The sequence below is a fragment of the Brucella tritici genome (genome assembly GCF_008932285.1).
In the GTDB taxonomy this organism is placed as follows: Bacteria; Pseudomonadota; Alphaproteobacteria; order Rhizobiales; family Rhizobiaceae; genus Brucella; species Brucella tritici.
The window spans coordinates 1-115,343 of the sequence record NZ_WBVY01000005.1 but is presented as its reverse complement, the minus strand read 5'-3'; the positions used below and the strand labels follow the sequence as shown (position 1 = coordinate 115,343).

Genomic DNA, 115,343 nt, shown 5'->3' with positions numbered 1-115,343 from the left:
CTCCAGCCATTCTTCTTCCATGGCCACATTTTCGGAGCGTTTCTTCTCCAGAAGATCGGCAGTCTTGGCAAACAGCGTCGGATCCTTGGCATAAAGCTGCGGGTCGGCAAGCTTGCCTTCCAGCACCGCGATTTCCTTCGAGAGAGCATCCATCTTGCCCGGCAGGGTTTCGAGCGCAAATTTCTGCTTGTAAGAAAGCTTGCGCTTTTCCTCACGCTTCGGCTGCGAAGTGTCCTCTTCCGACTTCTTGTCACTTCGGCTGCCTGACACCTTGACCGAGCGCCGGTTCAAAGCCTGCTCCTTGCGCTGCGCCATCATGTCGGCATAGCCGCCCGCATATTCGAGCCACCGTCCGTCACCTTCCGGCGCAATCACCGACGTAACCGTGCGATCCAGAAAATCACGATCATGGCTGACCAGAATAACCGTGCCGGGAAAACCTGCGACCAGCTCCTGCAGCAGATCGAGCGTTTCCATATCAAGATCGTTGGTTGGTTCGTCGAGGATAAGCAGGTTGGCGGGCCGCGCCAGAACGCGGGCCAGCATCAGTCGTGCACGTTCGCCACCGGAAAGTTCGCGAATGGGCGTGCGCGCCTGTTCAGGCTGGAACAGAAAGTCCTTCATATAGGACACGACATGCCGTTGCTCACCGTTGACCACGAGGCTTTCGCCGCGCCCGTCCGTCAGATAATGCGCCAGCGTCTCATCCAGATTAAGGCTTTCGCGCTTCTGGTCGAGTTCGGCCATTTCGAGATTGACGCCAAGCCGCAAGGTTCCGGAATCCGGCGCAAGCTTGCCAGTCAGAAGCGACAGAAGCGTGGTCTTTCCGGCACCGTTGGGTCCAACGAGACCGATACGGTCACCGCGCTGCACCCGGATCGAAAAATCCTTTACCAGAACACGCTCGCCATAGGCCTTGCTCAACCCCTTGGCTTCAATCACCAGCTTGCCGGATTCCTTGGTATCGCTTGCCGCCAGTACCGCCGTCCCTTGTGCCTTGCGATGATTGCGAAAATCGGCACGCATGGAATGCAGTTCGCCGAGACGGCGCATATTGCGCTTGCGGCGCGCCGTAACGCCATAACGCAGCCAATGCTCCTCGCGCGCAATCTGCCGCCCCAGCTTGTGATGGTCGCGCTCTTCCTCTTCCAGCACCTTGTCGCGCCATTCCTCGAAATGGCCAAAGCCCTGCTCAAGACGACGCGTAAGACCGCGATCCAGCCAGACCGTCGCCCGGCTGACATTTTCCAGAAAGCGGCGGTCATGCGATATCAACACGATCGCCGAGCGAATCTGGCGCAGTTCGCTTTCCAGCCATTCGATGGTGGTCAGATCCAGGTGGTTGGTCGGTTCATCCAGCAGCAGAACGTCGGGCTGCGGCGCGATCACCCGCGCCAGGGCGGCACGGCGTGCCTCGCCACCGGACAGATGATCCGGCTTTTCGTCGCCGGTCAGTCCGAGATGTTCGAGAAGATAAGTGACACGATGCGGGTCGTCGGCAGGTCCCAGCCCCGCTTCCACATAGGCGCGAACATTGGCAAAGCCATCCATATCCGGCACCTGCGGCAGATAGCGGATAGTTGCGCCCGGATGTTTGAAAACCTCGCCCGATGTCGCTTCCACCATACCGGCTGCAATCTTGAGCAGGGTGGATTTACCCGAACCGTTGCGCCCGACGAGCGCAATGCGGTCGCCTTCGCTCACCGAGAGGGCGGCATCCTCCAGAAGCGGCGTGCCTCCAAAGGTGAGCTTGATCTGGTCGAGGCGAAGGAGTGGTGGTGCCATGGTTCTTTTCGATAAACAGGGTTTAAAATTCCGCCCTGCTTGTCCGCGACAAAAGCCGTTCTGTCAAATGGTACGGCACGAAAAGACCCGTGAAAAACAAACAGGCCGGGTTTCCCCGACCTGTCAGCAAACTTATTTATCCAGCTATTGCCGGCCCAGTCATTACTGGCCCAATGCTTACTGGCAAGGCGCTTCGTAGACGCGGCCATACGGATCACGGTAACGGCAGTACTGCGTTCCGTTGCGCGTCTGGGCTGCACCAAGGAGCGTACCGGCAACGCCGCCGATAGCAGCGCCAGCAAGAGCACCACGGCCATTGCCGCCGATTGCGCCACCGGCGAGAGCGCCGAGTGCTGCGCCACCAACGCCATAACCGGCCGTGCGCTGTTCATTCGTCGTGCATGCAGCCGTCGAGAACGCAAGCACGCCAGCAACAGCAATCATCGTAAGACGTGATTTCATTGAAACATCTCCTACAAGAGTTGAACTAATCACCGACTTTGCGTCCCCAATTTCGGCGTAAAGCAGATGACACCCGCTTGGCCCATTTACAATACGTTTCGCCTGCCAGCGTCAAGCTCTTTCGATTGATAAGGTTAGCGGCCTCAGCGCGGTGTTTCCTCCATCGCCAAGTTGGCGATAAGTATCGCCAATCCAGAATGCGCAGTAACACGAAGTGTTCCACGGACTACATTGGAAACCGTCCATGAAGAGCCGAAAGGCAGTGTCACATTATCTAACGGCCACTCCGCATTTGTGATCGAAAGGCCTTCGACAGTGTTGAAATTAATCACACTGAACGGCGTTCCATCGGGAAAGTCATAGACATAATCTCCCGGCGGCAGAGGCCAAGCCTCCTCGGAGCCACTGGACAGAAGCACGTTCCGCCCTTTTGCCGCCTGCGCTGTCACCATGGTCAGGTGCAGCAGCGTGTGATCAGTGCGCTGCCCGCCGAAAGCTCCACAGAGGATCACCCGATCCGCACCCCGCATATAGGCTTCCTCGAAGGCCAGTTCTCCGTCCGTCATGTCCTTAGCGGCAGGGAACGTCTTTTGCGGCACATGTCCATATTGCACGCGAAGCTCTGCAGAGGTCGAATCGAAATCACCGAGCCACAGTTCCGGCTCGACACCAAGCGCCGCAGCGTGCCTGATCCCGCTATCGGCAGCGAGAATACGCGCACCTGCTATTTGGCGCTTCAGGCGATCGGTCACGACCAGATCGCCGCCGAGGAGAATGACGAATGTGCTCATAAGCCGCTCATAACACGGGCAAATCCGCGCCGGAAGCCTGCATTCGCTGCCGTAGCTATCCCCCGAAAGATTATTGCCCTTCCCGTTGCGAAAGATTATTGTCGCAACCGCTCTAACGGGGTGCCGTCTGCTTTCGCGGATGGCTGAGAGGCCCAAAGAGCATTTCCAGCAAAAGTGTGAAACGTTTTGCGTCCGGAAATGCTGAATAAAACGGCCAACCCGCTGAACCTGATCCGGTTTGCACCGGCGGAGGGATTAGACGCTCCATAAACGGCGCTCAATCCTCTTGTAGTAAAAGAAAGGAAGTGCCGTGATGCGGCTTTTATCTTTGCTGGCTATTTCATTTTCCGCAGCCATGGCTTTCACGCCTTCAGCGCAGGCGAAAGACAAGCTCACCGTCTATACCTACGACAGTTTCGTTTCCGAATGGGGTCCGGGGCCAAAGGTGAAGGAAAACTTCGAGAAGGAATGCGACTGTGAAGTTGACTGGGTCGCCTCCGCCGATGGCGTTGCACTGCTCAACCGTCTCAAGCTTGAAGGCAGCAATACCAAAGCCGATATCGTCCTCGGTCTCGATACCAATCTGACGACCGAAGCGCGCGCTACCGGCTTTTTTGCACCAAGCGGCATCGATCAGAGCAATGTGAGCGTTCCGGGCGGCTTTAGGGACGATATGTTCGTTCCCTATGATTACGGCTATTTCGCCGTGGTCTACGATTCGGAAAAGCTGCCCAATCCTCCAAAGAGCCTGAAAGAACTGGTCGAAGGCGATCCTTCGCAGAAGATCGTGCTGCAAGACCCGCGCACGTCAACGCCAGGGCTGGGCATGCTGCTGTGGATGAAATCGGTCTATGGCAATGAGGCGGAAGCAGCCTGGCAGAAACTGCAGAAGCGCATCCTCACCGTCACGCCTGGCTGGTCGGAGGCCTATGGTCTCTTCACCAAGGGTGAAGCCCCGATGGTGCTGTCCTATACGACATCTCCCGCCTATCACATGATCGCGGAAAACACGGAGCGCTATAAGGCTCTGGCCTATCCAGAAGGCAATTATCTCCAGATCGAGCTGGCCGCTCAAACCACGACCGGCGCAAAAAATCCTCTGGCGCAAAAGTTTCTGGCTTTCATGACCGGCCCCGGTTTCCAGGATGTCATTCCGGAAACCAACTGGATGTATCCAGCCGGCAAGACTTCCGCCCCGCTTCCAGCCGCTTTCGACGCACTGCCGAAACCGGAAAAGACGCTTCTCTTCCCTTCCGACGAAGTCGCCAAGAACCGGAAGTCATGGGTCGATGAATGGCTGGCCGCGACCAGTAAATGACAACATTTCCGGCACAGCACCGCTCGAAGAACATATCCGCCGCGAAACCCGCGGCGGGTGCACTGGCACTTGTCTTTCTGGTCGTGCTTGCCGGCGGCGCGCTTGTCGCACTGGCATTTGAAGCGGGCAGCGGCGCCTTCGATGCCGCTGCCAATTTTGACGCCTATCTATGGCGGGTTGCTCGTTTCACGATCCTGCAGGCAATCGCTTCAAGCCTGCTTTCCGTGCTGTTTGCGGTTCCAGTCGCCCGCGCACTCTATGCCGAAGTAAATTTTCCGGGGCGCGGGCTTATTCTGCGTCTGTTTGCCCTGCCGCTTGCGCTGCCAGCCCTCGTCGCAGTGCTCGGTGTCACCAGCATCTATGGCCGAAACGGGTTCATTGCGCACCTGTCCGAAGCTGCGGGGCATCCGTTCCAGCCGGACATTTACGGCATTACGGGCATATTGATAGCCCACATCTTCTTCAATATGCCGCTCGCAGTTCGTCTCATTCTTGCAGGATACGAATCCATACCGACCGATTACTGGAAGCTTGCCGCACAGCTCGGCATGGGCAATGGAGCGCGCTTCCGGCTCATCGAATGGCCTGTGATCCGGCGCAATCTGCCGGGCATGATTGGACTCATTTTCATGCTCTGCGTGACGAGTTTCACAACCGTACTGACGCTCGGCGGCGGACCGCGTGCCACCACGCTGGAAGTCGCAATCTACCAAAGCCTGCATTTCGATTTTGATCCAGGTCGTACTGTCGCCCTCACTTTCACGCAGCTTGCGCTGACATTGCTCGTTCTTCTGGCCCTGCGCCTGACCGGCAGGCCATCCGAAGAGGGCTTCACCCATGCGGCGACGCCGCGACGCTACGGCAAAACGTCTACGGCTGAACGTGTTTCGAACATCGTCATCATCGGGATGGGTTTCCTCTATGTCGCACTGCCAATTGCAGGCGTTGTCATCTCCGGTCTCGCAGCCGATCTTGTGCGGCTACTGACGGAAAGGACGGTCTGGCGCGCGATCGGCACCAGTCTGGCGCTCGGCTTTTGCGCGGCGTTGCTATCGGTCATTCTGTCACTTGCGCTTGTATCGGCACGTGAAGCGATGAAGAAACGCAAGGTCTCCAGTATTTTCGATACCGGCGCCAGCCTGATCCTTGTCATGCCGCCAATCGTGATCGGCGCTGGCTGGTTCATCCTGCTTCGCCACTTCACCGATCCGTTTGCGATGGCGCCGTTCATGGTCGTCACCGTGAATGCGGCGATGGCCATGCCCTTTGCCGTGCGTCTTCTGCGGCCCGCATGGGACACAGCGGCCAGTCGCCACAACCGGCTTTGCGCGCAATTGGGCATTCGCGGCTTCAACCGCCTTCGGGTTATCGACTGGCCTTCGATCCGCAAGCCTTTCGGCATGGCCTTTGCCTTTGCCATGGCGCTTTCTCTTGGCGATCTCGGCACGATTGCCCTGTTCGGCAGTGACGCGCTTTTGACATTGCCCTATCTCCTCTTGCAGCGGATGGGCAGCTATCGCACATTCGACGCGGCGGGTCTGGCGCTTATTCTCGGGCTGCTTTGCCTCGTATTGATGATGATCGCGGATCGCGCATCCCGAAAGGAAACGCCTTCTCTATGAATGCCCGAATAAACGTCCTCGCCGAAATTCGCCTCGATAAGGTTCGTTTCAGCTATGGTGAAACCGCCATGCATTTCGATGCGACGATAAAGGGCGGTGTCATTGCTGCGGTTGTCGGGCCAAGTGGTTCGGGCAAGTCGACACTTCTCAACCTGATTGCCGGTTTCGAACTCCCGCAATCCGGTCATATCTTCATCGGCGATAAAGACGTCAGTGAACTTCCGCCAGCCGACCGGCCTGTTTCGATGGTGTTTCAGGAGAACAACCTGTTTGCCCACCTGACCGTTGAACAGAATGTCGGTCTCGGACGCTCGCCGAACCTGAAGCTGACCGCAGAAGATCACATCGATATCGCAGAAGCCCTGTCGCGTGTCGGGCTCGCAGGCAAAGAACAGCGCAAGCCTGAAGCGCTTTCCGGCGGCGAACGTCAGCGCGTGGCGATTGCCCGCGCCCTCATACGCCAGCGCCCGATTTTACTCCTCGACGAAGCCTTTGCCTCGCTTGGCCCTGCATTGCGGCACCAGATGCTGGATTTAGTGCGGGAACTTCAACTTGAAACCGGCATGACGGTGCTGATGGTGACGCACACGCCTGAAGATGCGCTCTATCTCGACGCAGTGTTGCTTTTTCTCGACAATGGCACGATTTGCGCGATGGGCCCCGCCGCTGAACTGCTTTCGCCGACTGGACCGGAAGCATTGCGGCACTATATCGGCGAAAAGCGGAGTTCAGGGCTGAGCCTCAAATAGAGTTACAATTGCGGACATATTTTGTTCGCAATCTGCCGGAAGAACCGGCTACAGCTTTCTTATAGTGCCCATGTACGACTTGTACGCTTTCTGGTCTGTGGCTAGATTTGGTCCCGGATCAAGCAATCTGATTCAGAAGCGAGGATAAAATACTGTTCCGTCAATCGACCCGTTTCCGGGCCTTCCTGCGTCTCCCCATCTCTCTGCCAGAATGGACGCAGCAAAATTGGCGGAAGCCAGCCATCGGTCTTGGCTTGCTTGCGGTCGCCCTGATTTCAGGTTGCCAGTCGATCAATTCCAGCAAGGATCTGGGACTACAGCCTTCCGACAATCCCGTAACTGTCGACAATGTGACGCGCAATGACCGGCTGGCGCAGCTCGGTGCCCAGCAGCATCCGCGCATCCTCGCGACCTATGGCGGTGAGTACAAGGACCAGAAGCTTGAGCGTATGGTGGCGAAAATCGTTGGCAAGCTGACGACCGTTACCGACAAGCCGGATCAGACCTATCGCATCACCATCCTCGACAGTCCCAATATCAATGCCTTCGCATTGCCGGGCGGCTATCTCTACGTTACGCGCGGCCTGCTCGCGCTCGCCAACGACTCTTCGGAAGTCGCGGCCGTGATTGCCCATGAAATGGGCCACGTCATTGCCAATCACGGTATTCTGCGGCAGGAGAAGGAAGCAGAGACGGCCATAGCCGGGCGCGTCGCCAGCGAAGTCCTGCATAATGAATCTGCCAGCCGCGAAGAAGCGCTGCGCGGCAAGCTGCGGCTTGCCCAGTTCTCGCGTAATCAGGAACTTCAGGCGGATGCCATCGGTATCAAGATGATCGGCGAAGCCGGCTATGACCCGTTTGCTTCGGCGCGTTTCCTGCAATCGATGGAAGCCTATCAGAGCTTTCGCTCGGTTTCGGGCGCGACCGATGCCAGCCTCGACTTTCTTGCAAGCCATCCGGCAACACCACAGCGCATCCAGCTTGCGCTCGGTCATGCACGCCGCATCGGCGCACCCGGCGTCGGCACGACGGATCGCGATTCCTTCCTCAACGGAATTGATGGCCTTCTCTACGGCGACTCGCCCAATGAAGGTTATGTCCGTGAGCAGACCTTCATTCATCCGAAGCTCGGCGTCACTTTCCGCGCACCAGATGGCTTCAGCATCGACAATTCAGCCAATGCGGTCATGGCAAGCGGCCCCGGCGAAGTTGCCATTCGTTTCGATGGCGCTTCTCTTCCGGCGGGATCAAACCTTGCCGATTATATCCGGTCCGGTTGGGTGACGGGGCTCGATGACAGTTCGATCCAGACCACCACCATCAACGGTTTGCCCGCAGCGACCGCGCGCGCCAGCGCCGACCGGTGGCAGTTCGACATTGTGGTCATTGGAGCAAACAACAAGGTTTATCGCTTCCTGACAGCGGCACCGAAAGGCAGCAATGCCCTTCTGCCCGCCTCGCAGACGGTCACGCAATCCTTCCGCCTGCTGTCACCAGCCGAACAAAACGCCATCAAGCCACTACGCATCCGCGTTGTGACAGTGAAGCCAGGCGACACGCTGGCCAGCCTGTCGGCACGCATGCAAGGCACCACCCGCAAGCTGGAACTGTTCCGCCTCCTCAATGCCATGTCGGCGGGAGCGACGGTTTCGGTCGGCGACCGCGTGAAGCTGATCAGCGAGTAAGTCACGATGACGGAAACTCTCATTCACTCTGTCCTTGCTGGAAAAGTCGCTCCTCTCGGGGCTCGCGGCGCTCCAAGCGGCATCGACAAGCAGCCGGTTTCCGGCAAGGCCCGCGTGACTTTCGAAGGGCTGGACTGCGATGCGCAGGGCGATCGGAAAGTGCATGGCGGCCCGGAAAAGGCACTCCATCATTATCCGCACGATCATTATGCGGTCTGGCGCGAAGAGATCGGCGACAACCCGCGTCTGAGCGCGCGTGGTGCTTTCGGCGAAAACATTTCCACATCGGGCCTGAACGAGCGCAATGTTGCCGTGGGCGACAGGTTTCGGCTCGGCAGCGCGCTTGTCGAGGTTTCACAGGGCCGCCAGCCTTGCTGGAAACTGAACGAACGCTTTGCAACCGCCGACATGGCCGTGCGTGTCCAGAAGACGGGGCGGACAGGCTGGTATTATCGTGTTCTGGAAGAAGGCCACGTGGAAACCGGCGATACGATGATCCTTATCGACCGCCCTTCACCGGACTGGACACTGCACCGTGTCTGGCATCTGCTCTATGTCGATACACTGAACTATGACGAACTGGCAGTAATGGCGGAGCTTTTGCATCTCGCCGACAGCTGGAAGCGCTATGCAGTACGCCGCCTCGAAAATCGCAAGGTTGAGGACTGGTCCGTTCGTCTTGAAGGCAAAGTCGCCGAACCACAAAAGTAAGGAGCCATTCGGCCCCTCTACTTGTGTTGCCCTCGTCGTAACAGCTTATGCTTGATAGGCAGCCAGTTCGTGCTGGCTCAACAGGGCAATCTTCAGCTTCTCCATTGCACGGCTTTCGATCTGCCGTACCCTTTCCTTGGAGATGCCGAGCTTTTCCCCCAGCGCTTCAAGCGTCACGCCGTCATCGTCGAGACGACGCTCACGGATGATATGCAGCTCGCGCTCGTTCAGCGTATCGAGCGCCACATTGAGCCACTGATTGCGGCGTTCCATATCGATGGAACTTTCGGCGATCTCATCCTGCAGGGGATGATCGTCAACCAGAAAATCCATGCGACGCGACGCGCCCGACTCCTCGTTGTTCACAGGCGCTGACAGTGAACTATCCGGCCCGGAAAGGCGGCTGTCCATGATCTCGACATCGCTTGTCGAAACACCGAGCTGATCGGAAATTTCCCGATACATCTCAGCCTTGGTCATGTTGTCATCGGACTGGGCCAGCTTTGAACGAAGCCGCCGCAGATTGAAGAAGAGCGCCTTTTGCGCTGAACTTGTACCACCACGCACGATGGACCAGTTGCGCAGGATATAGTCCTGCATCGACGCGCGAATCCACCACGACGCATAGGTCGAGAAACGCACTTCCCGTTCGGGATCGAAACGTGCGGCAGCTTCAAGAAGACCGACATAACCTTCCTGAATGAGATCGTTCATCGGCAATTTGAACTTGCGGAAGCGCCCGGCCATGGAGATGACCAGTCTCATATGTGCCGATGTGATACGATGTAGTGCTTCCTGATCTTTCAGTTCCTTCCAGCGAATGGCGAGGGCTCGCTCCTCTTCGCGCTCCAGATAGGGAGCCGACATTGCGCTGCGGATCATGGATTGAGAAGAGGCTGCTGTCGCTGGGAGGCTACGCGCAACCATAGGCATGCGATTGGCTGGAACTGCGGAAGAACTGCTCATGGATGACTGCTTCATCTGGTTCTCCTGTTCTGAACTCACGCCCGTCGGGCGTTCAGTGGAAGGATATGCCAGTCCCACAAAGACTCCTTGGACGAACATGCGAATTCGCCCAAAACTCCCCGCCAGGCCCATTCTTTGGCCAATATGACTACGCCGCAAAACAAACCCGCTTACGAACTGGTGTCTGGAAGAACGCATCAGCTGCGATCAGGTTCCCACCATCCAAGGATAAATCTCTGACTATGCAGAAAGATGACTGGAAGGGTTAATGATTGACTGCGAAATTCAATAGAATTTTAACCAGATAATATTGCTCTCTACTCGCATGGAGAGCTGCGGACCCAATTCCTGCTGTGGGCAGAGCATGTCTCCCGAAAATGGGGCTCTGACAAACAAAAAAAGCCCGGCAAGAGCCGGGCCTTTTTGAAAGAAGAGAAGTAAAGCTTATGCGGCTTCGACTTCATCATCGTCGAGGTCCGCTTCAGCGTCGGCCTTGCCGCGCTTTGGTCCCTTGGCGAGATTTGCTTCGATCAGACGAACAGCCTCGGTTTCCGAAAGCTTGTTCACGGCAGCGATCTCGCGCGCCATGCGATCAAGGGCAGCTTCATAAAGCTGGCGTTCCGAATAGGACTGTTCCGGCTGGTTTTCAGCGCGGAAGAGATCGCGGACAACTTCCGAGATCGAGATCAGATCACCGGAATTGATCTTCGCATCATATTCCTGGGCGCGGCGCGACCACATGGTACGCTTCACACGTGCGCGGCCCTGTACGACCTTCAGTGCACGTTCAACATAGTCGGTCTCCGACAGCTTGCGCATACCGATGGAAGCGGCCTTGGCAACCGGCACCTTCAGGCGCATCTTGTCTTTTTCGAAATCGATCACGAAAAGCTCGAGCTTGTGGCCTGCCACTTCCTGCTCTTCGATGGTGACGATCTGGCCGACGCCATGAGCCGGATATACGATGGCCTCACCGGCCTTGAAACCGCCACGCGCTACTGGAGACTTTTTCTGCTGGGATGACATACGCTTCATTACTCCCTGTTGTGCCCGGCGCGACCCGCCGGTTGACACATGATGTTCGACCGCGCTCCGGAGAAGTGAAGCACGGAAGTTGTTTGTCGGCTTGGAACTGAAAACGTATCTGACGGCAAATCTAGCCGACCGGGTGTACGGTGAGGGGGACGACGCCAAATCGCAATCATCTTCCCCGGTGCCATTCAGCCCGGTACTAAAGATCAGCCCTTTCAGAGATTAACGCATAGCGCCACGAATTGACGTCCAGTCACCGAAATTATTGGAGCAACCTAACACAATTTCGCGAAAGAATCAACAAATTGCCAAATATGTCCTATCTGGCAATGCATCACGCCTAAAAGATGGGCGTTTTCCCGTGATTTCATTCGTCTTCTGCCGATGCATTGCAGAAAAAGCAAGTGATAAATCCTGCATTCCTGCGATGTCGGACAACCTGGCAGTTTTGCCGGGTTGAACCTACTTATTCCGGAAGCGCGAAGTCTTCCGGAACGAAGACATACTTATACAATACCGTCCAGCTTGCAGCAGACTGCAAGCATTACCTGCAACGCCGGCCGGGTATCAGTCGCCGCTACCGGGCTCGGCAGAGAAATACTGCTCCAGCTTGCCAGCCACGCCGTCCATTTCCTTGGCTTCCGGCAGGGCGTCCTTCTTAGCGGTAATATTGGGCCATTTTGCCGCATATTCCGTATTCAATTCCAGCCACTTGTCGAGGCCCGGTTCGGTGTCGGGGCTGATCGCCTCGGCAGGGCATTCCGGTTCACATACGCCACAATCGATGCACTCGTCGGGATTGATGACGAGCATGTTTTCGCCTTCGTAGAAGCAATCGACCGGACAGACCTCGACGCAGTCCGTATATTTGCAGCGAATGCAATTATCGGTCACGACATACGTCATCGTCGAACTCCTGTTGCCGCCCGAATTCCAGAAGAGGCAGCTTATCTATCCTACAGCTTTGCGCCGATACTCCGGCAAGCCGACAACCGGCTCGGGGCTTTGGAATATCTCGCCACGAAGTCACTGTGCACGGAAATGGTTGCTAGTGGATTGAATTCGACGTTTGATATCCCTCCGATATCAATCTCATTTCAAACGTCAAATTCGAAAAATCCACTAGATCCATAGGTTCATTAGTGGTCTTTTAGTTTCCGACATTTGCTCGACGTCTGTATCAGGGAGGATGCAAATGTCGGAATCAGACCACTAGCCTCAGCCATGCCCTTTTATGACAATGCGTGAGGTAACGATTTTATCCTGCCGTGACAAGGGTACAAACGCCGCAATGTCACGAAGTCACGCACATCTGAAACAGCATTTCGTTTGAAGGCTTTTACGTGGAAAAGGCTTTCGCCGGGACGGTTCAACACGCAATTTCCATCACCGCCAAAAGATGCCTGCGGCAACGCGTCCGTATCAGTTTCCGCGCAAACGATCCGTTTCACGGCGTTCTTTCTTGGTCGGGCGCCCGGCTCCGCTCTCACGTTGCGGCGTTACCGCCTCCGCCGCCATCGCAGTAGCAGATACCGGTGGCGGCGAAAGATCTTCATAAAGAAGCTGGGCTTCAGGCGCCGGACCGCGGCGCTCACCTGGAGCAACGATCTTGTAAACGAGGATACGACGGTCGAGTGTGATGGTCAGCACATCGCCAACCTTCACCTGATGAGCGGCCTGCTCAATCTTGTCACGGTTGACCCGGACCTTGCCGCCGACGGCGAGTTTCGCCGCCAGCGATCTTGATTTGACCACGCGCGCGAAGAACAGCCACTTGTCGATTCGCTGTCTTGCGCCCGCTTCTGCAGTCATCTTACTTCTTCATCTGCTCTTTCAGAGCAAGAAGCTTGGCGAAAGGCGAATCGGGATCGATACGTGCAGGACGTTCCTGCTCCACACGTTTGCCGCCCTGATGACCATGATCGCGCTTCGGCTGACGCTGATTGCCACCACGGAAGTCACCCTTGGAACCTTCGCGCTTGCCTTCGCCGTCATGACGCTTTTGCTTGTCGAAGCGCTTGCCGCCACGATCATTGCGCGCCTGCTGCTCTGCTCCGCCTTCCGACTTGCGTGCTTCGCCGCCCTGATCGCGGTTCTGATGACCACGATTCTGGTTACCGCGATTTTGACGCTGACGGTTCTGATCCTGATTGCGGTTGCGGCCTTCAAAACGCCCCTGACGCCACAGAAGAACAGGCTTCGGTTCTTCAACCACCGCTTCTGCGATTTCACCTGCCGGTTCGGTTTCTGCCGCTACAGATGCAGCTTCTTCCGCTTTGGCTTCGGTTTCCGTCTCAGCGACAACAACCGCCGGTGCGGGCACAGGTTCAGCCGCTGGCACAGCAGGGTTCTCAGCCTCTGCGACCGGCGAAACGCCAGCTTCCTTGGCGGCAGCTTCAGCCGCGAAAGCATCCAGCTCAGCAAGCTTCGCCGTGACGGCAGCGGCTTCCATTGCCTCGTGACGATAGCCGAGGCTCTTCAGGATTTCTTCCATATCGTCGGTGGTCGCACCGAGAATGGACATCATGGCAGGCGTGACGATGAACCGTCCGCCGTCATAAGCGCCATCCGGACGCGCACCGGACCCCGGACGCCAGGCAAGCGCCGGACGGATCAGATCAGCAAGTCGTTCCAGAATATCGATGCGCACGGCACGGCGGCCCAGCACGCGATAGCCTGCCAGACGGTAGAACATCGGATCGAACGCCGGATCGACCACGACCGACGTGCGGCCAGCCGCCAACACATTCACGACGTCGCCATAACCGGCCCGTTCGCGGCCATCATTCTTGAGCGCCCAGAGCAGCGTGATGAGGCCAGCCGGAGCGGGCTTCAGCAGCATGGGCATGAATACGTGATAGGCGCCGAAACGCACACCGAGACGGCGTAGCGCCGCGCGCGAATCCTGATCGAGCCCACGCACTTCCTCTGCCACATCGCGGCGCGGAAGAATACCAAGGTTCTCGACGATCTGGAAAGCAAGGCCGCGTGTCATGCCGGTCAGGGCATCAGCGGCAGCCAGATCGGTGAGCGGCTTCAGAACGGTTTCGATATGATGGGCGACGAACCGTTCGATACGCGCGGCAACCTTGTCGCGCGCCGCTCCGGTAAGTTGTTCGTCGGCCAGGATCACCGCGCGCGGTTTCAGCAGGTCATCACCTGCAACCAGCGTTGCGACCGTTGCACCAACCCAGCGCATAACGCCATCCGAGCCGAGCGCGAAATCGCCGTTCGGCGCAGCAGCAAAGCGCTCCGCGCGGCGTTCGAACTCGGCGGCCAGCGCCTTTTGTGCAGCCGACTTCACCGCCTTTGCGTCCGGCCCCTCGGCCTGAACGTCAGCGGTAAAACGGAATCCTTCCAGTTGCCCGACATTGTGGCCTTCGACAATCACGTCTCCGGCAGGGCTGATTTCTGCTTCAAGCATGGCATTCTCTCTCAGGCGCCTCATAAGCACGCTTGTCCTGCGGTCTACAAAGCGTTTCGTCAACCTTTCATGCAGCGCGTCGGACAATCTGTCCTCAATTTCGCGCGTCTTTTCCTGCCAGTGTGTCGGATCGGCAAGCCATCCCGGCCTGTGCGACACAAAAGTCCAGGTTCGAATTTGCGCCACACGATGCGACAGGGTGTCAATTTCCCCCTCTGTGCTATCGGCGCGGCGCACCTGTTCGCTCATATAATCTTCATCGACGCTCCCTCGGCGGACAAGATCCTGATAGATGGTTGCAATGATATCGGCATGCTGCGCCGGCGCGATCTTGCGATAATCGGGCAGCGCGCAGGCGTCCCACAAAAGCTCGATGCGTGCCGGTGTCTTGGCGAGCCGCACAATCTCTTCGTCTTTCGACAAATTTTCAAGCGCTTGTTGATCGACGGCCGGCAAAGCCTTGGCCAATCCTTCGATCGGCGCGGGTGTTTCCAGAGAATATCGCAGGGAATCGAGCGATGAAAAGTCGAAACGGGCCGTGCGCCACTGCAGGACCTTCACCGGATCGAAATTATGCGCTTCCACCCGCTCGACCAGCTCTTCGTCAAACGGATGCACCTGCCCCGTCACGCCGAAGGTGCCGTCACGCAGGTGTCGGCCCGCACGCCCGGCGATCTGTCCCACTTCTGCGGGCGTCAGATCGCGGAACTGATAGCCGTCGAATTTGCGGTTCTGCGCAAAGGCAACATGGTCGACATCCAGATTGAGCCCCATCCCGATAGCATCGGTCGCCACCAGAAAATCGACATCGCCCGACTGGTAAAGCTCTACCTGTGCATTGCGTGTGCGCGGGCTGAGCGCGCCCATCACCACCGCCGCCCCGCCGCGCTGGCGGCGGATCAGTTCGGCAATCGCATAAACCTCGTCGGCGGAAAAGGCGACAATGGCGGAACGGTTCGGCAGGCGGGTAATCTTCTTGGACCCTGCATAGGCCAGATGCGACAGGCGCGGACGCGTCACCACATTGATGCCGCGCAGAAGCTTTTCCAGAATGCCGCGCATGGTCCCTGCACCAAGCAGGAGCGTCTCCTGCCGTCCGCGCAGATGCAGGATGCGGTCGGTGAATATATGGCCCCGCTCCAGATCACCGGCGAGCTGCACTTCATCGATGGCCACGAAAGCCACATCGGTGCGGCGCGGCATGGCCTCAACCGTGCAGACGGAATAGCGCGCGCCGGGCGGCACGATCTTTTCCTCACCTGTGACCAGCGCGACATTGGCCGCACCAACCCGTTCCACGACGCGGTTATAGACCTCGCGCGCCAGAAGGCGCAGCGGCAGGCCGATCATCCCGCTTCCATGCGACAGCATGCGTTCGATGGCCAGATGCGTTTTGCCGGTATTGGTCGGCCCAAGCACCGCAGTCACATCGCGGCCACTCAAGGTCAGCGGCAAATCATGGGCAGGGAGTTGGTTCATGCCAATAATCGGGTTCCCGGTACAAGCGCCCGTCACGGGCTGGATGCTGGTTCTTGCGATAGCACTATACGACCTGCACCGGAAGCGCTCCTGTTAAGTTTCAATATGGACGAGTTGCCAGCCTTTCGGCGACCGATACGCAACCGGCCAATAACTTGTCGATTAACGATTGGAACGACTCTGGAACGAATCGGCGACGAATCGCTGACTCGAATAGCTTCGCCTTTTGTTCACGGCAACATATAGTAAGCCTAACACAAAACCCCACAATATGATGAATCGGATGTTCCGCTTTTCTGTGTTTTCCTGACGCGAAACGACACCGCCGTTAACTTTTGGCAAAACCTGTCAACAGGCTGTTCCGGTAGCAAGGCTATTCTTCAGAAAATCTTAATGATTACTGATAGTTCGTTAATGCCTGAACGGTTGCGAACACGATCTTCATTAACCTTCAGGCCAAAGCCGGAACGAATCGGCGACGAATCGCTGATCCGCAAAGTTTCTCCATTTGTTCTCACCACATCTGGTGTTCAAAGTGCCCGACACACCATAGAAAATCGAAACCAGACGAACCTTGATGAGCATTTCTTCGATTTCGCATTAACTTTTCCGGCAATTCCGTATGCCCGACCCCGCCGATTTCAAACGTCTCATTGCGGAAACAAAAAGGCGAACGGAGCTATTTCTCCGCCCGCCTCTGTTCTGATAAAGGCGAAGGTCAGTCGCGCTCGACGCACAAGGCAACGCCCATGCCGCCGCCGATGCAAAGTGTCGCCAGACCGCGCTTGGCATCACGGCGCTGCATTTCGTAAAGCAACGTTGTCAGAACGCGCGCGCCGGAGGCACCTATCGGATGTCCGATCGCAATTGCTCCGCCATTGACATTGACGATATCCGGGTTGAGGCCAAGATCACGGACAACGGCGCAGGACTGCGCAGCAAAGGCTTCGTTGGCTTCGACCAGATCGAGATCACCGACGCTCCAGCCTGCCTTTTCCAATGCCTTCTTCGTCGCCGGAATCGGCCCCGTTCCCATGATCGACGGATCAACGCCAGCCGTCGCCCAGGAAACGATGCGAGCCAGCGGCTTCACACCACGTTTGGCAGCCTCATCCGCATCCATCAGAACGACAGCCGCAGCGCCATCGTTAATCCCGGATGCGTTACCCGCTGTAACCGTTCCTTCCTTGTCGAAAGCCGGTCTCAGCTTGGTCAGAGCCTCCATCGTCGTACCGGGACGGATATATTCGTCTACTGAGACAACTACATCCCCCTTGCGACCTTTCACGGTGAAGGGAACGATTTCATCCTCGAACCTGCCGGCAGTCTGTGCAGCTTCCGCCTTCTGCTGGGAGGCCAGTGCGAACTCATCCTGATCGGCGCGGGTCAACTGCCACTGGCGGGCGATATTTTCCGCCGTGATCCCCATGTGGTAGCCATTGAAGGCATCGGTCAGGCCGTCCTTCAGCATGGTGTCGATCATCTTGAAGTCGCCCATCTTCACGCCCGAACGCAAATGCGCGCAATGCGGCGCCATGGACATGGATTCCTGGCCGCCTGCCACGATGATCTTGGCATCGCCGGAAAGAATCTGCTGCATGCCGAGCGCGACCGCCCGCAAACCCGAACCGCATAGCTGGTTGATCGAGAAGGCCGTTGTCTCCTTTGGGCAACCGGCGTCCATGGCTGCCTGCCGCGCCGGGTTCTGCCCTTCACCTGCCGTCAGCACCTGTCCGAGAATAACCTCGTCCACATCAGTCGCCGCCACACCGGCGCGTTCCAACGCGCCTTTGATGACCGTCGCACCCAGTTCATGTGCGGGGATATTGGCAAACGCACCGTTGAAAGCGCCCACTGCGGTACGCGCAGCGCTGGCAATGACGATGGCTTTCTGGTCGGACATTCTTTCCTCCTTGAAATGTTGCGCAACACAAAGACCAAAATTCCGGCCTTGGCAAGCTTTGCAGTGCGTCAGCAACCGTCTTCATGAAAATCGATAAAGTGTTTTTCCCATGGCGAGCAGCATTGGAGTGTGCATTGCCGGTCATGATCGCTAAATTACATTTAGCTATAAATAGGAGATTATCCATGCCTTCACTGACGCTCGAACAAGCCAATGGGATTATTGCCGGTGCCTTTGCCAAGGCGGCGGAGCTGAAACTGAAGCCGCTGGCTGTTTGCGTTCTCGATGCGGGCGGCCATGTGAAGGCTTTCCAACGTCAGGACGGCGCGTCCATGCTCCGCTTCGAGATCGGCTCGGGCAAGGCCTATGGCGCGCTTGCGGTCGGCACCGGCTCACGCTGGCTGAACAATCAGGCAAAGGACCGTCCACACTTCCTGGAAGGCCTCTCGGGCGTGTCGGGCGGCAAGGTCGTGCCGGTGCCGGGTGGCGTTCTGATAAAGGATGCAGGCGGCGAAATCCTCGGTGCAGTCGGTATTTCCGGCGACACATCGGACAATGACGAGATTGCAGCCATTTCCGGCATCGAAGGCGCAGGCTTTGCATATGACGCAGGCTGATTTTCAATAATTGTTCTCGATCAAGGCCGCTTCATACGGCCTTTTCATGCAGTTTGCAGAGAAGGCCGCACAAAAGAAAACGCCGCTTCCGGAAACCGGAAACGGCGTTTTTGAAAGCCATCTTTCGGCTGCAATGCAGCGTCAGACTTATTCCTTGGCTTCGAGGACCTGACGGCCGCGATACATACCGCTCTTCAGATCGATATGATGCGGACGACGAAGTTCGCCCGAGTTCTTGTCCTCGACATAGGTCGGGGCCTTAAGAGCGTCAGCCGAACGGCGCATGCCGCGCTTCGACGGAGACGTTTTTCGTTTTGGTACTGCCATGGATCCAGCTCCACTGATCGGTCAATAAACGTCCGGCACGGCCCCGAAGAGCCTGTCACATCGGACAAAATTCCGGAAAGTCACGTGCCTATACACGCTCTAACGGCGTTTGACCAGCGGGAGTCTGATCTTTTTTTCGTATCGCGTATTTATTGCACGCAAACCACATAGGGCCCCGACCGTGCAGCGCGTCCGGCAACGATCCGGGCAATACGCTGCATGTTCCGCGTCGGCTTGGCTGGATTGCGCAAGGCCGGGTTCGGCAACGTGACGGCAAGCAGTGCGGATTGCTGCGCGTTAAGTTTTGCTGCGGGGCGCTTGAAATAATGCTGGGCTGCGGCCTCGATCCCGTAAATGCCCGGTCCCCACTCGGCGATATTCAGATAGATTTCCATAATGCGCTTTTTGGGCAGAATACCGTCAGCAGCCAGCGCCAGCGGAAATTCGAGCCCCTTGCGGACATAAGAGCGCCCATTCCAGAGGAAGAGGTTCTTCACTGTCTGCATCGTGATCGTGGAAGCGCCGCGGCTCGGGCCACCCTCGCCCGCATCGTCCAGAACCAGCCCAAGCTGATGCCAATCCACCCCACCGTGGCTACAGAACTGGCCATCCTCGGCCATCATCACCGAATTGACGAGAACCGGCGCGACGTCGTCGATACTGACCCATCTGCGGTCCACGCCCTGAAACAGAACATAGTCCTTGACCATGAGGGTCGAAATCGGGCGGACGAAGGGCACGGAATACACAAGAAGCAGGAAAATCGGCAATACGGCCAGAATCACCAGAATCTTGAGCACGAGAGCAATCCGGGCGCCCCAAACGGGATCTGCCAGATAATTGCGTCCATCTTTGCTCTTGATGATGATTTTTGCCACTGCCACCGCCTGCTGCCTTCCCCCAAGCGACATAAACCATTCCTTAATAAGTTTGAACCGGATTCCATAATCCAACCGGGGAAACAAGTCGAAACGCGCCGTTTCGTGACGTTCAAATGAAAAAGCCTGTGCTGATCGATGTGCCCAGTTGACCAATTCGGCGCTTTCGTCCATCCCCTTTGCCATGGAAAAGCTGTCGACCGATTTCACCGCCGTTCTCAACCATCGCGCCATGGAAGTGGAAATGGCGCTGACGGGCCTTCTGGACCAGCGCCTCAGGACGGGAGAAATCGCCCGCCCGGAACGGCTGCTCGCTGCCATGCGCCACGGTGTCCTGAATGGCGGCAAGCGCCTCCGGCCTTTTCTCGTTGTCGAAAGTGCCGCTTTGTTCGGCAAAGGTGGCGACGCCGTTCTGCGTGTTGCTGCCGCTCTCGAATGCATTCACTGCTATTCGCTTGTCCATGACGATCTGCCAGCTATGGACGACGATGACCTGCGGCGCGGTCAGCCGACCGTGCACAAGGCATTTGATGAAGCCGCCGCCATTTTGGCTGGTGACGGCCTTCTGACCTATGCTTTTGACATCATCTCGTCGGATGAAACCGATCTCGACGCAGCAATTCGCGTACAACTGGTTGCAGCGCTTGCCCGCGCATCCGGCCTCGGAGGTATGGTGGGCGGACAGGCTCTCGATCTGATGGCCGAGACCAGCAAGCCCGACGAAGCCGGTATCATCACGTTGCAGGCAATGAAGACCGGCGCGCTGATCCGTTTCGCCTGCGAGGCCGGAGCCATCATCGCCAACACATCCAGCGAAGACCGCGAGCGTATGGCCGAATTCGGCTCGGCCATCGGCCTTGCCTTCCAACTCGCCGACGATCTTCTGGACGTTACCGCCGACGCGGAGGCGATGGGCAAGGCGACCGGCAAGGATGCTGCCGCCGGAAAAGCCACGCTGGTTTCACTCCATGGCATCGACTGGACGCGCAAGCAATTGTCCGGACTGGTTGCCCAGGCGGAAAGTCTGCTGGCGCCTTTCGGCAAGGATGCCGATATTTTGAAGCAGGCTGCGCGGTTCATCGCCGAACGCCAGAATTAAAGCAGGTCTCCCGAAAGTGAGAACCCATTCGGGATAAAGACGTGCGTAGAAGCAACGACTCAGAGAGCGTCCTCACGCACCTTGACGATAACCACATCGTCGGCGGAAAGCATGCGCCCATCCTGAGCGCGAACATCAAGCGCGGCCACATCCTCGCCTGACACGCTGTCGACAAGACGCGAATGTGTCTCGCCCGGTGCAAATAGGTGTTTTTCGCCCCATTGCCTGAGCGACACGATGACCGGCAGCAGATCGCGCCCTTTGGCTGTCAGCCGATATTCCTGATGCGCCCCGCCATTGGGGTCCGGAACGGATTCCATGATCCCCTCGCCCGTCAGCTTGCGCAGGCGTTCCGAGAGAATATTGCGGGCGATCCCCAGATTCTTCTGAAAGACGCTGAAACGCGTCACACCGTCAAAGGCTTCACGGACGATCAGCAGCGACCACCAGTCGCCGATCACATCAAGCGCACGCGCACTCGGACAATAATCGCCTTTCATGCTTTTCTTCCGAACCATGTTCACTCCATCGATTGCAATCTGGTTGCAATATAAAACCTTTTTCGCTACAAGCAAAATGGTTTCATTTTGAAACTATTTTGCAGGAGTCCCTCATGCGACCTTCACCCGATGCGGCAGCAACGCTGTCCGCAAACCCTGATGCACGCCCTTTGCTCTCTTCGGCCACCCTCTTTTTGTTTGCGGCTGCAAGCGGACTGGCGGTGGCCAATGTCTATTTCGCCCATCCGCTACTCGATGTGATGGCCGATGACCTCGGCCTCAAGCGTTCAACAGCAGGCCTCATCGTCGCTGCCAGCCAGCTCGGTTATGCAATTGGCCTGATATTCCTTGTCCCGCTTGGCGATCTGCTCAACCGGCGCAAACTCATCATCGCGCATTTTCTTCTATCGGTCCTGTCCCTGATCGCAATCGGTTTTGCGGCCAATGCCACCGTGCTTCTGGTCGCCATGGCTTTTATGGGCCTGCTCGCCGTCGTAACACAGGCCCTTGTCGCCTATGCGGCCAGCCTCGCAGCACCAGCACGGCGCGGCCATGTGGTGGGCATCGTAACCAGCGGCATTGTGCTCGGCATATTGCTGGCGCGCGCCGTAGCAGGCGCCCTCACCGACATTGGCGGCTGGCGCAGCGTCTACTTCGTTTCCGCCATTCTCACGCTTCTGATCGCGCTCCTGCTCTGGCGCAGCCTGCCCGACCAGAAACGCCAGCCGACCAGCGTCAGCTATCCAGCACTCATTCTGTCGCTTGTGACGTTGTTTCGCTCCGAGTCGGTGCTGCGCATTCGCGCCATCATCGCGATGCTGATCTTCGCCGATATCACCACTTTACTCGCCCCAATGGTCATGCCGCTCAGTGCACCACCTTTCGAACTGAGCCATGCTGAGATCGGTCTGTTTGGTCTGGCAGGTGCTGCCGGAGCGCTTGCCGCGTCGCGTGCAGGCGGCGTTGCCGACCGCGGCCACGCACAGCGCATGACGGGCTTCGCCTTATTGTTGATGCTCATTTCCTGGGGCCTGATAGCCCTGCTGGGACATTCGCTGCTCTGGCTGATCGCAGGCGTGCTGATTATCGACTTCGGCCTTCAGGCTGTCCACGTCACCAATCAGGCGATGATCTACCGTGTGCGCCCGGACGCACAAAACAGGCTCACCGCCGCCTACATGGTTTTCTATTCCATCGGCAGCGCAAGCGGTTCGGCAGTTTCAACCTGGATCTATGCTCATGCGGGCTGGAATGGCGTTTGCCTGCTCGGCGCAGGCATCAGCCTTGTCACGCTCATCTTCTGGGCAGCAACATTAAAGGCTACACCAGAGACCGCTACGCGCGCGGTCACCTGTACCGCTTAGTTCTGGCCAGCAGCAATTTTCTGATCGAGTCCGAAGCGGTTCTCGATGTAATCGGCAACCATTTTCTGGAAGTCCTCGGCAATAGCAGGACCGCGCAACGTCGTGACTTTCTTGCCATCGACAAAGACCGGTGCGGACGGCGTTTCGCCCGTGCCGGGAAGCGAGATGCCGATATCAGCGTGCTTCGATTCGCCCGGCCCGTTGACAATGCAGCCCATCACTGCGACCGACAGCGCTTCCACGCCGGGATATTTCTCACGCCAGACCGGCATGTTGCGGCGGATATCGTCCTGAATGGTCTGGGCCAGTTCCTGAAACACGGTCGACGTCGTGCGTCCGCAACCGGGACACGCCGCAACAATCGGAATAAATTGCCGGAAACCCATGGTCTGCAGAAGCTCTTGTGACACCTGCACTTCACGGGTGCGGTCGCCGCCCGGTTCCGGGGTCAGCGAAATGCGGATCGTGTCGCCGATGCCCTGCTGCAACAGAATACCCATGGCCGCCGACGAGGCGACAATGCCCTTGGTGCCCATGCCGGCTTCAGTGAGGCCCAGATGCAGTGCATGATTGGAACGCTGCGCCAGCATCGTATAGACGGCAATCAGGTCCTGCACCTGACTGACCTTGGCCGACAGGATGATCTTGTCGCGGCCAAGACCGATCTCTTCGGCAAGATTGGCGGAAATCAGAGCCGACTGCACAATGGCCTCGCGCATGACTTCCTGCGCGCTCAATGGCGCGCCCGCATCCTGATTACGATCCATCAGCGCGGTCAGGAGTTCCTGATCGAGCGAACCCCAGTTCACGCCGATGCGCACCGGCTTGTCATAGCGGATCGCCATTTCGACGATATCGGCGAACTGCTTGTCCTTCTTGTCCTTGAAACCGACATTGCCCGGATTGATACGATATTTTGCAAGTGCTTCCGCACAGGCCGGATGATCGGCCAGCAGCTTGTGACCAATATAATGGAAGTCGCCAACCAGCGGCACATCATGGCCAAGACGTTCCAGCCGTTCGCGGATTTTCGGCACGGCAGCAGCCGATTCATCGCGATCCACCGTGATGCGCACGATTTCCGAACCGGCACGGTGAAGTGCAGCCACCTGCGCGACTGTAGAGTCCACATCCGCAGTGTCCGTGTTGGTCATTGACTGCACGACGACGGGCGCACTGCCGCCGACGATAACGCCACCGACACTGACGCCAACCGACTGGCGGCGAGGAAATGGATGCGAAAAATAGCTGACGGTCTCGGAAGACATTTTGCTCTGTTCTTAACTGTACCTGTTTTCAGGTGGCGCAGCGCGACGCGAATGTCAACGCCCGCGTATATCGGGGCCTGCATATATCCGGCTTTCGCTTTATATAATCGCTTGCCGAGGCAATGTCGCCCTCTCATTATGTCGTGATTGACAAGGAGGAGCCCGCCCATGACCGACGCATCTGCCCGCAAGACCGCAATCGTCACCGGATCAAATTCCGGGATCGGCCTTGGTATAGCCCATGCGCTGGCGGCGGCAGGACACAACGTCGTGATCAACTCATTCACCGACCGTGAGGAGGATCATACCCTCGCACGCAAGCTCGGCGAAGAACATGGCGTCAGCGTGGTCTATATTGCGGCCGACATGTCGAAGGCCGACCAATGCCGCGCACTGATCGCAGAAACGGTAAAGCAGTTCAGCAGTGTGGACATTCTCGTCAACAATGCCGGTATCCAGCATGTATCTCCGGTCGAGGAGTTTCCGACCGAGCAATGGGATCGCATCATCGCAATCAACCTGACATCGGCCTTTCACACCTCGGCTGCCGCGATCCCGCATATGCGTAAGATTGGCTGGGGCCGCATTATCAATATCGCTTCAGCACATGGCCTCGTGGCATCGCCGTTCAAGTCGGCATATGTGGCCGCCAAGCACGGCATTGTCGGCTTCACCAAAACGCTGGCGCTGGAACTTGCGACCGCAAAGATCACCGCCAATTCCATCTGTCCCGGCTATGTTCTGACCCCCCTTGTCGAGGCGCAGATACCGGACCAGATGAAGGCCTATCACATGGACCGCGAAACCGTGATCCGCGAAGTGATGCTGGACAAACAGCCAACGAAGGAATTCGTCACCACCGCACAGATTGGCGCCCTTGCCGCTTTCCTCGCAAGCGATACGGCAGCGCAGATCAATGGCGCTGCCATTCCTGTCGATGGTGGCTGGACAGCGGAGTAACGCATCCCGAAAAGTGGGAACCGGTTTTCGGATAAGATGCGTGGCATAAGAAAATTCAGTGCTTTTGATCCGCGTATCGGGCCAGACTTGAGAAGGCCAACACGACCAGCAGCAAAACCGGAAGCGCCAGAAACACCACGCCGAAGCCGCTATGCTTTGCAACAAAACCGATCAGCGACGGCGCCACCAGCATGCCGGAATAACCAAGCGTCGTTGCGATGGACAGGCCGACGCTCGGATTGACACCCGGCATATTGCCAGCCATCGAGAAGGCTATCGGCACCATATTGGAAATGCCGATCCCGCAGATCGCGAAGCCGATAATCGCCGTTGCCGAACTGTTTCCAAAACCGACGATCAGCATTCCGATGATAGCGATGATCGTGCAGGCACGCAGGGTTTTAACCGCACCGAAACGATCACGCACCAGATCGCCTGCAAAACGCATGATCGCCATTGAACCCGAAAAGGCCGCAAAGCCGAAGCCCGCCACCGTAACGGACGCGCCCAAGTCCTGACGCATATGATAGGCGCCCCAATCGAGAATCGCCCCTTCTGGCACCATGGAAAACAGCGCCATGACACCGACAAGCCAGGGCAGGGGATTGCGCGGCAAGGTAAGCTTCTGCTTTTCGCCACTGGGGTGATGATGCTCCGTATCCGGGATGATCGAAGGCCATGCCGTAGCGATCAGGATGGCGGCGACAAGTGTCGTGACCAGCGCATGAACGGTCGACCCGAATTGCGCGATGAGAAAACCGCCTGTCGCGGCACCTATGAGACCGCCAAGGCTCCAGAAAGCATGGCAGGAGGACATGATCGCCCGGCGCATCTTTTTCTCGACGGCGACTGCATTGGCATTCATGGAGACATCCATCGCAGCCATGGTCCCGCCGAAATAGAACATAACGATCACAGCAGTGACTACATTCGGCACTAATGCGATCACCAGCAGCGCCGGGATAAAGGCAAGCGCAAAAATGCGCACCACAATGCCCGAACCGCGATGCGCAGAAAGCGCACCTGCGACCGGCATCATAGCCAGAGAACCAAGGCCAAAGACAAGGATCATCAGTCCCATTCCGGCACTATCAAGTCCGAGGCGTTCAGCAAACTCCGGGATTTTCGGGGCCCAGCCACCAAAAATATAGCCGTTCATCAGAAAGAGAAGCGCAACGGCAATCCGCTCTCTGGTTATAATCGGCGCACGCGCAGGCGCCGCATCTTCGCGTCCGGAAACCTGTTCCATCTATCCCTCAGTTGCGGTCCGCTGCCGCACGTAAAATCTTCATACCTGAAGCCGCATAGGGCGCAAGCGCTGCTTCATCCGCATCATATTCGACAGCCATGACACCGACATCGTCCAAGGGAACGACATCATGGGCGGCAACCGTACCAAGCTTGTCGCTTGTAATGGCAAGCGCCACTATCCGGCTGCGCCCGGCAATCACCCGTTTGAATTCCGCATCGTCCAGATGCAGCGCCGTCACGCCGATTTCAGCGGCAATACCGCACGCACCCAAAACACAGAGATCAGGGCGCAACAATTCGGCATCGCGCAAGGCACGCGCCCCGACGGCAGCACTCACCCGCCGGTCGATAGGTCCGCCGATCAATATCAGCTCAATCTCCGGCGAGCCCATGAGAATGGCAGCGATGGACGGCGTGTTGGTGACCACAGTGACGGCTTCGCCGCGTTCGACCAAAAGCCGCGCCAGCGCCGTATTTACCGAAGATGCATCGAGAAACACAGTCATGCCGGGCTCGACCAGTCCCACCAAGACGGCGGCCAGCGCAGCCTTCGCCTGTGGTCGCTCGGAATCCCGTTCTGCGAGCGGGGAAGGCTCAGGCACCGCACGCAACGCGCCGCCATAGACACGCCTGCAAAGCCCTGCCGCCGCCATCTCGCGCAGATCGCGCCGGATCGTATCCTCGGACACGCCGAAGCTTTCCGCCAGTTCAGCCGCCAGCACACGGCCTGACTGTTGTAGCAGTTCCTGAATGCGCGCCTGTCTTTCGTGGAGCAGAAGCTCTGTCACCGTCATCCTCCCACCATGCACAATCATGCATAAATCGGCATAAACATGCATACCAGATTTTGGAAGCCCTGCAAGCGCAAACAAAAGCCGTACCTTTTGACAGGCACGGCATTAACGTTTCTGATGCTTTAAACGACTGCGAAAGCGACAGTTACGGTCTGATGGGCCACTACGCTTCCCCCTCATCCTGAGCCTGTCGAAGGACGAGGGCAGGCGTTGTGCATTTCCCTCGCCCTTCGAGACGCCGTTTTCAACGGCTCCTCAGGATGAGGGAAAAGGAGACCTGGAACGCGATCCGAAGATCGATCCGCTTCGGCTGAAGCCCATAACTGTTACGAGTAGACGACGAGCAAATCCTTGGCGTCGATCTGCTCTCCGGGGCGCACAAGCACTTCCGCGATAGTGCCATCACGCTCGGCATGAATAGCAGTTTCCATCTTCATCGCTTCGATGGAAAGCAGCACGTCGCCCTGCGTAACCGTCTGGCCGGTCGCCACGGCAACCGTCGAGACAACACCCGGCATCGGCGCACCGACTTGGCGGTCGTTCCCGGCTTCTACTTTGCGACGGACACCACCGGAAGCGCCTTTGGCGCGGTTCGGCACCTTGATGCGGCGTGGCTGGCCATTCAACTCGAAGAACACGGTCACCATGCCCTTTTCGTCGGTTTCACTCATCGCCTGATTGACGATCACCAGCGTCTTGCCGCGTTCCAGATCGACGAAGACCTCTTCTTCCGGCTTTAGGCCGTAGAAATAGACTGGCGTTGGTAGAACGCTTGTTGGGCCATAGGTTTCCTGCGCGGATGCATAATCGGTGAAGACCTTCGGATACATCAGCGCCGACGCGAATTCCCGATCGGAAATCTTGCGATCGACAGTCTCCTCGAACCCTTCACGCTCGGCGTTCAGATCGGCAGGCTCCAGCAGGGCGCCGGGACGCACGGTAAACGGCTCTTCGCCCTTCAGAATTTTCTTCTGAAGCGCCTTCGGCCATCCCGATGGCGGCTGGCCAAGATCGCCGCGCATCATCGACACCACGGAATCCGGGAAAGCAATATCCTTTGCCGGGTTTTCGATGTCGGCAACCGTCAGGTCCTGACTGACCATCATCAGTGCCATGTCGCCCACAACTTTGGAGGATGGCGTGACCTTGACGATATCGCCGAACATGCGGTTCACATCGGCATAGGCTTGCGCCACCTCGTGCCAGCGGGTTTCAAGTCCCAGCGAACGGGCCTGCTCTTTAAGGTTGGTGAACTGGCCACCCGGCATTTCATGCAGATAAACTTCTGAAGCCGGTCCTTTGAGATCGCTTTCGAACGCCGCATACTGGTTGCGTACAGCTTCCCAATAGAAGGAGATGCGGCGGATCGAATCCGGATCGAGGCCCGGATCGCGTTCTGAACCGTGCAGCGCCTCAACGATGGAACCAAGGCAAGGCTGCGATGTGTTGCCGGAGAGAGCGTCCATCGCCGCATCGACCACATCCACGCCCGCATCAATCGCGGCAAGAACGGTCGCCGCCGAAATGCCCGACGTATCATGCGTATGGAAATGGATCGGCAGATCGGTTTCCTCGCGTAGCACCTTGAACAGGGCGCGGGCCGCGGCAGGCTTCAAAAGCCCCGCCATATCCTTCACCGCAATGATATGCGCGCCAGCTTTTTCAACTTCCTTCGCCAGATTGACGTAATATTTGAGGTCATACTTGGCGCGTTCCGGATTGAGAATATCGCCCGTGTAACAAATCGCCGCTTCGCAGAGCTTGTTTTCCTCCAGCACCGCGTCCATCGACACGCGCATGTTCTCGACCCAGTTGAGACTGTCGAAAACGCGGAACAGATCAATGCCGCCGCGTGCCGCCTCTCGCACGAAATATTTTACGACATTGTCGGGATAAGATTTGTAGCCGACGCCGTTTGCACCGCGCAAAAGCATCTGCAGAAGAAGGTTCGGCGCAGCTTCACGCACCAGTGCCAGACGCTCCCACGGGTCCTCGGTGAGGAAACGCATCGAAACGTCGAATGTCGCACCGCCCCAGCATTCCAGCGAAAACAGATTCGGCAGCGCCTGCGCATAGGAATTGGCAATGCGGGCAATGTCGTAAGTGCGCATGCGCGTCGCCAGAAGCGACTGATGGCCGTCTCGCATGGTCGTATCGGTAATCAACGCACGCTTTTCGTTGCGCACCCATTCCGCGAACTTCTTCGGCCCAAGCTGATCCAGACGCTGCTTGGTGCCATCTACAACCGGCTTATCGCCGAACCACGGCACACGCGGCTTGGCTGCATCCTTAGCCGGCTTTGCACGCCCCTTGGTTTCGGGGTGGCCATTGACCGTCACGTCGGCAATATAGGTCAGAAGCTTGGTGGCACGATCCTGCCGCTTGACCTGCTCAAACAGTTCCGGTGTCGTGTCGATGAAGCGCGTCGTATAGTCGTTGGCCTGAAACTTCGGATGATTGATGATCGCTTCAAGGAAAGTGAGATTCGTCGCCACACCACGGATGCGGAATTCACGCAAGGCGCGATCCATCCGGCGAATGGCTTCCAGAGATGTTGCGCCCGAAGCGGTCACCTTGACCAGCAGCGGATCGTAGTAGCGGGTGATGAAGGCACCCGAATAGGCTGTACCGCCATCCAGACGGATGCCGAAACCCGATGCCGAGCGATAGGCCTGAATGCGTCCGTAATCAGGAATGAAGTTCTGTTCCGGGTCTTCCGTGGTGATACGGCACTGAAGCGCATGGCCGTTAAGGCGAATATCTTCCTGACGCGGCACACCCGATTCCGGTGTGCCGATGGCGAAGCCTTCGAGAATATGGATTTGCGCCTTGACGATATCGATGCCGGTCACCTGCTCGGTGACGGTATGCTCAACCTGAATACGCGGGTTGACCTCGATGAAATAGAACTTGCCGCTATCGGCATCCATCAGGAACTCGACAGTACCCGCACCGATATAATCGGTGGCATGGGCAATCTTCAGGCCATAGCTTGCCAGTTCCTGACGCTGCGCGTCATTGAGGTAAGGCGCCGGCGCCCGCTCCACGACTTTCTGGTTGCGGCGCTGGATCGAGCAGTCACGCTCGAAAAGATGGACCGCATTGCCATGGGTATCGCCCAGTATCTGCACTTCGACATGGCGCGCGCGTTCAATCAGCTTTTCGAGATAGACCTCATCCTTGCCGAATGCAGCCTTGGCCTCGCGCTTGGCTTCCGTGACTTCGCGGGCAAGATCGGCTTCGGCGCGGATGGCGCGCATGCCGCGACCGCCACCGCCCCAGCTCGCCTTCAGCATCAGCGGATAGCCGATTTCTGCCGCAAGCTTCTTCACTTCCTCCATATTGTCAGGAAGCGGCTCAGTGGCTGGAACCACGGGTACGCCGATCTCGATGGCAAGATTGCGGGCCGCAACCTTGTTGCCGAGGCGGCGCATGGTCTCCGGCTTCGGGCCGATGAAGATGATGCCGCTTTCGGCACAAGCTTCGGCAAATTCCGGGCTTTCGGACAAAAGGCCATAGCCGGGGTGAATCGCATCGGCACCCGAAAGCTTGGCGACGCGAATAATTTCATCAATGGAAAGATAGCTTTCAATCGGACCAAGATCGCGATCCAGATGCGGACCGCGACCGACCTGATAACTTTCATCGGCTTTGAAGCGATGCAGGGAAAGTTTGTCTTCCTCAGCCCATATGGCCACCGTTTTGAGCCCCAGCTCATTGGCGGCGCGGAATACGCGGATTGCGATTTCAGATCGGTTGGCGACCAGAATTTTCCGGATAGGCTTTTGGGCGAAAGACAAGGCAGATCTCCCTAACTGCAATGACAAAGGCGCCATTGCTTAACCTGCAATAGACACAAGCGCAAACAAACTGTGCAACAGGGAGATAAAAACAAAATGCCCGACTAAATGCCGGGCAGATTGATGAATTTTGTAGCACTTTATGCTAATATATCAGGCACAAGAGCGGCTCCTTTTATGAAGCAATCATCAGAACCGCTCTAAGCATCTGTGTTCTCGCATTATCCAACGCAAAACCGCTTCGCACTTCTGCTGGAAATGCTCCATTACTTCTGGAAGTAATTATACTTGCCGTCTTCACCCTTGCGCCATTCGAACATGACGTAAGGCGAAAGGCTCGGATCCCCCTTGGCGTCAAACGAGATTTCGCCGAGAACGGTCTTGAACGGACCCTTTTCCTTCATCGCGGTCGCAACTTCCTGCGGGTCGTTGCTTCCGGCAGCATTGGCGGCATTAACCAGCGACTGCACACCGGCATAGGCATAGAAGGTATAGGCTTCAGGCTCAAAGCCCTTGTCACGGAAAGCCTTGATCAGTTCCGCATTCGACTTGTCGTCTCGCGGATCGGGACCGAAAGTGTTCATGACACCACCCACAGCGTCACCGGCAATCGAGGCAAGTTCATTGGACACGATACCATCGCCCGAAATGAACTGTGCCTTGAGGCCCTGATCATCCATCTGACGGATGAGCAGACCCGCTTCCGGATGCATGCCGCCCCAGTAAACAGCGGTGATGCCAGCAGCCTTCATCTTGGAGATGAGCGCGGAGAAGTCCTTGTCGCCCTGATTCACGCCTTCGTAGAGCGTTTCCTTCATGCCATTGTCGTTGAGCGACTTCTTGGTTTCATCGGCAAGCCCCTGCCCGTAAGGCGTCTTGTCGTGAAGGATGGCAACTTTGCCGTCCTTGTAATTGTCGGCCATATATTTGCCAGCAACGATGCCCTGCTGGTCATCGCGACGGCAGGTGCGGAAGGTGTTCCACAGTTCACGCTCGGTGAAGGTCGGGTTGGTGGTGCCTGGCGCGATCATCAGTACGCCGTTTTCAGCGTAGATGTCCGAAGTCGGAATGCTGACGCCGGAATTGAAATGACCGATGACGAACTGAACGCCATCGCCGACGAACTTGTTTGCAACGGAAATGCCCTGCTTCGGATCGGCAGCATCATCGCCATAGACGATGGTGATCTGCTCGCCATTCATGCCGCCCTTGGCATTGGCTTCTGCGACTGCCGCTTCGACACCGCGCTTGATCTGCTCGCCAAAAGCCGCCTGGCTACCGGTTAGAGGTGCGCCAACGCCGAGCTGGATGTCAGCAAAGGATACGCCGCCCATTGCAACCAGCGCCGAAAGGCAAACGCCGCAGAATAAGGATTTCTTCATTTCAGTTGCTCCCACTAAACGCAGTCCGAAAGCTGGAAACGGTTTCGGAATACGCATCAAAACACTCATTCAGAACGGCAATCTGACCGGATCAGACAACCGCCATTTTTGCAGGCTCGACAGCGACGACAGAGGCGCCGCATAAACCTGATATTCGAATGGGAGATCGCGTCAGCCCCAGGAACGCAATTCGGGCTTGAAACTACCCGCGTTGAAACTGGTCCTCCCACCAGATCGCGCGATCAGACATAGAGAATCGCCCTATGTCCAATCATCAATATAGATACAATCACGCCCGTTGACGAAGTAAAGTAATGATTTCGTCTATATCTTGCTTTTTCCGCATGACTTTATGCGGATCAGAAGCCTGAAAACGAAAATGCCCGGCGCAAAGCCGGGCATCTCCATTCATCGGGAAAGAATATAAGGGAAACTTACTGCTGAATGTAAGTATATTTCCCGTCAGCACCCTTTTCCCACTTGTACATGACGTAGCCTGGCAGCTTCGGATCGCCCTTTTCGTCATAGGACAGGTCGCCGAGAACGGTCTTGAACGGACCCTTCTCCTTGAGCGCCTTGGCGATTTCCTGCGGATCGTTGCTGCCGGCAGCCTTTGCAGCCTGCGCCAGCGACTGAACAGCCGCATAGGAATAGAGCGTATAGGCTTCCGGCTCGAAACCGGCATCGCGGAACTTCTTCACCAGATCGGCATTGTTCGGGTTGTTGCGCGGATCGGGACCGAAGGTGTTGAGCGTACCTTCGACAGCCGGACCTGCAATCGAGGCCAGTTCGTTGGACACGATGCCATCGCCCGAGATGAACTGGGCCTTCAGGCCCTGATCGGCCATCTGGCGGATGATGAGACCGGCTTCCGGATGCAGACCACCCCAGTAAACCACATTCACGCCAGCCTGCTTGAGCTTTGCGATCAGAGCGGAGAAGTCCTTTTCACCAACGTTCACGCCTTCATAAAGGGCTTCCTTGGTGCCAAGTTCGTTGAGCTTCTTCTTGGTTTCATCGGCAAGGCCCTGACCATATGGGGTCTTGTCGTGAATGACGGCGATCTTCGCATCCTTGAAATGGTCGAAGATGTACTGACCGGCTACGATGCCCTGCTGGTCGTCACGACCGCAGGTACGGAACGTGTTCCAGAGCTGGCGTTCGGTATAGACCGGGTTGGTCGCGGCAGGCGAGATTTCAAGAATGCCGTTTTCGGCATAGACTTCCGAAGCCGGGATCGAAACGCCCGAGTTGAAGTGACCGATGACATATTTCACGCCGTCGGCTGCGAACTTGTTGGCGACGGAAATGCCCTGCTTCGGATCCGAAACGTCATCACCGAGCGAGATCGAGATTTTCTCGCCATTGATGCCGCCCGCATCGTTGACTTCCTTGATCGCGGCTTCCGCACCCTTCTGGATCTGCGCGCCATAAACGGCGTTCGGACCGGTCAAAGGTGCACCGATACCCAAAACTACATCAGCCCAAGCCGAGCCCCCGAAAGCCATTACTGCTGCAAGAGCAACGCCTGCGAAAAGCGATTTCTTCATTGTTGGAACTCCCATCATTGTATTTACCCCGAAACGATGTTTTGCATCGCTTTATTTTCTTGCTGATTACTCAGCAATATCTACGCTGAATCTTATTACTGTCAACGTGATCTTACAAAAAAGCTTCGCCGCATGACGGCGAAGCTTTAAATTTATTTTGCCTTCCAGCTGAGAGGCGAAGCTTTTTCATAAAGCCAGCTATATTGCCGCACCATTTGCTTGGTACGCGTGTAGCGGAAGCCCACCGTACCGATAATCATCAGCACGATTACATCAACCAGATAGTAATGGACCGAAAGAAGCGTTCCTTCAAACAGCGCGAAGTGGATGAAGCGCACCGCAGCCCCCAGCGGGATCAGATAGAGCAGAAGCTGCGGATAGGTGCGCCAGGTCGAAGCACAGGCACGCCCCGTCATCCAGGCAGCCCAGCCGCCCAGCAGACAGGTAATGAGGAAAAACAACCAGAATGACGGTTCTTCGTAGAGAATACCCTGCATGATTTCCTCCTAGTGCCTTCCGCCTTCGAGATAGGCAGCGCGGACTTCCGGATCGGCCAGCAATTCGCGGCCAGCGCCGCTCATGGTGATCGAGCCGTTGACCATCACATAGCCACGGTCAGCGAGCTTCAACGCACCGAATGCATTCTGCTCGACGAGAAACACGGTCAGCCCCTGCGTGCGGTTCAGTTCCTTGATCGCTTCGAAAATCTGCTTCACAATCAATGGTGCCAGACCGAGCGACGGTTCATCCAGAAGCAGGAGCTTCGGGCGCGCCATCAGTGCACGGGCGATTGCCAGCATCTGCTGTTCGCCGCCCGAAAGCGTGCCGCCACGCTGGTTGATGCGTTCCTTCAGACGCGGGAACAGGTCGAACATCAGCTTTACGTCTTCTTCGAAATATTGCTGATTATCGAGGCTTGCGCCCATCTGGAGATTTTCCAGAACCGTCATGCGCGGAAAGATACGACGGCCTTCCGGCGACTGCGCAATGCGCAGCTTGGCAATCTCGTGCGGCGGCATGGATGTGATATCCTTGCCATTGAAGAGAATGCGTCCGGTACGAGCCTTCGGCGAACCGAAGATCGTCATCATAAGCGTCGATTTACCGGCACCGTTGGCACCGATCAGCGCCACGATCTCGCCCTCGTCGACAGTGAGGTCGATGCCCTTCAGGGCGCAAATGTTGCCGTAATAGGTCTCGACCTTCTCGACGGCCAGAAGCGGTTGCTTTTTCTGCATGGTTTCAGCCTGCATCATTCGCCTCCCTTCTTCGGCTTGGCAGAAGCTTTTGTCGGGGCTTTGGCGCGTTTTGCGCCGCTGCTTTTCGCAGCCCCACTCTTGCCAGCCTTCACGGGAGCAGTCTTATGGCTCGTCGGAACATCGCCAGCTTCAACGCGCTCGGAGAACTCGGTCGCCTGACCGGCGGCGAGTTGCCTGGCCTGCCCGACCCAGTCTTCGCGTGCGATACGCCCGTCGAATTCCAGATAGGTTTCAGCTTCCACGATATCCGCTTCACTCCAGGCGGCAATCTGATCGAAATGATAGATGCCGTGTTCGTGAAGCTTCTTCTCGTTGACCGCGCCAATGCCCTTGATGAGGGTCAGATTATCGGCCTTTCCGCCGCGTGCTGCGGCCAGACCACCAGCGAGCGAAGCGCGTCCAGACGGCGCTTCACCCGTCTCTTCGGAAATTTCTTCCTCGATGGCTTCTTCGGCGAGCTGGGCAGCGACCAGTTGCGCTGGATCAGCAACACCCGGCTTGTCCGCCTCTTCAATAAGCTCGGCAATCTCTTCGTCATCCACGCCGAGATAGGCCGCGATAACGCGTGGATCGTTCTTGACTTCCTCCGGCGCGCCGTCGGAAATCTTGGTGCCATATTCCAGCACGATCACATGATCGGAGATTTCCATGACCACCGACATGTCGTGTTCGATCAGCAGGATCGACGTGCCGGTTTCCTTGCGGATATCGAGCAGGAGCTTGTTGAGCTCTGCCGATTCACGCGGATTGAGACCGGCGGCCGGTTCATCGAGACAGAGGATTTCCGGCTCGGTGCACATGGCGCGGGCGATTTCCAGACGGCGCTGATCGCCATAGGGCAGATCGCCAGCCGGATCGTCCGCACGACCGATCAGGTTGATTTTCTCCAGCCAGTAACGCGCCTTTTCAACCGCGTCCTTCGCCGCCGACTTGTAGCCCGGCAGACCGAGAAGGCCGAGGATCGTAAAGCCCGATGAGCGCATCAGCGTGTTGTGCTGCGCGACCAGCAGGTTTTCCAGAACGGTGAGGCCCGAGAACAGGCGGATATTCTGGAAGGTACGCGCCACCTTGGCCTGCTTGGTGATCTGGAAGTCAGGCAGGCGCTCCAGCAGGAACTTGTCGCCCGTCTTCCGGTTCATCGTCAGCATGCCGCCCGTCGGCTTGTAGAAACCGGTGATGCAGTTGAAGACCGTGGTCTTGCCTGCACCGTTCGGGCCGATGATCGCCGTGATATCCCCACGCTTCACGTTGAAGCTCAGATCGTTGATGGCCACGAGACCGCCAAAGCGCATCGAGAGATGCTCGACCTGCAGGATGGTGTCTTTTTCAGTGTTGCCCAATTCGGCTTTATCAGGCGCAGTGCCAGACATAGTGCTTATCTCCGCCATCAGCCGTGCCCCTCCTTGGTAAAGGCACCCGACACCATCTTCTTCTCATGCAGGAAGGCGCTCGGTTCTCGACTTCCGACAAAACCGCGCGGTTTCCAGACCATGACCACCACCATGGCAAGGCCGAAGATGAGCATGCGATAGAGTTCCGGCGTGAAATCCGGGCCGAAAATCGCTTTCAGGAAGCTCATTTCGCGCAGAATTTCAGTACCGCCGATCATGACGATCGCAGCAATGGCGATGCCGACCAGCGAGCCCATGCCACCCAGAACGACGATCGCCAGAATGACGGCGGATTCGAGGAACACGAAGGATTCCGGGCTGACGAAGCCCTGACGCGCGGCAAAGAAGGAGCCGGCAAAACCACCGAACATCGCGCCCGTGGCAAAAGCCGTGAGCTTGGTCGTGGTGGTGTTGATGCCGAGCGAACGGCAGGCGATTTCATCTTCACGCAGTGCTTCCCATGCGCGACCAACCGGCATGCGGCGCAGACGGATGGTGACCCAGGCCGTCAGGAGCGCCAGCAGAAGGATGACGTAATAGAGGAAGAACTTGTAATGGGCCGCCGAGAAGGTGAGGCCGAAATGGGCCGCGAACCCGTCCTTGCTGGCATTGAAGGGCAGACCGAAGAAGGTTGCCTTGGCAATGCCCGAAACGCCGAAGGTGCCGCGAGTAACATCCGTCCAGTTGATAAGCACCAGACGGATGATTTCACCGAAGGCAAGCGTCACGATGGCGAGATAGTCGCCACGCAGACGCAGGACCGGAAAGCCCAGAATGACGCCCCATGTTGCGGCGAGAATACCGGCTATAGGCAGCAGCATCCAGAAGGACAGGCCGAAATAGGCCGACAACAGCGCATAGGAATAAGCGCCCACTGCATAGAAGGCGACGTAACCCAGATCGAGAAGACCGGCGAGACCCACCACGATGTTGAGGCCCCAGGCCAGCATCACATAAATGAGGATCTGGACGCCGAAATTATCGACCCATTTGAGCGATCCCTGCCAGCCGAGGAAGGCGACGATCAGGATCGGATAGACAAAAAGGAAGGCAACGCCGAGGCGCGAGAAGTTGCGGCGCACGAAAGACGGGCTTTCGACCGCAGCGGCTGGCTGCTTGCTCTTGGCAAGCTTGCGCGCCTCCAGCCATGGCTGTGCAAAGGCAACGAACAGGAAACGACCAACCGCAGCCAGCGCGACCATGACGGCCAGCGCACCCCAGCGCTGAACAAGCACCAGTTCGTTGTTGATGTTCTGATCGGTCTTGAAACCGATGATGAGGCAGAAGAGGCCCAGAGCCAGAAGACCGGCGAAGAACCCTTCACGAATGGCCCGGCCAAAAAGGGAATCCGGGCGTGAACTCGACTGTGCAGCCATGATTAAACCTTTTCGACTTCAGGACGGCCAAGAATGCCGGACGGCATGAAGATCAGCACGATAGCGAGGATCGAAAACGCGGCAACGTCCTTGTAGTCGATCGAGAAATACGCAGACCACAATGCCTCGATGAGACCGATGAGCAAGCCACCGACCACAGCGCCCGGAAGCGAGCCGATGCCGCCCAGAACAGCCGCCGTGAACGCCTTGACGCCGGGGATAAAGCCGTCGGCAAAGGAAATCACGCCATAGAAGGAAAGGTAGAGCGTACCGGCCACCGCCGCGAGCATCGCCCCCATCACGAAGGTGAGCGAAATGACACGGTCGACATTGATGCCGAGAAGCGCCGCCATCTTGCGATCCTGCTCACAGGCACGCTGTGCGCGACCAAGCGAAGTGCGATTGACGATATACCAGAAGATCGTCAGCAGCACCGCTGTCACCACGATGACCACAACCTGCTTCAGCGAAATCGTCACATTGGTGCCGAAGATATTGTAGGAACCATTCAGAAGCTGAGGCACAGGCTTGTTGCGCGGCCCCTGCGTCACCTGGACAAAGTTGGACAAGGCAATCGACATGCCGATAGCCGTGATCAACGGTGCGAGGCGGAACGAACCACGCAGCGGCCGATAGGCCACGCGCTCGATCGTCCAGCTCCACAACCCCGTCAGCAACATGGCGACGACCATCATCAGAAGAAGCATCAGCGCAATCGGCAATGCTCCAATGAAGGTTGTGATGATGAGAAAAACAATCAGCGCCATGAAGGCGCCGAGCATGAAGACATCGCCATGAGCAAAGTTGATCATGCCGATAATGCCGTAGACCATCGTGTAGCCGATGGCGATCAGGCCATAGATCGAGCCGAGCGCGAGCCCGTTGATCACCTGCTGGAAGAAATATTCCATCGAGAAGCCACCCATTTTACCGCCCGGGATTTTTTTGACGCATCTTTATTTCGTGCGCCTTCATTTTTTTCCCGGCTCTTTACACCTAACGGCTGTATAGAGGAATGCAACCCCCTTTTGTCTCAGACAAAAGACTAAGGGTATCATCCTTCCACAAACTAGTTATGTCCCCTACTAAACGTCCTGTATATGTTTTTTTCTCCTACCCAGGACGCCTTATTCCACATTTTCTGCATGGCTCGAAAGCCAAAAAATTGGGAGCCAGTAATAAAATTACCAGCCGTACCCACTTTACGCGACCGTAAACCCGTGTGCAAAGGGATCGCGATCATCGATGAAGATCGTATTATATCCCGTCATGCGTGCCCAGCCTGCAATTGAAGGGATAATCGCCGGTAATGTGCGATCCTGCCCCACAACTTCCGCTGCGCGTTCAACGCGGCCGTGGAAAAGCGATCCGATGATGGATTCATGCACGAACTCATCGCCGGGCTTCAGCTTGCCCTTGGCAGCCAGTTGCGCCATGCGCGCAGACGTACCCGTTCCGCATGGCGAACGGTCGATTGCCTTGTCGCCGTAGAAGACCGCATTGCGGGCATGCGCTTCTGGGTGTTTCGGCTTGCCGGTCCACAGAATATGGCTCAGACGGTTGATATCGGGCAGCAGCGGATGCTGGAACTTGTACTTCTCGTTCAGCCGCTGGCGCAGGATCGGGCTCCAGGCAATCAACTGCAAAGCGGAATAATCTTCCATATCCGTGTAATTTTCTTGCGGCTCGACAATAGCGTAGAAATTGCCGCCATAGGCCACGTCAACCTTGATGGTGCCAAGGTCCGGGCACTCGACTTCAAGCCCTTCGGCATAAAGGAAAGCCGGAACATTGGTGAGACGAACCCGTTCGACATACTGGCCGTTCTGCTCATATTCGATCGCCACCAGACCGGCAGGCGTATCGAGATTGAGCTTGCCCGGCGTCTTCGGCGTCACCAGCCCCTGCTCTATCGCCATCGTCACGGTTCCGATCGTGCCGTGACCACACATCGGCAGGCAGCCGGACGTTTCGATGAACAGCACCGCGACATCGCAATCGGGGCGTGTCGGCGGATAGAGGATGGAACCGGACATCATGTCATGACCGCGCGGCTCGAACATCAGGCCAGTGCGGATCCAGTCGTACTCGCGCAGAAAATGCGCGCGCTTTTCCATCATGGTCGAACCTTCAAGGTTCGGCCCGCCGCCAGCCACCAGACGCACGGGGTTGCCGCATGTATGTCCGTCGACGCAGAAGAAGGAATGTCTTGCCATGATGGTCAGTTCCGAAAACGTTGTGGCTTGAAAGGTTCAATGTCGATTGCAGGTGCGGCCCCTGTAATGAGGTCACGGATAAGCCGCCCGGTCGCAGCCGACTGTGTGAGGCCAAGATGGCCGTGGCCGAAGCCGTAATAGATATTCCCGCCTGCCGAAGCCCTGCCAATAACCGGCACGGAATCCGGCATCGACGGCCGATAGCCCATCCATTGCCGCCCGCCCCCGGTGCGCAACCCCGGCAGGAACATGGACGCTTTCTTTAGCATGGCTTCGGATCGTGCGAAATTGGGCGGCAGGTCAAGCCCGCCGAACTCCACCGCACCGCCGACACGCAGGCCGGTTTCCATCGGCGTGACGACAAAACCGTGACCGGGGAATGTCAGCTGGCGCTTCACATCGAAACTGCCAACCGGCAATGTGGTATTATAGCCGCGCTCGGTGTCGAGTGGCACTGCATCGCCAAACCCCTTGGCAAGATCGCGTGACCAGGCACCGGCCATCAGGACAAGATGTGCTGCCCCGATTTCAGTCCCATCTTCCAGACGAACGCTCGCGCCGCCATTGCCGGGTCTTGCATTCATGACCCTGGCCTGAAGGAAGCGCGCGCCCTTGCTTTCGGCATAGGCCCAGATCGCCTTGCCGAACAGTTTCGGATCGCTGACATTTTTCCAGCCGGGAACGAAAGTACCCGCAACGAAACGCGGGCTCAGGCCAGGCTGCAACTCGGCAAGCCGGTCGCCGCGGACATGCTCGTAGGCAATTCCGGCCTGTTCGCGAACATCCCAGCCCGGCTGAGAGGCAGCAAGCTCGGCTTCGCTTTCATAAAGCTCCAGATTGCCGTTCTCGCGCAGCCTGTCACGCAGCCCTGCCCTGTCGATCAGCGCCATCATCTCGCTGCCGGCAAGACGCATGATATCGGCCTGTGCAATAGCAGTTTTCGCCAGCGCATCCGCGCTGCTCGCGCGCCAGAACCGGTAAAGCCACGGTACCATCTTGGGGAAATAGGAAGGACGGATCGTAAAAGGCCCGAGCGGGTCCATCAGCCAGCCCGGCACCTTGCGCATGACGCCCTTGGACGCCAGCGGCAGAATGTCGGAGAAAGCAAGCGCCGCCGCATTGCCTGAACTGGTTTCCTCGCAAATGCCGGTTCTGTCGATGACCAGAACCTGACGCCCCGCCTCGGCAAGCAAGGCGGCAGTGGCGACGCCAACAATACCGCCACCGATTATGAGAATATCCTGCTGACCCTGCGGATCAGATTTCATCTTGTGCGGCTCCCAACCGATTCATTCTTACCTGTAGCCCTGCCAAAGAACCGGACAATCTCGACGCTTCGGGCGATGGGCATTCAGTATGTTCAATGCCAGCCATCCGGCTCTGTCCATCGATTTTTTGGAATGACACTGTGCTGAGAGCTTGTCATCGCTTGAAAAAGCCACAAAGGCAGATTTAGGGAACGACCAGCGCAAATCACACCATATTGATATATCAGAGATATATCTGTAAGATTGCACTATGTCAATCGTCGTAACCACAGGGCATGGACCGGCATGGAAGAAACGAACGTTCGAGACAGGCTGACGCGGAGCCCGGCAAACATGCCGCAGGCGACCATGGACAGCTGGGGTAGTGAAAGCCTCGCCGAGCAGGCCTATCGCATTCTGGAACGTTCCATCGTCACGCTGGAACTGGAACCCGGCACTGTCGTCAACGAGCGCACGCTGATCGAACTTACCGGCATGGGCCGCACGCCCATGCGCGAGGCCATTCAACGTCTCGCCTGGGAAGGCCTCGTGGAAGTGCGTCCGCGTTCCGGTATCGCCATCGCAGCCATCGACCCGAAGGATTTCATCAAGGTGCTGGACGCACGCGAAGGTGTTGAGCGCGTTCTGGCGCGTGATGCCGCACGCTTCGGCAGCCCTCGCGACTATGAACGGCTTGAAGCTGCTGCAGCCGCCATGCGGCAGGCGATCCCGAACGAGGATGTGGCGCTGTTTCTCGATGCCGACAAGGCATTCGACATTGTTCTGGGTGCGGCAGCGAGCAATCCCTATGCCGCGCGCATTGCAGCGCCTCTGCAAACCCACAGCCGTCGTTTCTGGTTCCGTCTTCGCCCGTCGACCGGCATTGCGGGCTCGGCCAATGCGCATGCGACACTGATCGAGGCGATCATCTCCCGCCAACCGGAACGGGCCAGCGATACGGCCACCGAATTGATGGCCTATCTGCGCACCCTTGCGCCGTGATTCCCGACGCCGGACATCCAACAGCGATCAACGTGCCCGCAAGGATCGCCGCGACCGCTCATTAGCCCGAACACCTGTCGCTGCAATAGGGTTGGTACTGAAGATCAGGCCGTCATCCGTATTCACGCCATTCAAGGCGCGCGCATAGGCGTGGCGTGTTCCACGCTCCATATATTTTACCTGTAACGACACAATAGAAAGAACGGCGCAGAGGCCTATCGCTGCATGAGATGAATGTTGCATCTCAACCACTCCCGTTCGGGGTTCCAGGATTAATTTCGGGGCCAGTGGATTGAATTTGACGTTTGATCACCGTCCGATATGAATCCCGTTTCAAACGTCAAAATCGAAAAATCCACTAGATTCATAAAATTACTGGTGGTCTTTTGCTTCCGGCATTGGCTCAGCGCACATATCCGAAGGATGCAAATGTCGGAAACAGACCCCTAGTGGACTGTTCGGCTGCGACCGAAAAAAGGCGCGGTACGTCCAATTTCAAGACGTTCCTTCACGAAACCGTGATTCCAAAAAATAAAAGCCGAAGCGTGAACTTCGGCTTTTGGATATGGTAAGGACTGACGAACCCGTTCAGTGGGTCTTGTTCATCGAATCCGACATTTTGCGAAGTACGTTGAGCGCAATGCTCAGCTCCTCATCGCTCACGCCCTCCAGAAGGTCTTCGCGAACGTCACCAGCAAGCTTCACGACCTGCTCAGCCAGAATCTTGCCTTCTGCCGTCATCACCACCCGCTTCGCGCGACGGTCGCCCTGAACCGTCTGACGTTCAATGAACGACTGCCGCTCCAGACCGTCGAGCAGGCGCACCATGGTCGCATTCTCGATCTCCAGCGCTTCAGCCAGTTCCTTCTGGTAAAGGCCTTCCTGTTCCATCAAGGCAAGCAGGGTGCGCGCTCTGGCCAGCGTCAGGCCACGCTCTTTCACACGTGCGTCGAAGACGGTACGAAGCCTGCGATTAACCTTCGCCATGGCATCAATCATTTCAGCTTTGAGATCTGCCGTATCCATGCCAATCGCCTTATATATTAGTAAACTAATGATTATGGATTTGGATAAATCGCTGGCGAACTATTTTCAAGCGAACTTCCTGAACTCACGCAAGCGTGATGGGATTTGGTGCCAATATGACAGTTCTGCGAACAAATTCACTGCGGAGCGGGTGACCTGAAAAAGAAAAAGCGGGCCAAAGCCCGCTTTCCCGAAAAACGATAAACTGCTGCCGATCAGGCTGGCATGATCGTTCCCTGCAGCGTCATCAGCTGATGCAGGAAGATTTCCGCCTTGGTGCGGTGTTCGTTCGACGAAGCATCATCCAGAGCCTGGCGGGCATGATCGATACGGCGCTGAATATCCGCCGGATCGATATCGTCCACATGAGTCGCCGATTCGGCCAGAACGGTGCAGCCCTGCGGAGTAATATCGGCGAAACCGCCAAAGACTACGTAGGAGTCGGACTTGCCGTCGGCAAGCTTCACCGAAACGACACCCGGCATGATCGTCGTCATCAGCGGCGAATGACCGGCGAGAGCCGTCAGATAGCCTTCGCTACCCGGAATGACGACTTCCGTCACCTGCGCGGAAAGCAGGAGCCGTTCAGGCGACACGAGTTCGAATTGGAAAGCTTGAGCCATGGTTCTCACTTGAATTCAAAAGCATGAGCCCGAAAACGGTTTCCGGAAAAGATCATGCTTAAACAAAATGATTGGCTTTCACGGCGGGCCTTGCGGCCCACCGGGAAATTCAATTCATCAAGCAGCTTCAGCTGCCAGCTTCTTCGCCTTTTCGATCGCTTCTTCAATCGAGCCGACCATGTAGAAAGCCGGTTCTGGAAGATGATCGTATTCACCTGCGCAAAGGCCCTTGAAGCCCTTGATGGTGTCGGCGAGGTCAACTAGCTTGCCTGGCGAACCGGTGAAGACTTCAGCAACGAAGAACGGCTGCGACAGGAAGCGTTCGATCTTACGAGCGCGCGCAACGGTCAGCTTGTCGTCTTCCGACAGTTCGTCCATGCCGAGGATGGCGATAATGTCCTGAAGCGACTTGTAGCGCTGAAGGATCGACTGAACCTGACGAGCAACAGCGTAGTGTTCTTCACCAACGATCATCGGATCGAGCATACGCGACGTGGATTCGAGAGGATCCACAGCCGGGTAAATACCCTTTTCAGCGATCGAACGGTTCAGCGTCGTGGTTGCATCCAAGTGAGCGAACGACGTTGCCGGTGCGGGGTCGGTCAAATCGTCGGCAGGAACGTAAATTGCCTGAACCGAAGTAATCGAGCCCTTGGTCGTCGTGGTGATGCGTTCCTGCATCGCGCCCATGTCGGTTGCCAGCGTCGGCTGATAACCCACAGCGGAAGGAATACGACCGAGCAGAGCCGAAAGTTCCGAACCAGCCTGCGTGAAGCGGAAGATGTTGTCCACGAAGAACAGAACGTCCTGGCCCTGGTCACGGAAGTTTTCAGCAACCGTCAGACCCGACAGGGCGACGCGAGCGCGCGCACCCGGAGGCTCGTTCATCTGACCGTAAACGAGTGCGGCCTTGGAGCCTTCACCGCCACCGAGCTTGTTAACGCCCGATTCGATCATTTCGTGGTAAAGGTCGTTACCTTCACGGGTACGTTCACCAACGCCTGCGAATACCGAGTAACCGCCGTGCGCCTTGGCGACGTTGTTGATCAGTTCCATGATGAGAACGGTCTTGCCGACGCCAGCGCCGCCGAACAGACCAATCTTGCCGCCCTTGGCGTAAGGAGCGAGAAGGTCAACGACCTTGATGCCCGTTACCAGGATTTCAGCTTCAGTCGACTGTTCGATATACTCAGGAGCTTCCTGGTGGATCGCGCGACGGGCAGTGGTCTTGATCGGACCAGCTTCGTCAACCGGCTCACCAATGACGTTCATGATGCGGCCGAGCGTTTCTTCACCAACCGGAACCATGATCGGGTTGCCGGTGTCACGCACTTCGTGACCGCGAACCAGACCTTCGGTCGAGTCCATGGCGATGGTGCGAACGGTGTTTTCGCCCAGATGCTGTGCAACTTCAAGAACCAGACGGCTGCCGAGATTGTCGGTTTCCAGAGCGTTGAGGATCAGCGGAAGCTGACCGTCTTCGAACTGTACGTCGACAACAGCGCCGATGACCTGAGTGATCTTGCCTACTGCGCCGGTCGTTGCAGCCTTGGGAGCTGCATCAGACTTGGCGGCTGCCGCCTTCGCTGGAGCCTTTTTGGCTGGAGCTTTCGCCGCTGCTGGCTTCGCTTCGGCCGCGGCGGTAGTTTTCGGGGTCGCTGCTTTTGCCATCGATCCTTTTACCTTCCGATTAGAGCGCTTCCGCGCCCGAAATGATTTCGATCAGTTCCTTGGTGATCTGAGCCTGACGCTGACGGTTATACGTGATCGACAACTTGTTGATCATGTCACCGGCGTTACGCGTCGCATTGTCCATCGCGCTCATCTTCGCGCCCATTTCGCCCGCCACATTTTCCAGCAGAGCGCGGAAAATCTGGACCGAAATATTGCGTGGGATCAGCGTCGACAGGATCGCCGCAGGATCAGGTTCGTACTCATAAATCGCATCGCCTGCAGTGTCCGCCTGCGCAACATCGCCAGCCGAAGCCGGAATGATCTGCTGCGCGGTTGGAATCTGTGCAATCACCGATTTGAATTCGGAATAGAACAGGGTGCAGACATCAAATTCGCCTTGTTCGAACAGCTCAATCACCTTGTGGCCGATCTGGTCGGCATGCACAAAAGCGAGCTGCTTGACTTCGCGCAAATTGACGTGGTCGATAATCAGAGAGGCAAACTCGCGACGCAGAATATCTGCGCCCTTCTTGCCGACCGTGATGATCTTGACCGTCTTGCCTTCAGCAAGGAGCTTGCGGGCATGATCGCGCGCCAGACGCGCGATCTGCGAGTTGAAACCGCCGCAAAGGCCACGTTCTGCGGTGCAGACGACGAGCAGATGCACGTCGTCCTTGCCCGTACCGGCCATCAGGGCCGGCGCATCTTCGCCGGTTACGTTCTGCGCGATATTTGCGAGAACGGCGCCCATGCGCTGCGAATAAGGCCTTGCGGCTTCCGCGGCTTCCTGGGCACGGCGCAGCTTCGCCGCGGCGACCATCTGCATCGCCTTGGTGATTTTCTGCGTCGCCTTGACCGAGGCGATACGGTTTCTCAGATCCTTTAGTGAAGGCATCCGTTCATCCCGTCACAAAATTCAAGCGAAAGACTTGGCGAACGCGTCGACCGCTGCCTTGAGCTTTGCTTTGATGTTGTCGGTGAGCGCCTTTTCGTCGCGGATCGCATCGAGCACATCCTTATGCTCGGTGCGCAGCGAAGAAAGAAGACCTGCTTCGAACTTGCCAACCTGGTTGACGGCGATCTTGTCGAGATAGCCATTCACGCCGGCGAAAATCACGGCAACCTGTTCTTCCGTCTTGAGCGGCGAGAACTGTGGCTGCTTGAGAAGCTCGGTCAGACGTGCGCCGCGGTTCAGCAAACGCTGGGTCGAGGCATCGAGATCCGAACCGAACTGTGCGAAGGCGGCCATTTCACGATACTGGGCGAGCTCGCCCTTGATCGAACCGGCAACCTGCTTCATGGCCTTAACCTGCGCCGAAGAACCAACGCGCGAAACCGACAGACCGACGTTAACAGCCGGACGGATACCCTGGTAGAACAGGTTGGTTTCGAGGAAGATCTGGCCGTCGGTGATCGAGATCACGTTGGTCGGAATGAAGGCCGAAACGTCGTTGCCCTGCGTTTCGATGACCGGCAGAGCCGTCAGCGAGCCAGCGCCGTTTTCGTCGTTGAGCTTTGCAGCGCGTTCGAGAAGACGGGAGTGCAGATAGAAAACGTCGCCCGGATAAGCTTCGCGGCCCGGAGGACGGCGGAGCAGAAGCGACATCTGACGGTAAGCGACAGCCTGCTTGGACAGATCGTCGTAGCCGATCAGGGCGTGCATCGAGTTGTCGCGGAAATATTCGCCCATGGCGCAGCCCGCAAACGGAGCGAGATACTGCATCGGAGCCGGATCGGAAGCGGTAGCCGCGATAACGATCGAATATTCCAGAGCGCCGCGTTCTTCGAGAACCTTGACGAACTGAGCAACGGTCGAACGCTTCTGGCCGATAGCAACGTAAACGCAATAAAGCTTTTCGCTGTCCGGGCCGTTGTCGTGGATCGGCTTCTGGTTCAGGAAGGTGTCGAGAATGATGGCGGTCTTGCCGGTCTGACGGTCACCGATGACCAGCTCGCGCTGGCCGCGGCCTACCGGGATCAGAGCGTCAACAGCCTTGAGGCCGGTCGACATTGGCTCATGAACCGACTTGCGCGGAATGATGCCCGGCGCCTTTACGTCAACGCGGCGACGCTCGGTAGCAACGATTGGGCCCTTGCCGTCGATCGGGTTGCCGAGAGCGTCGACAACGCGACCCAGCAGGCCGGGACCGACCGGAACGTCAACGATTGCGCCGGTACGCTTGACGATGTCGCCTTCCTTGATGTCACGGTCGGCACCGAAGATAACGACGCCGACATTGTCGCTTTCAAGGTTCAGCGCCATGCCGCGAATGCCACCAGGGAATTCGACCATTTCACCGGCCTGGACATTGTCCAGACCATAGACGCGGGCGATACCGTCGCCAACGGAAAGAACCTGACCGACCTCGGAGACCTCAGCCTCCTTGCCGAAGTTCTTGATTTGCTCTTTCAGGATAGCGGAAATTTCCGCGGCGCGGATGTCCATCAGCCGACCTCTTTCAGTGCAAGCTTGAGAGAAGAAAGTTTAGTGCGAAGGGACGTGTCGATCTGACGCGAACCCATCTTGACGATAAGACCGCCGAGGATCGACGGATCGACGGTGACATTGATCGTCACGTCCTTGCCGGCCACGCCCTTCAGCGTTGCCTTCAATTCGTTCTGCTGCGCAGCACTCAGTTCGTGCGCGGAGATGACATCGGCGGAGACTTCACCGCGATGTTCGGCAGCAATCTTGCGGAAAGCGGCGATAATGCCCGGCAGGGCGAAGAGACGACGGTTCCGCGCGACAACGCGCAGGAAATTTCCGACCAGACCCTTGATGCCCGCCTTGTCGGCGAGAACGCCGATGGCGTGAAGCTGATCTTCCGAAGAAAATACCGGACTGGAAATCAGTCGCTTGAGGTCTTCGCTTCCGCTCAGAAGCGCCTCGAAACGGTCAAGATCTTTTTCCACAGCCGCAACGGATTTCGCGTCGAGTGCGAGCTCGAAAAGAGATCCGGCGTAACGCTGTGCGACACCTGAAATGAGCGAAGACGTTTCAGCCACGAACAACCTGCTCTCTACGTTGAAACCATCCTTTTGGGACCCAATCTTGTTCAGGACGCCAAGCCGATGATTTTATTGAATGTTTCCGGAAAACCACTGACGCGCGAGCACGTCAACACCGAAATGTGATTGCCGTCTAGCATAGACGAACAGGACTCGCAACACGCGAATCCGGCACTTTTGTGTAAGATTTGCCGCCTTTCGCGGTCAAAAAAGTCGCATCTGCCCCGGCGAGGCGACCTTCCGTTACACAACCTGCACGCCTGACGTGCAGAAGGGCACCCTTTCCGATCAGGAAATGAAGCCGAAAGCGTAAAGGAGCGGACCCGCTGCAAGCACGAATTCCACCAGTGCTGCGAGACTGCCATAGAAGCGTCCGCCGGCCGGTCCGCCCTTGCGGCCCGCTGCATCCGACATCATCGAAATGAAGCGTCCGAACAGCGCAAATCCCCATACGGAGCCCAGCACCACCCAGAGGAACGGCTGTGCGAAAATAAGACACCCAAGCCCCACGCCGAGATAGGGCCCGGCGAGCGTTGCGCGGATGGAACCGTAACCTTCGGGACGGCCGTTGATCGGCTGGAGCCGCAGCAGCTTCATCGTGATGCCGGGCGCAAAAAGCATGACAAGACCGGCCAGTGCTGTCACGGCGGCAGAGCCCCAGGCAAGCCATTCTCCGGTCGTGGCAGGAAGATAGAATTCCATCGCAATTACCCTCGTCGTTTCTTGCCATATAGCGGAATTTGGCACCACGTTCCATCCTGCGTAGGCTGTTCAGATTCTGGTTATGCCGCGCCGAAAATAGTGGCTTTGAAGAACCGGAGCGGAGCGTACTTGAAGTAGGTGAGCACCGGAAGCGCACAAAGACGCTATTTGCAGGCCGGCAGAGCCTGAATATCAACAGCCTACAGGAAGCTTTGCGGATCAATGTCCACCTGCACCCTTATCGAGCCTTTTTCCTTCGGCCCTTTGGCAAGCAAGACGCGAATAAATCCTTGAATATCGGCGCGTTTTGTTCCGTGCACGAGAATGCGGAAACGATGCCTTCCCCGTACCAGCGCAAGCGGCGCTTCGGCGGGCCCGAGCACGGAAATCTCCGAAGATGAAGGGGCCGCACGACGAAGTGCGCGCGCATGATTTTCGGCATCGGGCCGGTTGTCGGCTGAAATAATCAGCGCGGCAAGCCGTCCGAAAGGCGGCAAAGCGCTGCGTTCGCGCTCGTCGATCTCGCGGGCATAGAAAGCATCCGCATCACCACTGACGATTGCCCGCATCACCGGATGATCCGGCTGGTAGGTCTGGATGAGGCCGAGGCTCTTGCGACCGGTTCGACCGGCACGTCCCGTCACCTGATTGAGAAGCTGGAAGGTGCGCTCAGCCGCGCGCGGATCGCCATTGGCAAGCCCCAGATCGGCATCCACGACACCGACCAATGTCATGTTGGGAAAGTTGTGCCCCTTGGCAACAAGCTGCGTGCCTATGACGATATCCGCCTCGCCTTTTGCGATAGCGTCGAGTTCCAGCCGCAATCGCTTCACGCCGCCTGCCATATCAGACGAAAGAACTATGATTCGCGCTTCGCTGAACGTTGCCGCCACTTCTTCCGCAATGCGCTCCACACCCGGACCGCAGGCAACCAGATGATCCAGCGTGCCGCATTCGGGACAGGCCTGCGGTGTTGGCTCGTGATAGCCGCACTGATGGCACATGAGCTGCCCGCGAAAGCGATGTTCCACCAGCCAGCTCGAACATTGCGGACACTGGAAGCGATGGCCGCAGACCCGGCACAGCGTCAAAGGCGCATAACCGCGCCGGTTGAGGAACAAAAGCGCCTGCTCGCCGCGTTCCACCGTCTTGCCGACGGCTTCGGTCAGTGCGGGCGACAGAAACCGGCCCGGCGGTGGCGGAGAACGCCGCATGTCGATGGTCTTCAGATCGGGCAGTGCCGCTTCCGCATAGCGACCATAAAGCTTGATTCGCTTGTAGCGCCCCTGCTCCGCATTGACCTGACTTTCGATGGACGGCGTGGCCGATGCCAGGACTACCGGAAAGCCGCTGATATGGCCGCGCACCACCGCCATGTCGCGCGCATTGTAGAAAACACGGTCTTCCTGCTTGTAAGCCGGATCATGTTCTTCATCAACGACGATCAGCCCCAGTTCCTTGAAGGGCAGGAAAAGCGCCGACCGCGCGCCTGCCACAACCCGCACCGTGCCCTCCGCAATCTGCCGCCAGACGCGTTCGCGGGTACGGGGGGCAAGGTCGGAGTGCCATTCGGCAGGCTTGGCCCCAAAGCGATCATGGAACCGGTCGAGAAACTGCTGTGTCAACGCGATTTCAGGCAGGAGAATCAGCACCTGCCTGCCTTGCTCAATCGCCTTGGCAACCGCCTCGAAATAAACCTCGGTCTTGCCCGATCCGGTCACGCCGTCGAGCAACGAAACCGAAAAACAGTCGGCTTCCACGGCTTCCGACAGCATTTCAGCCGCTGCCTGCTGGTCTTCCGAAAGCGTGGCCCGCGCATAGTCGATATCGGGCTTTGCCACCACGGCTGGTGGCGGCAGCATGACTTCTTCAAAAATGCCTTGTGCCTTCAGCCCGTCCACGACCGTCATGGAGACACCCGCCGCATGGGCAAGTCCCGATCTGGTCCATGCAAGCCCGTCACGAGCAAGCTCCATCACGCGCGACCGTGCGTCGGTCATGCGCTCCGGCTCACCGCCGGAATATCGAAGGCCCGGCACCGATGGCTCGGGATCGAATGCGGCAGGCACACGCAGGACCATACGCGCCACCATGCCGGGTGGTGAAAGCGTGTAGTCAGCTGCCCAGCGCATGAAGCGCAACATGTCGCTCCCCACCGGCGGGCAGTCGAAAACTTCGGAAATCTCCCGCAGTTTTCTGGCGTCAACGGCATCGGTCTCGCCCTCGCAGACGATCCCCGCCACCTCACGAGGTCCAAGCGGCACGCGCACGATCGATCCGGGCTGGACGTTCATCCCTTCCGGAACCATATAAGAATAAGGCCGCTCCGCGGGCATGGGCACGAGCACGGGAACGACCCGTGGTGCGAGCTCCGGAAACAGACCAGAAATGGGGTTTGCAATATCGTGCGAATCTTTCGACATGATCGCGTGACCTTGGCGCGGCTTTGCGCTAAAGAAAAGCCACCTTCCGGGACTTAAATGGATTTAGCTCCCAAAAACCACCCGCGCTCATTATGGAGGAACGCTGTTATGAAGTTTTTCGTGGACACTGCGGACGTCAAGGAAATCCGCGAGCTCAACGACCTTGGGCTGGTCGATGGCGTGACCACCAACCCGTCCCTCATCCTGAAGTCGGGTCGTGACATTATCGAAGTGACCAAGGAAATCTGCAACATCGTCAAGGGCCCGGTTTCCGCCGAGGTTGCCGCGACGGAATATGAGCAGATGATGAAGGAAGCAGCCGTCATCGCCAAGATCGCTGACAATATCTGCATCAAGCTGCCTGTAACCCTCGACGGACTGAAAGCCTGTAAGGCTCTGTCGTCTGACGGCCACAAGGTCAACATGACGCTCTGCTTCTCGGCCAATCAGGCGCTTCTTGCAGCCAAGGCCGGCGCGACCTTCATTTCGCCGTTCATTGGCCGTCTCGACGATACCGGCATCAACGGCATGGAGCTGATTGCCGAAATCCGCACGATTTACGACAATTATGATTTCCGCACCGAAATTCTTGCCGCTTCGGTTCGCACCGTCAATCACGTCAAGGAAGCAGCTCTCATCGGCGCCGATGTCGTGACCGCACCTCCGGCAACGCTCAAGGCACTGGTCAAGCATCCGCTGACCGACAAGGGCCTCGAAACCTTCCTCGCCGATTGGGCGAAGACCGGTCAGAAGATCGCCTGATCGACGAACTTGCCAGACGAATGAAAGGCGGGCCATTGGCTCGCCTTTTTTTATTCCAGCACCGTTTCCCCGTCCTGCTTGCTCACCCGGATCGGTCGTGCGCCGCAATTTTCGGCAATCGCGCTGGCGAGGGCGGCTGAATGGGTCACCACCCATATCTGGCTGCGTTCGGATGCATGCGCGATCATTCGGGCAAGTGACGGGATCATATCGGGATGCAGGCTTGCCTCCGGCTCGTTGAGCGCGATCAGTGGCGGCAGGCGATAGGAGAGCAGCGCACCTGCCAGAGCCAGCAGGCGAATCTGTCCGTCGGACAATTCTCCGGGGCGAAATGTTCGCGGCGGAAAAGCCGGGAAGTTCAGGCCGAAAGTCGCCGTTTCGTCTGGATAGGGAATAACCAGCTTGGCGCCTTCCAGCGCGTCAGCAACCAGACGATCCAGATCGACCGTATCCTGCCGGATATGGGCCAGCGTCGCAAAGACCGAAGCGAGATTGCCGCCATCCTCGTCCAGCATCGCAGCGGTCGCGGCTATAGACGGCTGACGCACCGGCGCATCGCGGTCGCTTCTAAAACCATGGTAAAAACGCCAGCCACGTATCTGCGCAGAAAGATCGCCTATCTCCGGATAATGGCCGGATTGCCCAAGCACTGCCAACCCGCTTTCCGAAGTCAGCAGGCGCGCCGGGTGCTCCATGCGCCGCCCTTCCCCGTCACGCGCGAAAACAGCAGGTCCGCGCCGGTCCATCAGATCGACAGGACGACGGCCCGTATCGAGATTGAGCTGTTCTTCCTTGATCTGCGGTTCGAAGGGAAAGGCCCCGGAAACCGGCGGCGGCAGACCTGCCTCGACACGATAGGAAAGACGCGAAGCCAGTCGCTCGTCTTCAAAATCTGCTTCCAGAATGATGCGCGCCGATTCGTGCTTGCGGCGACTGCCGCTCCACATGGCCGATTGCATTCCGCCTTCACGCACCACTTCGGTCGAGAGATTACCCTCGGCAGCGGCCTTCACCAGTTGCAGCGCCCGATAGAGGTTGGATTTTCCGGCGCCGTTCTCGCCGACGAAAACCGTCACCTGTCCGAGATCGAACCGGACGGAACGCAACGAGCGATAGCCTTTGGCAGAAAACGAAACGAGACGCATGGCTTGATCGGGTCCAGCAATGAAAAGGCGGTGTGAAATCCACACCGCCTTTATAGCTGCCTGTCAATCTGAGACTAGAGTATTTCCAGCTTAAATTGAATCGTTAGAAATACTCTATCTTTTTGTTTTTACGCATGATCCTACGCAAAGCCGCTTCGCACTTTTGCTGGAAATGCTCTAGCTTATTCCCATTTCATCTCGCCCTTGATGACCTTTGCACCGAGCTCCAGACTGCTTTCGCCACCAAGATCAGGATAGCGCTTCTTCATCGCTGCGATCAGTTCGCCGCTATCCTTGGCTTTCGCCGCTTCCTCGTCGAAGGCCGCGATATAGTCGCGCGTGAACTTGATTGCCGAAACATCCGTTGCCGACCCTGCCGCCATATGTGCCGGAACGACAATGGCAGGATTGCGGGCAGCAATCGCATCGAGATTCCTGATCCATGCCTCACGCTGGGCAAGATCAGGCGTATCGGCAAGCCAGACATGTCCGCCCGACGATATCAGAACGCCGCCGAACACTGCTTTGAGCGAAGGCACCCATAAATAGCGGCGGTTCTTCATGCCTTCGGCAGGAACGATTTCAATCTCATTGCCCTCAAGCTCCAGCGCCTTCACGTCAGAAGCTTCGGGAATGACGACATCCGACAGTTTCTGCGGGCCGTTATCCTTGAGCTGCGGACCCCAGACTTTCAGCTTGTTATCGATATTGCCCTTGATCGCCTCAACCGTTTCAGGGGCCGCGATAATGCGCGCATCGGGAAAAGCAGCTTTGATCGGGCCAAGGCTGAAATAATAGTCCGGATCGCTCTGGCTCACATAGATCGTGGTCAGCTTCTTGCCCGTTTCCTTGATTTTCTCGGCAACCGCCTTGCCGTCCGAAAGCGTGAAGCCGCCATCAAGCAGGATCGCTTCTTTGTCTCCGGTCAGAAGAACAGGCGTACGATTGAAGCCGTTCTTGTCAGCCTGGAAATATTGCCATTGCAGCGGCGCAGCTTTTTCCTGTGCCATCGCCGAGCCCGCAACCGCCAGCCCTGCCAAAACTGCGAGACTGCCCATCATCATCGAAAACCGCTTCATCCAACTACTCCTGTAACAACTGGTTTAAACCAGCGGACGCATCATGCGCTCGCAGAAGCATTCAGCTTGCCAATCAGTTCATGAAAAACAAGAAGACACATAAATGTTGGCAAGGCACAACAATGTTACCTTCCTGAATTTACTGCAATTTTTCTAATATATAAAATAAAAAAGCGGCACCTTGCGGCACCGCTTTTCGATGTCAGGTCAAAACCCGATCAGAGTTTTGACAACTTCTGCGCCAGAGCGAGAAACACCTGTTCGGCCAGTTCTTCCGCAGCGCGCTTGCGCGCATCGCGTTCGGCACGCAGATTTGCGAATTCCTGACGCGGGCGGTCGAAGGAAGCGCCAACCGTGCGGGTACCGGCGGCAAGCGGCTTGCCGTCCTTGTCACGCAGCACGAAGTTCGACGTTGCCTTGACGATACCGGACGATGGACGGCCCGTACGGTCTGTCTGATCGCCAATATCGACGCTTACGGCCGCAAGCGTATAGCTGCTCAGTCCGAGACCGAGCCGATAGGTCGGGTTGGCCGGTTCGCCGGCACCGCCGCCGAGCAGGAAGATCAGGCGATTGCGGACCTGCTGCTGAAACACATCGCCAGCAGGGTCGATGGCCACCGAGGCAAGCTTGGTGCGCATGTCCGGCGTCACGCTGCCGCCTATGGTTCCACCGGCGCCACCGCCGGAGGAGTAAAGCGGCTGCACGGTGCATCCAGCCATCAGCACCGCAGCTCCGAGCGCGAAAAACGCAACGCGGAAGGCTTTGATTGCAGAGAAAAAGCGGTCAGGCAACGACATTGACGATCCTTTGCGGCACCACGATAACCTTCTTCGGCGAGCCTCCATTGAGCGCAGCCTTGACGAAGTCAAGTTCGAGCACCGCCTGCTGGATGCTAGATTGATCAGCGTCGCGGGCGATTGTCAAATCCCCACGCTTCTTACCGTTGATCTGCACCGGCATAACGATCTCGTTTTCCACCACCAATGCCGGATCGAATTCCGGCCAGGCACTGCGGGCAACCAGCGTTTCACGACCGGCAATCTTGCCGCCCAGCACAGCCAGGCACTGTTCAGCCAGATGCGGCATCATCGGCGCCAGCATCAAGATGAGCTTTTCGGTGACGTCACGGACGGCACTCTTCAACTCGTCATCCGCATTGCCCGAAGCCACCTGCTGCAGGGAAGCAGCAGCCGTATTGACCAGTTCATAAAGACGGGCGACACCACGATTGAAGGCGAGCTTCTCGATATCATCGCCGACAGCCTTGACCGCCTTATGCGCTGCCTTGGAAACGACAAGGGCTTCACCCTGCGTCCCGGTCTTCGGCGCAACGTCCTTCAGATGTTCGGCGGCTTCCGCCACCAGACGCCAGACGCGCTGCACAAAACGATGGGCGCCTTCGGCACCGGCTTCCGTCCAGATCACGTCACGCTCGGGCGGCGAATCAGACAGCATGAACCAGCGCGCCGTATCAGCACCGTAGGAAGCGATAATGTCATCCGGATCGACAACATTCTTCTTCGACTTCGACATCTTCTCGATGGAGCCGATTTCCACCGGCTCGCCCGTCGAAAGCAGGGTTGCGCTACGCTTGCCGTCGGTCTCCTCGATACGAATATCGGCAGGCGGCACCCACTGGCCATTGGCCTTGTAGGTCTCGTGCACAACCATGCCCTGCGTGAACAGGCCCTTGAACGGCTCATCGATGCCGACGTGACCGGCGACCTTCATCGCGCGGGTGAAGAAACGCGAATAGAGCAGATGCAGGATCGCGTGTTCGATACCGCCGATATACTGATCGACCGGCAGCCAATGATCCGCAACCTTGCGGTCGGTCGGCTCGTTTTCCCATGGCGCCGTAAAGCGGGCATAGTACCAGGACGAATCGACGAACGTGTCCATCGTATCGGTTTCACGGCGCGCATCGCCACCGCATTTCGGGCACTTCACATGACGCCATGTTGCATGACGGTCGAGCGGATTGCCCGGACGGTCGAACTCGACATCGTCCGGCAGCTTGACCGGCAGATCGGCGCGCGGCACCGGATTGACGCCGCAGCTTTCGCAATGGATCATCGGGATCGGGCAGCCCCAGTAGCGCTGGCGCGAAATGCCCCAGTCACGCAGACGGAACTGTACCTTGCGGCTTGCCTGCGGGCTGTTGCCGAGGCTGGTCTGTTCCAGACGGTTCGCCACCTCATTGAAGGCCGCTTCCGGCGTCATGCCGTCAAGGAAGCGCGAATTGATCATCACGCCATCGTCGGTATAGGCCGTTTCGCCGATGCTGAAGCCTGCCGCATCTTCGCCCTTCGGCAGAACAACAGGCGTAACCTTCAATTTGTACTTGTTGGCGAAATCCAGATCGCGCTGATCGTGTGCCGGGCAGCCGAACACCGCGCCCGTGCCATATTCCATCAGAACGAAATTGGCGACATAGACCGGCAGTTCCCAGTTCTCATCGAACGGATGCCGGACTTTCACGCCTGTCTCGAAGCCCTTCTTCTCAGCCGTTTCCAGCGCCGCCAGCGACGTGCCGTGCTGATGGCATTCCTCGATGAAACCGGAAAGCGAAGCATTGTCTTCGGCCAGCTTCTTCGCCAGCGGATGATCGGCGGAGATCGCCACGAAAGCCGCGCCGAACAGCGTGTCCGGACGGGTCGTATAGACCTCGATTTCCGAGAAACCGGCAGGTGCCGTATTGCCGTCCAGCGCAAAGCGGACCTGCAGGCCTTCCGACTTGCCGATCCAGTTGCGCTGCATCAGGCGAACCTTTTCCGGCCACTGGTCGAGCGTGTCGAGACCGGCCAGCAATTCCTCGCTGAAATCGGTGATCTTGAAGAACCATTGCGTCAGTTCGCGCTGTTCGACCAGCGCGCCCGAACGCCAGCCGCGGCCGTCCACCACCTGCTCGTTGGCAAGCACGGTGTTGTCGACCGGGTCCCAGTTGACCTTGGAGGTCTTGCGCGTCACCAGACCTTTTTCGAAAAGATCGATGAACAGCATCTGCTGGCGATGATAATATTCCACGTCGCAGGTCGCGAATTCACGCGCCCAGTCGAGCGAAAGCCCCATCGATTTGAGCTGGCTGCGCATCGTGGCGATGTTCTGGTAGGTCCATTCCTTCGGATGAACCTTGTTCTGCATTGCCGCATTTTCCGCAGGCATGCCGAACGCGTCCCATCCCATCGGATGAAGCACGTTGAAACCCTTGGCGCGCTTGTAACGGGCGACAACGTCGCCCATCGCATAGTTGCGCACATGGCCCATATGGATGCGCCCCGATGGATAGGGGAACATCTCGAGCACATAATATTTCTCGCGGCTGTCGCCATTGTCGGTTTCGAAGGTCCGGTCTTCTTCCCAGACTTTCTGCCAATGAGCTTCCGCCACGCGCGGATTATAACGTTCGGCTGCCATGACCGTATTTACTCGTACAAAGGTGATGCAATAAGGAGAGTCGATGTTTAATGGCGACCTTCACCACGTATTGGCGAAAGCGTCAACCTTTTGCGGATGAAAAGCCTGAAAGCGAGAGTTTCATGTCAGATATCGTAGCGAAGCTGAACACGGTCAAGGCCGCAATCGCCAATGCCGAAGAGGAAGCACAGCGTGACGAGGGTTCTGTTACGCTTGTCGCCGTATCAAAAACCTTCGATGCGGAGGAAATCCGCCCGGCCCTCGACGCGGGCCAGCGCGTCTTCGGTGAAAACCGCGTGCAGGAAGCACAAGCCAAATGGCCAGGACTGCGCGAGGATTATTCCGGCATTGAACTGCATCTCATCGGCCCGCTGCAATCCAACAAGGCCGCCGATGCCGTCGCCCTGTTCGATGTCATAGAAACGGTCGACCGCGAAAAGATCGCAGCCGCCCTGGCCAGCGAGATCAAGAAGCAGAACAAGGCCCCGAAGCTCTATGTGCAGGTGAATACCGGACTTGAAGAACAGAAGGCCGGCATTGCACCGAAGGAAGCTGTCGCCTTTGTCGAGCGCTGCCGCAAGGAACACGGCCTCGCCATCGAGGGGCTGATGTGCATCCCGCCTGCGGATGAAAATCCGGGGCCGCATTTCGCTCTTCTGGAAAAGCTCGCCCGCGAGGCACAGGTCGAAAAGCTCTCCATGGGCATGTCGGGCGATTATGAAACCGCCATCGGTTTCGGCGCGACATCGGTGCGTGTCGGCTCGGCCATCTTCGGCGGGCGGAGCTATCCGTCTCCCAACTGATCGCTTTCAGTGCAGGACGATCTCGCCCTGCACATTCCTCCAGTCCGAGGGGCCAAGCAGCCGGAAATGCGTGTAGCTGACCGAATGCAACGGCCCGTCGATTTCCCGATTCCAGAATTCGATGAAATGATTGAGCACCGGAAAATCGGGCGCGAGGTCATAATCCTGCCAGACGAAAAGCTGCAGCAGATGCGGATGATCGGGCAAGTGGTAGAAAACTTTCGCCGTCGTCAGACCATAACCGGCGAGCTGGAGTTCAAAGGCTGATTTTGCGTTCAAAGCGGACGTCGTCATGGCGATTTCCCCTTTTTGTGAAGAGCCTTATTGTCAGGCTCCTGAATAGGAGATAATCACTCCAAATGGTTTTTAAACTGTAAAAACAATATATTAGCACCAATCAACAGCGAGTGCTGCCAGTTACCATTTCTGACGATGCGTCATTGTGGATCATAGACGCGCCGATTGTCTAATTTACCTTGCCCGCAATGGAAGGTAGACAGGGCACCCGATGGTCTCGCCTTTCATGGCAAGCCGTCTCATCCGGCGGGAGGTGCCGGTCAGTTTTTGGGTGCATTTATACGAGCGGGATATTGTCCGGCTCGCGGAATGCTGAAGGAGGAAATCATGTCGGAAAAGCTTTACCCGGTCCTTGCCGAGGCAAAGAGAAACACGCTCATCGACAACGCAACCTATCTCGACTGGTATCAGGAAAGCGTGAGCGACCCGGACAGCTTCTGGGCGAAGCACGGACGGCGCATCGACTGGTTCAAGCCTTTCACCAAGGTCAAGAACACCGATTTCAACGGCGACGTATCCATCAAATGGTATGAGGACGGCGTTACCAACGTTTCCTATAACTGTATCGACCGCCACCTGAAGAGCCGTGGCGATCAGGTCGCCATCATATGGGAAGGCGACAATCCCTATATCGACAAGAAGATCACCTATCGCGAACTGCATGAAAATGTCTGCCGTCTCGCCAATGTGCTGAAGAAGCACGGCGTGAAGAAGGGCGACCGCGTCACGATCTATCTGCCGATGATCCCGGAAGCGGCCTATGCGATGCTGGCCTGCGCGCGCATCGGCGCTGTGCACTCGGTCGTCTTTGCCGGCTTCTCGCCGGAAGCGCTTGCCGGTCGTATTGTCGACTGCGAATCCACTTTCGTCATCACGGCCGATGAAGGCGTGCGTGGCGGCAAGCCGGTTCCGCTGAAGGAAAACACCGATACCGCCATCGACATCGCAGCCAAGCAATATGTCATGGTCAACAAGGTTCTCACCGTGCGCCGTACCGGCGGCAAGGTGAGCTGGGGACCGGGCCGCGATCTCTGGTATCATCAGGAAGTCGCAAGCGTCGAACCGACCTGCGACCCGGAACCGATGAATGCGGAAGACCCACTCTTCATCCTCTACACGTCCGGCTCGACCGGCAAGCCGAAGGGCGTTCTGCACACAACCGGCGGCTATCTCGTCTATGCGTCGATGACACATCAATATGTCTTCGATTATCATGATGGCGACATCTTCTGGTGCACGGCGGATGTGGGCTGGGTGACGGGTCACTCCTATATCGTCTACGGCCCGCTGGCCAACGGCGCGACGACATTGATGTTCGAAGGTGTGCCCAACTTCCCCGATCAGGGACGTTTCTGGGAAGTCGTCGACAAGCATCACGTCAACATCTTCTACACGGCTCCGACGGCCATCCGCGCCCTGATGGGCGCAGGTGATGAATTCGTCACCCGCTCGTCGCGTTCGACGCTGCGCCTGCTCGGCTCGGTGGGCGAACCGATCAATCCGGAAGCCTGGGAATGGTATTACAACGTCGTTGGTGACCAGCGGTCGCCGATTGTCGATACATGGTGGCAGACGGAAACCGGCGGCATTCTCATCACCCCGCTGCCCGGCGCAACCGACCTCAAGCCGGGTTCGGCAACGCGTCCGTTCTTCGGCATCAAGCCGGAACTGGTGGACAATGAAGGCGCTGTCGTTGAAGGTGCCGTGGACGGCAATCTCTGCATCATCGATAGCTGGCCGGGCCAGATGCGCACGCTTTACGGCGATCACAAGCGCTTCATCGAAGCTTACTTCTCGACCTATAAGGGCAAGTACTTCACCGGCGACGGCTGCCGTCGCGACGAAGACGGTTACTATTGGATCACAGGCCGCGTCGATGACGTGCTCAACATTTCCGGCCACCGCCTCGGCACGGCAGAAATCGAATCGGCGCTCGTCTCGCATCACTCGGTTTCAGAAGCCGCTGTCGTGGGCTATCCGCATCCGATCAAGGGACAAGGCATCTATTGCTACGTCACGCTGATGACCAGCGAAGCAGTTCAGGACGAAGACGCGCTGCGCAAGGAGCTGACCCAGCACGTGCGCAAGGAAATCGGTCCTATTGCCACGCCGGACAAGATCCAGTTCTCGCCGGGCCTGCCGAAAACCCGCTCGGGCAAGATCATGCGCCGCATCCTGCGCAAGATCGCCGAAGACGAGTTTGGCGCACTGGGCGATACCTCGACGCTGGCCGATCCGGGCGTCGTGGACGACCTGATCGAAAATCGTCAGAACAAGAAATAATAAAAAGCCCCGGTTTCCCGGGGCTTTTTTAACAACGCAGCCTGAGAAGGCACCCAAGTTTGATGAGATTGTCGTCCTGCTGAGACGAAAATCGTGATCTTTGAGAACCGGAGCGGAGTGTACTTAAAGTACATGAGCACCGGAAGCGCAGAAGAGCGCGATTTGCAGGCCAGCAGGGCGACAATATCCCAAACTTATTAGAAATCGATCGACCGACCCTTGATCTCCCAATCGCCGAAACGGGCGGGGTCCTTGCCGCCGCGACCGCCAAGTTCGCGGGGCGCTTCGTTTGCCTTTTCGGCTGCGCGGCGCGCTTCGGCTTCCTTCAGAGCACGCTGGGCAGCAGGCGGCAGGTCTTCAAACGTGCGCTTGTCTACGTTTTCCGGGCTTTCGGTTGCTTCGGTTTTTTCACTCATCGGTCATATTCCCGTTCTCGGTTTTTACTTCGAACATTGAAGCAAAGCCTGTTCATACCCATCATATAGGCAGAAAGGCTTGCCGTACAAAACCCCTGCGGGTCATGCAGCCTAAGATTTGGAGACCGCCACGGATGAATATGACGAAAACTGCCATGCTGATCGCCCTCATGACGGTCATGTTCATGAGCATCGGCTATTTGCTGGGCGGCGGCGGCGGCATGATGATCGCACTTGTGATCGCTGTCGCCATGAACCTGTTCGGCTACTGGAACTCCGACAAGATGGTGCTGCGCATGTACAATGCGCAGGAAGTGGATGAGCGCAGCGCACCGGACTATTACCGCATGGTAAGTGGGCTGGCTGCCAATGCGGGCCTCCCCATGCCGAAGGTCTATATCATCCATGAAGACCAGCCGAATGCCTTTGCCACGGGCCGCAATCCAGAAAATGCTGCCGTTGCAGCCACAACCGGGCTCCTTAACCGCCTGACGCCGGAAGAGGTCGCAGGCGTGATGGCGCATGAACTGGCGCACGTGCAGAACCGCGACACGCTGACCATGACGATCGTGGCAACGCTTGCCGGTGCCATATCCATGCTCGGCAATTTTGCCTTCTTCCTTGGCGGCAATCGTGAAAACGGCAACGGCATCATGGGTGTGGTCGGCACCATTCTCGCCATGATCGTCGCGCCCTTTGCCGCGATGATCGTGCAGATGGCGGTCAGCCGCACCCGCGAATATGCCGCCGACAAGCGCGGCGCGGAAATCTGCGGCAATCCGCTGTGGCTGTCCTCGGCGCTGGGCAAGATCGCCCGCGGCGCCAAGACCATTCCGAACGAGGAAGCCGAACACAACCCGGCCACCGCGCATATGTTCATCATCAATCCCTTGAGCGGACGCGGCGCGGATAATCTTTTTTCGACCCATCCGGACACCGATAACCGCATTGCAGCACTTGAACAGATGGCTGCCGAAATGGGCATCCGCTCGGCTGGAATGGCCCCACGTGCCGCTGCCCCTTCCCAAAGCAGCGGTCCATGGGGTAATGCAGGCGGTAACAGCAATGGCGGTTCCGGTTATCGGGGGCCGTGGTCCTAAATAAAGTAGAACAGTGTGAACGATAAAAAGCCCGCGCCGAAGCGTGGAAATAAGAAGCCGCAAATGAACACCAATGCCGCAAATGATCGCCCTGGCCTGCGCCCCGGTCTGGCGGCGCGTTTGTGTGCGGCGCGCCTTCTCGGTGCGGTGATCGAAAAGAACACCTCGCTTGACGGCCTGACCGACAATACGCACGGTCATCCGCAATATCTGACGCTGGAGCCGCGCGACCGCGCGCTGGTTCGCGCCATTCTGGGTTCTGCGCTGCGCAATCGCGGCAGCATCGAACGCGCTATCAACAAGCGGCTCGACCGGCCACTGCCGGAAAATGCCGTGGCGTTGAAACATCTTCTGCATGTCGCCATCGCGCAGATTTTCTATCTCGACCTGCCCGATCATTCCGCCGTTGATCTTGCGGTGGAAGCGGCGAACAACGATCCGCGCAACCGCAAATATGCCGGTCTCGTCAATGCGCTGCTGCGTCGCCTGTCGCGCAACAAGGAACGCGCACTCGCCCACACGCTTGAGCCTGAAACCAATGTGCCGGAGTGGTTTGCCAAAAGCATCACCGACGCCTATGGCGCGGAAAAAGCAGCAGCCATTCTCGCCATGCATGCCTATGAGCCGCCGATCGATTTCACGGTCAAGGGCGACGCGAAAGCATGGGCTGAAAAGCTCGGCGGCACAGCCCTCCCCAATGGTTCGGTGCGCCTGCAAACGGTCGAAGGCAATCTCACTGACCTGCCCGGCTTTGCCGAGGGCGACTGGTGGGTGCAGGATGTGGCGGCAAGCCTGCCTGCGCGCCTGATGGGCGACATCAAGGGCAAACGGGTTGCCGATCTGTGCGCCGCCCCCGGCGGCAAGACAGCGCAGCTCGTACTTCAGGGCGCAGACGTGACCGCGCTCGACCTTTCCGAAAACCGGCTGAAGCGCCTGCGCGGCAATCTGGAACGTCTCGGCTTCGAGGCGAAGACTGTCGCCACCAATCTGATGGATTTCCAGCCGGACGAACTGTTCGACGCCGTGCTTCTGGATGCCCCCTGCTCTTCTACCGGCACGGTGCGTCGTCATCCCGATGTGCCATGGACCAAGACGCCGCAGGACATAGCAAAGCTTGCCGAACTTCAGGGCAAGCTTTTGGCGCACGCGGCCACTCTGGTCAAACCCGGCGGCATAATCGTCTTTTCCAATTGTTCGCTGCACCCGCTCGAAGGCGAGGAAATGGCGCGCAAGGCAGCGGAAAACCCGCTGCTGGAGCCTTTCCCGATTACGGAGCAGGATTGCTCCAGCCTGAACGGACTTCTGGACGGGCTGGTGACGGCGGAAGGCTTTCTGCGATCCACTCCGGCAGACCTGCCGCCGGATCGTTTTGAGGGCAATCCGCAGATGGCTGGCATGGACGGCTTCTTCGCAGCCCGCTTCAAGCGCCGGTCCTGAGGCCAGCTACAAGCAGACAAATCGTAAAAATTGCCATAACGGGTCGCGATACCCGTTATGGTTAACGCTCGATTCACCATTTCTGTACAATTGTATCAAAGGAACGGGCTGTTCGATCTGGCCAAACAATAATGACAAACGATACGGAGAAAGACCGGGTGGCAGTCGCCCTCAGCGAAACCCCACATCTTTGGGGACTGGCCGTTGCACAGGCTTGGCGCAAGTTCAGCCGCCGTCTGCGCATGGGGCCGCTTTATCGCTGGCGCTTCACCGGCTTCACCCCGGATCGTATCCTGATCGCACCGCCTGATCTGCGCGTAGCAGACCCGCAATTGGCACAGGAATTCTATCATGGCCGTTTTGCGCTGGCCGGTCGTCTGGTCGAAACCGGCGGATTGTCGCCTTTCGCCGTCGAACCGCCGACGCCGGAATGGGAAGCAGCGCTTCAGAGTTTCGGCTGGCTGCGTCATTTGAAAAGCGCCAATAGCGAACTGGCAACCGCCAATGCGCGTGCGCTCGTTGACGACTGGATGCGCATGTTCGGCAAGCGGATCGGCGGCATCGCCTGGTCGCCGGAAGTCACCGCCCAGCGCATCATCGCCTGGCTCCAGCATTCGAATCTCATTCTGTCGGGCGCCGAACTCCCCGCCTATCGCCGCTTCATGCGCTCGCTGGCCATGCAGGTGCGTTACCTGCGCACCGTTGCAGCCGCCATGGATGATGGCGAGGAACGGTTGCGCGCCCGCATCGCATTGGCATTCGCCGCTCTGGCTCTGCCTGTTTCGCCGCCGACTGCACGCGCCGCCCGGCGCAATCTGGAATACGAGCTGAAACGCCAGATTCTCCCCGATGGCGGACATATCTCGCGCAATCCCGTTACGGTGCTGGAGCTGCTGGCTGATCTTCTGCCGCTCCGCCAGACCTATGCCAATGGCACGGAAGCCCCGCCCAAGGCGCTGATCGAAGCCGTCGAGCGCATGTTGCCAGCCCTGCGCTTCTTCCGCCATCAGGATGGCAGCCTTGCGCTTTTCAACGGCGTCGGCCCAACCATGCCGGAACGCATCATCTCGGTTCTGCGGCATGATGAGACCGCCGGATCGCCGCTGACCCATGCACCCTATTCCGGCTATGAACGGCTCTCGATGGGGTCGACCACCATCATCGCCGATACAGGACTGCCGCCGCAGGTGACCGCATCGCGGGATGCCCATGCCGGTTGTCTCGCCTTCGAAATGTCCTCCGGACGCCAGCGCTATATCGTCAATTCCGGCATCGACCGTTTCGGCCCGCCGGAATTTCGTCCACTGGGCCGCTCGACGGCTGCGCACTCCACGGCCACGATCAACGACACGTCCTCGTGCCGCTTCAGCCTCAATGCGGGTCTCTCCAACATGATCGGCACGCCGATCATTGCAGGCCCGACCCGCGTGCAGCGCGACCGGATCGAGGAAATGGGGCGGCAGGGTTTTGTCGCCAGCCACGACGGCTATGCGCGCCTGTTCGGCATCTATCATGAACGTCGCCTTGTGCTGTCGCACAATGGCAGCGTCATTCAGGGCGCAGACCGCTTCTATCGCGGCGATGGCCGTCCGTTGAAGGCGAACGGACGCGACAATATTGCCGTCCGTTTCCACCTGCATCCGTCGGTCGATATTTCCTTCGATGAGAACGGATTGATCGTTCTATCGGCGGATCGCGACGATACCTGGGTCTTCTCCTGTTTTGAAGTTGCGCCGCAACTGGAGGATTCGATCTTCTTTGCAGGCTTCCGTGGCCCCGTGACATCGAAGCAGATCGTGCTCTCCTTCCCGGCTTCCGAATTGCCGGAAGTAAACTGGCAGTTCAGCCGCGTCGCACTCGGTAGTTACGTATAATTCGCTCTCCCGCTCCTCCCCTTCGAGACGGCGTCCTGAGCTTGTCGAAGGGCGCCGTCTCGAAGGGTCGAGGATCAATGGGATCGAATGCAGGGCAAGAAATACCTCTTCACCGTTCTTTTCCGGCCTTTTGCGGTAGGATTCTCGGCGCGCCTGTGTTAGGGCGAGCCGTCCACTTTCCTGAACGCATCCGTTTCAGCAACGAAGAGACCAACTCCCTATGGCTGTCAGCTCCAAGCATATTCCCGCTCCCGATCTTCATCGGGTGCGCCGCGCCCTCCTTTCCGTTTCCGACAAAACCGGCCTGATCGATTTCGCCAAAGCGCTTCATGCGCAGGGCGTCGAAATCCTCTCGACCGGCGGCACCGCCAAGTCAATTGCCGCTGAAGGCATTCCGGTGAAGGATGTATCCGAAGTAACCGGCTTCCCGGAAATCATGGACGGACGCGTCAAGACGCTGCATCCGGCAGTCCATGGCGGCCTGCTCGCCGTGCGCAACGACCCGGAACACGTCGCGGCCATGGAAGAACACGGCATTGGCGGCATCGATCTTGCCGTCATCAATCTCTATCCGTTCGAGGAAGTCCGCTTCAAGGGCGGCGACTACGACACGACCGTCGAGAACATCGACATTGGTGGCCCGGCGATGATCCGCGCTTCGGCCAAGAACCATGCCTATGTCGCAACGGTCGTCGATCCTGCCGACTATGCCGACGTCGTCGCCGAACTGGAAAAGCATGCAGGCTCCCTGCCGCTTGCCTTCCGCAAAAAGCTTGCCGCCAAGGCCTTCTCGCGCACAGCAGCCTATGACGCAGCCATTTCCAACTGGTTTGCCGAAGCGATCAACGAAGAAACTCCGGTCTATCGCTCGGTCGCTGGCAAGCTGCATTCCGTCATGCGCTACGGTGAAAACCCGCACCAGACGGCTGGCTTTTATCTCACTGGCGAAAAGCGCCCCGGTGTCGCCACCGCGACCCAGCTTCAGGGCAAGCAGCTTTCCTACAACAACATCAACGACACCGATGCAGCTTTTGAACTCGTCGCCGAATTCGACCCAGCCCGTACCGCAGCCGTTGCCATCATCAAGCACGCCAATCCTTGCGGCGTTGCAGAAGCAGCCACCATCAAGGAAGCTTATTTGAAGGCACTCGCCTGCGATCCGGTTTCGGCTTTTGGAGGCATCGTCGCGCTCAACAAGACGCTCGATGAGGAAGCCGCTGAAGAGATCGTAAAGATCTTCACCGAAGTCATCATCGCACCGGATGCCACCGAAGGCGCACAGGCCATCGTCGCAGCCAAGAAGAACCTGCGCCTCCTCGTCACCGGCGGTCTGCCGGACCCGCGTGCCAAGGGCATTGCCGCCAAGACGGTTGCCGGTGGCCTGCTGGTTCAGTCACGCGACAACGGCGTAGTCGATGATCTCGATCTCAAGGTCGTCACCAAGCGCGCGCCGACCGAAGCCGAACTCAACGATCTGAAATTCGCCTTCCGCGTCGGCAAGCATGTGAAGTCGAACGCCATCGTCTATGTGAAGGACGGCGCAACGGTCGGCATCGGCGCAGGCCAGATGAGCCGCGTGGATTCAGCCCGCATCGCAGCCCGCAAGGCTGAAGATGCAGCAGAAGCCGCCGGTCTTGCAGAGCCGCTCACCAAGGACTGCGTGGTCGCTTCCGACGCTTTCTTCCCGTTTGCCGACGGTCTGCTTTCCGCCGTTCAGGCCGGTGCAACCGCCGTCATCCAGCCGGGCGGCTCGATGCGGGACGACGAAGTGATCGCCGCCGCCGACGAACATGGCATCGCCATGGTCATGACGGGAATGCGCCACTTCCGGCATTAGGGCTTTTACGCATTATCCTACGCGAAGCCGCTTCGCACTTTTGCTGGAAATGCTCTACCCCCTTTTATAAAAAGCACTTATCGAGGCCCCGGAACCAATCATTCCGGGGCCTCGTTTTCATTGAGTTTCATATTGTTTCGTTTAAATTCGTTTTCAGCATAGACCGGATCAACGGAGGAGCCCGCCCCATGACGCAGTTTATCGGTTCCATCGACCAGGGAACCACGAGTTCGCGTTTCATCATTTTCGACAGGCAGGGCGATATCGTCGCGAGCGACCAGCGCGAACACGAGCAGATTTATCCGAAGGCGGGCTGGGTCGAACACAATCCGATAGAAATCTGGCGCAACACACAGCATGTCATTGCCGCCGCACTCAAAAGGGCAAAACTGAAGGCAAGCGATATTGCTTCGGTCGGCATCACCAATCAGCGCGAAACCACGCTGCTGTGGGACCGGACGACCGGCGCGCCGCTCTATAATGCTATTGTCTGGATGGATACGCGCACCGACGAACTTGTTGCCCGATACACGAAAGAGGGTGGCGCGGACCGCTTGCGCGCCAAGACGGGCCTGCCGATCTCGACCTATTTCTCCGGACTCAAACTGCGCTGGATACTCGATAATGTTCCCGGTGCGCGTGAAAAGGCCGAGGCTGGAGACGCGCTTTTCGGCACCATCGACACGTGGCTGGTCTGGAACCTGACCGGCGGCACCCGTGGCGGCATTCACGTCACCGACGTGACCAATGCGTCGCGCACCCAGCTCATGGACCTTTCGACGCTGAAATGGGACGAGGACATCCTCCGTCTGTTCGATATACCGTCGGCCTGTCTGCCGGAAATCCGCTCTTCAAGCGAAGTCTATGGCGAGATCATCCTGCCCTCGCTTTCCGGCGTCAAACTTGCGGGCATTCTGGGCGACCAGCAGGCAGCGCTCTTCGGTCAGGCATGTCTTGAACCGGGCGAAGCCAAGAACACCTATGGCACCGGCTGCTTCATGCTGATGAACACCGGCGAGAAACTGGTGCCCTCCAATTACGGCCTGCTGACCACGGTTGCCTACAAGCTCGACGGCGCCAAACCGGTTTATGCGCTGGAAGGCTCCATCGCCATTACCGGCGCTCTGGTGCAATGGCTGCGCGATAATCTCGGCATCATCAGGAACAGCAGCGACATCGAAACGCTGGCGCGCACCGTCGAGGACAATGGCGACGTCTATTTCGTTCCGGCCTTTTCCGGTCTCTTTGCACCGCATTGGCAGGATTCAGCGCGCGGCATCATCGCTGGCCTCACCCGCTTCGCCAACAAGGGGCACATTGCCCGCGCGGCGCTGGAAGCGAGCGCCTATCAGGTCCGCGAAGTACTGGATGCGATGGTGAAGGATTCCGGCGTCGAGATCACGGAACTGCGCGCCGATGGCGGCATGACCATCAATGAACTGCTCATGCAGTTCCAGTCCGACATTCTGGATGTGCCGGTTGTGCGCCCGAAAATCATAGAGACCACGGCACTGGGCGCTGCCTACGCGGCGGGGCTTGCCGTCGGCTACTGGAAATCGACGAAGGACATTGTGGAGAACTGGCAGGTGGGCCATCGCTGGCATCCGCGAATGTCGGCTGAGGAAAGCACGCGCCTGTTCAATACGTGGGAAAAGGCCGTGCAGCGTTCGCTTGGCTGGATTGAATAGAAGTCTCGCCCCGGCCCGTCACGACGGGCTGGTTACAGCCAGCTTGTCGGCCGGATAAGGCGTCATTGCAATCAGCACCAGACCGACCGCAAAGAACATGACCAGCACCGACATGCCCAGCGCCGCTGATCCGCTCAACGCCGTAATGGTCGCCACCAGAAACGGTCCAAGGAAGCTGGTCGCGCGCCCGGCGAGCGCATAGATGCCGAAATAGCGGCCCGATTCCTCCGGCTTGATGCTGCGGGCAAACCAAGAACGCGACGAGGCCTGAACCGGACCGAAGGCTGCACCAATCATCAGACCGTAAATCAGATAGGCGTGTTCTGCCGCGCTGGAGAACAGTCCTTGTGTTGTGGGAGATGCGAAAGGCATCAGGCCGAACAAAGTGTAATCGCGTCCGGTCGAGACAATGCCGATAGAAGCAAGCAGCAACAGCACCAGCGAAAAGATCACGACAGCCTTGGAACCAATCCGTGTATCGACGCGGCTTGCGACCAGGCAACTGAAGATCGCCATGACATTCATCACCATGCCGAAAAGCCCGATCTCGGTGATCGTCCAGTGGAACAATGCTGCGGCATAACCCGCACCGAGCGCCAGCGTGGCGTTGACGCCATCCTGATAAACCATGCGCGCCACAAGGAAGCGGACAAGCCCCGACCGTTTGCGCGCCTCGGTGAGCGTAACCTTCAGTTCTGCAAAGCCGGAGCGCAACGCCTTGCGCAGAGGCTCGCCACGCTCCGCGTCCGGCGTGAACAAAAACATTGGCAGGATGAAAACGAAATACCACAGGGCAGCCAGCGGTCCGGTAATGCGCGCATCCTCCCCCAGTACGGGATCGAGACCGAACAGCGGCTTCATGCCGATGATCGTTGTGCCTGTTTCAGGCGAGGCCGCCAGACATAGCACCACGAAAATGAGTACGATCATGCCGCCCAGATAGCCGAGCCCCCAGGCGATGTTGGAGACACGCCCGATATCGTTGCTCGGCACCAGACGCGGCATCATGGAATCATTGAAGACGATGGAAAATTCTGCAGCCACCATGGCCATCGAAAATGCACACAGTACCCAGAACAGGTTCGCACCCGGAACGGCGAACCACAGCAGGCAGAGGCCTATAATCTTCAGCACGGCGAAGAAAGCGATCCAGGGCTTGCGCGCACCTGTCCGGTCGGCCACCGCTCCCAGGATCGGTGAAAGCACAGCAATGAGAAAACCGGCAGCGGCAAAGCCATAGCCCCAGGCCACCTGCCCGGCTTCAGGGTTTTCTGCCATGCGCGAGATGAAATAAGGCCCGAAGATGAACGTGGTCACGACGGTAAAAAAGGGCTGCGCCGCCCAGTCAAAAAATATCCAGCCCCAGATGCCACGCCGCGAGGCATAGCTGCGGGCAGCCGCAACCTGATCGCTCAATTGCTCTTTCCTTCCCCCCCGGGCAAGAAGTTGGCCCAACCATTGACCGGCCAGTCGGTCGGAAGCCTCTCCTTTATCAGCCGCACCTTATAACCCGAAACTCGGCTTCAAAAGAAACAAAAAGGGCGACCGAAGCCGCCCTTTTGCAAGTTTATGTCGTTGTTTTCTATTGCGCCAGATCGGACATCAGGCCCGCTGCAACCGCCAGTCGCGAGACCGTCAGGTCACCACCTTCCGTCAGCGCCACCATGCGGTTCTTCACCTGCTCGATGCGCGCGCCATCGGCTGCAAACCAGGCTGCTGCCGGGTCCTTGTCCTTGGCAAAACGCTTGAGCGCCGCAATGGTGATACCGCGTGCGGCCTGCGTGATCGTATCGCTTGCTCGTGACAGAGCAAGCCCGTCATAATAGTCCGTGACGGGGATGGAGCGCGCAGCTTCCTCGATGCGTCCGATGCGGAAGGCTTCCGAAACACCGAAATAAGTCTTGGCAGTTACCACCCGGTCGGCATCGGCCAGATGCGCGATCAGCGCGATGTCCGGCATGATGCCTGCAAGCTGCAGATTGGCAAGACGCTGGGCCAGCTTTTCCGGTGCACCCTTTTCCACGAAAGCAGCCTTGTCGGCCTGCAGCGTGCTCTTCAGGTATTCCGGCATCAGACCGTCGAAACGCGGCTCCAGCTCGGCACGTGCCCTGGTGATCGTATCCACCAGTTCCGTCAGATTGGCGCGTGTCGTGTCGTTGCGCAGCACCCAGGCCGTCGTCGCCTGCAACATTTCGCCGACGAGATGGTAGAACTGGTTCTGCACATCGCCCGGTACCTTGCTGTCGAGTGCATCGATGGCATCATAGATCGTGTCGATATCGAAGCCGTCACGCACCGCCACATAGGCGCGGACGATATCGGCAGGCGACTTGCCGGTCGTATCGGCCAGACGGCTGATGAAGGTGATACCGCCACGGTTGATGACATCGTTTGCCAGCAAAGTAGCGACGATTTCACGGCGCAGACGATGGCCGGAGATTTCCTCGGCATAAGTCTTGGTCATGCGCTTCGGGAAATAGCCGAACAGCAGCGACTGGAAGTAAGGCTCATCCGGAAGCTGGCTTGCCACCAGATCATCCGACAGCGACAGCTTGGCATAAGCAAGCAGAACCGCCAGTTCCGGACGCGTCAGCGGCTGGCCCGCCTTCTGGCGTTCGGCCAGAAGCGCATCGGATGGCAGATACTCGACCTTGCGATCAAGAAGCTTGCGATTTTCGAGTTCCGCCATGAACCGCGCCTGATAAGGCAGCTCTGCCAGACCCTGCCTTTCGCTGAGCGAAAGCGCCAGCGGCTGCAGATAGTTGTTGCGCAGAACCAGTTCGGACACATCATCGGTCATGCTGACCAGAAGCTTGTTGCGTGCCGGGCGTTTGAGATTGCCCGAACGCATGGCAGCAGCCAGAGCGATCTTGATGTTGACCTCGACGTCCGAGCAGTTGACGCCTGCCGAATTGTCGATGGCGTCCGTATTGCCGCGACCGCCTGCCAGCGCATATTCGATACGCCCGCGCTGCGTTACGCCAAGATTTGCGCCTTCGCCGATCACCCGTGCACCAACTTCCGAGCCGGTGATGCGGATCGCATCATTGGCGCGGTCGCCTACCTGCGCATCCGTTTCGGCAGACGAGCGGATATAGGTGCCGATACCGCCGAACCAGAGGAGATCGACCTTCGATTTCAAAATCGCGGTCATGATTTCCTGCGGCGTGCCGGAGGTCTTTCCAAGGCCGATGGCTGCAGCAGCTTCCGGCGAGAGCGTGATCGTCTTCTGGCTGCGGCTATAGATGCCGCCACCAGCCGAAAGCTTGGAACGGTCATAGTCCTGCCAGCTCGAACGCGGCAGTTCAAACAGACGCTTGCGCTCGGCAAAGCCGTCGGCTGGAACCGGGTTCGGATCGATGAAAATATCACGATGGTCGAACGCAGCCACCAGCTTGATCTGTTCGGAAAGCAGCATGCCGTTGCCGAACACGTCACCGGACATGTCGCCCACACCGGCAACCGTGAAAGGTTCGGTCTGGATATCCATGTTAAATTCACGGAAATGCCGCTTCACGGCTTCCCATGCGCCGCGCGCAGTGATGCCCATGCCCTTGTGGTCGTAGCCGGCGGAACCGCCGGATGCGAAGGCATCGTCCAGCCAGAAATCATGTGCCTGGCTGATGGCATTGGCCGTATCGGAGAAGGTGGCCGTGCCCTTATCGGCTGCAACGACGAAATAAGGATCGTCATTGTCATGGCGCACGACTTCCGCCGGCGGCACGACATGATTGTCCTCGATATTGTCGGTAACCGACAGAAGCGTGGAGATGAACACCTTGTAGGCATCGCGACCAGCTTCGAACACCGCATTGCGATCGCCGCCGACCGGCAGACGCTTCGGATAGAAGCCGCCCTTGGCGCCAACCGGTACGATCACCGCGTTCTTGACCTGCTGTGCCTTCACAAGGCCCAGCACTTCGGTGCGATAATCCTGTGCGCGGTCCGACCAGCGCAGACCACCGCGGGCGACAGCGCCGAAGCGCAGATGCACGCCTTCCACTTCCGGGCCATAGACGAAGATTTCGCGATAGGGGCGCGGGTCCGGTAGACCTTCGACCAGACGCGGATTGAGCTTGAAGGCAAAGGTGACACGTGGCTTGCCATCGGCATCCGGCTGATAGGCATTGGTGCGCAGCGTCGCTTCGATCAGATTGCGGAACCGGCGCAAAATCTGGTCGTCGTCGATGCTCGGCACGCCGAGCAACGCGGTCTCGATGGCATCGACCAGCTTCTTTTCAGCCGCATCGCGGCGCTTGGCCGATGGGTTGAAGCGCAGGTCGAACAACGAATAGAGATCGCTGGCGATTTCCGGATAACGGTTCAGCGCGGCCGCGATGAAGCCCTGCGAATAGGCGATACCTGCCTGTTGCAGATAACGGCCATAGGAACGCAGGATCATGATCTGGCGTGCCGTCAGGCGCGCGGTCTGCACCAGCGCGTTATAGCCGTCATTATCGGCCAGACCGTCCCATACATTGCGGAACACATCTTCCAGCATCTCGCCATCGTCGGAAAGATCGACGGGAGCGCCATAGGCGTTCACGAGCTGCATGTCGTGCACGTAAACGGCAGCGCCATCCTTGCCAGCATGCGGCAGGTCGATGGTCTGCTCGCTGACGACACGGAACCCCATGTTTTCCAGAAGCGGCACACGCTGCGACAGCACTACCGGCGCACCGTGATGATAAAGCTTCAGCGAAACCGCATCAGGACCATCGGTGCGATAACGATAGAAGTCCACGAAAAGCGGCGCCTCTGCGCTGAGGCCAGCGATGCGCTCTGCATCGACGAGCGCTTCCGGCGCGGTGAAGATTTCGCGATAGGATGGCGGGAAGCTTGCAGCAAGCGCGACGGTCTTTGCGTCTGCATTGTCAGAGCTTTCACGCACCGCATCGTCCCATGTGCGCACGATGGAACGCACTTCCGCTTCCAGCGCTTCGCGATCCACATGCGGCGTGGAGCGCTCATGACGCCGGATGACGAACTGAACGCGCGTCAGGCCGTTCTGCAGGAAGACAGGGTGGAATTCGAAACTGTCGCCGCCATAGACGTCAACCAGATAATGACCGATCTTTTCGCGCACGACCGAGTCGTAACGGTCACGCGGGATATAGACCAGCACGGTGGCAAAACGACCGAAGCGATCGAGACGCGGAACAGCACGCACGCGCGGACGTTCGCCGAGCGCCAGGATCAGTTCGGCATTCGCCGTCAGGCTTTCCACATCAATCTGGAAAAGCTCGTCACGCGGATATTCTTCCAGCACGTTGATGAGCGCCTTGCCCGAATGGTCCTCGCGGTTGAAGCCGAGATGCTTGATGACGGCATCAGCCTTGGAGCGGATGAACGGAATGCCGGCAACCGAACTCGTATAGGCAACGGAGGTAAAGAGACCGACCAGGCGCAATTCGCCGATGGCCTCGCCCTTCTCGCCGAATATCTTCACGCCGACATAATCGAGATAGGAGCGGCGATGCACCAGCGAAAGCGAATTCGCCTTGGTGACGATCAGCGGCTCGTTGCTGTCGAGGAATTCGGTTACCTCACGCGGCGTCACCGTGTCGTCGTCATCCTTGCGCAGAACGCGGACTTCATTGTCGTTGAGGATGCCGAGCGTTTCCTTGACCGGAACCAGCTCGCGCTTGTCGCCCTTGCCCTTGAAGGTCAGTTCGCGAAGCCCGAGGAAGATGAAACGGTCGTCGCGCAGCCATTCCAGAAACGCGATGGCTTCCGGCATGGCCGGATCGCTCGTCATTTCGGAAACGCGCTTGTAATCGGCGATAGCGCCGTCGAGACGCTTCAGCATCGGCTTCCAGTCGCTGACAGCGGCACGGACCTGTCCGAGCACGCGCTTGATCGCGGCGGTCAGGTCGGCCTTGGCCTGCTTGTCGAGGGCTGGAAGATGAATCTGTACAAGGCTGACGCGCTCAACGCCCTTGGCAGGCGCGAGCTGCGATGCTTCGCCCAGAATGACCAACTCGTCCTTCTCGCGCGCAATATCCAGAACCGGATGCACAACCATGAAAATCTGGCCGACATGATCGTTCAGCTCACCCATGATGGAGTCGAGCAGGAACGGCATATTGTCGTTGACGATGGTGATGACACTCACCGGCCGACCATGGCGTTCGATACCGTTATCGAGGCTGATGATGCTCTTGCCCTTGCGATAGGATTCGAGGGCGGCATAGCCGTGACGGGCTGAACTGTCGAGAGCGGCAGCATCGTAAGCGGCCAGATCTTCTGGCGGCGCCCATTCGAAGAGAAGCTGCGAGAAGGCCGTAAGCGCCTTCGACTTGCCTCCCTTCTTCTCCTCCTTGCTTGCCTTGGAACCTTTAACCTTGCTCGACCGATCCTGCTTTGCAGTCACGTCGGATACTCCTGTCATGATGGCAATGCGCGCCAAACTAGCAGATTAGGCATTGGTTTCGATGGCAATTCGTTGAAAATAACGAAAAATTTCCCGGAAAGTCAGAAAGACCGCATTTAATCCATTTAATTTGGAACAAAACTTCGAAAACTTCCCGCGAAATTTCGGAATATGCCAGCGGATTTCTCCGCGAGGCTCAAAAGTCATGCCAAAAGGGCGAATCCAGAGGCCAGCTTCGCCACATTTCAGACTAAAGTTGCAGATGATTCTGATGAATGAATCGGCCTGTCAGAGCTCGATCAGGTGATCGTCCAGCTCATTGATATTGTCTGCTCCTGCCGGGAAATGTTTCTCCAGCAAAAGCCCGGCCTGACCGATGGCCAGCACGAAACCTTCGGCCACTTGGGCGCGGGAAGCGTGATGGATGAGCGTCGCGACAATTGCATTCCATTCGTCCTGCTCGACACGCGCATGAATGCCCGCATCAGCGATCACCTCGGCATAATGTTCGGCCATAGAGACAAAGAGCAGAATGCCGGTGCGGTGCTCGGTAATATGGACATTGCGTGCCAGAAACTGCTGCAGCGCATTGAGATGGGCGCGCTTGTAACGGATGCGGCGCGGCACCAGCATCATGCGGATGACCGGGAAGAACCACAGCACCAGCATCGCAGTCGCAAACGCCGCCAGCACTGCAAGCCCGAACATGGGCAGGCGGATATCGAACCAGTACCAATGGGCGAGAAAGGCTGCGATCACCGAAGCAATCAGGATGCCGCAGGTCGCAACAAAGCCCGCCGCAAAGAAGTAGTCGTCGCTGGAGCGTGCCAGGACCGCATAGATTTCGCCGCTGGTTTCGGTTTCCGCCTTGCGGATGGCCTCGGCAATGCGGGCGTGGTCCTCGGCGCCAATCAGCGTGTGATGCTTCATCCTTGCGTCTCCCTACCAGCTACCCGAGGCGCCGCCGCCACCGGATGAACCGCCACCACCGGAGAAACCACCGCCTCCCCCGCCGGACGACCAGCCACCGCCGCCGCCCCAGCTTCCACCACCCCTGCCGCCAGAGCCGCCGCCGCGATTGTTGTAATCCACGACCATGCCGAGCCACTGATATTTGCCCGGCCCGATCTTGCGTCCGAAAACCGGCGTCAGGATCGCCATACCGAAGCCGCCGAAGAAGATCAGGCACCAGAAGGCGATGAAGACGACAAAAACCCAGTCGACATCATCCGAACTCGACTGCACATTGCGCTTGGCCCGCGCTTCAAGCTCGGCTGCATCGCCGGAAAGCACCGAAAGAATGCCATCCACGCCCTGCACGATACCATTCGAATAATTGCCGGTGCGGAATTCGGGAATAATGGTGCCATTGATGATGACGCTTGAAAGCGCATCGGTCATGACGCCTTCGAGACCATAGCCGACCTCGATCCGCACCTTGCGGTCATTGGGCGCCACCACCAGCAATATGCCGTTGTTTTCCTGTTTCTGCCCGAGCGCCCAGGCACGGAACAGGCGGTTGGAATAGGTTTCTATGTCTTCGCCATTGAGGCTCGGGACCGTCACCACAACCACCTGATCCGACGACTTCGCTTCATAATCGGCAAGCTTCTGGATCAGTTGCTGGCGCTCTGCGGGGTCGATGATCCCCGCCGCATCCACCACGCGACCGGTCAAGGCCTGCGCAGGTTTTGGCGCATCCTGTGCAAGGGCCGCCGTGTGCAGCGTCAGCGCTGCGCAAAACAGCAGGAAAGCGAGCGCAAGGAGATGTCGCGGCCAGCCCAACCAGCCAAGGCCGCGACGATCACGCGAGAGTGCTGCACTCGCCCCGAAACGCATCATGAGACGCGCCGTCAGTTGAAGTTGACTTTAGGCGCGGCCTGACTGCCTGCATCAGCGCTGAAGCTCTGCATCGGCTGTGCATCGCGATACCAGATCCAGGTCCAGATCATCGTCGGCATGGTGCGCAGCGCCGTGTTGTAGACGCGAACCGCTTCGATATAGTCGCGGCGTGCGACGGCGATGCGGTTTTCAGTACCTTCAAGCTGCGACTGCAATGCAAGGAAGTTCTGGTTGGCTTTCAGGTCCGGATAGCGCTCGACCACCACCATCAGGCGCGACAGCGCGCTTGTCAGGTTGGCCTGGTTATCCTGAAACTGCTTGAAGAGTTCCGGATTGTTGAGTGTCTCCGGTGTGATCTGCACCTGCGTCGCCTTGGCGCGCGCCTCGATCACGGCCTGCAGGGTTTCCTGTTCGTGAGCAGCATAGCCCTTTACGGTCTCGACCAGATTGGGCACGAGATCAGCGCGGCGCTGGTATTGGTTCTGCACCTCGCCCCAGGCGGCTTTCGCCTTTTCCTCATTGGTCGGGATCGTGTTGAAACCGCATGCCGATAGCAGCGGAACCAGAACAGCGAGACCAAGAGCGATGAAAATACGGCGAAGAGAGAAAGAAGTGGCAACCGTCGCAGCCGACATGGACTTCTCCTGAAAAGAGCGCTTTGCCAAGCGCCGGGAAAACAAATCTGTCACCCGCATATGTGTGTTCACGTGAATGCGAGCCGTCAAATCAACAAGATAGACGAAATCCTCTCGTTTTCCAGTCGATTTGAACAACAAGGTAAAACTGCGAACACCACAGTCCGATTTCAGGGGTGCAATCGGAAAGCACTGCTTTCGACCGCCGCGCAGACAGCGGCAAGCGTCTGGCTGCGCGAAAGCCCTTCTGTCGGCAGCACATGTGGCTCAAGCGGACCCAGTGCAGACAATTGCCGGTGAAGTTCTGCAATCGGCCCCGGATCGGTCAGCGTATTGCCGCCCCGCTCGCGGCAACGCCGGATCGCCTCATCGAGAGATGGCCTCAGAACCACATAATGAAGCGGCGCAGCCAGCATTCGGAACGGCTCGAGAAACCATGGCCCGATTATCCCATCGACAATGACGAAATAACCGCCGTCGGCATAGGCTTTGGCCACCTTTGTCAGCGCATCCATCACGATGGCATTTTGCGCATGGGCTTCCGGCAGGTAGGGCTGGATCGCACCGTTTTTAATGAAGTGCCAGAAATCGTCCGAATGAAGATGAACCTTCGGCGAACCCGGCTGGTTCGCAAGCATCTCGGCAGTTGTGGTTTTACCGGCGCCCGGTGTGCCGGTCAGGATAAGAATTTCACCAGAATGTTCCATGTCGGGTTTCGTAGCATAATGATAGCTCTCCGTCAGCCGGGTCGTTTCTGACGAGAATGGCTATGCTTCGCCCAACAAAAAAAGCGACGGATTGCTCCGCCGCTTTTTCAAACCATAAAACTGCGCGAAGATTATTCGCTTGCAGCTTCTTCAGCCGGAGCAGCAGCGGCTGCGGCAGCTTCAGCGGCCTTTGCAGCAGCTTCTTCTTCAGCCTGCTTGGCCATGGCCAGACGTTCCTGAGCCTTCTTGCCCGGCTCACCCTTGGTCGGGTTGCTGCGGGTCGGACGCTTTGCAAGACCAGCCTGGTCGAGGAAGCGCAGAACGCGGTCGGTCGGCTGTGCGCCCTGTGCAATCCAATGCTGGATGCGGTCGGCATCGAGCTTCACGCGTTCAGCGTCCTTGGCCAGCATCGGGTTCCATGCGCCAACGGTTTCGATGAAGCGGCCGTCGCGCGGGCTGCGGACGTCGGCAACAACGATGTGGTAGTAAGGACGCTTCTTGGAGCCAGCGCGGGCCAGACGAATCTTCAGAGACATTTTTTCTTCCTCGTGTTTAATGGTACCCTGAGTTGGTAGCTCAGAGCCTCTGACTGGGCGCCAGAGAAAAAGGGTTAGTCGTTTGTGTTTCCGCCGTGATTTGCGGCGGCATGCTCATGATGCCGAATGACTTCCTTCACGATGAAGTTCAGGAATTTTTCGGCGAAATCGGGATCGAGATGGGCGTCGGTTGCCAGAGCGCGCAGACGTTCCACTTGACGCTTTTCGCGGGCCGGATCAGCCGGTGCGAGGCCGCGTTCGGCCTTGAGCACACCGACAGCCTTGGTGCAGCGAAAACGTTCGGCCAGCATGTGGATCAGCGCAGCATCGATATTGTCGATGGAGGCGCGCAGTGCCAGAAGTTCAGCCGGTGCAGTGTTCTGTTCGTCGCTCATGATGCTCACTTCTTCTTCGGCAGGCCGGGAAGACCGCCACCAAGACCGGGAAGCTTAGGCCCTCCCAAGCCGGGAAGACCGCCGCCCGAAAGTCCAGGCAAGCCGCCGCCTTTCGTCAGACCGGCTGCTTCCGCCTGCTTGGCAAGCGCTTCAAGCTGCTTCGGGTCCATCTTCGACAGATCGGGCATGCCGCCGAGGCCGCCCATGCCACCGCCCAGACCGCCACCAAGACCGCCAAGGCCCATCTTGCTGGCAAGACCGCCCATCATCTGCTTCATCATTCCGCCCTTGCCCTTGCCCATGACTTTCATCATGTCGGCCATCTGGCGGTGCATCTTGAGAAGCTTGTTGATGTCGGCAGCAGTCGTGCCGGAGCCTTTGGCAATGCGCTGCTTGCGGCTGTGCTTGAGAAGGTCGGGATTGGCGCGCTCGGCCTTGGTCATCGAACCGATGATTGCAAGCTGGCGGTCGAACACCTTGTCGTCGAGACCGGCTGCCGCTGCCTTGTCCTTCATTCCACCCATACCGGGCATCATGCCCATGATGCTGCCCATGCCGCCGAGCTTTTTCATCTGGCCCAGTTGATCGGCAAGATCATTGAGATCGAACTTGCCCGACTGCATCTTCTTGGCCATCGCTGCGGCTTTTTCCGCATCGATGTTTTCAGCAGCCTTTTCCACGAGCGAAACAATATCGCCCATGCCGAGAATACGGTCGGCGATGCGCTTGGGATAGAATTCCTCCAGCGCATCCATCTTTTCGCCAGTGGCGATCAGCTTGATCGGCTTGCCGGTGATGGCGCGCATCGAAAGGGCCGCACCACCGCGACCATCGCCGTCCATACGGGTCAGGACGATGCCGGTAATGCCAACGCGATCATCGAAATTGCGCGCCAGATTGACGGCATCCTGACCGGTCAGGCTGTCGGCTACGAGCAGGATTTCATGCGGATTGGCGGCCTTGCGGATATCCGCCATTTCCACCATCAGCGGCTCGTCAATATGCGTGCGGCCTGCGGTATCGAGGATGACGACATCATGCGCGCCGAGCTTAGCAGCCTGTACGGCACGCTTGGCGATTTCGACCGGCGACTGACCGGCAATGATCGGCAGCGTATCGACACCGGTCTGGATGCCAAGCTGGCGAAGCTGTTCCTGTGCAGCCGGACGGCGCGTATCGAGCGACGTCATCAGCACCTTCTTGCGCTGGCGCTCTGTCAAACGCTTGGCGATCTTGCCGGTGGTGGTCGTCTTACCAGAACCTTGCAGACCGACCATCATGATGACGACAGGTGCAGGCGCATTCAGGTCAATCGCAACGCCTTCGGTGCCGAGCATTTCGATAAGCTCGTCATGGACGATCTTGACGACCATCTGGCCGGGCTTGATGCTTTTCAGGATTTCAGCGCCAACGGCCTTCTCACGAACGCGGTCGGTGAACGAGCGAACCACTTCCAGCGAAACGTCGGCTTCGATCAGCGCACGGCGCACTTCGCGCAGCGCTGCGGTCACGTCGGCTTCAGAAAGAGCGCCGCGTCCGGTAAGGCCGTTCAGGATGGAGCCAAGACGCTCCTGAAGTGATTCAAACATCGAGTTATCCTTATATCCGGGAATAGGCGGGAGGCTTCATCCGGGATAGATCGTCCCGCTTATCTGCCAGTTCAAGAAGCAACCAAAGCGATACAGCACCCGAGGGCGCATCGCGCTGTCGGATGTGGACCTCCGGGATCGCTTTATACCAAATGGGTCCCGGTCGGTGGCTCGCGTTCTGAAGATCGCGGATAGATTGGAGCTGGCTTTAAGGCGATCAGCCCGCAATGTCAAGCAAAAGGCCTGAAACGCACTGAAACCGGCCCAGTTTGTTTTGGGCACATCCTGTTCCGAAAACCGTTTCGCAATTTTCGGGATGCGCTCCAATACAGGGCCGGTTTCGATTTTGTTTTACTGTGCGGCCACACCGGCAAGCGGGTCGCCGATGCCCAGCACATAAAGGCCGATCATCAGAAGCGTTCCCGCCAGAACCACATAATAGATCGTGGGAATGATGGTCATGCGCAGGGTCGTGCCTTCACGCCCCAGCAAGCCGACCGTAGCGGAAGCCGCAACCACGTTGTGGATCGCGATCATGTTGCCAGCGGCAGCGCCCACCGACTGACCGGCGACCATCAGCGCACCGGAAATACCGAGCCCTTCTGCCACGCCATACTGGAACTGGCTGAGCATGAGGTTCGATACCGTGTTGGACCCGGCAAGGAACGCACCCAGCGCACCGACAGACGGCGCGAAGAACGGATAGACATTGCCGACTTCCACTGCCACCCAATCGGCAACCATCAGCGGCATGCTGACCAAATCCTTGCCGTTGACGCCAGAATTGATCATGACGCGCACCATCGGCACGGTGAACAGGAGCACGAAGCCCGCGCCCACCAGCGTCTTGGTGCTTTCACCGAAAGCCTTGGCGAACTGCCCGCCATTCATCCGATGCAGGAAGAAGGTGATAACGCAGACGATGACCAGAAGACCACCCGGCAGGAAAAGCGGCGTGAAATCACCACCCACCCCAGTTTCACCCATGATGTCCTTGGCAACGAAAGTGATCGACTTCAGCGCATTGCCAACCGATGGAAACGTACGGCTGACCACCAGAAAAATCGCCAGCAGAATGTATGGCGTCCACGCCAGAGCAAGCGGGATTTTCTTCGAGGTGAGTTCATCGAGCTTGATCTGGACGGTGCCGACCCAGCCTGCAGGCCATTCCGCAGCAGGCGGAAAATCCCAGCTCTGCTTTGGCATGAGAAAACCGCCGCGCGCTGCAAATGTCGCCAGCGCGAGGCCGACCAGACCGCCGATCATGGACGGAAATTCTGCACCGAGGAAAACCGCGCTCAACACATAGGGAATGGTGAACGAGAAAGCCGCAAACAGCGCAAACGGCAGAATGGCAAGCCCTTCGGTCCAGGAGCGGTTACGCCCGAAGAAACGGGTCATGATGACCACAAGGAACAACGGCATGAACGTGCCGCAGATTGCGTGCAGGATGGCCACTTCCGATGTGATGATATGGAAGAACTGTTCCCAGCTCGACCCGGCGCCCTGCAATTGCGCCGTCAGCGCCTCGCGGTTGAGGCCTGACTGGACACCGACGATGAGCGGCGTGCCGACTGCACCGAACGATACCGGCGTGGACTGGATGATCAGTCCGAAAGTAACAGCGGCAAGGGCCGGAAATCCGACAGCCACCATCAGCGGCGCCACGACGGCGGCAGGCGTGCCGAAACCCGATGCGCCTTCGATGAACGAACCAAACAGCCAGGCAATCAGAAACACCTGAATGCGGCGGTCCGGGCTGATCTGGGCAAAACCGGAACGGATCGCAGAAATGCCGCCCGAATATTTCAGTGTGTTGAGAAGCAGAATCGCTCCGAAAATAATCCAGAGCAGACCTGCCGTCTGGATCAGCCCCTGAATGGTCGAGGCAATGACCCGGTTGCCGCTCATGCCCCAGATCGCCATGGCGATCACCACAGTCAGCACATAAGTCACCGGCATCGCGATGCGGGCCTGAATACGAAATCCAACCAGCATGACGCCGGCTACGAGAATTGGCAAAAACGCAAATAGCGCAAGAAATCCGTTCGACATGGGCGTCCTCCCCGTCAATGTCGCGAATGTTGAAGCTCAACTATGCAATGGTGGTAAAGTTTTTTTACCAGTACACATGCAAGCAATAGATATGAAAGCCACAGCTTCCAAGCGAAAAATTTCACGCGCCGTTTGGTAGCCAACAAAAGCTTGCTGTTTTTGTGCAAAAATGCTTGTAAACGCGGCATTCCGCACCTGCCTCTGCACGCTTTGCCGTTGCCGCATGACATTTGGTGTAAGGAATGGCAAATTCGCGTTGAGGTCGAATCACTCCAAAGGAGAAACGAATGGCATTGGTTGCCAAGGGCCGGTCTTGGACCGCAGCAGCAGTTCTTGCAATGGGCATGATGACGGGAACAGGCATTGCCGAGGCAGCCCAGTGCGGCAATAACGCCGCCGGCTATAATGCCTGGCTCCAGCAGACCCTCAAGGAAGCGCCGTCGCGCGGCGTTGGCAAGGCAGGCCTCAATGCGCTGGCCGGCACCAAATATGCGCAGGCTACCATCAATGCCGACCGCAATCAGAAGAGCTTTAAGCTCTCCTTCGAAGATTTCATGAAGAAGCGCGGCGCAGATACGATCATCAAGCGTGGTCGCGCGCAGAAGCAGCAGAATGCAGCTCTCTTCGCGGCAATCGAAAAGCGCTACGGCGTTCCAGCCGGTCCGCTGATCGCGATCTGGGGCATGGAAACCGGTTTCGGCTCCTATCTCGGCAAGCAGCACACAGTATCCGCCGTTGCAACGCTGGCCTATGACTGCCGCCGTTCCGACTACTTCACCGGCCAGCTCTATGCTGCTCTCAAGCTCGTCGATCAGGGCGATCTCAGCCCGCAGGCTGTCGGCGCGATGCACGGTGAAGTCGGCCAGACCCAGTTCATGCCGGCAAACGTCCTGAAGTATGGTGTCAGCGGTTCGGGCAGCGCCCATTTCGACCTGCGCAACAAGGCGGACGCGCTCTATTCGACCGCGAACTTCCTCGTCGGCCATGGCTGGCAGCGCGGTGCAGGCTATCAGCCGGGCGAACCGAACTACGGCGCGATCCAGGGCTGGAATGCTGCACAGGTCTACCAGCGCGCCATCGCCGTGATGGGCAAGGCCATCGACGGAAAGTAAGGGCAGAAGGCTGAAGTCGCAGTTTCGCTTTGAAATTGCCGCAGAAAAGCTTCAAGCTTCACAAAATAGCCCCAAAGTTTGGGGCTATTTTTGCATGTTTTGTTGCGAATTTTCGCGTTTGGAAGACAAAAACGCCGATTTCAACGGTGCAGAATATGGCAAAACGGCCCCTCTCGATCTGAGAGGAGCCGTTTCAGGAAGCGTTTTTCTGAAGGCTGGGTCAGGCTGGGTCTGGCCGTTTGAAATCACCCGTCTGGTGATCCATCACCCACAGCTCGCCGGTCGAAATATCGAACCATGCGCCATGCAGGGTAAGCTTGCCCTTCTTCTCCAGAATATCGACGCAAGGAAATGTGCGCAGATTGTTGATGGAGTAGCGGATCGAGATGCGCTCCAGCGCAGTCTGGCGCTCGCTCTGCGTCATGAGCTGATTGCCGCTGATGGCTTCGGCGGCAGGCGCGATGAGGCTCATCCACTTGCCGATGAAGTCGCCTGGCGAAAGCGGTGCGCTTTCGGTGTCCAGCGCAGCCTTGATGCCGCCGCAACGGCCATGCCCCATGACGACGATGTTCTTCACCTTGAGGCTCTGAACCGCAAATTCCAGTGCTGCCGAAGCCGCATGATATTCGCCGTCAGGTTCGTAGGGCGGGATGAGATTGGCAACATTGCGCAGAACGAAGATTTCGCCGGGCGCCGTGTTGAAGATGGTTTCGGGAGCCGCACGGGAATCACAACAAGCGATAACCAGCGTTTCCGGCGATTGTCCCTTGTCGGCCAAATGGCGATATCGTGAAGTTTCGTGGGCAAAATGCTCGCGCATGAAGGTTCGATAACCGGCGAGAAGTGAGTCTGGAAGATCAACCATATTTTTCCAATATCCCTATCGAAAACCGAGATCAATCGAAATGCGCTGAACGGGCTGCGTCCAATTGGACGCATGATCCCGTTCACTTTTCATGCAAGCTTCTCAAGCCCATATCGCCATGCGAAGACCGAAAGCGTCGCGTTCCACGTGGTCGGGATGCGGACGCGCTTCACCACGCGCATGACGACCAGCCACGAGATACATGGCGCAGGCGTCGAGAAAGTCATCCGCCTTCGCACCGCGCGGAACAGGACTTTTCAAAAAATTCTCCGGCAATCCGCAGCGCTGCAGCAAAGCCCGGCGCTCGGCCATGCCTTCCGGGTTCACCCGGCTTTTGATCTTTTTCGGCAGGGACATGGCCTTCATGCCATTCAAAGCCGTAAAAGCCAGTTCGGGATGAGATTCGATAATGCGTGTCACCAGCCCCGCATCAGCGCGCAACAATTCATCAATCTCGCAAATTTTCGGGAAAAGCCCGAAAGCCTGCCGGGAAACCTTGCGTGGCGGGTCGGTACGTTCCAGCGAAAGAATACAGCTCTCGCGATAATCGCGGGCATAGACGGCAGCACGCGGCGGAATGGAAAAGACACTCGACTGCCTTTCGCCAAGATGAGCCCGTGCGGTCCGCTCCGCAGAACGACCGCCCTTTTCCGGCAGTCCGATCGGCATGTCGACGGCAATGATCGCGCTCTGCGAAAGCGACGCCACCAGGTCGGAGAAACTGCCGAACACTTCGGCTCGCAAGCTACCGCCATCCCCGATCACGGCGATCCAGCCGCCGGGGCAGCCATCAACACCAGCGAGCGCGTTGGCGGTCTGCGTCAAGCGCGGAGACCCTTGGTTGGATGCATCAGCCGCCGCGTCTGCACCATGGCCATCGGCGTGGCAAGGCTCGACGCATCGGCCTCCAGCATCAGCTCATCCGCTCCGCGCTTTGCCGAACGCGCCATGATCTCGAACACAGCTGCAGTGGTGCTTTGCAACATCTTTTCCTCCGCCATGCCGGACAGACGACGCGCCAGAAATACGGCAGAGGTCAGATCGCCCAGACCGTTGGTCGGCCCATCGACACGGCGATGTTCGGCCATCAGCGCCATGGTCGGCGCGAGCAGAATATTGCCGATGCTGCCGCTCATCAGCGGAAAAGCCGAGGTCACCAGCATGGTTGCCGGACCGGCTTCCAATGCGGCCTCCATCAGGGCGGAATTGTCTTCCAGCGGAACGCCGGTCAGCCATGAAAGCTCGAAACGATTGGGTGTCGCGATATCGGCAAGCGGCAGAAGCTTGTCGCGAATGCCCATGGCAGTCGCTTCGGGCACATAAAGCCCCTTTTCATCGCCGATGACCGGATCGCACAGATAGACCGCCCCCGGATTCTTCGCCTTCACGGCTTTGACCAGTTCGGCAACGGCTGCCGCCTGCTCGGGATGACCGAGATAGCCGGTCAGGACAGCACCCACCTCGCCAAGCCACGGTGCGCGCTGAAGATCCTGCATCAGGCGCGAAAACTCTTCGGCCGGTGGCACGATGCGCCCAGCAGGCCCATGGCCCGGATGCCATGGCAGCACCACGGTCGGCACGGCCCAAACGGGAAAGCCCAGCGTTTCCAATGCGAAAACGGCGGCTCGATTGCCAACCGACCCGCGCACGACATGGCTTGAGATGACAATAACGGTTGTCGCATCCGAAGGCGCAGAAGGCGTCATTGGGTACCTAGCTTTGCATGAGATAGAAAATGAGCCAGACGATGATCGCCAGCGTGATGAGGAAGCCGAGCCCGCGCCCGATGCGCGTGGCCCAGAGCTCGATGGGATCATTTTCGGGGGCGTCGGCGGCAGCCAGATGGTGCGCAGTGCGGGAAAACCCACGCCGCACGATGCCTTCGGCACCGGTCTGCTCGCGTTCGAGCCTGTCGAGAATACGCCGGGCCTCTTCCTGACGCTCGCGTCCCGGCCCGCCACCTTCCCCTATGCCCGCCTGCTGGCGCTCGCCCATACTCTGCCTGCCCTTTGCAATGACCCAGTTTCCAACAGAAGAAACAGGCACAGCATCACGCTCAAGGCGCAGTTCTGCAAGCAGAATATTGCGAGTTCAGGCTAGCTTTATGATGAGCTTTCCGAAATTGCCGCCTTCCAGCAGGGAAATGAAAGCTTTCGGCGCATTTTCCAATCCATCGACAATGTCTTCGCGATAACGCACCTGACCATCGGCAATCCACTTCACCATGTCATGGTAAAAGGCTGGCCTCTGATCGGCAAAATCGCGCTGGATAAAGCCGCGAATAGTCAGGCTTTTCGACAGAATATCCCGCATCACCAGCGGCAGCCGGTCAGGCCCGTCGAACGACCCGCTCTGATTATACTGCGCGATCAGTCCGCAGACCGGAACCCGTGCAAACTGGTTCAGCAGCGGAAACACAGCATCGAAGACCTTGCCGCCGACATTTTCAAAGTAAACGTCGATGCCCTTCGGGCAGGCCTTAGCCAGTTCATGCGCGAAATTCTTGCTGTGGTGGTCAATCGCCACATCGAAACCGAATTCATCGATCAACGCCTTGCATTTATCCGCTCCGCCGGCAATGCCGATGGCGCGAGCGCCCTTCATCCGGGCAATCTGCCCGACGGCAGAACCGACCGGACCGGTTGCCGCCGCAACCACGACGGTCTCGCCCGGTTTCGGCTGGCCTATGGTGAGGAGGCCGGAATAGGCAGTAAAGCCCGGCATGCCAAGAACGCCAAGCGCCGTCGTTACAGGGGCTTCCTTCGGGTCGAGCTTGCGCAAGGTCGATGCGTCGGCAACCGCATAATCCTGCCAGCCCGAATGGGAAAGCACGAAGTCGCCCGGCGCAAAGCCCGCGCTCCTGCTTTCAACGACTTCGCCTACCGTGCCGCCCTCCATCACATCGCCGATTGCCACCGGCGCAGCATAGGATTTGGCCGCGCTCATACGCCCGCGCATATAGGGATCGAGCGACAGATAGTGCAGTCTCAGGAGAACCTCACCGTCACCGGGGCTCGGGATCGCCGCTTCCTCCAGCCGGAAGTTTTCTGCGGTCGGGCGACCTTCCGGACGCGATGCCAGCACGATACGGCGATTGATCTTTTCGCTCATGAACGGAACTCCTGACAGTGATGATCGGGCTTCGGGCTACATATTATTAGTTTAGGGCGATGATCGGAAAAGTTGAGCTTTTGCAATCAAAATCAAGCTATACATCCGTTGTGAACGCTTGGCTTGGAAAGCTGTTCCAAAGCTGGCGATTTTGCGCTGTGCATCACCCTTTTTGCAGCGGCCTTGCGCCTCAGAGCCTGAATCAAAAATCAGCAGGCCGTGGCGAAAATGGTGTTTTTCGAGTACCGGAGCGGAGCGTACTTTTGAGCATGGTCCTGAAAAGTTGCAGACTTTTCGGATAAGACTATGCACCAGAGAAAGCTACATGAGCACCGGAACGCAGGAAATTGCCATTTGCAGACCGGCATGGCGATTTTTGGTTCAGGCTCTTAGGACAAACGACATGAATGAGGACAAGCTTTTTCTCTTGAAACCGGGGTTTGAAGATCCGGCTTATCCCGGCCAGCTTTTCTATTGCTGGCATTGCGCCCTCATCGAGGGTGTTCTGGCTTCTTTTCCGGCACTGGGAGACAGGCTGGATATAGAGCGCGTCGACTGGCAGCGCCCGCGCAAGGCCGTCATAGAGCTGGCAGGCGAAGACAACCAAAACCTTCCCTTGCTCATGCTGAAGGATGGCGACCGGTCCTCGTTCGAGACCGGGAGGCATGAAGAGCGTTCGCTGATCGGCGACCCGCACAAGATACTGGCCGCCCTTGCGGAGCGGCACGGCTTTCCGCTGCCGCATCCTTGAAACAAAACACCCCGCCACAAGGGCGAGGTTTCGCTTGGGGGACAGTAGGGTTGTCTGTCACCTCATCCTGAGGAGGCGCGAAGCGCAGCCTCATCCTGAGTTCATCGAAGGATCGAAGGACGAGGTGACAAGCGCAATGCTTACTTCATAGTCGGGATGACGAATTCCGCACCATCCTTGACGCCCGACGGCCAGCGCGAGGTGACGGTCTTGGTCTTGGTATAGAAGCGGAATGCATCCGGGCCGTGCTGGTTGAGATCGCCGAAGCCGGAAGCCTTCCAGCCGCCGAAGGTGTAATAGGCGATCGGAACCGGGATCGGCACATTGATACCGACCATGCCGACCTGCACGCGGCTGGCGAAATCGCGGGCTGCATCACCGTCACGGGTGAAGATCGCAACGCCGTTGCCATATTCATGATCGTTCGGCAGAGCCAGCGCTTCCTCGTAGTTCTTGGCACGTACGACCGAGAGAACCGGTCCGAAGATTTCTTCCTTGTAGATGCGCATGTCCTTGGTCACATTGTCGAACAGGCAGCCACCCATGTAGAAGCCATCTTCATAGCCCTGCATCTTGAAGTTACGGCCATCGACGACCAGCTTCGCGCCTTCTTCAACACCCAGATCCACATAGCCGCGCACGCGGTCGAGTGCAGCCTTGGTGACCAGCGGGCCGTAATCGGCGGAATTGTCGGTGGAGGTGCCGATCTTCAGCGATTCAACACGTGGAATGAGCTTTTCCATCAGACGGTTGGCAGTATCTTCACCGACCGGAACGGCAACCGAGATCGCCATGCAGCGTTCGCCAGCCGAACCGTAGCCCGCGCCGATCAGCGCATCGACGGTCTGGTCCATGTCGGCATCCGGCATAATGAGAAGGTGGTTCTTCGCACCGCCGAAGCACTGTACACGCTTGCCGTTCGAGCAGCCGCGGCCATAGATGTACTGGGCAATTGGCGTAGAGCCGACAAAGCCGATGGCCTGGACGTCCGGATCGTCGAGCAGCGCATCGACCGATTCCTTGTCGCCATTGACGACGTTGAAAATGCCTGCCGGAAGACCAGCTTCCATGAACAGTTCGGCAAGGCGCATCGGTACGCCCGGATCACGTTCGGATGGTTTCAGGATGAAGGCATTGCCGCAAGCAATCGCCGGACCAGCCTTCCAGAGCGGGATCATGGCCGGAAAGTTGAATGGCGTGATGCCAGCAACAACGCCGAGCGGCTGGCGCATGGAGTAAGTGTCGATGCCCGTACCGGCATTGTCGGTGAACTCACCTTTCAGCATGTGAGCCGCGCCGAGGCAGACTTCCACCACTTCGAGGCCGCGCTGGATGTCGCCCTTGGCGTCGGCAATGGTCTTGCCGTGTTCGCGGGCCAGCAGTTCGGCCAGGCTGTCATATTCGGCTTCGACGAGTTCGATGAACTTGCGCAGGATGCGGACGCGGCGTTGCGGGTTGGTCGCTGCCCAGGCTGGCTGTGCCGCCTTGGCGTTTTCGACAGCCGCACGCACTTCTTCCTTGGTGGCGAGCGCCACTTTGCCCTGCACCGAGCCGTCGAGCGGCTGGAAAACGTCGGCCGTGCGGCCGCTCTTGCCTGCCACATGCTTGCCGCCGATGAAATGTCCGATATTGCGCATCGAAGAACCTCCCTGATGATCGCTTTCAAGAGCCACGCGGCTCCCATCGTTGGCACCATCTTGACTCTGCAAATTCGTGATTGCAAGGCGACGAAAAGCGTATCCGTTGTGCAAATTTTATAGTAATTGAAACATGATCCCGAAAAGTGTGAAACGGTTTTCGGACAAGATCATGTTCAAGCAAAAGACCATGATCCTGAAAAGTGCGGAGCGGTTTTCGCGCAAGATCATGCATGGATAGAGAGCATCATGAACTGGGACGATATTCGGATTTTTCTCGCTGTTGCGCGCTCCGGCCAGATTCTGGGCGCGGCCAAAAGGCTCGGGCTCAACCACACCACGGTTGCCCGGCGGCTGACCGCGCTTGAAACGGCTCTTTCCACCACGCTTTTGACCCGCCGCACCAACGGCTCGACGCTGACACAGGCTGGCGAAGAGTTTCTGCTTGCCGCCGAACGCATGGAAGCCGAAATGCTTTCCGCCCGCTCACATGTCGGCAATGCGGATATTGCGGTATCCGGTACGGTGCGTATCGGCGCGCCGGACGGGTTCGGCGTGAATTTCCTGGCGCCCCGGCTGGCGCGGCTGACACAGAAATATCCCGACCTGACCATCCAGCTTGTGCCGGTGCCGCGCTCGTTTTCGCTGTCACGCCGCGAAGCCGATATCGCGATTACGGTCGAACGTCCGGAACAAGGCAGGCTGATCGCGCGCAGGCTCGTCGATTATACGCTCGGTCTCTATGCGCATCGCAGCTATCTGGAGGCGAACGGCACGCCGGAAAACACCGACGATCTCGCCCGGCACCGGCTCATCGGCTATGTGGAGGATCTCGTCATCAACCCGTCGCTGGCCTATGCGCCGGAAATCAGCCGTGACTGGAAACCGGCCTTCGAAGTGTCGAGCGCGCTTGGGCAGGTCGAGGCCGTGCGGGCTGGTGCAGGCATCGGCATATTGCACGCCTTCATCGCCCGCGCCGATCCCGATCTCGTGCCCATTCTGCCGGATCGAGTGATCCGTCGCGCCTACTGGCTCGCCTATCACGAATCCGCCCGCACATTGCGGCGCGTCACCGCCATATCGGCGCTGATTTCTGAACTGGTTGAAAGCGAGAAATCGCTCTTCAGTTAAGCATGATCCCGAAAAGTGGAGCCGGTTTTCGGATCAGATCATGCTAAATCAATTGAGCCGCATATAGGCGACCATGACGCCGACAATCATTGCAGCCGGAACGAACAAGGCGTCGAGGCCGATGAAATAGTGGCCGAGACCGCCGCCGACAGCGCCCAGCATCAGCGACAGCCAGACCGCCACATGCTGCAGCCAGCGCCATTTCGGCGTTTCACCGCGCAGCGAACAGGCAAGATCGGCGGCAGCGTTGAAGAGCGTGCCGGTCACATAGGTCACGCCGAGACGCGCAGCTCCGATAGGCTGCACCGCCGCATTCTGCGCGCCCATGGCTGCGGCAAGCAGCAACACCGGCTGGACCAGCAATGCACCCTCGCGCCGCAGCACGCCGACCAGCAGCAGGATCGCTACTACGCTCGCCATCACATAGAGGCTGCCCCATCGCCCGTAAGCGCGCACCGCAAGCGTGCCGAAAAAGGCGCCGGAAAAGAACAGCACGATCAGGATTGCGGGAAACCAGACCAGCACTTCGCCCTGCACGCCGGGCTGTCCCGCGAGTGCAACACCAAGCTGCGTTGTGTTGCCGCTCATGAAGGATGCGAAGAAACCGCCCAGTTGCAGGAAAGCAATCGCATCGACGAAACCAGCCGATGCCGTGAGAATCAGACCAAGCGAAAGTTTGGAATTCGGTGTCATGGGATTGAACTTGGGAATGAAGAAACCCGGCTTGCGGGAAGCCGGGCCTGTTCAGAAGAATATCTACAAGTCAGGCGCGTTTGACGATGCGCAGGATAATCAGGAGGATGGCCGCGCCGATAAAGGCGTTGACGATCGCAGCGATAATTCCTCCACCGACGGAAAATCCGAGACGCGGCAGCAACCAGCCTGCAAAAAATGCGCCGATCACGCCGACGATGATATTGCCGATCAGTCCGAAACCGCCACCCTGCACGACCTTGCCCGCCAGCCAGCCAGCGATAAGACCGACGAAAAGAAATACGAGAAGACTTCCAACATCCATGCGTTTTTCTCCCTCTCAAAACGCAACCGTCCGGTGCGCCTGAAGCGAGTTGACTATATGTTGGGCGACGGCACAAGGGGGTGCCGGCGCCTCCCCCGTTAAATCAGGCTACCAGATGCCGGAAAGCCGCGACGACTTCCTCGTAAACCTTGCGCTTGAAGGGAACGATCAGTTGCGGCAGCTCGACCATCGGCTTCCATTCCCAGCGGTCGAACTCGGCGGTGTGTCCGCCGGGCGGCGGGTTGATGGCGATTTCGCTCTCGTCGCCCTCGAAACGATAGGCAAACCACTTCTGCGTCTGGCCGCGATACTTGCCCTTGAGCGCCTGGCCGACCAGATGCGGCGGCAGGTCGTAATTGATCCAGTCTGACGCTTCCTCAAGCAGCGAAACCGACTTCATGCCGGTTTCCTCGTAAAGTTCGCGGATAGCCGCCTCGAGCGGCTCCTCGCCCTTGTCGATACCGCCCTGCGGCATCTGCCAGAGCTGGGTCGCGCCATCCATCTCGTCGCCCGGAATGACGATACGACGGCCAGCCCAGACCAGACCGGCCTTGTTCAGCACCATCAGTCCGACACAGGGCCGATAAGGCAGGCTTTCAGGATCGACAGGACCTTTGTGCTTCGACATGACATTCTCCATGATATGCAAACTTATAGCATTTCCAGCAAAAGTGCGAAGCGGTTTTGTGCAGGATAATGCGTAAAAACAAAGAGATAGAGTATTTCCAACGATTCAGTTCAAACTGGAAATACTCTACTGCCGTTCGGGATCGCGGACCAGCGCCGAAACCGGCACGATTTCAATGCCGCGCTTCTTGACCTCATTGGCCCATTCGGAAACTGCATCGACGGTCACCGCAAAGGCCGAGCCGGTGCCGATGGCGCTGCCATTGGCACGCGCGGTCCGCTCCAGCTCATCGAGACGATCAAGGATCGCGCCGCGCTCCTGCGCTGCATCGATCAGAATATCCGCCGCCGCGAAAGGCACTGCATCGCTTCCCGCAATCCGGTCAGCCTGGCTGCGCGCCGAGGTGCCGTCGTCGAGATAATAAAGACCGCGCTTTCCGATCTCGCCCAGCACCGGCGAAAATGCTTCCGTCTCGGATGTAAAACGCGCACCCATATAATTCATCACACCGGCATAATTGGTCATCCGCGACAGCGCCCACAGCAAGGAAGCCTGATTCTTGCTGGCCCCATCATCCACCGTCAGCGTATTGCGACCAGGGTTGACGCGCGGATAGTCGAAAGGCTCCATCGGCAATTGCAGCACAAGTTCATGACCGTTTTGCCGGGCTGCCTGCATCCAGCGCTGCAAACTGTTGCCCTGCGGCGCAAATCCGAGCGTGACTTCCGGCGGAAGCTTGTCGACCGCCTCCATGCTGCCGGTCTGTGACAGCCCAAGACCACCAATGACAAGTGCAATCCGCGCGCCACGCGCGCCAGACCATCCCGCTGCATAGGCATCCATCGGGCGCAGTCCGTCCGCCCCGCGCACCGGCAGCGGGCCGGTGGGGCTTTGCTCGACCAGCGCCTGTTCCGGCAGATGGGCGACACGCTTATCCTGTCCGGATTGATGCGTGTTCTGCACCACGACCACATTCCCTTCCGCCATACCGGTGGCGGCACCTGGCATACCGGGTGGCATGTCCGGCGTGACCTTGATGATGGCAGGCCCCGGCTGTCCGCTTGCCCCGCGCAGCGCACTGCCGGGCGGCGGCGTATTGCCGGTTACGGGCTTGGCTCCAGTCTTGTTGGCGACTGGCGCTTCAACTTGCGTCGGCTCCACGGCGGCGGTTTCGGTTTTGCGAAAAGCCGCCTGATTGCTCTGCCAGATGGCGAACACCGCGCCACCGGCGAGACCAAGTCCACCTAAAATGACGAGGCCTGTCATGAACGAACGAAAAGCGCGGGAGCGTGAGCCCCCGCGCTTTTGCGGTTTCTTATCCAGTCCTAACGGGCTGTTCAGATCCAGCATGGAGCGATCAGTTCAACACGCCCTTCTTCGGATCCGGCGGGAATGCGGCATTGGCCACCTCACCACGCAGGAGCTTGAAGGCTTCGTTGAGCTGGATGTCGTCCTTCGGATCAGCCGGGACATAAGCCGACGAACCGGAGCCATTATCATCCTCGGCATTGCCCTTGATGTGGCCCTTGAGTTCGGATTCGCCGCGAACGACGTCCTCACCCTTCAGTTCCGGCGGCAAAGGCTGATCGACCTTGATGTCAGGCGTGATGCCCTTGCCCTGGATCGACTTGCCCGACGGCGTGTAATAAAGCGCCGTCGTCAGACGCAGCGAGCCGTTTTCACCAAGCGGAATGATCGTCTGCACCGAACCTTTGCCGAAGGACTGCGTGCCGAGCACCGTGGCGCGGCGATGATCCTGAAGCGCACCGGCAACGATTTCCGACGCGCTGGCCGAACCGCCATTGATGAGAACGATGACCGGCTTGCCGTCAGTCAGGTCGCCCTTGCGTGCATCGAAGCGGGTCACATCCTGCGGATCGCGACCACGGGTCGAGACGACTTCACCCTTGTCGAGGAAGGCATCGGAAACGGCAACAGCCTGATCGAGCAGACCGCCCGGATTGAGGCGAAGATCCAGCACGAAACCCTTGAGCTTTTCGGCAGGAATCTTGTCCTGAATATCCTTGATCGCCTTCTTGAGGTCTTCAGATGTCTGTTCGGTGAACGAGATCACGCGCAGATAACCGATGTCATTCTCGACGCGATAGCGGACGGCCTTCACCTTGATGACGGCGCGTGCGATCTTCAGCGTGATCGGCTTGTCGACGCCCTGGCGTTGGATGGTCAGCTCGATAGGCGAACCGATTTCACCGCGCATCTTGTCGACCGCATCGGTCAGCGTCAGCCCGCGAACTTCCTGCCCGTCAATCTTGGTGATGAGATCGCCTGCCAGCACGCCGGCCTTGGAAGCAGGCGTATCGTCAATCGGCGCAATGACCTTCACGAGATCGTTGTCCATCGTCACTTCGATGCCGAGACCGCCGAACTCACCCTTGGTCTGCACGCGCATGTCCTGCGCGGCTTCCGGGTTAAGATAGGAGGAATGGGGATCGAGCGAGGTCAACATGCCGTTGATCGCACTTTCGGTCAGCTTCTTGTCGTCCGGCGGCGTCACATATTGCGCGCGCACCCGTTCGAAAATATCGCCGAAAAGGGCCAGTTCCTTGTAGACATCGCTATCTTTCCCTGCCGCAAAAGCGGTGGAAGCCGGCGCGCCCTGGACCATCACCATGGCTGACGCCCCCAGAAGGGCCCCGGCGAACAGCAGCGATAGTTTACGTATCATTTTCACGTCCTTCCAGAAAGCCGTTCGGTCCACCAAGGGGCGGGATCGACGGGTTTTCCATCCTTTCGAAATTCAATGTAAAGCAATGGCGCACCATTGCCCACCTCTATCGGTGCAACACTTGCCAGAAGTTTTTCTCCCATTGCGCCGACCGGCTCTCCAGCAAGTACAAATTGGCCTTGCGATACGTCGATTCGACCCATGCCCGCCATTACGACATGATATCCATTGCCCGCGTCGAGTATCAAGAGCTGCCCGTAAGAACGGAAAGTGCCCGCATAAAGTATCACGCCATCGGAAGGTGACGTAATCGTGGCAGAAGGCAAGGTTTCGACAATCTGCCCCATCATGCTGCCGCCGACGCCGTCCTTGTCGCCGAAGCGCCGCATGGTCTTGCCAGCCGCAGGCAGAGCAAGCTTGCCCTGAAGCGAGGCAAAATCAATATGGGCTCGCAGATGCGTGTCGTCCGGCGTCGATTCCCCGGCCTTTTCCCTTGCTGCTGCAAGGCGATCCGCCTCGGCCTTGCGGGCTGCTTCGGCTGCATCGCGCACGCCTGCCATCTGCTTGTCGAGCCCGTCGATAAGGTCTTTCAGGCTGCCTGCCTTGGCCGCCAGTTCTTCCGAACGCGCGCGCTGCGCGTCGATTTCCTGTTCCGATTGCGACTGCAATTTCTTCTTCTCCTCAAGAAGAAGTGATTGCCGTTTCTGCTCTTCGGCCTGAACGGTGCGCGTCGTCTTCAGCTTTTCCTGTTCTTCGGTGATGGAAGCGGTGACCCGCTGCATATCCTTCAGATCGCCGGTCAGTTCTTCCACCTGCTCGCGCATTTCGGGCACGACAGCGCCCAGAAGCACGGCGCTACGCACCGAGGCAAGCGCATCGTCGGGCCGAACCAGAATGGCGGGCGGCGGGTTCAGGCCCATGCGCTGCAAGGCGGCCAGCACTTCCGCCAGAACGCCCCGCCTTGCGCGCAGCGACGAGCGAATACCGTCTTCCTGCTCGCGCAGCGAAACCAGCTTGTCGGCAATGTCGGCAATATCCTGCTGCAGCTTCTTGTCGGTCTTGGCCGACTGGATCAGCGCTGCGGTAATGGTGGCCTGGTCCTTCTTGAGCCCGGCCACCTCGTCTTCAAGCTGTTTCAGCTTGTCGCCGGTGACGGTGAGTTCGCTGCTGAGCTTTTCATATTCGCTCGCCGCCTGATCGCGTTGCTGCTGCAAGGCTTCCTGCGCAAGAACCGACGGCGCGCAGGCGAACACGCCAGCCAAGACGAGGCCAGCCTGCGCGAAAACAAGCAATCGTGGTCTTTTGAAAAAGCGTACAGGACTCATGCGTGTTCTATCAGGACGAAACAAGGCCAAATTCAGAGCCGAAACTAGCCCGAACCCGTTAACGAACCATCAACCATAAACCCGTCGACTGCAATGCCGAACCCAGCGCCGCCGCTCCTCCAAGCGTCAACCAAATTGGCAACTGCAGTCAGTAGGCCCCTCCGCATCCGTCCTTATGAATCAATCAGGCCGAGTTCTGCTTTTCTGCGCCGCATCATTTCGCGCATCGATGTCGTGCGTAGCGCCGCTTTTTCGTCGATCTTTTCGGTTTTTTTCCAGATGCCGTAGTGCTGTCGGAAATAGTCGATCACCAACAGGTCGGCGTGCACGCGACCCTGCCCGTCCTCGACATGGTTCAGGAGAGCGCTCACCCCGCTTCCCTTGCCTTCGGCGCGGCGGCAGTTCTGGCCGATCACCCATATCGGAATGCCACGTCTTTCAAGATGGCCGGAGATCCAGGGGTCGTCCACGGTCCACATGATGTCGGGAATATCGTAGAACAACTCATCGAACCATTCAGGATGAACAAGCACACCGGCAAAGCCGGAAATCTGGTCGGCATAACCGGGCATGCTGCGGTCCGGCTTATGCAGAAACAGGGAAGCGACGCGTTTCATTCTATACTTGTAGTCCTTGGGCTTCCAGCGGCTGCGCGGGAGCCGGTCGGCGGATCTGCCTGCATCGGCAATATCGGGAAATGTTTCCCCGACCTCGATAATGCAATGGCCCGGCTTGCACGCGGCTTCCGTCTTGAAACGCTGGTGCCAATTGGCATCGTAAATCTTGTCGTCGTCGCAGAACAGAATATCCACGTCCCGCCCCTTGAGATCGCGGGCCGCTGGCAGAACCTTGGTGGCAGGTCCGAGATCTTCCTCGCAACGGACAATTTTTATGCCAGCTGGCACTTCAGGCAAGCGCCCATCCCAATCGGGAAACCGCCTGTACTTGTGCGGTATATAGAGGCGGATTTCCTCGGCTTTCAGCCTTTGCGACAGAAGCGACAACAGCGTTGGCTTCAAAAGATCAAAACGCGGCGGAATAGTCGATAGCGATATAATCGTAGGCCTGTTCAATTTCCCCCCAAGCACTTTAGTTAATTCTAATAAAACAATGCATTATGCCCAATCAAATGCATTTCATGTCGGGAGCAATCCTAAGATTTCAGCGTATTGTCAAGGAAATGAACCGTATTACGAATGGTGATTCCGCGAGCCTGTGCACCGCGACGTCTCCACCCATTCCATCAGTGCCCGCCGGATTGCTATCTCCGGTGGCTCGGAGCGCGTGAAAGCCCACCAGATATGCGCGCCTTGCCAGATGCTTGCCATCTGCCAGCCAAGGCGTTCAGCTTTTGCCGCATCGCCGGAAAGTCGTCGCCCCAACGCATCTGCCAGATATAGGCCCCAAGCGGCCCCCCGTGCGCGCAAGACCGGGTTTCGAATGTCCTCGCGCAGAAGAAGCAAACCATCTGTGGCGTTATAATCCGCGGTGTCGGGGGGCATGAGCGCCATCAGCAGATCTATCGCGCCTTGCGGTGTGAGCGCCGCATTTTCGTCGGCAGTACGCGTTGCCGCATCGAGCTGATCCCACGCCCGTAACAGCACCGCCTCAAGCATGGATTGACTGCTGCCATAACGCTGGACGAGCGTAGCCGCCGAAAGCCCGGCAGCCTTTGCAGCCCGCGCAAAGGTAAGCCCGTCGGGACCTTCTTTCGCCACAACAGCCATTAATCGGTCGAGCACTGCCTCATCGGGCACGGATTTGGTTCTTGCCATGCAGAATATATAAACGTATATTCATTTATAAATCAATCGGAGAATTCATCATGGCAAGGATTGTCGGCTACATTGCCGCCAGTCTCGACGGATTTATTGCCGCCGAGAACGGAAACCTCGACTGGCTGTTCAAATATGACGGCGGAGATATGGGGGAGCACGATTACCGCACCTTCATCAAAGGAATACGCACTGTTGTCATGGGCCGGGGAACCTATGACTTCATCGCCGAAAGCGATGCGCCCTGGGCCTATGGCGACCAGAGAGCCATCGTCGTCACGTCAAGGCCGATCGAGACCCCGAAGGGGCCGCTCGAAATACGTCAGGATGTGGATGCGCTGATCACCGAAATACGGACATTCGACGATGGCGATGTCTGGATGCTCGGCGGCGGGCAATTGCAAATGGCATTTCTGGAACGCGGCGCGCTGGACGAGATCGAAATCTACCTCATCCCCGAACTCATTGGCGGCGGCATACCGCTATTTCCTGCAACCGGCTTCAAGGCGAGCCCTGTTCTCCTCAGCGCCAAGACGCTTGACCGCGGCTGCATACGCCTGCATTACGCATTTCAAGACCGATGATAAGGATGGCCTGCCAGAATGGTAGCGGCGCGATAAAGCTGCTCGGCAATCAGGATGCGGGCGATCTGATGCGGCCAGGTCAATTCGCCCAGCGCCAGAACGAGATCGGCGCGTGATCGCAATGCCGGATCGTGGCCGTCCGGCCCGCCAATGGCGACGATGAGCTGGCGCTTGCCGTCGTCCCGCATCCGCCCGATGCGATCCGCAAAAGCTTCCGATCCGAGCGCCTTGCCGCGCTCGTCGAGAAGGATCAAGGCAGCTCCATTATCGAGAGCTTCATGGATGCGCTGGGCCTCTTCGGCCTTGCGCAACTCTGCCGTCTGGCCCCGGCTTTCGGGAATTTCGCTCACACCGGCGAATTCAAGCCCCAATGGCGGTCCAGCTTTCGAAAATCGATCGAAATAGCGCTCGACCAACTCCCGTTCGGGGCCGGCTTTCATCCGGCCCACGGCAAAAACACTTACACGCATGACGCTCTCAATTCATCGAATTAAAGCGTATCACGCTTTAATCTTCTTCTTTCACGCATTATCCGACGCAAAACCGCTTCGCACTTTTACGGGAAATGCTCTAATGCACCAATCCCGGCGCACGTTCGGTGTCGAACGCGTCGAAACCCTCGTCGAGCCAGATCTTCTCGAGATTGTAGAAATCACGAACTTCCGGTCGGAAGACATGGACGATGATGTCGCCGGTGTCGATGAGAACCCAGTCGCCACTCTCGAGACCTTCGACCCGTATATCCTTGCAGCCTGCTTCACGCAGGGCCTGCAGGAGATGGTCGGCAACCGCCGTCACATGGCGATGCGAACGGCCCGACGCGACGATCATATAATCGCCGATCGTTGATCTTCCGCGAATGTCGATGGGGATGATGGATTCTGCCTTGGAGTTTTCGAGACTGGCCAAGGCCGCGTCGAAGGTCTGGGACACGAGATTGGACTCGTCCATCCTGACCGTTGAAGGCGCGTGATGAGCCTTCTTCTCAATTGCTGTTCTCAGTGTATTCCCTTTCTCAACAGAACAACGCCGTGTGGCAGTTATAAGCACCACACTCCCTAAAATAGGCAGAGTCCCTGTTTTGTTTCAAGAGTATCGGCTTTTCCAACCCGTTCACTTTTTCAGTTTATTCGCCCGTTTTGCATATATCTTGTCGAAATCGTCATGAAAGCATCAAGATCATGTACGGGATTTGCGGATCGCGCTGGATGAGAGCGACGAACGCGGTCCGTGGATGAAGGTCCAGGCCGGAGGTGTGCGACGCGCCAGCATCGGCGCATATTGTTCATCGACACGGCTGTCGGAGAATGTCTGTGCCATGCGTGACGACAGATGAGCCAGCGTCGAGCCCGGACGGTCGATAACCGCAATCGGAAAGTTCTGCGCAATCTCGCGCCAGCGCTGCCAGCGGTGGAAGGAGGCAAGATTGTCCGCGCCCATCACCCAGACAAAATGGACGCCGGGATTGGCATCGCGGATAAGCGCGAGAGTATCCGCCGTATAACGCACATTGAACGCCGCTTCGAGGGCCGTCACCTTGATGCGCGGGTCGGATGCAATTTCCTCGCTCAGCTTCAACCGGTCGGCAAGCGGTGCCAGTTCGCGGCTGTCCTTCAGCGGGTTGCCCGGCGTCACTATCCACCAGAGCTGGTCGAGCTTCAGCCGCCGGATGGCAATTTCCGCCACCAGCGCGTGCCCGCCATGCGGCGGGTTGAACGAGCCGCCGAACAGCCCGACCGCCATACCCTTCTCGACATAAGGCATGCGCAGATAATGCGCATCGACACCAGGATATTGCGCCTTCAATGCGGAAAGCCCGAAGCCGAATTTCATTCGAACCTAACCACGGATCTGCCCGTCACCGCGCACACGATATTTGAACGAGGTGAGCTGCTCCACGCCAACCGGCCCACGCGCATGCATCTTGCCGGTAGCGATGCCGATTTCCGCACCCATGCCGAACTCGCCACCATCGGCAAATTGCGTCGAGGCATTGTGCAGGAGAATGGCCGAGTCAATCTCGTTGAAGAAGCGCGCAACCGCTGCCGCATCCTGCGTTACGATAGCTTCGGTGTGATGCGAGGAATAGCGGTTGATGTGTTCAATCGCGCCCGAAATACCGTCAACCAAAGCAACGGAAATGATCGCATCGAGATATTCGGTCGACCAGTCGTCTTCGGTGGCAGGCTTTGCCGCCCGATAGAGCGCCAGCACGTCCTCAGACCCGCGAATTTCACAGCCTTTGGCGGACAAATCTTCAAGGATCGGTGCCAGATGGGTCAAAGCCGCAGCACGATCCACCAGAAGCGTTTCCGCCGCGCCGCAAATGCCGGTGCGCCGCATCTTGGCATCGACTGCAATCTTGCGAGCCATGTCGAGATCGGCCGACTTGTCGATATAAAGATGGCAGATGCCTTCCAGATGCGCGAAGACCGGCACCCGCGCTTCCGACTGAACGCGGGCAACAAGGCTTTTGCCACCACGCGGCACGATCACGTCAATCGCACCGTCCAGACCTTTCAGCATTTCGCCAACAGCGGCACGGTCTGTCACCGGCACGATCTGGATCGCATCGGCTGGCAGGTTGGCAGCTTCAAGCCCCCTGACCAGTGCTTTATGAATGGCCGCCGACGAATGTGCCGAATCCGAGCCGCCGCGCAGAATGACGGCATTGCCTGCCTTCAGGCACAGCGCACCGGCGTCGGCGGTCACATTGGGGCGGCTTTCGTAAATGACGCCGATCACACCCAGCGGCGTGCGCACGCGCTCGATATGGAGGCCATTCGGACGGTCCCATTCAGCAATCACTTCGCCCACCGGATCAGGCAGGGCGGCAATGGCGCGGATACCGTCAGCAATCGCATTGATCCGGCCGTCATCGAGCGTCAGCCGGTCAACGAAGGATGCTGCCATGCCGCTCTTTTCCGCATTGGCCAGATCAAGCCTGTTGGCTGCAAGAATGTCGCCACGCGCTTCAAGCATCGCATCGGCGGCGGCAATCAGCGCCTTGTTCTTCTGTTCAGTGGTGGCGATGGAAAGAGGGGCTGCGGCAGCGCGTGCCTTGCGGCCCACTTCCGCCATCACTGCAGCAATGTCGTTTGCCGTTTCTGCCTTGGTCAGCATCCCATCTCCCCCTAGTGTGGTGGACTTGAAGTTCCTGTCATTTGCATGGCATTCGCGTTCAGGAACTTCAAATCCGCAAACCACACTTGATTTAATATAATACTGGTGTGGCTTTGAATCCGAAATTCGTTCGCAACGCCACACCAAAGTAATGCGAATTTTGGATTCGCCACACTATGCGACTTCTGCATTGCTGGCAGCACGCACAACCAGATCGTTGCGGTGGATCATCGCCGCGCGAGCATCATAGCCAAGAATTTCACTGATCTCATCGCTTTTATGGCCTGCGATCTTGCGCGCGTCCTCGGCATCATAAGCGATCAGTCCGCGCGCGATTTCGCGCCCGTCTTCGTTCATCACAGCAACCGTATCGCCGCGCTCGAACTGGCCGTCGATTTCCTTCACGCCCGCTGGCAAAAGCGACTTGCCGGATTTCAGCGCCTTGGCCGCACCGGCATCCACCGTCAAACGGCCGGCCGGTTCAAGATTGCCGGAAATCCAGGTTTTCCAGGCATTGACCGGCGCACGCGCCGGTTCAAACAACGTTGCGCGCTCCCCGCGATCAATTGCCGAAAGCGGGCCAAAACGAGTACCCGATGTGATAATCATCGCGGTCCCTGCCGCATTGGCGATCTTGCCTGCGTCGAGCTTCGTCTTCATGCCGCCGCGCGACAGTTCCGACGCCGCCGCTCCGGCCATGGCCTCGATCTGCGGCGTGATGGTTTCGACCAGAGGCAGAAACGCAGCATCCGGGTTCTTGTGCGGCGGGGCCGTATAAAGCCCGTCAATATCGGACAGCAGGACCAGCAGGTCCGCGCCCATCATGGTCGCCACACGTGCGGCCAGACGATCATTGTCACCATAGCGGATTTCGGTGGTCGCCACCGTATCGTTCTCGTTGATGACCGGGATAGCCTTCAGCTTCAACAGCGTCTCGATGGTCGCGCGCGCATTGAGATAGCGGCGGCGTTCCTCGGTATCGGAAAGCGTGACGAGAATCTGGCCTGAGCGGATGGAATGGCCGCCGAGCACATCGGCATAGGCCTTGGCGAGCGCGATCTGGCCTGCGGCAGCGGCAGCCTGACTTTCCTCAAGCTTCAGCGCCTTCTTTGGCAGCCCCAGAACCGTGCGTCCAAGTGCAATAGCACCTGAAGAAACCACCAGAACTTCGACGCCCGCATGATGAAGAGCGGCAATGTCCTGTCCGAGGCTTTCCAGCCAGTCCCGCTTGAGACCGGCGACCCGATCCACCAGAAGAGCGGACCCGATTTTAACAACGATGCGGCGATAGTCTTTCAGTTTCTTCAGCATGCCTTCATTCCCCTCGCCGCATCCAAAGCGCATCCCGAAAAGTGTGAAACGGTTTTCGGACAAGATGCGCGCCCGAATAAAATCCGACGCTTATTCTTCGGCTTCCGCCGTTCCGGCCTCTGCGGCGCGGCTCTGATCGATGACGCTTGCGAGCTGGCGCAGAGCATCATTCAGACCTTCATGGCTGACAGCTGAAAGCAGCAGCGGGTCGCGCCCGCATGCCTTTTTCAGCGCCTTGACCTTGGCCTTGCGCGCTTCAGGATCCAGCGTATCGATCTGCGACAGCGCAACAATTTCCGGCTTGTCGGCAAGCCCGTGCTCATAGGCCTCAAGCTCACCACGAATGACCTGATAGGCCTTGGCAACATCCTCTTCCTGCGCCGAAACCAGATGCAGCAGAACGCGCGTACGCTCGACATGGCCGAGGAAACGGTCGCCAAGGCCGACGCCCTCGCTCGCTCCTTCGATGAGGCCCGGAATATCGGCGATAACAAATTCGCGACCGTCCACACGCGCGACGCCCAGATTGGGATGCAGCGTGGTGAATGGATAATCGGCAATCTTCGGCTTGGCAGCTGTCACGCTTGCAAGGAAGGTTGACTTTCCGGCATTGGGCAGACCGACCAGACCAGCATCGGCGATCAGCTTCAGGCGCAGCCAGATGGTGCGTTCGATGCCATCCTGTCCGGGATTGGCGCGGCGCGGCGCGCGATTGGTCGAGGTCGTGAAATGCAGATTGCCGAAGCCGCCATTGCCGCCCTTGGCCAGCCGGTAGCGCTGGCCGATTTCGGTGATGTCGCAGATCAGCGTTTCGTCGTCTTCCTCGAAAATCTGCGTGCCGACCGGCACCTTGAGAATAACGTCGTCGCCCTTGCCGCCGGTCATGTTGCGGCCCATGCCATGCATGCCGGTCTTGGCCCGGAAATGCTGCTGATAGCGATAATCGATCAGCGTGTTGAGACCATTTACAGCCTCGACCCAGACATCGCCGCCGCGTCCGCCGTCACCGCCGTCAGGACCGCCGAATTCGAGAAATTTCTCGCGGCGGAACGAAACCGCCCCCGCACCGCCATTGCCGGAGCGGATGTAGATCTTTGCCTGATCGAGAAACTTCATCTGAACGTAACCTTCTTGGATGCCCGCACTCTGGCGGGCTTTTGGGCGGCAGGCGCCCTGAATATCGTTACATGCGGGCGTGTGCCCGCATGTGGTGTGTTGCAATTACAGCAAAAGCGGCCTCCTGCAAACAGTCGAGGAGGCCAGATTTCATCCGAGTTTGTCTTTCCAGACCGGATCGGTGAAATCGATATAGATCAATTCCTGATCCAGATACTGGCCCTGCACGTAAAGTGACTTGGGTTCGACACCGTAAGTCTTGAAACCAAGCGCATAATAGACGCGCTTGGCGGCTTCATTCGTGGCCACCACCTTGGCATCCAGAACGAGGACCTGCTTTGCAGCATGATCGATGACCTTGCTGACGAGAGCCTTGCCGAGTTCCAGCCCGCGTGCTTCGGGGGCCACATAGACACCCCAGAGCGTTCCGCGATGGCGCTCGGACTTGCGGTCGTGGCGGAAAAGGCCAGCCGTTCCCAGCAGGCTTTCGCCGTCGAAGGCACCGAAAACCACATTGCCGTCCACCTGTTCCAGACGACGCGCGAACACGCTGTCCGAATAGGCATTTTCTTCTTCGAAACTCGAACCGAAGGCCATTGGCGCACGCTGCAAGGCGCTTAATCTTATAGCCCGATAGCGATGCAGATCACCCTTTTCGAGCGCACGCACCACGATCTTCTCGCGTGCGATTGCGTGAGTATCCATCATTTCATTCCCCGTTATTATTGGTCCTGCGGCCTATAAGGTTTGGCACGCAGGACCTTTTGTTTATGACTGCCAGCTTCTCAGCCCGATCCAGGTGCGACGATCAAGGACATAGCGCTCGACCGGCACATTGCCTGCAGCAAGCGAATCCGCCATGCCCATGCTGCTGAACTGGAACCCGCACTTGTGGATCACCCGGCGCGAGCCGCCATTGCTGGCCCGGCACGAGACATGAAGCCGCTCGATGGCAGTTGCGCGGAAAGCCAGATCGATCAGGGCATGAGCGGCCTCGGTGGCAAAGCCGTGCCCCCAATAGGGCTCGCCCAGCCAGTAGCCGATTTCCAGCCCCTCGCCATGCTTATGCGCATGAATGCCGCAGCAACCCATAAAGATGCCGGTTTCCGCTTGCGTGATGGCGTAGATGCAATTGCCCATCTCGCCTTTTCGCACGCGCTCGACAAAATCGACGGCATTTTCGCGCGTGTATGGATGCGGCATGCGGGCAAGCATACCGGAGACGCGGGCGTTATTGGCAAGATAGGAAATCGCATCCACGTCTTCGACATGCGGCGGGCGCAGGACCAGCCTTTCAGTGACGAGGACAGGACAGTCTAATTCGTAAGCCAGATCAGGGCTCAGATCATCAGCCAGACTGGCCGCCAAACCGGGCTTCAGGCCAGGCGACAGATCGGTGTAACTGTCTCTTCTTTCGCTACTGCTTGCGTCGTAACAATCTTCTTCCAGAACTTCGACAACCATTTTTCGTTCCTCCAGATGCAAAAAGGGAAGATGGTGGCCCCATCTTCCCTTCGATCTTTTGGCTAGGCTGCCATTTGCACCGGGTCCGATGGGACGCCGGTGCTTTAGAGAGTGCCCGGCTTACTCTGCTGCTTCCGCGATCGGGTCTACCGATACGTACGTACGGCCGTTGGCTTTCGTACGGAAAGATACAGAACCGTTCGTGGTTGCAAAAATCGTGTGGTCCTTGCCGAGGCCAACATTGGCGCCCGGATGCCACTTCGTGCCGCGTTGGCGCACGATGATGTTGCCGGCGAGCACAGCTTCGCCGCCGAACTTCTTCACGCCAAGGCGTTTGGATTCTGAATCGCGACCGTTACGCGAGGAACCGCCAGCTTTTTTGTGTGCCATTGGTGTTCTCCTTTAATCTCTCTACTTACTCAGCCGACTCGGCCTTGGCTGCTGCCTTCTTAGGCGCTGCCTTCGGAGCCTTCTTCTCGGCGGCCTTCTTGGAAGGCTTTGCGCCGTCGGTGAGGATCTCCGAGATACGGATGGTCGTCAGTTCCTGACGATGACCGCGGGTGCGCTTCGAGTTCTGACGGCGACGCTTCTTGAACGCGATGACCTTGCGGCCACGGCCCTGTTCGACAACTTCGGCGGTGACGAGTGCACCGGCAACGGTCGGGGCGCCAATGGTCGAGCCAACCATCAGGACTTCTGCGAATTCTACGATGTCACCGGCTTCGCCAGCAACTTTTTCGACCTTGATGAGGTCGTTTGCGGCAACGCGATACTGCTTGCCACCGGTCTTGATGACTGCGAACATTTGTTGTCCTTTCGGTTGTTCGGTCCGGCTCTCATTTCCACGACATTGGCGTCGAAGTGATGGGCCGTCTTTTTATCAGTCGGTTGATGAGCGGGCTTTTGGCCCTGATCGCAGCCCGGAAAAGCCCGAAATCTGCAATCAAAACAATAGGCGCGGATTACCCCACGCCTAAGGTCTGGTGCTTATAGGTGTGAAGCGGCAGAAAAGTCAAGAATTTTCACAAGGGAATGCAAATTAGCTCTTGTCTAATCGGCGCTGGCCCGTTATTGAGCCGCTGCACGCTCGGCATTCGCTATTGATGCTCTTTACTGTGCGATTCTTCAAGGGTCGTTTTACAGTGTTGCATAACGCGGAGAGGTGGCTGAGTGGTTGAAAGCACCGCACTCGAAATGCGGCATGGGGGCAACTCCATCGGGGGTTCGAATCCCTCCCTCTCCGCCATTTATTTTCCCGGCACAAACAATCAGCCATCCGGCGCACATGGTCTGTCCTTTGCTGCTGCAGAATTGAGCGCACGCTTCTCCGCATCGCGCAAACCATGCTAGAAGCGTATCATGACTGTGCTATCCGACGTTGCTCCTATCTATCACCCGCCGCTCGAACCCTATGTCTCGATCCTTCATCGCGATCCAGGCTTTCTCGTGCTGGACAAGCCAGGCGGCTTGCTGTCTGTACCGGGGCGTCACCCGGCATTGTCGGACAGTCTCGCAACGCGCGTTCGGGAGCAGTTTCCGCAAGCCCAGATGATCAATCGTCTCGACAAGGACACGTCCGGCCTTGTGCTGATGTCGCTCAACCGCAAGGCACATGCCGCCATTGCCTCGCAGTTCGAGGCACGGACGACGGAAAAATCCTACGTCGCGGTGGTCTGGGGGCGCGTCGAAGGTGACGAAGGGTTGATCGATCTGCCGTTGGCGATTGATCCCGACAACAAGCCGCGCCATCGTGTCGACCGCGATCACGGCAAATCCGCGCAGACACGCTGGCAGGTTATGGATCGGGGCGAAAACACAACCCGACTGCGGCTTTTTCCGCTGACAGGCCGCACGCACCAGCTGCGCGTACACATGAAAGCGCTCGGCCACGTGATCCTCGGCGATGAATTCTACGCCGAAGGCGAAGCACTTTCTGCCGCAGATCGCCTGCTGCTGCACGCGGAAGAATTATCTTTCCGGCATCCCGACGGTCGCTCTGTGACCTTTACCGCGCCCTGCCCCTTCTGAGAGCATCCATGTCGCAGAAAATCGAACCATCGGAACTGATCGTTGATTTCGTCGGAGGCGCTGTCGGTCACCGGTTTCGCTCCGGCGAAGGACGCGGACAGGCCCTCGCCAAGGCCGCCGGATTGACGCGCGATGTCATGCCGGAAATCGTCGATGCGACGGCGGGCCTCGGGCGCGATGCCTTTCTGCTGGCATCGCTGGGTGCGAAGGTAACGTTGATCGAGCGCTCCGAAAAGATGCATGGTCTTCTCGCCGAAGGATTGGCACGCGCAGCCGCAGAAGGCGGTCGCTATGCCGAGACCGTCGCACGCATGACACTTCTGCTGGGCGATTCCTGCCTGCTCCTGCCTGAACTGAAGCCGCAGGTCGTGCTGGTTGACCCGATGCATCCTCCACGCGGCAACAGCGCGCTCGTCAAGAAGGAAATGCGGCAGATCCGCGAGATCGTTGGCACCGATCCAGATGCCGAGCGGCTGATGCAAGTGGCGCTGGAAGCCGCACAGAACCGCGTGGTGCTGAAGTGGCCGTTGCGCGCCGACCCGATGGCCGGATTGCGCAAACCCTCTCATCAGATACTCGGCAAAAGCACGCGCTACGACGTGTTCGTCAAGGCCAGGATCAGGGGCCAGGATCGGCTGCCAGAATAGGCTGAAAGTGACGCAGTAGCTAAGCCTGCCCGTCCTCGCCCGAAGCACGTCCGCGCGACATCTGATCGGAATAGATACTGACGCTGTTGCGCCCCTTCGCTTTAGCATCATACATGGCGGCATCTGCGGCCGCGAACAGTTCGGTGACCGACCGGCCATGCCTCGGAAAACAGGCAACACCGATACTGCAGGTGACTTCCAGAAATATCCCGCCAAGCTCGACCGGCTCGCTGATCCTGCGCCTGATTTCATCCAATCGTGAGCAGAAATCCCCGTCATCGGCCTGCAGGACAAGAATGAACTCATCCCCGCCCATGCGACCGGCAAGCTCACCGTCACGCAGCAGTAGCGCAATCCGTCCGGCAATCTGCTGCAGGAGCTTGTCTCCGGCAGCATGACCAAGTGTGTCGTTGACTGGCTTGAACTGGTCCAGGTCAAGAAAACCGACAGCCACCCGCTGAGAATGGGCGGCAGCCTGTTCGAGTATCCGTTCAAGCTTTCGTTCCAGAAAGGCCCTGTTCGCCAGTCCCGTCAGCGTATCGTGCTCAGCCAGATAACGAATGCGCTCGTCGGCGATGCGTCGGTCGATGGCGATGCCAGCCATCCCGGCGGCAGCGGTCAAAAACTCGCGAAGGCCGCGATCATCCGAAGCCTCTTCATCCACCACGAAGCCGAGAACACCATGCCCCTCACCGTCCGCAGACGGAATCTCCATGGCAAATATGGCTTTGCTATCGGGAGCGAGAGCTTCCAGCGTCGCCTCAAGGCGTGCCGCAGATAGTGGCTCAGACCCGTCTCTCAAATTGCTTGCCAAAGGCTGCAGCGACGGTGCGGAAATGACAATATCGTCACTGGTCTCGCCGGTAACCATTGCAACGCAATGAACGCCAGCCGCAAGCCCCTCCAGCAACCGGGTCAACTGGTCGACAAATTCCGGTATGGCGACCGCGCTCACCGTCATTTCCAGAATACGGGCCTGAACCTGCATAAAGCGTTCAGCTCGCTTCTTGACGGAGATATCACGGGAAACGCCCACGACGCCGATGATATTGCCGCTTCTATCCCGCAAAGGCACCCGCGAGATCATGAGCCAGCGATCGGCTCCTCCACGCATGGCGCGCTCTTCATAGCCGAGATCGGGCTGGCCGCTCTCCATCACCTGCTTTTCGATCTCGGAAATACGAGCGATGATCGCAGCTTCGCCGTGAACATCGAAGTCGGTCAGTCCAATCAGTTCCTTGATGTCCGAGAGGCCGTTGTTGCGAACCACCGCCTCATTGGCGAACAGGAACCGGCCCTGCAGGTCCTTGGCATAGATGAAATCCGGCACGTGGTTGATCATCGCGACAAGCCAGTCGAGCTGCTCCGCGCCTATGGGGGCGTTGTCGCCCGGCTTTTGTTCCGACGGCTGATGCACCCCGTCAGCAGGGTGCGAAGTATCGTTGTTTTCACCGACGCCAGGCGGTGATTTATCTGCCAGACCTTTCATGGATAGAGCCCCTCCATGCTTGCAAGGTCATATTAGCAATCTTTTGGTTAGTGGAAATGGCTTAAAACGGTCGTATCCACGCTTTGCGTCATATCCGACACACTGTTCGCCGTTCATCACCCAAGATGAGTACAATCTAATGGTTTTTTTCGAATCTGACGTTTGAACCGAGATTAATGTCGGACGGGCATCAAATGCCAAATTCAATCCACTAGAATTCGAGTTCCTGGCATTCTGGCTCAACATCCACAGACCAGATCAAGGGAAGCGTTATCGCGAGAGCCAACAAGAGCAGACCCGCTATGATGATCGCTGCGAATTGTAATGATGCAAGTGAACCCAGAACGCCGACCAGCAAGCTACCAATCGGCATTCCGGCATAACCGATAACCCGAAATGCAGAATTGGTTCGACCAAGCAGATCCCTCGGCGTCAGACTTTGCCTGAAAGCCGTCACGGCAACAAACCAAAGACTAAGCCCTACCCCCGCCAGAAAGGTCGTGAGCCAGACAAGCAAAGCATTGTTGCAGAAGGCCGGGACGATCAGCAGGGCAACAGTGCCTAATCCGTCAGCTAACACAGCGGTCCGTACCGATGTTGAACCGAGAAGTTGTCGCACAAACAAGGCTCCAGTCATCGATCCGACAGCATATGCGCCGAACATGATTCCATACTGGCTGACATCCAGTCCGAGATGCTGATCGCCCGTAACGAAAAGCACGAAAGAAGTCAAAAAGGCTCCAAATACGACTGACAGAAAGAAAGTCAGAATGGTCAGCGAAGTTAACTGTCGATTAGAAAAAATGAATCTGAAGCCCGCCATAATGTAGTTAATTGTGATGCTTGATTTACTTATCGGTGGAAGCTCCGGGATTGCCAGTTGCACTGTCCAGATTGTGGCAATCAGTACGGCGATTATCAGCAGGTAAAAACTCTGCGGGCTTGAGGTCAGAACGGCGGTGGTCACAACGGGTCCGATGAAGTATGAAAAGCCGAAATCCAGAAATAGCACAATGGAATAGAAGCTGGTGAGCTGGTCTCCCTCCATAATGAGCGGCGGGACCGTTAGCATATAAGCTTCAGCTGAAACCACGATGATTCCAGCGATCATTGCGTAGACGAAAATCTGCTCAACCGGAATGAATTGGAGCCTATGCATCAGGAACAGAATGAGGTGGATGACGATGAAGAGTGCAAGTGCGCGAACCGCGAGCACCACCTTTTCATTCCGGTCCAGCAAAATGCCCGCGACGATGCCGAAAAGGGGCCATGCCAAAGAGAACAGCCCCTGTGACCAGCTTATCCCCAAAACGCCGTAACCCGACTTTGTTGCAAGCAAAGGTATGGCAGTGCGCAGGGCACCGCTGAGAAACGCGAGAAGAACAACAGTCAGACAGAAATAACGAATATGCCGATGGGACAATATCTCATGCATCGCTATCTCCGTCAGGCTGCCGTAAACACTTCTGTCGCTCCATCCAGTACAGCCGGGGCGTTCAACATTTCCGCGACGTAATCATCCACGATAGCTCTGTCGGCTTGAGGAAGCAGATAGAACATCAAGCCGGAGTACTATTGCCACCCTGTCCGCGTGAGTTGCATGCAATGCTCATCTTCAACGACGAGACCCGCTTTGATGACGCGTCGCAAATTTTCTCTGACAAACGGATCTACATTCCTCCAGTCGATGCGTTCCTTGGCGACATACCCGCTATAGGGAAGGCGCATGCAGAGAGCTTTGGATGCACTCTGTCGCGTCGGTGCCCAGTTGTAGTGTACTTTCGCCGCACCGTGTTCCCTGATATCTGCGATATAGTCGCTACGATTTGGATTGGCGCGAGTAATGAACGGTCCTAATATAGATTGGGCAGAAGCCCCAAACCCAACAACATAGTCGTCATGATAGCCATGTAGATACTTGTGATAGCGGAAATTATCTGCTGAACACATACCTGCCAGATTGAGCGGTCCGCAGTTTGCATCTCTGATATAAGAATGCCCATTGCAAGGAGCATAGCCACATTCACGCAAAACTGTGTCACCAAACAAGCGAAGAACTTGTCGATGAGCCAAGCTGGACGGCTCCATCGCTTTCACGGAATACAGTTTATGAAGCTTTGGCGTGATAGAAATATTATTGACGGGATAAAGATTAATGGTCTCAGGCTGCAACTCGGTTGCGCGTTTTAGATCGTGGATGAATTCCTCAGATAACTGACCATGCATTCCATACAGAATATCAAACCCGACACGCCCAATAATTTCCTGTGACCAGTGCACAGTATTCTCTATCTGTTCACGCGACGACGTTAAGTCAAACAGTGCGCGAAAACGTTCAACGAACGTCTGGATTCCAAAGCTGATACGATTGACCCCAATCTCACGAGCGGCATACAATTTTTCTTTGGTTACGCTTTTAGGCTCACATTCGAACGTGAATTCATCAAGGGATGTCAAGTCGAACTCGCTGTGAAGTAGCGAGCCAAGTTTTCTTATGTTCTCGGCACTTAAAACAGATGGCGAACCGCCGCCAATATAGATGGTACGGATACGTCCGCCTAATGAACGAACGAAATTACCTTTGATACTTATTTCTCTGACAAGTTCGTCAGTATAATCGTCAATTTGACTGGCATGTTTATAAGCGCCTTTTTGAAAGGGGCAAAATGAACAGATAGTTTCGCAGAACGGAACATGGAGATAAAGAGAAACACTTTGAGCCCGCGGAACCTTGTCACAATCAATCAGCTCGGAATAATTTATATAACCGCGGAATTTGTCTGAAATTGTCCGAAACAACGGATATGTGAAGTTGTATATTGGCTTCAGCTGATCAAATTTCACGAACGGGTGGTCAACAAGCTGCATTTTCCTCTCCGCCAACGAAATACCGCGTCACAAAGCAAAGGCGACCGGGTATTCCGGTCGCCCATCACTTACCAGGAGAATTCACGAAACATAGCTTTCCCTCCAATTTAATAGTTAGTTGTGCATCTTGGCACAACATCAATACTGAATAATCAAAATTCAAACCACAATCCGCGAAGTATTGCTTGCTAGATATTTGTATTTATTAGAATATAATAAATTAAGGTATTCACTCAACGATCGGGATATGCGGAACATCGCAGACCTCTAAGAACCGGTTCCAAAAGTCGTCCTGTGCGGCTGCAAATTGCTCAGCGAACGCTTTGCCAGCTACGGTTGGCGTGATGGATCGGCTTGTGCGATTGAGGAGCCGGACGCCGAGATCGGCTTCGAGTTTACGCAAACGATGGCTGATTGCGGATGTTGTGACGCCGAGTTCGTTAGCGGCCTGTTTGATGCTCTGGCGTCGCACGATTGTGACGAATATGTTGAGATCGGCGAGCATTGAGCGTTCGAGGTTCACCATTTTCTTCCCTGGTTAAGCACATGCTCTGATAGCTCAAGCGGGCTGGTTTGTCGCTGTTTTGGGTGGTTGGAAGATTGCGGCGGTTAAACGCCAAAACCCCGCAGTTTTTCTACGGGGTTTGAATGTTTGGTTGCGGGGGCAGGATTTGAACCTGCGGCCTTCAGGTTATGAGCCTGACGAGCTACCGGGCTGCTCCACCCCGCGTTATGG

102 protein-coding genes, 2 tRNA genes, 1 pseudogene and 1 riboswitch (1 of these 106 running past the window's edge) are annotated in these 115,343 nt (G+C 57.8%); of the genes and pseudogenes, 25 read left to right on the top strand and 80 right to left on the bottom strand.

Annotation, left to right across the window (positions count from 1 at the left end; genetic code table 11):
* The 3 genes from F9K94_RS19520 to F9K94_RS19505 form a co-directional block, all read right to left on the bottom strand.
* Positions 1-1,785 carry the 5' portion of an ABC-F family ATP-binding cassette domain-containing protein gene (locus F9K94_RS19520; protein WP_151647854.1) on the bottom strand. Its footprint begins 33 nt before the window's first position, so 1,785 of the gene's 1,818 nt are visible here — the first part of the coding sequence; its start codon is at positions 1,783-1,785; its stop codon lies beyond the left edge, outside the window.
* A gap of 177 nt (positions 1,786-1,962) precedes the next feature.
* Positions 1,963-2,247, bottom strand: a complete 285-nt coding sequence (locus F9K94_RS19510) for a hypothetical protein (RefSeq protein ID WP_010661429.1) — start codon at positions 2,245-2,247, stop codon at positions 1,963-1,965.
* 143 nt (positions 2,248-2,390) lie between these two features.
* Positions 2,391-3,038 carry a thiamine diphosphokinase gene (locus F9K94_RS19505; RefSeq protein WP_151647852.1) on the bottom strand — a complete coding sequence of 216 codons (648 nt, stop codon included), beginning with the start codon at positions 3,036-3,038 and terminating at the stop codon, positions 2,391-2,393.
* A gap of 106 nt (positions 3,039-3,144) precedes the next feature.
* Positions 3,145-3,310: riboswitch (TPP riboswitch) on the top strand.
* A gap of 41 nt (positions 3,311-3,351) precedes the next feature.
* Here F9K94_RS19505 and thiB point away from each other — a divergent pair.
* From thiB to F9K94_RS19480, 5 genes are all read left to right on the top strand, one after another.
* A complete protein-coding gene (gene thiB / locus F9K94_RS19500; protein WP_151647851.1) occupies positions 3,352-4,356 on the top strand; it encodes a thiamine ABC transporter substrate binding subunit in 1,005 nt (334 codons plus the stop codon).
* Positions 4,353-5,978, top strand: coding sequence for a thiamine/thiamine pyrophosphate ABC transporter permease ThiP (gene thiP / locus F9K94_RS19495; RefSeq protein WP_151647849.1), 1,626 nt, complete (start codon positions 4,353-4,355; stop codon positions 5,976-5,978). The genes thiB and thiP overlap by 4 nt, the downstream gene beginning before the upstream one ends.
* Positions 5,975-6,727: a thiamine ABC transporter ATP-binding protein gene (thiQ, locus tag F9K94_RS19490; protein ID WP_407922057.1), complete on the top strand. Its 753-nt coding sequence runs from the start codon at positions 5,975-5,977 to the stop codon at positions 6,725-6,727. Before thiP ends, thiQ begins: the two co-directional genes overlap by 4 nt.
* Positions 6,728-6,930: 203 nt before the next feature.
* A complete protein-coding gene (cdlP, locus tag F9K94_RS19485) occupies positions 6,931-8,412 on the top strand; it encodes a cell division protease CdlP (protein ID WP_061347993.1) in 1,482 nt (493 codons plus the stop codon).
* Between the two features lie 6 nt (positions 8,413-8,418).
* On the top strand, positions 8,419-9,123 hold the full coding sequence (locus F9K94_RS19480) for an MOSC domain-containing protein (RefSeq protein ID WP_151647847.1): 705 nt from the start codon (positions 8,419-8,421) through the stop codon (positions 9,121-9,123).
* Positions 9,124-9,168: 45 nt separating this feature from the next.
* Here F9K94_RS19480 and F9K94_RS19475 read toward each other — a convergent pair whose 3' ends face one another.
* The 6 genes from F9K94_RS19475 to F9K94_RS19445 all read right to left on the bottom strand — a co-directional run bounded on the left by F9K94_RS19475 (position 9,169) and on the right by F9K94_RS19445 (position 17,927).
* A complete protein-coding gene (locus F9K94_RS19475; RefSeq protein WP_061347991.1) occupies positions 9,169-10,104 on the bottom strand; it encodes an RNA polymerase factor sigma-32 in 936 nt (311 codons plus the stop codon).
* A 429-nt stretch (positions 10,105-10,533) separates the two neighbouring features.
* On the bottom strand, positions 10,534-11,115 hold the full coding sequence (locus F9K94_RS19470) for a CarD family transcriptional regulator (protein WP_006471273.1): 582 nt from the start codon (positions 11,113-11,115) through the stop codon (positions 10,534-10,536).
* 573 nt (positions 11,116-11,688) lie between these two features.
* A complete protein-coding gene (fdxA, locus tag F9K94_RS19465) occupies positions 11,689-12,027 on the bottom strand; it encodes a ferredoxin FdxA (RefSeq protein WP_061347990.1) in 339 nt (112 codons plus the stop codon).
* 516 nt (positions 12,028-12,543) lie between these two features.
* The gene (locus tag F9K94_RS19455) at positions 12,544-12,933 is read right to left on the bottom strand and encodes an RNA-binding S4 domain-containing protein (protein WP_010661439.1); all 390 of its coding nucleotides are present in this window, start codon (positions 12,931-12,933) and stop codon (positions 12,544-12,546) included.
* Position 12,934: 1 nt separating this feature from the next.
* Positions 12,935-16,024: a helicase-related protein gene (locus F9K94_RS19450; RefSeq protein ID WP_151647845.1), complete on the bottom strand. Its 3,090-nt coding sequence runs from the start codon at positions 16,022-16,024 to the stop codon at positions 12,935-12,937.
* A 718-nt stretch (positions 16,025-16,742) separates the two neighbouring features.
* Entirely contained in the window at positions 16,743-17,927 is a 1,185-nt protein-coding gene (locus tag F9K94_RS19445) for an acetyl-CoA C-acetyltransferase (protein ID WP_010661441.1), read from the bottom strand.
* 185 nt (positions 17,928-18,112) lie between these two features.
* On the opposite strand from F9K94_RS19445, the gene F9K94_RS19440 reads away from it, so the two are divergent.
* Positions 18,113-18,544 (top strand): GlcG/HbpS family heme-binding protein, encoded by a 432-nt coding sequence (locus F9K94_RS19440; RefSeq protein WP_151647843.1) that lies wholly within the window; start codon positions 18,113-18,115, stop codon positions 18,542-18,544.
* A 147-nt stretch (positions 18,545-18,691) separates the two neighbouring features.
* Here F9K94_RS19440 and rpmF read toward each other — a convergent pair whose 3' ends face one another.
* Both rpmF and mtgA read right to left on the bottom strand, forming a co-directional pair.
* Entirely contained in the window at positions 18,692-18,871 is a 180-nt protein-coding gene (rpmF, locus tag F9K94_RS19435) for a 50S ribosomal protein L32 (RefSeq protein ID WP_006467787.1), read from the bottom strand.
* Between the two features lie 149 nt (positions 18,872-19,020).
* Complete coding sequence (gene mtgA / locus F9K94_RS19430) at positions 19,021-19,749, bottom strand: monofunctional biosynthetic peptidoglycan transglycosylase (RefSeq protein ID WP_192799541.1); 729 nt, start codon at positions 19,747-19,749, stop codon at positions 19,021-19,023.
* 184 nt (positions 19,750-19,933) lie between these two features.
* On the opposite strand from mtgA, the gene F9K94_RS19425 reads away from it, so the two are divergent.
* Positions 19,934-20,848 (top strand): polyprenyl synthetase family protein, encoded by a 915-nt coding sequence (locus F9K94_RS19425; RefSeq protein ID WP_151647980.1) that lies wholly within the window; start codon positions 19,934-19,936, stop codon positions 20,846-20,848.
* 59 nt (positions 20,849-20,907) lie between these two features.
* Here F9K94_RS19425 and F9K94_RS19420 read toward each other — a convergent pair whose 3' ends face one another.
* A complete protein-coding gene (locus F9K94_RS19420; RefSeq protein WP_151647841.1) occupies positions 20,908-21,366 on the bottom strand; it encodes a winged helix-turn-helix transcriptional regulator in 459 nt (152 codons plus the stop codon).
* Positions 21,367-21,461: 95 nt separating this feature from the next.
* Between F9K94_RS19420 and F9K94_RS19415 the strand changes: the two genes are divergently transcribed.
* Complete coding sequence (locus F9K94_RS19415; protein ID WP_151647839.1) at positions 21,462-22,712, top strand: MFS transporter; 1,251 nt, start codon at positions 21,462-21,464, stop codon at positions 22,710-22,712.
* Here the strand turns inward: F9K94_RS19415 and ispG are convergent.
* Positions 22,709-23,980 carry a flavodoxin-dependent (E)-4-hydroxy-3-methylbut-2-enyl-diphosphate synthase gene (ispG, locus tag F9K94_RS19410; protein WP_151647837.1) on the bottom strand — a complete coding sequence of 424 codons (1,272 nt, stop codon included), beginning with the start codon at positions 23,978-23,980 and terminating at the stop codon, positions 22,709-22,711. The genes F9K94_RS19415 and ispG overlap by 4 nt on opposite strands.
* Positions 23,981-24,148: 168 nt before the next feature.
* On the opposite strand from ispG, the gene F9K94_RS19405 reads away from it, so the two are divergent.
* A complete protein-coding gene (locus F9K94_RS19405) occupies positions 24,149-24,940 on the top strand; it encodes a 3-hydroxybutyrate dehydrogenase (protein WP_151647834.1) in 792 nt (263 codons plus the stop codon).
* Positions 24,941-24,995: 55 nt separating this feature from the next.
* Here the strand turns inward: F9K94_RS19405 and F9K94_RS19400 are convergent, their stop codons facing one another.
* The 12 genes from F9K94_RS19400 to F9K94_RS19345 all read right to left on the bottom strand — a co-directional run bounded on the left by F9K94_RS19400 (position 24,996) and on the right by F9K94_RS19345 (position 41,227).
* Positions 24,996-26,189, bottom strand: coding sequence for an MFS transporter (locus tag F9K94_RS19400; RefSeq protein ID WP_151647832.1), 1,194 nt, complete (start codon positions 26,187-26,189; stop codon positions 24,996-24,998).
* Between the two features lie 7 nt (positions 26,190-26,196).
* The gene (locus F9K94_RS19395; protein ID WP_151647830.1) at positions 26,197-26,985 is read right to left on the bottom strand and encodes a DeoR/GlpR family DNA-binding transcription regulator; all 789 of its coding nucleotides are present in this window, start codon (positions 26,983-26,985) and stop codon (positions 26,197-26,199) included.
* Positions 26,986-27,311: 326 nt separating this feature from the next.
* Entirely contained in the window at positions 27,312-30,785 is a 3,474-nt protein-coding gene (gene pyc / locus F9K94_RS19390; RefSeq protein WP_151647828.1) for a pyruvate carboxylase, read from the bottom strand.
* 266 nt (positions 30,786-31,051) lie between these two features.
* The gene (locus tag F9K94_RS19385; RefSeq protein WP_061347981.1) at positions 31,052-32,167 is read right to left on the bottom strand and encodes a branched-chain amino acid ABC transporter substrate-binding protein; all 1,116 of its coding nucleotides are present in this window, start codon (positions 32,165-32,167) and stop codon (positions 31,052-31,054) included.
* A 434-nt stretch (positions 32,168-32,601) separates the two neighbouring features.
* Positions 32,602-33,717: a branched-chain amino acid ABC transporter substrate-binding protein gene (locus F9K94_RS19380; protein WP_061347980.1), complete on the bottom strand. Its 1,116-nt coding sequence runs from the start codon at positions 33,715-33,717 to the stop codon at positions 32,602-32,604.
* A 152-nt stretch (positions 33,718-33,869) separates the two neighbouring features.
* Positions 33,870-34,214, bottom strand: coding sequence for a DUF6867 family protein (locus F9K94_RS19375; RefSeq protein ID WP_071633441.1), 345 nt, complete (start codon positions 34,212-34,214; stop codon positions 33,870-33,872).
* A 9-nt stretch (positions 34,215-34,223) separates the two neighbouring features.
* Entirely contained in the window at positions 34,224-34,970 is a 747-nt protein-coding gene (locus F9K94_RS19370; RefSeq protein ID WP_061347978.1) for an ABC transporter ATP-binding protein, read from the bottom strand.
* On the bottom strand, positions 34,970-36,364 hold the full coding sequence (locus tag F9K94_RS19365; protein WP_407922056.1) for an ATP-binding cassette domain-containing protein: 1,395 nt from the start codon (positions 36,362-36,364) through the stop codon (positions 34,970-34,972). Before F9K94_RS19365 ends, F9K94_RS19370 begins: the two co-directional genes overlap by 1 nt.
* Positions 36,364-37,743, bottom strand: a complete 1,380-nt coding sequence (gene livM, locus F9K94_RS19360) for a high-affinity branched-chain amino acid ABC transporter permease LivM (RefSeq protein ID WP_061347976.1) — start codon at positions 37,741-37,743, stop codon at positions 36,364-36,366. The genes F9K94_RS19365 and livM overlap by 1 nt, the downstream gene beginning before the upstream one ends.
* A gap of 2 nt (positions 37,744-37,745) precedes the next feature.
* Positions 37,746-38,654, bottom strand: coding sequence for a branched-chain amino acid ABC transporter permease (locus F9K94_RS19355; RefSeq protein WP_061348083.1), 909 nt, complete (start codon positions 38,652-38,654; stop codon positions 37,746-37,748).
* 291 nt (positions 38,655-38,945) lie between these two features.
* Entirely contained in the window at positions 38,946-39,959 is a 1,014-nt protein-coding gene (locus tag F9K94_RS19350; protein ID WP_061347975.1) for a 4-hydroxyproline epimerase, read from the bottom strand.
* 5 nt (positions 39,960-39,964) lie between these two features.
* Positions 39,965-41,227 (bottom strand): NAD(P)/FAD-dependent oxidoreductase, encoded by a 1,263-nt coding sequence (locus F9K94_RS19345; protein ID WP_151647826.1) that lies wholly within the window; start codon positions 41,225-41,227, stop codon positions 39,965-39,967.
* 333 nt (positions 41,228-41,560) lie between these two features.
* Here F9K94_RS19345 and F9K94_RS19340 point away from each other — a divergent pair, with 333 nt between their 5' ends.
* Entirely contained in the window at positions 41,561-42,208 is a 648-nt protein-coding gene (locus tag F9K94_RS19340) for a GntR family transcriptional regulator (RefSeq protein WP_235813557.1), read from the top strand.
* A gap of 27 nt (positions 42,209-42,235) precedes the next feature.
* Here the strand turns inward: F9K94_RS19340 and F9K94_RS19335 are convergent, their stop codons facing one another.
* From F9K94_RS19335 to F9K94_RS19295, 9 genes are all read right to left on the bottom strand, one after another.
* Positions 42,236-42,451: a hypothetical protein gene (locus F9K94_RS19335; protein ID WP_081104559.1), complete on the bottom strand. Its 216-nt coding sequence runs from the start codon at positions 42,449-42,451 to the stop codon at positions 42,236-42,238.
* A gap of 345 nt (positions 42,452-42,796) precedes the next feature.
* The gene (locus F9K94_RS19330; RefSeq protein ID WP_061347972.1) at positions 42,797-43,234 is read right to left on the bottom strand and encodes a MarR family winged helix-turn-helix transcriptional regulator; all 438 of its coding nucleotides are present in this window, start codon (positions 43,232-43,234) and stop codon (positions 42,797-42,799) included.
* A 215-nt stretch (positions 43,235-43,449) separates the two neighbouring features.
* Complete coding sequence (locus F9K94_RS19325; protein ID WP_061347971.1) at positions 43,450-43,857, bottom strand: F0F1 ATP synthase subunit epsilon; 408 nt, start codon at positions 43,855-43,857, stop codon at positions 43,450-43,452.
* 117 nt (positions 43,858-43,974) lie between these two features.
* Positions 43,975-45,528, bottom strand: coding sequence for a F0F1 ATP synthase subunit beta (gene atpD / locus F9K94_RS19320; protein WP_061347970.1), 1,554 nt, complete (start codon positions 45,526-45,528; stop codon positions 43,975-43,977).
* A gap of 19 nt (positions 45,529-45,547) precedes the next feature.
* On the bottom strand, positions 45,548-46,426 hold the full coding sequence (locus tag F9K94_RS19315; protein WP_061347969.1) for a F0F1 ATP synthase subunit gamma: 879 nt from the start codon (positions 46,424-46,426) through the stop codon (positions 45,548-45,550).
* Positions 46,427-46,447: 21 nt separating this feature from the next.
* Positions 46,448-47,977: a F0F1 ATP synthase subunit alpha gene (gene atpA, locus F9K94_RS19310; RefSeq protein WP_012091259.1), complete on the bottom strand. Its 1,530-nt coding sequence runs from the start codon at positions 47,975-47,977 to the stop codon at positions 46,448-46,450.
* Positions 47,977-48,537: a F0F1 ATP synthase subunit delta gene (locus F9K94_RS19305; protein WP_151647824.1), complete on the bottom strand. Its 561-nt coding sequence runs from the start codon at positions 48,535-48,537 to the stop codon at positions 47,977-47,979. The genes atpA and F9K94_RS19305 overlap by 1 nt, the downstream gene beginning before the upstream one ends.
* A 291-nt stretch (positions 48,538-48,828) precedes the next feature.
* Positions 48,829-49,242, bottom strand: coding sequence for an AGROH133_08824 family phage infection protein (locus tag F9K94_RS19300; protein ID WP_151555898.1), 414 nt, complete (start codon positions 49,240-49,242; stop codon positions 48,829-48,831).
* A 200-nt stretch (positions 49,243-49,442) separates the two neighbouring features.
* A complete protein-coding gene (locus F9K94_RS19295) occupies positions 49,443-51,665 on the bottom strand; it encodes a primosomal protein N' (protein ID WP_151647822.1) in 2,223 nt (740 codons plus the stop codon).
* A 108-nt stretch (positions 51,666-51,773) separates the two neighbouring features.
* Between F9K94_RS19295 and fsa the strand changes: the two genes are divergently transcribed.
* Entirely contained in the window at positions 51,774-52,427 is a 654-nt protein-coding gene (fsa, locus tag F9K94_RS19290; protein WP_061347966.1) for a fructose-6-phosphate aldolase, read from the top strand.
* A gap of 50 nt (positions 52,428-52,477) precedes the next feature.
* On the opposite strand, the gene F9K94_RS19285 is transcribed toward fsa, so the two are convergent.
* From F9K94_RS19285 to leuS, 4 genes are all read right to left on the bottom strand, one after another.
* Entirely contained in the window at positions 52,478-53,572 is a 1,095-nt protein-coding gene (locus F9K94_RS19285) for an AAA family ATPase (protein WP_061348082.1), read from the bottom strand.
* 182 nt (positions 53,573-53,754) lie between these two features.
* On the bottom strand, positions 53,755-54,651 hold the full coding sequence (locus tag F9K94_RS19280; protein WP_151647820.1) for an MBL fold metallo-hydrolase: 897 nt from the start codon (positions 54,649-54,651) through the stop codon (positions 53,755-53,757).
* A 218-nt stretch (positions 54,652-54,869) separates the two neighbouring features.
* Complete coding sequence (gene lptE / locus F9K94_RS19275; protein WP_151647818.1) at positions 54,870-55,451, bottom strand: LPS assembly lipoprotein LptE; 582 nt, start codon at positions 55,449-55,451, stop codon at positions 54,870-54,872.
* Positions 55,438-58,071 (bottom strand): leucine--tRNA ligase, encoded by a 2,634-nt coding sequence (leuS, locus tag F9K94_RS19270; protein ID WP_151647816.1) that lies wholly within the window; start codon positions 58,069-58,071, stop codon positions 55,438-55,440. Before leuS ends, lptE begins: the two co-directional genes overlap by 14 nt.
* A 122-nt stretch (positions 58,072-58,193) precedes the next feature.
* Here leuS and F9K94_RS19265 point away from each other — a divergent pair, with 122 nt between their 5' ends.
* Positions 58,194-58,874 carry a YggS family pyridoxal phosphate-dependent enzyme gene (locus tag F9K94_RS19265; RefSeq protein ID WP_151647814.1) on the top strand — a complete coding sequence of 227 codons (681 nt, stop codon included), beginning with the start codon at positions 58,194-58,196 and terminating at the stop codon, positions 58,872-58,874.
* Positions 58,875-58,880: 6 nt separating this feature from the next.
* On the opposite strand, the gene F9K94_RS19260 is transcribed toward F9K94_RS19265, so the two are convergent.
* Complete coding sequence (locus F9K94_RS19260; protein WP_006471250.1) at positions 58,881-59,168, bottom strand: usg protein; 288 nt, start codon at positions 59,166-59,168, stop codon at positions 58,881-58,883.
* Between the two features lie 330 nt (positions 59,169-59,498).
* Here F9K94_RS19260 and acs point away from each other — a divergent pair, with 330 nt between their 5' ends.
* Entirely contained in the window at positions 59,499-61,454 is a 1,956-nt protein-coding gene (acs, locus tag F9K94_RS19255) for an acetate--CoA ligase (RefSeq protein ID WP_151647812.1), read from the top strand.
* Between the two features lie 71 nt (positions 61,455-61,525).
* On the opposite strand, the pseudogene F9K94_RS24955 reads toward acs, so the two are convergent.
* Together F9K94_RS24955 and F9K94_RS19250 are read right to left on the bottom strand one after the other, a co-directional pair.
* A pseudogene (locus tag F9K94_RS24955) lies at positions 61,526-61,616 on the bottom strand (flagellar basal body P-ring protein FlgI); the annotation flags it as partial.
* A 35-nt stretch (positions 61,617-61,651) separates the two neighbouring features.
* Positions 61,652-61,870, bottom strand: a complete 219-nt coding sequence (locus tag F9K94_RS19250; protein ID WP_151647811.1) for a DUF1674 domain-containing protein — start codon at positions 61,868-61,870, stop codon at positions 61,652-61,654.
* 134 nt (positions 61,871-62,004) lie between these two features.
* Between F9K94_RS19250 and htpX the strand changes: the two genes are divergently transcribed.
* The 5 genes from htpX (at position 62,005) to glpK (ending at position 69,806) form a co-directional block, all read left to right on the top strand.
* Positions 62,005-62,970, top strand: coding sequence for a zinc metalloprotease HtpX (gene htpX, locus F9K94_RS19245; RefSeq protein ID WP_151647809.1), 966 nt, complete (start codon positions 62,005-62,007; stop codon positions 62,968-62,970).
* A gap of 15 nt (positions 62,971-62,985) precedes the next feature.
* Positions 62,986-64,407 carry an RsmB/NOP family class I SAM-dependent RNA methyltransferase gene (locus F9K94_RS19240; RefSeq protein WP_151647807.1) on the top strand — a complete coding sequence of 474 codons (1,422 nt, stop codon included), beginning with the start codon at positions 62,986-62,988 and terminating at the stop codon, positions 64,405-64,407.
* A 131-nt stretch (positions 64,408-64,538) separates the two neighbouring features.
* Positions 64,539-66,281, top strand: a complete 1,743-nt coding sequence (locus F9K94_RS19235) for a heparinase II/III family protein (RefSeq protein ID WP_151647805.1) — start codon at positions 64,539-64,541, stop codon at positions 66,279-66,281.
* A gap of 220 nt (positions 66,282-66,501) precedes the next feature.
* A complete protein-coding gene (gene purH / locus F9K94_RS19230; protein ID WP_151647803.1) occupies positions 66,502-68,118 on the top strand; it encodes a bifunctional phosphoribosylaminoimidazolecarboxamide formyltransferase/IMP cyclohydrolase in 1,617 nt (538 codons plus the stop codon).
* Positions 68,119-68,306: 188 nt separating this feature from the next.
* Positions 68,307-69,806: a glycerol kinase GlpK gene (glpK, locus tag F9K94_RS19225; RefSeq protein ID WP_151647801.1), complete on the top strand. Its 1,500-nt coding sequence runs from the start codon at positions 68,307-68,309 to the stop codon at positions 69,804-69,806.
* Between the two features lie 18 nt (positions 69,807-69,824).
* Here glpK and F9K94_RS19220 read toward each other — a convergent pair whose 3' ends face one another.
* The 10 genes from F9K94_RS19220 to F9K94_RS19175 all read right to left on the bottom strand — a co-directional run bounded on the left by F9K94_RS19220 (position 69,825) and on the right by F9K94_RS19175 (position 83,938).
* A complete protein-coding gene (locus F9K94_RS19220) occupies positions 69,825-71,222 on the bottom strand; it encodes an MFS transporter (RefSeq protein ID WP_151647799.1) in 1,398 nt (465 codons plus the stop codon).
* Between the two features lie 166 nt (positions 71,223-71,388).
* A complete protein-coding gene (locus tag F9K94_RS19215) occupies positions 71,389-76,179 on the bottom strand; it encodes an NAD-glutamate dehydrogenase (RefSeq protein ID WP_151647797.1) in 4,791 nt (1,596 codons plus the stop codon).
* A gap of 288 nt (positions 76,180-76,467) precedes the next feature.
* On the bottom strand, positions 76,468-77,109 hold the full coding sequence (locus F9K94_RS19210; RefSeq protein ID WP_151647795.1) for a TPM domain-containing protein: 642 nt from the start codon (positions 77,107-77,109) through the stop codon (positions 76,468-76,470).
* Positions 77,110-77,121: 12 nt separating this feature from the next.
* On the bottom strand, positions 77,122-78,021 hold the full coding sequence (locus F9K94_RS19205) for a TPM domain-containing protein (protein WP_151647793.1): 900 nt from the start codon (positions 78,019-78,021) through the stop codon (positions 77,122-77,124).
* 11 nt (positions 78,022-78,032) lie between these two features.
* On the bottom strand, positions 78,033-78,656 hold the full coding sequence (locus F9K94_RS19200; RefSeq protein WP_061347952.1) for a LemA family protein: 624 nt from the start codon (positions 78,654-78,656) through the stop codon (positions 78,033-78,035).
* Between the two features lie 170 nt (positions 78,657-78,826).
* The gene (locus tag F9K94_RS19195) at positions 78,827-79,363 is read right to left on the bottom strand and encodes an ATP-binding protein (RefSeq protein ID WP_151647791.1); all 537 of its coding nucleotides are present in this window, start codon (positions 79,361-79,363) and stop codon (positions 78,827-78,829) included.
* Between the two features lie 131 nt (positions 79,364-79,494).
* Positions 79,495-79,899, bottom strand: coding sequence for a 30S ribosomal protein S16 (gene rpsP, locus F9K94_RS19190; RefSeq protein ID WP_010661492.1), 405 nt, complete (start codon positions 79,897-79,899; stop codon positions 79,495-79,497).
* 74 nt (positions 79,900-79,973) lie between these two features.
* The gene (locus tag F9K94_RS19185) at positions 79,974-80,294 is read right to left on the bottom strand and encodes a chorismate mutase (RefSeq protein ID WP_061348078.1); all 321 of its coding nucleotides are present in this window, start codon (positions 80,292-80,294) and stop codon (positions 79,974-79,976) included.
* A 5-nt stretch (positions 80,295-80,299) separates the two neighbouring features.
* The gene (ffh, locus tag F9K94_RS19180) at positions 80,300-81,883 is read right to left on the bottom strand and encodes a signal recognition particle protein (protein WP_151647789.1); all 1,584 of its coding nucleotides are present in this window, start codon (positions 81,881-81,883) and stop codon (positions 80,300-80,302) included.
* A gap of 351 nt (positions 81,884-82,234) precedes the next feature.
* Positions 82,235-83,938, bottom strand: coding sequence for an L-lactate permease (locus F9K94_RS19175; RefSeq protein ID WP_061347949.1), 1,704 nt, complete (start codon positions 83,936-83,938; stop codon positions 82,235-82,237).
* Between the two features lie 287 nt (positions 83,939-84,225).
* On the opposite strand from F9K94_RS19175, the gene F9K94_RS19165 reads away from it, so the two are divergent.
* Positions 84,226-85,050: a lytic murein transglycosylase gene (locus tag F9K94_RS19165; RefSeq protein WP_061347948.1), complete on the top strand. Its 825-nt coding sequence runs from the start codon at positions 84,226-84,228 to the stop codon at positions 85,048-85,050.
* Positions 85,051-85,270: 220 nt separating this feature from the next.
* On the opposite strand, the gene F9K94_RS19160 is transcribed toward F9K94_RS19165, so the two are convergent.
* The 5 genes from F9K94_RS19160 to F9K94_RS19140 form a co-directional block, all read right to left on the bottom strand.
* Positions 85,271-85,915 (bottom strand): carbonic anhydrase, encoded by a 645-nt coding sequence (locus tag F9K94_RS19160; protein WP_012091238.1) that lies wholly within the window; start codon positions 85,913-85,915, stop codon positions 85,271-85,273.
* Positions 85,916-86,017: 102 nt separating this feature from the next.
* Positions 86,018-86,740 carry a DUF429 domain-containing protein gene (locus F9K94_RS19155; protein ID WP_061347945.1) on the bottom strand — a complete coding sequence of 241 codons (723 nt, stop codon included), beginning with the start codon at positions 86,738-86,740 and terminating at the stop codon, positions 86,018-86,020.
* Positions 86,737-87,621, bottom strand: coding sequence for a pyridoxal kinase PdxY (pdxY, locus tag F9K94_RS19150; protein ID WP_151647787.1), 885 nt, complete (start codon positions 87,619-87,621; stop codon positions 86,737-86,739). The genes F9K94_RS19155 and pdxY overlap by 4 nt, the downstream gene beginning before the upstream one ends.
* Positions 87,622-87,628: 7 nt before the next feature.
* Complete coding sequence (locus tag F9K94_RS19145; protein ID WP_104757413.1) at positions 87,629-87,910, bottom strand: hypothetical protein; 282 nt, start codon at positions 87,908-87,910, stop codon at positions 87,629-87,631.
* A gap of 96 nt (positions 87,911-88,006) precedes the next feature.
* Positions 88,007-89,026: an NADP-dependent oxidoreductase gene (locus F9K94_RS19140; RefSeq protein WP_151647785.1), complete on the bottom strand. Its 1,020-nt coding sequence runs from the start codon at positions 89,024-89,026 to the stop codon at positions 88,007-88,009.
* 403 nt (positions 89,027-89,429) lie between these two features.
* Here F9K94_RS19140 and F9K94_RS19130 point away from each other — a divergent pair, with 403 nt between their 5' ends.
* The gene (locus F9K94_RS19130; protein ID WP_151647783.1) at positions 89,430-89,777 is read left to right on the top strand and encodes a DUF3088 domain-containing protein; all 348 of its coding nucleotides are present in this window, start codon (positions 89,430-89,432) and stop codon (positions 89,775-89,777) included.
* 140 nt (positions 89,778-89,917) lie between these two features.
* On the opposite strand, the gene F9K94_RS19125 is transcribed toward F9K94_RS19130, so the two are convergent.
* Positions 89,918-91,414: a CoA-acylating methylmalonate-semialdehyde dehydrogenase gene (locus tag F9K94_RS19125; protein ID WP_151647781.1), complete on the bottom strand. Its 1,497-nt coding sequence runs from the start codon at positions 91,412-91,414 to the stop codon at positions 89,918-89,920.
* 249 nt (positions 91,415-91,663) lie between these two features.
* On the opposite strand from F9K94_RS19125, the gene F9K94_RS19120 reads away from it, so the two are divergent.
* Entirely contained in the window at positions 91,664-92,545 is an 882-nt protein-coding gene (locus F9K94_RS19120) for a LysR family transcriptional regulator (protein WP_010661504.1), read from the top strand.
* 48 nt (positions 92,546-92,593) lie between these two features.
* Here the strand turns inward: F9K94_RS19120 and F9K94_RS19115 are convergent, their stop codons facing one another.
* From F9K94_RS19115 to F9K94_RS19080, 8 genes are all read right to left on the bottom strand, one after another.
* Positions 92,594-93,238 carry a YoaK family protein gene (locus tag F9K94_RS19115; RefSeq protein ID WP_151647779.1) on the bottom strand — a complete coding sequence of 215 codons (645 nt, stop codon included), beginning with the start codon at positions 93,236-93,238 and terminating at the stop codon, positions 92,594-92,596.
* A gap of 70 nt (positions 93,239-93,308) precedes the next feature.
* Entirely contained in the window at positions 93,309-93,563 is a 255-nt protein-coding gene (locus F9K94_RS19110; protein ID WP_029929435.1) for a GlsB/YeaQ/YmgE family stress response membrane protein, read from the bottom strand.
* A gap of 103 nt (positions 93,564-93,666) precedes the next feature.
* Complete coding sequence (locus F9K94_RS19105) at positions 93,667-94,191, bottom strand: RNA pyrophosphohydrolase (protein ID WP_151647777.1); 525 nt, start codon at positions 94,189-94,191, stop codon at positions 93,667-93,669.
* A gap of 126 nt (positions 94,192-94,317) precedes the next feature.
* Positions 94,318-95,541 (bottom strand): divergent polysaccharide deacetylase family protein, encoded by a 1,224-nt coding sequence (locus F9K94_RS19100; protein WP_151647775.1) that lies wholly within the window; start codon positions 95,539-95,541, stop codon positions 94,318-94,320.
* A 7-nt stretch (positions 95,542-95,548) separates the two neighbouring features.
* Positions 95,549-96,877, bottom strand: coding sequence for a S41 family peptidase (locus tag F9K94_RS19095; protein WP_151555925.1), 1,329 nt, complete (start codon positions 96,875-96,877; stop codon positions 95,549-95,551).
* A 2-nt stretch (positions 96,878-96,879) separates the two neighbouring features.
* Complete coding sequence (locus tag F9K94_RS19090) at positions 96,880-98,202, bottom strand: murein hydrolase activator EnvC family protein (protein ID WP_151555926.1); 1,323 nt, start codon at positions 98,200-98,202, stop codon at positions 96,880-96,882.
* 173 nt (positions 98,203-98,375) lie between these two features.
* Positions 98,376-99,275: a glycosyltransferase family 2 protein gene (locus F9K94_RS19085; protein ID WP_151555927.1), complete on the bottom strand. Its 900-nt coding sequence runs from the start codon at positions 99,273-99,275 to the stop codon at positions 98,376-98,378.
* Between the two features lie 117 nt (positions 99,276-99,392).
* Positions 99,393-99,977, bottom strand: a complete 585-nt coding sequence (locus tag F9K94_RS19080; RefSeq protein ID WP_151647773.1) for a TetR/AcrR family transcriptional regulator — start codon at positions 99,975-99,977, stop codon at positions 99,393-99,395.
* Positions 99,978-100,027: 50 nt separating this feature from the next.
* Between F9K94_RS19080 and F9K94_RS19075 the strand changes: the two genes are divergently transcribed.
* Complete coding sequence (locus tag F9K94_RS19075; RefSeq protein WP_151647771.1) at positions 100,028-100,561, top strand: dihydrofolate reductase family protein; 534 nt, start codon at positions 100,028-100,030, stop codon at positions 100,559-100,561.
* On the opposite strand, the gene rlmH is transcribed toward F9K94_RS19075, so the two are convergent.
* From rlmH to rplU, 10 genes are all read right to left on the bottom strand, one after another.
* A complete protein-coding gene (gene rlmH, locus F9K94_RS19070) occupies positions 100,549-101,031 on the bottom strand; it encodes a 23S rRNA (pseudouridine(1915)-N(3))-methyltransferase RlmH (RefSeq protein WP_010661512.1) in 483 nt (160 codons plus the stop codon). The genes F9K94_RS19075 and rlmH overlap by 13 nt on opposite strands.
* A gap of 100 nt (positions 101,032-101,131) precedes the next feature.
* Positions 101,132-101,512: a ribosome silencing factor gene (rsfS, locus tag F9K94_RS19065; RefSeq protein ID WP_010661513.1), complete on the bottom strand. Its 381-nt coding sequence runs from the start codon at positions 101,510-101,512 to the stop codon at positions 101,132-101,134.
* 228 nt (positions 101,513-101,740) lie between these two features.
* Entirely contained in the window at positions 101,741-102,394 is a 654-nt protein-coding gene (locus tag F9K94_RS19060; RefSeq protein WP_151647769.1) for a nicotinate-nucleotide adenylyltransferase, read from the bottom strand.
* A 6-nt stretch (positions 102,395-102,400) separates the two neighbouring features.
* Positions 102,401-103,684, bottom strand: coding sequence for a glutamate-5-semialdehyde dehydrogenase (locus F9K94_RS19055; RefSeq protein WP_151647767.1), 1,284 nt, complete (start codon positions 103,682-103,684; stop codon positions 102,401-102,403).
* A gap of 174 nt (positions 103,685-103,858) precedes the next feature.
* Positions 103,859-104,995 carry a glutamate 5-kinase gene (gene proB, locus F9K94_RS19050; RefSeq protein ID WP_151647765.1) on the bottom strand — a complete coding sequence of 379 codons (1,137 nt, stop codon included), beginning with the start codon at positions 104,993-104,995 and terminating at the stop codon, positions 103,859-103,861.
* Between the two features lie 90 nt (positions 104,996-105,085).
* Complete coding sequence (gene obgE / locus F9K94_RS19045) at positions 105,086-106,111, bottom strand: GTPase ObgE (RefSeq protein WP_061347928.1); 1,026 nt, start codon at positions 106,109-106,111, stop codon at positions 105,086-105,088.
* Positions 106,112-106,261: 150 nt separating this feature from the next.
* A complete protein-coding gene (locus F9K94_RS19040) occupies positions 106,262-106,819 on the bottom strand; it encodes a GNAT family N-acetyltransferase (protein ID WP_061347927.1) in 558 nt (185 codons plus the stop codon).
* Between the two features lie 60 nt (positions 106,820-106,879).
* On the bottom strand, positions 106,880-107,575 hold the full coding sequence (locus F9K94_RS19035; protein WP_151647763.1) for a GNAT family N-acetyltransferase: 696 nt from the start codon (positions 107,573-107,575) through the stop codon (positions 106,880-106,882).
* A gap of 120 nt (positions 107,576-107,695) precedes the next feature.
* Complete coding sequence (gene rpmA, locus F9K94_RS19030; protein ID WP_010661520.1) at positions 107,696-107,965, bottom strand: 50S ribosomal protein L27; 270 nt, start codon at positions 107,963-107,965, stop codon at positions 107,696-107,698.
* A gap of 25 nt (positions 107,966-107,990) precedes the next feature.
* Positions 107,991-108,380 (bottom strand): 50S ribosomal protein L21, encoded by a 390-nt coding sequence (gene rplU, locus F9K94_RS19025; RefSeq protein ID WP_061347925.1) that lies wholly within the window; start codon positions 108,378-108,380, stop codon positions 107,991-107,993.
* Positions 108,381-108,731: 351 nt separating this feature from the next.
* Between rplU and F9K94_RS19020 the strand changes: the two genes are divergently transcribed.
* The 3 genes from F9K94_RS19020 to F9K94_RS19010 all read left to right on the top strand — a co-directional run bounded on the left by F9K94_RS19020 (position 108,732) and on the right by F9K94_RS19010 (position 110,250).
* A tRNA-Ser gene (locus F9K94_RS19020) sits at positions 108,732-108,821 on the top strand.
* A 113-nt stretch (positions 108,822-108,934) separates the two neighbouring features.
* Positions 108,935-109,603 (top strand): pseudouridine synthase, encoded by a 669-nt coding sequence (locus F9K94_RS19015; protein ID WP_151647761.1) that lies wholly within the window; start codon positions 108,935-108,937, stop codon positions 109,601-109,603.
* An 8-nt stretch (positions 109,604-109,611) separates the two neighbouring features.
* On the top strand, positions 109,612-110,250 hold the full coding sequence (locus tag F9K94_RS19010; protein WP_151647759.1) for a class I SAM-dependent methyltransferase: 639 nt from the start codon (positions 109,612-109,614) through the stop codon (positions 110,248-110,250).
* Positions 110,251-110,269: 19 nt separating this feature from the next.
* On the opposite strand, the gene F9K94_RS19005 is transcribed toward F9K94_RS19010, so the two are convergent.
* The 5 genes from F9K94_RS19005 to F9K94_RS18985 form a co-directional block, all read right to left on the bottom strand.
* Positions 110,270-111,739, bottom strand: a complete 1,470-nt coding sequence (locus F9K94_RS19005) for a diguanylate cyclase domain-containing protein (RefSeq protein WP_151647757.1) — start codon at positions 111,737-111,739, stop codon at positions 110,270-110,272.
* A 211-nt stretch (positions 111,740-111,950) separates the two neighbouring features.
* Entirely contained in the window at positions 111,951-113,174 is a 1,224-nt protein-coding gene (locus F9K94_RS19000) for an MFS transporter (RefSeq protein WP_151647755.1), read from the bottom strand.
* Positions 113,175-113,311: 137 nt separating this feature from the next.
* Positions 113,312-114,607 (bottom strand): coproporphyrinogen-III oxidase family protein, encoded by a 1,296-nt coding sequence (locus F9K94_RS18995; protein ID WP_151647753.1) that lies wholly within the window; start codon positions 114,605-114,607, stop codon positions 113,312-113,314.
* Positions 114,608-114,836: 229 nt separating this feature from the next.
* Complete coding sequence (locus F9K94_RS18990; protein WP_235920657.1) at positions 114,837-115,133, bottom strand: helix-turn-helix domain-containing protein; 297 nt, start codon at positions 115,131-115,133, stop codon at positions 114,837-114,839.
* Between the two features lie 127 nt (positions 115,134-115,260).
* Positions 115,261-115,337, bottom strand: a tRNA-Met gene (locus F9K94_RS18985).
* Between the last annotated feature and the right edge of the window lie 6 nt (positions 115,338-115,343).

Coding starts and splice junctions, on each gene's coding strand:
- F9K94_RS19510 (WP_010661429.1), bottom strand. CDS start 2,247: ATGAAATCACGTCTTACGATGATTGCTGTTGCTGGCGTGCTTGCGTTC.
- F9K94_RS19505 (WP_151647852.1), bottom strand. CDS start 3,038: ATGAGCACATTCGTCATTCTCCTCGGCGGCGATCTGGTCGTGACCGAT.
- thiB (WP_151647851.1), top strand. CDS start 3,352: ATGCGGCTTTTATCTTTGCTGGCTATTTCATTTTCCGCAGCCATGGCT.
- thiP (WP_151647849.1), top strand. CDS start 4,353: ATGACAACATTTCCGGCACAGCACCGCTCGAAGAACATATCCGCCGCG.
- thiQ (WP_407922057.1), top strand. CDS start 5,975: ATGAATGCCCGAATAAACGTCCTCGCCGAAATTCGCCTCGATAAGGTT.
- F9K94_RS19480 (WP_151647847.1), top strand. CDS start 8,419: ATGACGGAAACTCTCATTCACTCTGTCCTTGCTGGAAAAGTCGCTCCT.
- F9K94_RS19475 (WP_061347991.1), bottom strand. CDS start 10,104: ATGAAGCAGTCATCCATGAGCAGTTCTTCCGCAGTTCCAGCCAATCGC.
- F9K94_RS19470 (WP_006471273.1), bottom strand. CDS start 11,115: ATGTCATCCCAGCAGAAAAAGTCTCCAGTAGCGCGTGGCGGTTTCAAG.
- fdxA (WP_061347990.1), bottom strand. CDS start 12,027: ATGACGTATGTCGTGACCGATAATTGCATTCGCTGCAAATATACGGAC.
- F9K94_RS19455 (WP_010661439.1), bottom strand. CDS start 12,933: ATGACTGCAGAAGCGGGCGCAAGACAGCGAATCGACAAGTGGCTGTTC.
- F9K94_RS19450 (WP_151647845.1), bottom strand. CDS start 16,024: ATGAACCAACTCCCTGCCCATGATTTGCCGCTGACCTTGAGTGGCCGC.
- F9K94_RS19445 (WP_010661441.1), bottom strand. CDS start 17,927: ATGTCCGACCAGAAAGCCATCGTCATTGCCAGCGCTGCGCGTACCGCA.
- F9K94_RS19440 (WP_151647843.1), top strand. CDS start 18,113: ATGCCTTCACTGACGCTCGAACAAGCCAATGGGATTATTGCCGGTGCC.
- rpmF (WP_006467787.1), bottom strand. CDS start 18,871: ATGGCAGTACCAAAACGAAAAACGTCTCCGTCGAAGCGCGGCATGCGC.
- F9K94_RS19425 (WP_151647980.1), top strand. CDS start 19,934: ATGGAAAAGCTGTCGACCGATTTCACCGCCGTTCTCAACCATCGCGCC.
- F9K94_RS19420 (WP_151647841.1), bottom strand. CDS start 21,366: ATGGTTCGGAAGAAAAGCATGAAAGGCGATTATTGTCCGAGTGCGCGT.
- F9K94_RS19415 (WP_151647839.1), top strand. CDS start 21,462: ATGCGACCTTCACCCGATGCGGCAGCAACGCTGTCCGCAAACCCTGAT.
- ispG (WP_151647837.1), bottom strand. CDS start 23,980: ATGTCTTCCGAGACCGTCAGCTATTTTTCGCATCCATTTCCTCGCCGC.
- F9K94_RS19405 (WP_151647834.1), top strand. CDS start 24,149: ATGACCGACGCATCTGCCCGCAAGACCGCAATCGTCACCGGATCAAAT.
- F9K94_RS19400 (WP_151647832.1), bottom strand. CDS start 26,189: ATGGAACAGGTTTCCGGACGCGAAGATGCGGCGCCTGCGCGTGCGCCG.
- F9K94_RS19395 (WP_151647830.1), bottom strand. CDS start 26,985: ATGACGGTGACAGAGCTTCTGCTCCACGAAAGACAGGCGCGCATTCAG.
- F9K94_RS19385 (WP_061347981.1), bottom strand. CDS start 32,167: ATGAAGAAATCCTTATTCTGCGGCGTTTGCCTTTCGGCGCTGGTTGCA.
- F9K94_RS19380 (WP_061347980.1), bottom strand. CDS start 33,717: ATGAAGAAATCGCTTTTCGCAGGCGTTGCTCTTGCAGCAGTAATGGCT.
- F9K94_RS19375 (WP_071633441.1), bottom strand. CDS start 34,214: ATGCAGGGTATTCTCTACGAAGAACCGTCATTCTGGTTGTTTTTCCTC.
- F9K94_RS19370 (WP_061347978.1), bottom strand. CDS start 34,970: ATGCAGGCTGAAACCATGCAGAAAAAGCAACCGCTTCTGGCCGTCGAG.
- F9K94_RS19365 (WP_407922056.1), bottom strand. CDS start 36,364: ATGGCGGAGATAAGCACTATGTCTGGCACTGCGCCTGATAAAGCCGAA.
- livM (WP_061347976.1), bottom strand. CDS start 37,743: ATGGCTGCACAGTCGAGTTCACGCCCGGATTCCCTTTTTGGCCGGGCC.
- F9K94_RS19355 (WP_061348083.1), bottom strand. CDS start 38,654: ATGGAATATTTCTTCCAGCAGGTGATCAACGGGCTCGCGCTCGGCTCG.
- F9K94_RS19350 (WP_061347975.1), bottom strand. CDS start 39,959: ATGGCAAGACATTCCTTCTTCTGCGTCGACGGACATACATGCGGCAAC.
- F9K94_RS19345 (WP_151647826.1), bottom strand. CDS start 41,227: ATGAAATCTGATCCGCAGGGTCAGCAGGATATTCTCATAATCGGTGGC.
- F9K94_RS19340 (WP_235813557.1), top strand. CDS start 41,561: ATGCCGCAGGCGACCATGGACAGCTGGGGTAGTGAAAGCCTCGCCGAG.
- F9K94_RS19335 (WP_081104559.1), bottom strand. CDS start 42,451: ATGCAACATTCATCTCATGCAGCGATAGGCCTCTGCGCCGTTCTTTCT.
- F9K94_RS19330 (WP_061347972.1), bottom strand. CDS start 43,234: ATGGATACGGCAGATCTCAAAGCTGAAATGATTGATGCCATGGCGAAG.
- F9K94_RS19325 (WP_061347971.1), bottom strand. CDS start 43,857: ATGGCTCAAGCTTTCCAATTCGAACTCGTGTCGCCTGAACGGCTCCTG.
- atpD (WP_061347970.1), bottom strand. CDS start 45,528: ATGGCAAAAGCAGCGACCCCGAAAACTACCGCCGCGGCCGAAGCGAAG.
- F9K94_RS19315 (WP_061347969.1), bottom strand. CDS start 46,426: ATGCCTTCACTAAAGGATCTGAGAAACCGTATCGCCTCGGTCAAGGCG.
- atpA (WP_012091259.1), bottom strand. CDS start 47,977: ATGGACATCCGCGCCGCGGAAATTTCCGCTATCCTGAAAGAGCAAATC.
- F9K94_RS19300 (WP_151555898.1), bottom strand. CDS start 49,242: ATGGAATTCTATCTTCCTGCCACGACCGGAGAATGGCTTGCCTGGGGC.
- F9K94_RS19295 (WP_151647822.1), bottom strand. CDS start 51,665: ATGTCGAAAGATTCGCACGATATTGCAAACCCCATTTCTGGTCTGTTT.
- fsa (WP_061347966.1), top strand. CDS start 51,774: ATGAAGTTTTTCGTGGACACTGCGGACGTCAAGGAAATCCGCGAGCTC.
- F9K94_RS19285 (WP_061348082.1), bottom strand. CDS start 53,572: ATGCGTCTCGTTTCGTTTTCTGCCAAAGGCTATCGCTCGTTGCGTTCC.
- F9K94_RS19280 (WP_151647820.1), bottom strand. CDS start 54,651: ATGAAGCGGTTTTCGATGATGATGGGCAGTCTCGCAGTTTTGGCAGGG.
- lptE (WP_151647818.1), bottom strand. CDS start 55,451: ATGTCGTTGCCTGACCGCTTTTTCTCTGCAATCAAAGCCTTCCGCGTT.
- leuS (WP_151647816.1), bottom strand. CDS start 58,071: ATGGCAGCCGAACGTTATAATCCGCGCGTGGCGGAAGCTCATTGGCAG.
- F9K94_RS19265 (WP_151647814.1), top strand. CDS start 58,194: ATGTCAGATATCGTAGCGAAGCTGAACACGGTCAAGGCCGCAATCGCC.
- F9K94_RS19260 (WP_006471250.1), bottom strand. CDS start 59,168: ATGACGACGTCCGCTTTGAACGCAAAATCAGCCTTTGAACTCCAGCTC.
- acs (WP_151647812.1), top strand. CDS start 59,499: ATGTCGGAAAAGCTTTACCCGGTCCTTGCCGAGGCAAAGAGAAACACG.
- F9K94_RS19250 (WP_151647811.1), bottom strand. CDS start 61,870: ATGAGTGAAAAAACCGAAGCAACCGAAAGCCCGGAAAACGTAGACAAG.
- htpX (WP_151647809.1), top strand. CDS start 62,005: ATGAATATGACGAAAACTGCCATGCTGATCGCCCTCATGACGGTCATG.
- F9K94_RS19235 (WP_151647805.1), top strand. CDS start 64,539: ATGACAAACGATACGGAGAAAGACCGGGTGGCAGTCGCCCTCAGCGAA.
- purH (WP_151647803.1), top strand. CDS start 66,502: ATGGCTGTCAGCTCCAAGCATATTCCCGCTCCCGATCTTCATCGGGTG.
- glpK (WP_151647801.1), top strand. CDS start 68,307: ATGACGCAGTTTATCGGTTCCATCGACCAGGGAACCACGAGTTCGCGT.
- F9K94_RS19210 (WP_151647795.1), bottom strand. CDS start 77,109: ATGAAGCATCACACGCTGATTGGCGCCGAGGACCACGCCCGCATTGCC.
- F9K94_RS19205 (WP_151647793.1), bottom strand. CDS start 78,021: ATGATGCGTTTCGGGGCGAGTGCAGCACTCTCGCGTGATCGTCGCGGC.
- F9K94_RS19200 (WP_061347952.1), bottom strand. CDS start 78,656: ATGTCGGCTGCGACGGTTGCCACTTCTTTCTCTCTTCGCCGTATTTTC.
- F9K94_RS19195 (WP_151647791.1), bottom strand. CDS start 79,363: ATGGAACATTCTGGTGAAATTCTTATCCTGACCGGCACACCGGGCGCC.
- rpsP (WP_010661492.1), bottom strand. CDS start 79,899: ATGTCTCTGAAGATTCGTCTGGCCCGCGCTGGCTCCAAGAAGCGTCCT.
- F9K94_RS19185 (WP_061348078.1), bottom strand. CDS start 80,294: ATGAGCGACGAACAGAACACTGCACCGGCTGAACTTCTGGCACTGCGC.
- ffh (WP_151647789.1), bottom strand. CDS start 81,883: ATGTTTGAATCACTTCAGGAGCGTCTTGGCTCCATCCTGAACGGCCTT.
- F9K94_RS19175 (WP_061347949.1), bottom strand. CDS start 83,938: ATGTCGAACGGATTTCTTGCGCTATTTGCGTTTTTGCCAATTCTCGTA.
- F9K94_RS19165 (WP_061347948.1), top strand. CDS start 84,226: ATGGCATTGGTTGCCAAGGGCCGGTCTTGGACCGCAGCAGCAGTTCTT.
- F9K94_RS19160 (WP_012091238.1), bottom strand. CDS start 85,915: ATGGTTGATCTTCCAGACTCACTTCTCGCCGGTTATCGAACCTTCATG.
- pdxY (WP_151647787.1), bottom strand. CDS start 87,621: ATGACGCCTTCTGCGCCTTCGGATGCGACAACCGTTATTGTCATCTCA.
- F9K94_RS19145 (WP_104757413.1), bottom strand. CDS start 87,910: ATGGGCGAGCGCCAGCAGGCGGGCATAGGGGAAGGTGGCGGGCCGGGA.
- F9K94_RS19140 (WP_151647785.1), bottom strand. CDS start 89,026: ATGAGCGAAAAGATCAATCGCCGTATCGTGCTGGCATCGCGTCCGGAA.
- F9K94_RS19130 (WP_151647783.1), top strand. CDS start 89,430: ATGAATGAGGACAAGCTTTTTCTCTTGAAACCGGGGTTTGAAGATCCG.
- F9K94_RS19125 (WP_151647781.1), bottom strand. CDS start 91,414: ATGCGCAATATCGGACATTTCATCGGCGGCAAGCATGTGGCAGGCAAG.
- F9K94_RS19120 (WP_010661504.1), top strand. CDS start 91,664: ATGAACTGGGACGATATTCGGATTTTTCTCGCTGTTGCGCGCTCCGGC.
- F9K94_RS19115 (WP_151647779.1), bottom strand. CDS start 93,238: ATGACACCGAATTCCAAACTTTCGCTTGGTCTGATTCTCACGGCATCG.
- F9K94_RS19110 (WP_029929435.1), bottom strand. CDS start 93,563: ATGGATGTTGGAAGTCTTCTCGTATTTCTTTTCGTCGGTCTTATCGCT.
- F9K94_RS19105 (WP_151647777.1), bottom strand. CDS start 94,191: ATGTCGAAGCACAAAGGTCCTGTCGATCCTGAAAGCCTGCCTTATCGG.
- F9K94_RS19100 (WP_151647775.1), bottom strand. CDS start 95,541: ATGCTGGATCTGAACAGCCCGTTAGGACTGGATAAGAAACCGCAAAAG.
- F9K94_RS19095 (WP_151555925.1), bottom strand. CDS start 96,877: ATGATACGTAAACTATCGCTGCTGTTCGCCGGGGCCCTTCTGGGGGCG.
- F9K94_RS19090 (WP_151555926.1), bottom strand. CDS start 98,202: ATGAGTCCTGTACGCTTTTTCAAAAGACCACGATTGCTTGTTTTCGCG.
- F9K94_RS19080 (WP_151647773.1), bottom strand. CDS start 99,977: ATGGCAAGAACCAAATCCGTGCCCGATGAGGCAGTGCTCGACCGATTA.
- F9K94_RS19075 (WP_151647771.1), top strand. CDS start 100,028: ATGGCAAGGATTGTCGGCTACATTGCCGCCAGTCTCGACGGATTTATT.
- rlmH (WP_010661512.1), bottom strand. CDS start 101,031: ATGCGTGTAAGTGTTTTTGCCGTGGGCCGGATGAAAGCCGGCCCCGAA.
- rsfS (WP_010661513.1), bottom strand. CDS start 101,512: ATGGACGAGTCCAATCTCGTGTCCCAGACCTTCGACGCGGCCTTGGCC.
- F9K94_RS19060 (WP_151647769.1), bottom strand. CDS start 102,394: ATGAAATTCGGCTTCGGGCTTTCCGCATTGAAGGCGCAATATCCTGGT.
- F9K94_RS19055 (WP_151647767.1), bottom strand. CDS start 103,684: ATGCTGACCAAGGCAGAAACGGCAAACGACATTGCTGCAGTGATGGCG.
- proB (WP_151647765.1), bottom strand. CDS start 104,995: ATGCTGAAGAAACTGAAAGACTATCGCCGCATCGTTGTTAAAATCGGG.
- obgE (WP_061347928.1), bottom strand. CDS start 106,111: ATGAAGTTTCTCGATCAGGCAAAGATCTACATCCGCTCCGGCAATGGC.
- F9K94_RS19040 (WP_061347927.1), bottom strand. CDS start 106,819: ATGATGGATACTCACGCAATCGCACGCGAGAAGATCGTGGTGCGTGCG.
- F9K94_RS19035 (WP_151647763.1), bottom strand. CDS start 107,575: ATGGTTGTCGAAGTTCTGGAAGAAGATTGTTACGACGCAAGCAGTAGC.
- rpmA (WP_010661520.1), bottom strand. CDS start 107,965: ATGGCACACAAAAAAGCTGGCGGTTCCTCGCGTAACGGTCGCGATTCA.
- rplU (WP_061347925.1), bottom strand. CDS start 108,380: ATGTTCGCAGTCATCAAGACCGGTGGCAAGCAGTATCGCGTTGCCGCA.
- F9K94_RS19015 (WP_151647761.1), top strand. CDS start 108,935: ATGACTGTGCTATCCGACGTTGCTCCTATCTATCACCCGCCGCTCGAA.
- F9K94_RS19010 (WP_151647759.1), top strand. CDS start 109,612: ATGTCGCAGAAAATCGAACCATCGGAACTGATCGTTGATTTCGTCGGA.
- F9K94_RS19005 (WP_151647757.1), bottom strand. CDS start 111,739: ATGAAAGGTCTGGCAGATAAATCACCGCCTGGCGTCGGTGAAAACAAC.
- F9K94_RS19000 (WP_151647755.1), bottom strand. CDS start 113,174: ATGCATGAGATATTGTCCCATCGGCATATTCGTTATTTCTGTCTGACT.
- F9K94_RS18995 (WP_151647753.1), bottom strand. CDS start 114,607: ATGCAGCTTGTTGACCACCCGTTCGTGAAATTTGATCAGCTGAAGCCA.
- F9K94_RS18990 (WP_235920657.1), bottom strand. CDS start 115,133: ATGGTGAACCTCGAACGCTCAATGCTCGCCGATCTCAACATATTCGTC.